The sequence below is a fragment of the Pseudomonas sp. BF-R-24 genome, from assembly GCF_019947335.1.
Classification (GTDB): domain Bacteria; phylum Pseudomonadota; class Gammaproteobacteria; order Pseudomonadales; family Pseudomonadaceae; genus Aquipseudomonas; species Aquipseudomonas jessenii.
Map to the genome: position 1 here is coordinate 114,111 of NZ_JAGYGG010000008.1, position 89,926 is coordinate 204,036.

At 61.3% G+C, this 89,926-nt stretch carries 80 protein-coding genes (1 of these 80 running past the window's edge); 45 read left to right on the forward strand and 35 right to left on the reverse strand.

From position 1 onward, the window contains the following. The 11 genes from KGA98_RS09130 to KGA98_RS09180 all read left to right on the forward strand — a co-directional run. Window positions 1-751 carry the 3' portion of a quinoprotein dehydrogenase-associated SoxYZ-like carrier gene (locus tag KGA98_RS09130; RefSeq protein ID WP_223502133.1) on the forward strand. It extends 11 nt beyond the left edge of the window, so only the last 751 of its 762 coding nucleotides appear in the window; its start codon lies off the left edge, out of view; its stop codon occupies window positions 749-751. A gap of 16 nt (window positions 752-767) precedes the next feature. Further along, the gene (locus KGA98_RS09135) at window positions 768-1,706 is read left to right on the forward strand and encodes a quinoprotein relay system zinc metallohydrolase 1 (protein ID WP_223502134.1); all 939 of its coding nucleotides are present in this window, start codon (window positions 768-770) and stop codon (window positions 1,704-1,706) included. A 275-nt stretch (window positions 1,707-1,981) separates the two neighbouring features. Further along, window positions 1,982-3,757 carry a PQQ-dependent methanol/ethanol family dehydrogenase gene (locus tag KGA98_RS09140; protein WP_057715194.1) on the forward strand — a complete coding sequence of 592 codons (1,776 nt, stop codon included), beginning with the start codon at window positions 1,982-1,984 and terminating at the stop codon, window positions 3,755-3,757. A gap of 251 nt (window positions 3,758-4,008) precedes the next feature. Next, a complete protein-coding gene (locus tag KGA98_RS09145; protein WP_218498250.1) occupies window positions 4,009-5,529 on the forward strand; it encodes an aldehyde dehydrogenase family protein in 1,521 nt (506 codons plus the stop codon). A gap of 262 nt (window positions 5,530-5,791) precedes the next feature. Beyond that, the gene (gene pqqA / locus KGA98_RS09150; protein ID WP_003253598.1) at window positions 5,792-5,863 is read left to right on the forward strand and encodes a pyrroloquinoline quinone precursor peptide PqqA; all 72 of its coding nucleotides are present in this window, start codon (window positions 5,792-5,794) and stop codon (window positions 5,861-5,863) included. Window positions 5,864-5,918: 55 nt separating this feature from the next. Further along, a complete protein-coding gene (gene pqqB / locus KGA98_RS09155) occupies window positions 5,919-6,833 on the forward strand; it encodes a pyrroloquinoline quinone biosynthesis protein PqqB (protein WP_223502135.1) in 915 nt (304 codons plus the stop codon). A gap of 143 nt (window positions 6,834-6,976) precedes the next feature. Further along, complete coding sequence (gene pqqC, locus KGA98_RS09160) at window positions 6,977-7,729, forward strand: pyrroloquinoline-quinone synthase PqqC (RefSeq protein WP_154860153.1); 753 nt, start codon at window positions 6,977-6,979, stop codon at window positions 7,727-7,729. Continuing rightward, window positions 7,726-7,998: a pyrroloquinoline quinone biosynthesis peptide chaperone PqqD gene (pqqD, locus tag KGA98_RS09165; RefSeq protein WP_057715190.1), complete on the forward strand. Its 273-nt coding sequence runs from the start codon at window positions 7,726-7,728 to the stop codon at window positions 7,996-7,998. Before pqqC ends, pqqD begins: the two co-directional genes overlap by 4 nt. Continuing rightward, window positions 7,976-9,118, forward strand: coding sequence for a pyrroloquinoline quinone biosynthesis protein PqqE (pqqE, locus tag KGA98_RS09170; RefSeq protein WP_223502136.1), 1,143 nt, complete (start codon window positions 7,976-7,978; stop codon window positions 9,116-9,118). Before pqqD ends, pqqE begins: the two co-directional genes overlap by 23 nt. A 232-nt stretch (window positions 9,119-9,350) precedes the next feature. Further along, on the forward strand, window positions 9,351-10,514 hold the full coding sequence (gene ercA, locus KGA98_RS09175) for an alcohol dehydrogenase-like regulatory protein ErcA (RefSeq protein ID WP_057715188.1): 1,164 nt from the start codon (window positions 9,351-9,353) through the stop codon (window positions 10,512-10,514). Beyond that, window positions 10,498-12,234: a NahK/ErcS family hybrid sensor histidine kinase/response regulator gene (locus tag KGA98_RS09180; RefSeq protein WP_223502137.1), complete on the forward strand. Its 1,737-nt coding sequence runs from the start codon at window positions 10,498-10,500 to the stop codon at window positions 12,232-12,234. Before ercA ends, KGA98_RS09180 begins: the two co-directional genes overlap by 17 nt. Here the strand turns inward: KGA98_RS09180 and KGA98_RS09185 are convergent. Next, entirely contained in the window at window positions 12,210-13,100 is an 891-nt protein-coding gene (locus tag KGA98_RS09185; protein ID WP_223502138.1) for an aldose 1-epimerase, read from the reverse strand. The two genes, KGA98_RS09180 and KGA98_RS09185, sit on opposite strands and share 25 nt — an antisense overlap. A 393-nt stretch (window positions 13,101-13,493) precedes the next feature. On the opposite strand from KGA98_RS09185, the gene KGA98_RS09190 reads away from it, so the two are divergent. Further along, complete coding sequence (locus KGA98_RS09190) at window positions 13,494-14,114, forward strand: TetR/AcrR family transcriptional regulator (RefSeq protein ID WP_008017494.1); 621 nt, start codon at window positions 13,494-13,496, stop codon at window positions 14,112-14,114. A 116-nt stretch (window positions 14,115-14,230) separates the two neighbouring features. On the opposite strand, the gene preA is transcribed toward KGA98_RS09190, so the two are convergent. From preA to hydA, 3 genes are all read right to left on the reverse strand, one after another. Next, window positions 14,231-15,505: an NAD-dependent dihydropyrimidine dehydrogenase subunit PreA gene (gene preA / locus KGA98_RS09195; protein ID WP_102672357.1), complete on the reverse strand. Its 1,275-nt coding sequence runs from the start codon at window positions 15,503-15,505 to the stop codon at window positions 14,231-14,233. Continuing rightward, complete coding sequence (locus tag KGA98_RS09200) at window positions 15,506-16,873, reverse strand: NAD(P)-dependent oxidoreductase (RefSeq protein ID WP_057715184.1); 1,368 nt, start codon at window positions 16,871-16,873, stop codon at window positions 15,506-15,508. A 163-nt stretch (window positions 16,874-17,036) separates the two neighbouring features. After that, window positions 17,037-18,476, reverse strand: coding sequence for a dihydropyrimidinase (hydA, locus tag KGA98_RS09205; RefSeq protein WP_057715183.1), 1,440 nt, complete (start codon window positions 18,474-18,476; stop codon window positions 17,037-17,039). Window positions 18,477-19,029: 553 nt separating this feature from the next. Here hydA and KGA98_RS09210 point away from each other — a divergent pair. The 6 genes from KGA98_RS09210 to KGA98_RS09235 all read left to right on the forward strand — a co-directional run bounded on the left by KGA98_RS09210 (window position 19,030) and on the right by KGA98_RS09235 (window position 25,453). Further along, on the forward strand, window positions 19,030-20,514 hold the full coding sequence (locus tag KGA98_RS09210; protein WP_154908904.1) for an NCS1 family nucleobase:cation symporter-1: 1,485 nt from the start codon (window positions 19,030-19,032) through the stop codon (window positions 20,512-20,514). A gap of 156 nt (window positions 20,515-20,670) precedes the next feature. Next, the gene (locus tag KGA98_RS09215; RefSeq protein ID WP_057715181.1) at window positions 20,671-21,954 is read left to right on the forward strand and encodes a Zn-dependent hydrolase; all 1,284 of its coding nucleotides are present in this window, start codon (window positions 20,671-20,673) and stop codon (window positions 21,952-21,954) included. Window positions 21,955-22,048: 94 nt separating this feature from the next. Beyond that, window positions 22,049-22,483 (forward strand): carboxymuconolactone decarboxylase family protein, encoded by a 435-nt coding sequence (locus KGA98_RS09220; protein WP_090454979.1) that lies wholly within the window; start codon window positions 22,049-22,051, stop codon window positions 22,481-22,483. A gap of 3 nt (window positions 22,484-22,486) precedes the next feature. Beyond that, window positions 22,487-23,380: an RNA polymerase sigma factor SigJ gene (gene sigJ, locus KGA98_RS09225; RefSeq protein WP_223502139.1), complete on the forward strand. Its 894-nt coding sequence runs from the start codon at window positions 22,487-22,489 to the stop codon at window positions 23,378-23,380. Window positions 23,381-23,523: 143 nt separating this feature from the next. Beyond that, window positions 23,524-25,020 (forward strand): helix-turn-helix transcriptional regulator, encoded by a 1,497-nt coding sequence (locus KGA98_RS09230; RefSeq protein WP_223502140.1) that lies wholly within the window; start codon window positions 23,524-23,526, stop codon window positions 25,018-25,020. A 181-nt stretch (window positions 25,021-25,201) separates the two neighbouring features. Next, window positions 25,202-25,453 (forward strand): DUF1652 domain-containing protein, encoded by a 252-nt coding sequence (locus tag KGA98_RS09235; RefSeq protein ID WP_090454982.1) that lies wholly within the window; start codon window positions 25,202-25,204, stop codon window positions 25,451-25,453. 492 nt (window positions 25,454-25,945) lie between these two features. On the opposite strand, the gene KGA98_RS09240 is transcribed toward KGA98_RS09235, so the two are convergent. The 5 genes from KGA98_RS09240 to KGA98_RS09260 all read right to left on the reverse strand — a co-directional run bounded on the left by KGA98_RS09240 (window position 25,946) and on the right by KGA98_RS09260 (window position 30,210). Continuing rightward, window positions 25,946-26,713, reverse strand: coding sequence for an SDR family oxidoreductase (locus tag KGA98_RS09240; protein WP_007976320.1), 768 nt, complete (start codon window positions 26,711-26,713; stop codon window positions 25,946-25,948). A 137-nt stretch (window positions 26,714-26,850) separates the two neighbouring features. Further along, window positions 26,851-27,918: a phosphotransferase family protein gene (locus KGA98_RS09245; RefSeq protein WP_223502141.1), complete on the reverse strand. Its 1,068-nt coding sequence runs from the start codon at window positions 27,916-27,918 to the stop codon at window positions 26,851-26,853. Between the two features lie 144 nt (window positions 27,919-28,062). Then, a complete protein-coding gene (locus KGA98_RS09250) occupies window positions 28,063-29,028 on the reverse strand; it encodes a 2-hydroxyacid dehydrogenase (RefSeq protein WP_223502142.1) in 966 nt (321 codons plus the stop codon). A 182-nt stretch (window positions 29,029-29,210) separates the two neighbouring features. Further along, window positions 29,211-29,798, reverse strand: a complete 588-nt coding sequence (locus tag KGA98_RS09255; RefSeq protein ID WP_223502143.1) for a TetR/AcrR family transcriptional regulator — start codon at window positions 29,796-29,798, stop codon at window positions 29,211-29,213. Window positions 29,799-29,826: 28 nt separating this feature from the next. Continuing rightward, window positions 29,827-30,210, reverse strand: a complete 384-nt coding sequence (locus KGA98_RS09260; RefSeq protein ID WP_223502144.1) for a tautomerase family protein — start codon at window positions 30,208-30,210, stop codon at window positions 29,827-29,829. A 365-nt stretch (window positions 30,211-30,575) separates the two neighbouring features. Between KGA98_RS09260 and KGA98_RS09265 the strand changes: the two genes are divergently transcribed. After that, complete coding sequence (locus tag KGA98_RS09265) at window positions 30,576-31,856, forward strand: serine/threonine transporter (RefSeq protein ID WP_057715067.1); 1,281 nt, start codon at window positions 30,576-30,578, stop codon at window positions 31,854-31,856. Between the two features lie 207 nt (window positions 31,857-32,063). On the opposite strand, the gene acnB is transcribed toward KGA98_RS09265, so the two are convergent. Then, a complete protein-coding gene (acnB, locus tag KGA98_RS09270) occupies window positions 32,064-34,664 on the reverse strand; it encodes a bifunctional aconitate hydratase 2/2-methylisocitrate dehydratase (protein WP_057715065.1) in 2,601 nt (866 codons plus the stop codon). A 458-nt stretch (window positions 34,665-35,122) separates the two neighbouring features. Between acnB and KGA98_RS09275 the strand changes: the two genes are divergently transcribed. Continuing rightward, window positions 35,123-35,593 carry a DUF1289 domain-containing protein gene (locus KGA98_RS09275; RefSeq protein WP_057715064.1) on the forward strand — a complete coding sequence of 157 codons (471 nt, stop codon included), beginning with the start codon at window positions 35,123-35,125 and terminating at the stop codon, window positions 35,591-35,593. Between the two features lie 129 nt (window positions 35,594-35,722). Here the strand turns inward: KGA98_RS09275 and KGA98_RS09280 are convergent, their stop codons facing one another. Next, window positions 35,723-36,586: a universal stress protein gene (locus tag KGA98_RS09280; RefSeq protein WP_057715063.1), complete on the reverse strand. Its 864-nt coding sequence runs from the start codon at window positions 36,584-36,586 to the stop codon at window positions 35,723-35,725. 162 nt (window positions 36,587-36,748) lie between these two features. Between KGA98_RS09280 and KGA98_RS09285 the strand changes: the two genes are divergently transcribed. Continuing rightward, entirely contained in the window at window positions 36,749-37,357 is a 609-nt protein-coding gene (locus tag KGA98_RS09285; protein ID WP_090454987.1) for a tRNA-(ms[2]io[6]A)-hydroxylase, read from the forward strand. A 152-nt stretch (window positions 37,358-37,509) separates the two neighbouring features. On the opposite strand, the gene KGA98_RS09290 is transcribed toward KGA98_RS09285, so the two are convergent. Both KGA98_RS09290 and KGA98_RS09295 read right to left on the reverse strand, forming a co-directional pair. Next, a complete protein-coding gene (locus tag KGA98_RS09290) occupies window positions 37,510-39,759 on the reverse strand; it encodes a TonB-dependent siderophore receptor (RefSeq protein WP_223502145.1) in 2,250 nt (749 codons plus the stop codon). 102 nt (window positions 39,760-39,861) lie between these two features. Then, window positions 39,862-40,356, reverse strand: coding sequence for a GFA family protein (locus KGA98_RS09295; RefSeq protein ID WP_057715061.1), 495 nt, complete (start codon window positions 40,354-40,356; stop codon window positions 39,862-39,864). Between the two features lie 427 nt (window positions 40,357-40,783). Between KGA98_RS09295 and KGA98_RS09300 the strand changes: the two genes are divergently transcribed. From KGA98_RS09300 to KGA98_RS09310, 3 genes are all read left to right on the forward strand, one after another. After that, a complete protein-coding gene (locus tag KGA98_RS09300) occupies window positions 40,784-41,668 on the forward strand; it encodes a LysR substrate-binding domain-containing protein (RefSeq protein ID WP_090454991.1) in 885 nt (294 codons plus the stop codon). Between the two features lie 100 nt (window positions 41,669-41,768). Further along, window positions 41,769-42,893 carry an agmatine deiminase gene (gene aguA / locus KGA98_RS09305; protein WP_223502146.1) on the forward strand — a complete coding sequence of 375 codons (1,125 nt, stop codon included), beginning with the start codon at window positions 41,769-41,771 and terminating at the stop codon, window positions 42,891-42,893. A 2-nt stretch (window positions 42,894-42,895) separates the two neighbouring features. Further along, window positions 42,896-43,993 (forward strand): extracellular solute-binding protein, encoded by a 1,098-nt coding sequence (locus KGA98_RS09310; RefSeq protein ID WP_223502147.1) that lies wholly within the window; start codon window positions 42,896-42,898, stop codon window positions 43,991-43,993. 132 nt (window positions 43,994-44,125) lie between these two features. Here the strand turns inward: KGA98_RS09310 and KGA98_RS09315 are convergent, their stop codons facing one another. The 5 genes from KGA98_RS09315 to KGA98_RS09335 all read right to left on the reverse strand — a co-directional run bounded on the left by KGA98_RS09315 (window position 44,126) and on the right by KGA98_RS09335 (window position 48,473). Continuing rightward, window positions 44,126-44,743 (reverse strand): DNA-3-methyladenine glycosylase family protein, encoded by a 618-nt coding sequence (locus KGA98_RS09315; RefSeq protein ID WP_223502148.1) that lies wholly within the window; start codon window positions 44,741-44,743, stop codon window positions 44,126-44,128. Between the two features lie 4 nt (window positions 44,744-44,747). Continuing rightward, window positions 44,748-45,560: an isocitrate lyase/phosphoenolpyruvate mutase family protein gene (locus KGA98_RS09320; RefSeq protein WP_223502149.1), complete on the reverse strand. Its 813-nt coding sequence runs from the start codon at window positions 45,558-45,560 to the stop codon at window positions 44,748-44,750. A 35-nt stretch (window positions 45,561-45,595) separates the two neighbouring features. Then, complete coding sequence (locus tag KGA98_RS09325; protein ID WP_223502150.1) at window positions 45,596-46,678, reverse strand: bifunctional transcriptional activator/DNA repair enzyme AdaA; 1,083 nt, start codon at window positions 46,676-46,678, stop codon at window positions 45,596-45,598. A gap of 186 nt (window positions 46,679-46,864) precedes the next feature. Continuing rightward, window positions 46,865-47,485, reverse strand: a complete 621-nt coding sequence (locus KGA98_RS09330) for a LysE family translocator (protein ID WP_057715056.1) — start codon at window positions 47,483-47,485, stop codon at window positions 46,865-46,867. A gap of 91 nt (window positions 47,486-47,576) precedes the next feature. Beyond that, window positions 47,577-48,473, reverse strand: a complete 897-nt coding sequence (locus KGA98_RS09335; protein ID WP_090454997.1) for a DMT family transporter — start codon at window positions 48,471-48,473, stop codon at window positions 47,577-47,579. A gap of 89 nt (window positions 48,474-48,562) precedes the next feature. Here KGA98_RS09335 and KGA98_RS09340 point away from each other — a divergent pair, with 89 nt between their 5' ends. Next, the gene (locus KGA98_RS09340) at window positions 48,563-49,894 is read left to right on the forward strand and encodes a PLP-dependent aminotransferase family protein (protein WP_150814638.1); all 1,332 of its coding nucleotides are present in this window, start codon (window positions 48,563-48,565) and stop codon (window positions 49,892-49,894) included. Between the two features lie 91 nt (window positions 49,895-49,985). Then, entirely contained in the window at window positions 49,986-50,573 is a 588-nt protein-coding gene (locus KGA98_RS09345) for a LysE family translocator (RefSeq protein ID WP_223502151.1), read from the forward strand. A gap of 103 nt (window positions 50,574-50,676) precedes the next feature. Here KGA98_RS09345 and KGA98_RS09350 read toward each other — a convergent pair whose 3' ends face one another. From KGA98_RS09350 to KGA98_RS09370, 5 genes are all read right to left on the reverse strand, one after another. Beyond that, on the reverse strand, window positions 50,677-51,510 hold the full coding sequence (locus KGA98_RS09350) for an AraC family transcriptional regulator (RefSeq protein WP_223502152.1): 834 nt from the start codon (window positions 51,508-51,510) through the stop codon (window positions 50,677-50,679). Between the two features lie 33 nt (window positions 51,511-51,543). Beyond that, on the reverse strand, window positions 51,544-52,047 hold the full coding sequence (locus tag KGA98_RS09355; RefSeq protein WP_223502153.1) for a VOC family protein: 504 nt from the start codon (window positions 52,045-52,047) through the stop codon (window positions 51,544-51,546). 103 nt (window positions 52,048-52,150) lie between these two features. Then, window positions 52,151-54,640, reverse strand: a complete 2,490-nt coding sequence (locus KGA98_RS09360; protein ID WP_223502154.1) for a TonB-dependent siderophore receptor — start codon at window positions 54,638-54,640, stop codon at window positions 52,151-52,153. Window positions 54,641-54,739: 99 nt separating this feature from the next. Beyond that, on the reverse strand, window positions 54,740-55,723 hold the full coding sequence (locus KGA98_RS09365; protein ID WP_223502155.1) for a FecR domain-containing protein: 984 nt from the start codon (window positions 55,721-55,723) through the stop codon (window positions 54,740-54,742). Further along, window positions 55,720-56,244 carry a sigma-70 family RNA polymerase sigma factor gene (locus KGA98_RS09370; protein WP_057715048.1) on the reverse strand — a complete coding sequence of 175 codons (525 nt, stop codon included), beginning with the start codon at window positions 56,242-56,244 and terminating at the stop codon, window positions 55,720-55,722. The genes KGA98_RS09365 and KGA98_RS09370 overlap by 4 nt, the downstream gene beginning before the upstream one ends. Window positions 56,245-56,535: 291 nt before the next feature. Between KGA98_RS09370 and KGA98_RS09375 the strand changes: the two genes are divergently transcribed. From KGA98_RS09375 to KGA98_RS09400, 6 genes are all read left to right on the forward strand, one after another. Beyond that, entirely contained in the window at window positions 56,536-56,784 is a 249-nt protein-coding gene (locus tag KGA98_RS09375) for a transmembrane sensor/regulator PpyR (RefSeq protein ID WP_150814631.1), read from the forward strand. Then, a complete protein-coding gene (locus tag KGA98_RS09380) occupies window positions 56,784-57,938 on the forward strand; it encodes an NnrS family protein (protein ID WP_223502156.1) in 1,155 nt (384 codons plus the stop codon). The genes KGA98_RS09375 and KGA98_RS09380 overlap by 1 nt, the downstream gene beginning before the upstream one ends. 230 nt (window positions 57,939-58,168) lie before the next feature. Continuing rightward, window positions 58,169-58,624, forward strand: coding sequence for a (2Fe-2S)-binding protein (locus KGA98_RS09385; RefSeq protein ID WP_223502157.1), 456 nt, complete (start codon window positions 58,169-58,171; stop codon window positions 58,622-58,624). Window positions 58,625-58,649: 25 nt separating this feature from the next. Then, entirely contained in the window at window positions 58,650-60,818 is a 2,169-nt protein-coding gene (locus KGA98_RS09390; protein ID WP_223502158.1) for a xanthine dehydrogenase family protein molybdopterin-binding subunit, read from the forward strand. 1 nt (window position 60,819) lies between these two features. Further along, the gene (locus KGA98_RS09395; RefSeq protein ID WP_223502159.1) at window positions 60,820-61,401 is read left to right on the forward strand and encodes a hypothetical protein; all 582 of its coding nucleotides are present in this window, start codon (window positions 60,820-60,822) and stop codon (window positions 61,399-61,401) included. A gap of 74 nt (window positions 61,402-61,475) precedes the next feature. Then, the gene (locus tag KGA98_RS09400) at window positions 61,476-62,057 is read left to right on the forward strand and encodes a GGDEF domain-containing protein (RefSeq protein WP_223502160.1); all 582 of its coding nucleotides are present in this window, start codon (window positions 61,476-61,478) and stop codon (window positions 62,055-62,057) included. Window positions 62,058-62,174: 117 nt separating this feature from the next. On the opposite strand, the gene KGA98_RS09405 is transcribed toward KGA98_RS09400, so the two are convergent. Then, on the reverse strand, window positions 62,175-62,600 hold the full coding sequence (locus tag KGA98_RS09405) for a VOC family protein (protein ID WP_223502161.1): 426 nt from the start codon (window positions 62,598-62,600) through the stop codon (window positions 62,175-62,177). A 112-nt stretch (window positions 62,601-62,712) separates the two neighbouring features. Between KGA98_RS09405 and KGA98_RS09410 the strand changes: the two genes are divergently transcribed. Then, complete coding sequence (locus KGA98_RS09410; RefSeq protein WP_223502162.1) at window positions 62,713-63,567, forward strand: LysR family transcriptional regulator; 855 nt, start codon at window positions 62,713-62,715, stop codon at window positions 63,565-63,567. Between the two features lie 177 nt (window positions 63,568-63,744). On the opposite strand, the gene fabI is transcribed toward KGA98_RS09410, so the two are convergent. The 8 genes from fabI to gloB form a co-directional block, all read right to left on the reverse strand. Then, window positions 63,745-64,539: an enoyl-ACP reductase FabI gene (gene fabI, locus KGA98_RS09415; RefSeq protein ID WP_085725145.1), complete on the reverse strand. Its 795-nt coding sequence runs from the start codon at window positions 64,537-64,539 to the stop codon at window positions 63,745-63,747. 19 nt (window positions 64,540-64,558) lie between these two features. Beyond that, window positions 64,559-66,169 carry an ABC transporter ATP-binding protein gene (locus KGA98_RS09420; protein ID WP_090455008.1) on the reverse strand — a complete coding sequence of 537 codons (1,611 nt, stop codon included), beginning with the start codon at window positions 66,167-66,169 and terminating at the stop codon, window positions 64,559-64,561. Between the two features lies 1 nt (window position 66,170). After that, window positions 66,171-67,190 carry an ABC transporter permease gene (locus KGA98_RS09425; protein ID WP_007999322.1) on the reverse strand — a complete coding sequence of 340 codons (1,020 nt, stop codon included), beginning with the start codon at window positions 67,188-67,190 and terminating at the stop codon, window positions 66,171-66,173. A 1-nt stretch (window position 67,191) separates the two neighbouring features. Further along, a complete protein-coding gene (locus KGA98_RS09430) occupies window positions 67,192-68,265 on the reverse strand; it encodes a microcin C ABC transporter permease YejB (RefSeq protein WP_057715036.1) in 1,074 nt (357 codons plus the stop codon). 4 nt (window positions 68,266-68,269) lie between these two features. Next, window positions 68,270-70,111, reverse strand: a complete 1,842-nt coding sequence (locus KGA98_RS09435) for an extracellular solute-binding protein (RefSeq protein WP_223502163.1) — start codon at window positions 70,109-70,111, stop codon at window positions 68,270-68,272. Then, window positions 70,108-71,928 carry an extracellular solute-binding protein gene (locus tag KGA98_RS09440; RefSeq protein ID WP_411736662.1) on the reverse strand — a complete coding sequence of 607 codons (1,821 nt, stop codon included), beginning with the start codon at window positions 71,926-71,928 and terminating at the stop codon, window positions 70,108-70,110. Before KGA98_RS09440 ends, KGA98_RS09435 begins: the two co-directional genes overlap by 4 nt. A 223-nt stretch (window positions 71,929-72,151) precedes the next feature. Next, complete coding sequence (locus tag KGA98_RS09445) at window positions 72,152-73,582, reverse strand: transglycosylase SLT domain-containing protein (protein ID WP_223502165.1); 1,431 nt, start codon at window positions 73,580-73,582, stop codon at window positions 72,152-72,154. Window positions 73,583-73,681: 99 nt separating this feature from the next. Then, a complete protein-coding gene (gene gloB, locus KGA98_RS09450) occupies window positions 73,682-74,449 on the reverse strand; it encodes a hydroxyacylglutathione hydrolase (RefSeq protein ID WP_057715032.1) in 768 nt (255 codons plus the stop codon). 65 nt (window positions 74,450-74,514) lie between these two features. Between gloB and KGA98_RS09455 the strand changes: the two genes are divergently transcribed. The 5 genes from KGA98_RS09455 (at window position 74,515) to KGA98_RS09475 (ending at window position 79,816) form a co-directional block, all read left to right on the forward strand. Further along, a complete protein-coding gene (locus tag KGA98_RS09455) occupies window positions 74,515-75,273 on the forward strand; it encodes a class I SAM-dependent methyltransferase (RefSeq protein WP_223502166.1) in 759 nt (252 codons plus the stop codon). A gap of 92 nt (window positions 75,274-75,365) precedes the next feature. After that, complete coding sequence (gene rnhA, locus KGA98_RS09460) at window positions 75,366-75,818, forward strand: ribonuclease HI (protein WP_007979123.1); 453 nt, start codon at window positions 75,366-75,368, stop codon at window positions 75,816-75,818. Between the two features lie 213 nt (window positions 75,819-76,031). Then, a complete protein-coding gene (dnaQ, locus tag KGA98_RS09465) occupies window positions 76,032-76,790 on the forward strand; it encodes a DNA polymerase III subunit epsilon (protein WP_046037200.1) in 759 nt (252 codons plus the stop codon). Between the two features lie 141 nt (window positions 76,791-76,931). Further along, the gene (locus KGA98_RS09470; protein WP_223502167.1) at window positions 76,932-79,187 is read left to right on the forward strand and encodes an Orn/Lys/Arg decarboxylase N-terminal domain-containing protein; all 2,256 of its coding nucleotides are present in this window, start codon (window positions 76,932-76,934) and stop codon (window positions 79,185-79,187) included. A gap of 14 nt (window positions 79,188-79,201) precedes the next feature. Further along, on the forward strand, window positions 79,202-79,816 hold the full coding sequence (locus KGA98_RS09475; protein ID WP_057715030.1) for a GNAT family N-acetyltransferase: 615 nt from the start codon (window positions 79,202-79,204) through the stop codon (window positions 79,814-79,816). Here the strand turns inward: KGA98_RS09475 and KGA98_RS09480 are convergent. Beyond that, complete coding sequence (locus KGA98_RS09480) at window positions 79,782-80,675, reverse strand: LysR family transcriptional regulator (RefSeq protein WP_057715029.1); 894 nt, start codon at window positions 80,673-80,675, stop codon at window positions 79,782-79,784. The genes KGA98_RS09475 and KGA98_RS09480 overlap by 35 nt on opposite strands. A gap of 88 nt (window positions 80,676-80,763) precedes the next feature. Continuing rightward, complete coding sequence (locus tag KGA98_RS09485; RefSeq protein ID WP_057715028.1) at window positions 80,764-80,991, reverse strand: hypothetical protein; 228 nt, start codon at window positions 80,989-80,991, stop codon at window positions 80,764-80,766. A 174-nt stretch (window positions 80,992-81,165) separates the two neighbouring features. On the opposite strand from KGA98_RS09485, the gene KGA98_RS09490 reads away from it, so the two are divergent. Continuing rightward, a complete protein-coding gene (locus KGA98_RS09490; RefSeq protein WP_223502168.1) occupies window positions 81,166-81,726 on the forward strand; it encodes an NADPH-dependent FMN reductase in 561 nt (186 codons plus the stop codon). Window positions 81,727-81,910: 184 nt separating this feature from the next. Here the strand turns inward: KGA98_RS09490 and KGA98_RS09495 are convergent, their stop codons facing one another. Beyond that, window positions 81,911-82,861, reverse strand: a complete 951-nt coding sequence (locus KGA98_RS09495) for a DUF1853 family protein (RefSeq protein ID WP_223502169.1) — start codon at window positions 82,859-82,861, stop codon at window positions 81,911-81,913. Between the two features lie 117 nt (window positions 82,862-82,978). Here KGA98_RS09495 and KGA98_RS09500 point away from each other — a divergent pair, with 117 nt between their 5' ends. From KGA98_RS09500 to pepN, 6 genes are read left to right on the forward strand one after another with little or no spacing between them, the layout of a single operon-like run. Beyond that, window positions 82,979-83,869 (forward strand): NAD(+) kinase, encoded by an 891-nt coding sequence (locus KGA98_RS09500; protein WP_008016128.1) that lies wholly within the window; start codon window positions 82,979-82,981, stop codon window positions 83,867-83,869. Beyond that, window positions 83,866-84,840: a metallophosphoesterase gene (locus KGA98_RS09505; RefSeq protein ID WP_371319467.1), complete on the forward strand. Its 975-nt coding sequence runs from the start codon at window positions 83,866-83,868 to the stop codon at window positions 84,838-84,840. Before KGA98_RS09500 ends, KGA98_RS09505 begins: the two co-directional genes overlap by 4 nt. Next, window positions 84,837-85,706, forward strand: a complete 870-nt coding sequence (locus KGA98_RS09510) for a rhomboid family intramembrane serine protease (RefSeq protein WP_090455016.1) — start codon at window positions 84,837-84,839, stop codon at window positions 85,704-85,706. The genes KGA98_RS09505 and KGA98_RS09510 overlap by 4 nt, the downstream gene beginning before the upstream one ends. A 32-nt stretch (window positions 85,707-85,738) precedes the next feature. Further along, window positions 85,739-85,999 (forward strand): YeaC family protein, encoded by a 261-nt coding sequence (locus tag KGA98_RS09515; protein ID WP_053158810.1) that lies wholly within the window; start codon window positions 85,739-85,741, stop codon window positions 85,997-85,999. Beyond that, complete coding sequence (locus KGA98_RS09520) at window positions 85,996-86,826, forward strand: DUF2797 domain-containing protein (protein ID WP_090455017.1); 831 nt, start codon at window positions 85,996-85,998, stop codon at window positions 86,824-86,826. The genes KGA98_RS09515 and KGA98_RS09520 overlap by 4 nt, the downstream gene beginning before the upstream one ends. 10 nt (window positions 86,827-86,836) lie before the next feature. After that, window positions 86,837-89,494 carry an aminopeptidase N gene (gene pepN, locus KGA98_RS09525; protein ID WP_223502170.1) on the forward strand — a complete coding sequence of 886 codons (2,658 nt, stop codon included), beginning with the start codon at window positions 86,837-86,839 and terminating at the stop codon, window positions 89,492-89,494. Window positions 89,495-89,926: the final 432 nt, after the last annotated feature.

Consider the following 89,926-nt stretch of genomic DNA (forward strand, 5'->3'; position numbering starts at 1 on the left):
AGGGAGTTGTCTGTTGGCCTGCTGGTTGAGCCTGGCTGCACAGGCTGACGCTATCGATCCGGGCAAAGATCCGGTGCCATCGGTGATGTGGGCCTTCTACCATCAGCAGTTTCTGGGCAATGCGCCGTTCGTGTTCGATGAGCGGGTCAAGCTGCTGGCGCCGCCGTTTGCCGAAGATGCCCGGCAGGTGCCGCTGGAAATCGATGCCCGGGCGTTCAATGGCGAGGTGGTGAAAATCCTCGCCTGGGCAGAGCTGAATCCGTTGCCGAAAATCGTCGACTTCCAGCCGCTGAATTCGGTTCTGCCGTGGCTGTCTTTGCGCATTCGCATCGAACAGGCGACGCCCTTGCGCGCGGCGGTGTTGACCCGCGACGGCGTGTGGCATGTCGGCTCGACCCTGATTGACGCCGCGGGTGGCGGTTGCACCGCCCCGAGCGTGGTGCGGACTCAACCGGGCTGGGAGGAGCGCATCGGCGAAGTGCTCGGCGGGCGCTATCCCCGGGACGGGTTCAGCCGTTTGCGTATGCAGGTGGCCCATCCCATGGACAACGGCATGGTCAGCGGCATTCCGGAATTTTTCATCAACCATGCCGAACTGCGCGACCGCAACGAGCAAGTGCTGGCCCGGCTGGAGCTGTTCCCCGCGGTCAGCGAAAACCCCAACCTGGCCTTCGACATCGAAGGGGCAGGGCAAACGCGCCTGCTGCTACGGGACAACAGCGGCAATGAGTTCGATGCGTCGATCCCCTGACCCTAAGGAGCGTGGCATGCGCTGGATCCTGTTGATGGTGTTAAGCCTCAGTCTGCCGGCCCTGGCCGAACTCGAGTACTCGCTCAAGCCCCGGCGGATCGCCCAGGACACCTGGTTACTGGAAGGCAGCACCGATAATTTCGCCAAGGCCAACGGCGGCAACATCGTCAACACCGCGTTTATCGTCACTGAACGCGGTGTGGTGGTGATCGACACCGGGCCGTCCAGGCGTTACGGCGAAGCGATGCGCAAGGCCATTGCCGCCACCACCGACAAGCCGGTGATCGAGGTCTTGCTGACCCATCACCACCCGGACCATGTGCTGGGTAATCAAGCCTTCACCGACGTGCCAATCGGCGCCTTGGCCGGCACCAGCGAGCTGTTGCACCAGCAAGGCGATGCCATGGCGGAGAATATGTACCGGATGGTCGGCGACTGGATGCGTGGCACCGAAGTGGTGCTGGCGACTCAGGCGCTGACACCCGGCGTGAAAAGTTTTGGGAATCACGATTTGCGCTTGCTGAGCCTGGGTGGGCATACGGGCGCGGATCTGGCTATTCTCGACCAGCAAACCGGCGTGCTGTTTGCCGGGGATCTGGTGTTTTATCAGCGGGCGCTGACAACGCCCAACAGTCCCGGGCTGTCGGTGTGGCTGGCGGACATCGCGACCCTGCGAGGCTTGCCCTGGACGCAGGTCGTGCCGGGCCATGGGCCGGTGTCGAGCGATCCACAACCCTTCGAGCAGATGCGCGATTACCTGACCTGGCTCGATCAGCTCATGCGCGACGGCGCGGCCAATGGCAGTGATATGGCCGAGATGATCCGCAGCCCCATCCCCGAACGCTTCGCCGGGATCAACCTGAGTCGTTATGAACTGATCCGCAGCGTCAGTCATCTGTACCCGCGCTATGAGCGAGGGCAGATGACCCGGGTGGATTCCGCCGCAAATAACTGACCCACCCTGATCTAATGTGGGAGCGGGCTTGCTCGCGAAAGCGGAGTGTCAGTCGACATAAAAGGTGACTGACACGGCCCCTTCGCGAGCAAGCCCGCTCCCACAGGGGATCTATGTCTGGCACAAAGTTCGCTGCTCATCTCCTCCGACCCTGTACCAAGGAACTAGAAAACTCCACATTGCGGGCAATTGTTGCCAGGGCAGCGGCGCTCAAGAATCTGCACCAGACCGGGAAAATTTTCCGGAAATAACAAAAATCCGCAGAGGAAGCCGTCATGACCCAACCCGCACGTCGCCAGTCCTTCGTCCTGAGCCTGCTGCTCAGTGCCATGCTGTTGTCCGGCCAGGCATTGGCCGGGGTTTCCGACCAGGACATTCTCCAGGACCCGAAGAACCCGGAACAGGTCGTGACCAACGGCCTCGGCGTTCAAGGGCAGCGCTACAGCCCGCTGGATATTCTCAATGTCGACAACGTCAAGGAGCTGCGCCCGGCGTGGGCGTTTTCCTTCGGCGGAGAAAAACAGCGTGGCCAGCAAGCGCAGCCGATGGTCAAGGACGGCGTGATGTATATGACCGGCTCCTACTCCCGGGTATTCGCCGTGGATGCGCGCACCGGCAAGAAACTCTGGCAATACGATGCGCGCCTGCCCGATGACATCCGCCCTTGCTGCGACGTGATCAACCGTGGTGTCGCGCTGTATGGCGACCTGGTGATTTTCGGCACCCTCGACGCCAAGCTCGTGGCGCTGAACAAGGACACCGGCAAGGTGGTGTGGAGCAAGAAAGTCGCCGACCACAAGGAAGGCTACTCAATCAGCGCCGCGCCGCTGGTGATCAACGGCAAGCTGATTACCGGCGTGGCCGGTGGCGAGTTTGGCGTGGTGGGCAAGATCGAGGCCTACGACCCGAAAAACGGTGATCTGCTGTGGACCCGGCCAACGGTCGAAGGCCATATGGGCTACGTCTACAAGGACGGCAAAGCGGTTGAAAACGGCATCTCCGGCGGCGAGGCGGGCAAGACCTGGCCAGGCGATCTCTGGAAAACCGGTGGCGCGGCCCCTTGGCTTGGCGGTTACTACGACCCCGAAACCAACCTGCTGTTGTTCGGTACCGGCAACCCGGCGCCGTGGAACTCGCACCTGCGCCCTGGCGACAACCTCTACTCCTCGTCGCGCCTGGCGCTCAACCCGGACGACGGCACCATCAAGTGGCACTTCCAGAGCACGCCCCACGATGGTTGGGACTACGACGGCGTGAACGAGCTGGTGTCCTTCAACTACAGCGAAGGGGGCAAGGAGATCAAGGCGGCGGCCACTGCCGACCGTAACGGTTTCTTCTACGTGCTGGACCGCACCAACGGCAAATTCATCCGTGGTTTCCCGTTCGTGGACAAGATCACCTGGGCCACCGGCCTGGATAAGAACGGCCGGCCGATCTACAACGAAGCCAGCCGTCCCGGTGCCCCGGGTTCCGAAGCCAAGGGCAGTTCGGTCTTCGTGGCGCCGGCGTTCCTCGGCGCGAAAAACTGGATGCCGATGGCCTACAACAAAGACACCGGGCTGTTCTATGTGCCGTCCAACGAATGGGGCATGGACATCTGGAACGAAGGCATCGCCTACAAGAAAGGCGCGGCGTTCCTCGGCGCCGGCTTCACCATCAAGCCGTTGAACGAAGACTACATCGGCGTGCTGCGGGCCATCGATCCGAAAACCGGCAAGGAAGTCTGGCGCCACAAGAACTACGCGCCGCTGTGGGGCGGGGTGCTGACCACCAAGGGCAACCTGGTGTTCACCGGCACGCCTGAAGGCTTCCTGCAGGCCTTCAACGCCAAGACCGGCGAAAAGGTCTGGGAATTCCAGACCGGCTCCGGCGTGCTTGGCTCGCCCGTGACCTGGGAAATGGACGGCGAACAGTACGTCTCGGTGCTCTCCGGCTGGGGCGGCGCGGTACCGCTGTGGGGCGGCGAAGTGGCCAAGCGGGTGAAGGACTTCAACCAGGGCGGCATGCTCTGGACCTTCAAGCTGCCCAAGGATCTGGTAGCCAAGCACTAACCCCCGAACCCACCGCATAACCCCCTGTGGGAGCGGGCTTGCTCGCGAAAGCGGTGTGTCATTCAACAGGTTTTTTGGCTGACACGACGCCTTCGCGAGCAAGCCCGCTCCCACATTGGAATGTGTGAAACCTACGACCAAATAACGAGAGCCCCTCCTGCCAACGATGCATTCGTCTGGCGCGCGGGGCTCTCTAGTATCGGCGTATCGCCTGTCAGTACGACAGGCATCGACCCAGACAGAGGCCCACCATGATCTACAAACAACCCGGAACTCCAGGCGCCGTCATTACCTTCAAGCCGCGCTACGGCAACTTTATCGGTGGCGAGTTTGTCGCTCCGATCAATGGCGAGTACTTCACCAACACCTCGCCGGTCAACGGTGAAGTGATCGCCGAGTTCCCGCGCTCCAGCGCCGCCGACATCGACAAGGCCCTGGACGCCGCCCATGCCGCTGCCGACGCCTGGGGCAAGACCTCGGCCCAGGACCGCTCCCTGGTGCTGCTGAAAATCGCCGACCGCATCGAGCAGAACCTTGAGGTCTTGGCCGTCACCGAAACCTGGGACAACGGCAAGGCCGTGCGCGAAACCCTGAACGCCGACGTGCCGCTGGCGGCCGACCACTTCCGTTACTTCGCTGGCTGCATCCGCGCCCAGGAAGGCGGGGCTGCCGAGATCAATGAGCTGACCACGGCCTATCACTTCCATGAGCCCCTGGGCGTGGTCGGGCAGATCATTCCGTGGAACTTCCCGCTGCTGATGGCCGCCTGGAAACTCGCCCCGGCCCTGGCCGCCGGCAACTGCATCGTGCTCAAGCCCGCCGAGCAAACGCCGCTGTCGATCATGGTCTTCGCCGAGCTGATCGCCGACCTGCTGCCGGCGGGCGTGCTCAACATCGTCCAGGGCTTCGGGCGCGAAGCCGGCGAGGCCCTGGCCACCAGCAAGCGCATCGCCAAGATCGCCTTCACCGGCTCGACCCCGGTGGGCGCGCACATCATGCATTGCGCCGCCGAGAACATCATCCCGAGTACCGTCGAACTGGGCGGCAAGTCGCCGAACATTTTCTTCGAAGACATCATGAACGCTGAACCGGCATTCATCGAAAAAGCCGCCGAAGGCCTGGTGCTGGCGTTCTTCAACCAGGGCGAAGTCTGCACCTGCCCGTCTCGGGCACTGGTCCAGGAGTCGATCTACGAGCCGTTCATGGCCGAGGTGATGAAGAAGATCGTCAAGATCAAGCGCGGCAATCCGCTGGACACCGAGACCATGGTCGGCGCCCAGGCGTCCGAGCAGCAATACGACAAGATCCTCTCGTACCTGACCATTGCCCAGGAGGAGGGCGCCGAGCTGCTCACCGGCGGCGCGGCCGAACGTCTGGAGGGTGACCTGTCCAGCGGCTATTACATCCAGCCGACCCTGCTCAAGGGGCACAACAAGATGCGCGTGTTCCAGGAAGAAATCTTCGGTCCGGTGGTGGGCGTCACCACCTTCAAGGACGAAGCCGAAGCGCTGGCGATTGCCAACGACAGCGAGTTCGGCCTCGGCGCCGGCCTGTGGACCCGCGACATCAACCGCGCCTACCGCATGGGCCGGGCGATCAAGGCCGGGCGCGTATGGACCAACTGCTACCACCTGTACCCGGCGCACGCGGCGTTCGGTGGCTACAAGAAATCCGGCGTCGGTCGCGAAAACCACAAGATGATGCTCGACCACTATCAGCAGACCAAAAACCTGCTGGTGAGCTACGACATCAATCCGCTGGGGTTCTTCTAACTTCCCCAGGAACACCGCAAACCAAAATGTGGGAGCGGGCTTGCTCGCGAATACGGAGTGTCATTCAGCAGAGATGTTGACTGGCACACCGCTTTCGCGAGCAAGCCCGCTCCCACATGGGGTTTGTGTGATGCCAATGGCTGCGCATCACCCCCTACCAAATCACCCCGCCAACTCCTTCGAAAGTAGCATTCGGGCACTCGGCGCCCCGTGCATTAATGGCTCTACCGGAATCACCCGGGCACAAGAAGAGGAATGACCCATGTGGACTAAACCCGCGTTTACCGATCTGCGCATTGGCTTCGAAGTGACGATGTATTTCGCCAACCGTTGATTGATCACCCGGCCAGCCGATGCGTTGGCCGGGCCTGCCTTCTGGAGCATCCGCCATGCACATCCGCGTTCTCGGTTCCGCCGCTGGTGGTGGTTTCCCGCAGTGGAACTGCAACTGCTGCCAGTGCGCCGGTGTGCGCAATGGCAGCCTGCGGGCCCAGCGCCGTACGCAGTCGTCGATTGCCCTGAGTGACGACGGTGTGGAGTGGGTGCTGTGCAATGCGTCACCGGACATTCGCGCGCAACTCGAGGGTTTTGCGCCGCTGCAACCGGCGCGCCGATTGCGTGACACTGCCATCGCTGGCGTCGTACTGCTCGACAGCCAGATCGACCATTGCACCGGTTTGCTCAGCCTGCGCGAAGGCTGTCCGCATGACGTTTGGTGCACCGCGCGTGTGCATCAGGACCTGAGCAGCGGTTTCCCGTTGTTCACCATGCTTGAGCACTGGAACGGCGGATTGCAATGGCAACCGGTCGGCCTCGATCGCCAGCCGTTCGGTATCCCGGCCTGTGGGCATTTGCAATTTCGCGCGATTCCCCTGGTGAGCAACGCGCCGCCGTATTCACCCAATCGCGGCAACCCGCAACCGGGCGACACCATTGGCCTGTTCATAGAAGACCTGCGCAGCGGTGCCTCGCTGTTCTATGCACCGGGCCTTGGGCAGATCGACGATGAAGTGCTGGGCTGGATGCAGCGTGCCGATTGCCTGCTGCTGGACGGCACCCTGTGGCGCGACGATGAGATGCGTCTTTGCGAAGTCGGCCAGAGCCTGGGCAGCGAAATGGGGCACCTTGCACAAAGCGGCCCCGGCGGGATGCTTGAAGTGCTGGAGGGTTTCAACCGCCAGCGCAAGGTGCTGATCCACATCAACAACACCAATCCCATTCTCGATGAAGACTCGGCCGAGCGGGCTTTGCTGGAGCGGCGGGGGATCGAAGTGGCTTATGACGGCATGGATATCGTGCTGTAGCGACTGACGCCTTCGCGAGCAAGCCCGCTCCCACAATGGATCTGTTTCGATCAAAAAAATGTGTTCAACCCTGACCCCTGTGGGAGCGGGCTTGCTCGCGAAGAGGCCAGACCAGACACCGCAGCGCTTCCAGGAGTACCCCAATGACCGAGACCCCGATGTCCCCTACAGAATTCGAAGCCGCCCTGCGCGCCAAGGGCGCCTACTACCACATCCATCACCCCTTCCACCAAGCCATGTACGCCGGCCGCGCCAGCCGCGAGCAGATCCAGGGCTGGGTCGCCAATCGCTTCTATTACCAGGTCAACATCCCCCTGAAAGACGCTGCCATCCTGGCCAACTGCCCGGACCGCGACGTGCGCCGGGAGTGGCTGCAACGGATTCTCGACCACGACGGCGTCCCCGGCAGCGAGGGTGGAATCGAAGCCTGGCTGCGCCTGGGCGAAGCCGTGGGCCTGGATCGCGAGCAGATCCTCTCCCAGGAACTGGTGCTGCCCGGGGTGCGTTTCGCGGTGGACGCCTATGTCAATTTCGCCCGTCGCGCCTGCTGGCAGGAAGCGGCCAGCAGTTCGCTGACCGAGCTCTTTGCCCCACAGATCCATCAGTCGCGACTCGACGCCTGGCCGACCCATTACCCGTGGATCGACGTCGCCGGCTACGACTATTTCCGCACGCGCCTGAGTCAGGCGCGGCGCGATGTCGAACATGGCTTGCGCATTACCCTGGCGCACTACGTGACGGCCGAGGGGCAACAACGCATGCTGGAGATCCTGCAATTCAAGCTCGACGTACTGTGGAGCATGCTCGATGCCATGAGCATGGCCTACGAACTTGCACGCCCGCCTTATCACACGGTCACCGGCGACAACGTCTGGCACCGGGGGATCGCCCTGTGAGCCTGATCAATCGCCAGCAGTCACCGGCCTTGCGTCGTGGTTTTCGTCTGCAATGGGAGCCCCGTCAGGATTGCCACGTGCTGCTGTACCCCGAAGGCATGATCAAGCTCAACAGCAGCGCCGGGCAGATTCTCGACCTGGTGGATGGCCAGCGCAGCGTGGCGGCGATCATTGATCGATTGAGCGCGAATTTCCCCGGCGTACCCGGGATCGACGAAGACGTGCTGGCGTTTCTGGAGGTGGCCCATGCGCAATTCTGGATCGAGTGAGACGCTGCCCGGACCGCCGTTGTGGCTGCTCGCCGAGCTGACTTACCGCTGTCCGTTGCAGTGCCCCTATTGCTCCAATCCGTTGGACTTTGCTCGACACGGCGAGGAACTGAGCACGGAAGAATGGATTCGCGTATTCCGCGAAGCGCGGGACATGGGCGCCGCGCAATTGGGCTTTTCCGGTGGCGAGCCGCTGGTACGTCAGGACCTCGCCGAGTTGATCAAGGCCGCGCGAGACATGGGCTACTACACCAATTTGATCACTTCGGGCATCGGCCTGACCGAGCAGAAGGTGCGCGACTTCAAGGTGGCCGGGCTGGACCATATCCAGATCAGCTTCCAGGCCGCCGACGAAGCGGTGAACAACATGCTGGCCGGCTCGCGCAAGGCCTTCGCCCAGAAACTCGCCATGGCCCGTGCTGTGAAAGCCCAGGGCTATCCGATGGTGCTGAACTTCGTCACCCATCGGCACAACATCGACCGGATCGCGCAGATCATCGAGTTGTGCCTGGAGCTGGAAGCGGATTTCGTCGAATTGGCCACGTGCCAGTTCTATGGCTGGGCTGAACTCAACCGCGTCGGCCTGTTGCCCACACGGGAACAATTGCAGCGCGCCGAGCGCATCACCAACGAGTATCGCGAACGCCTTGAAGCTCAGGGCCATCCGTGCAAGTTGATCTTCGTCACCCCGGACTACTACGAGGAACGCCCCAAGACCTGCATGAACGGCTGGGCCAACCTGTTTCTCGACATCACCCCCGACGGCACGGCCTTGCCTTGCCACAGCGCCCGGCAGTTGCCGGTAGCGTTTCCCAACGTGCGCGAGCACAGCCTCTCGCACATCTGGAACGACTCGTTCGGCTTCAATCGTTTTCGCGGCGATGACTGGATGAAGGAGCCGTGCCGCTCCTGCGATGAAAAGCACAAGGACCTGGGCGGGTGCCGCTGCCAGGCTTTCATGCTGACTGGCGATGCTAGCAATGCCGACCCGGTGTGCAGCAAGTCGCCGCACCACGGCGTGATCCTCAAGGCCCGCGAAGAAGCCGAGGCGCCAGGGTTGGGGATCGAACACCTGACGCTGCGCAATGCGAAGACTTCACAGCTGATCTATCGCGGTTAGTCTGGCGACACAGATCCGTGTGGGAGCGGGCTTGCTCGCGAAAGCGGTGTGTCAGTCACCATCAATATTGACTGACAGGGCCTCTTCGCGAGCAAGCCCGCTCCCACAGGGGGGCCGCGGTGAATTCGAATCTGAGTACGCCCCAGCCTGCTACCCATTGGTCTGATTGCATTCGCAGCTGGATGGTTTAGTGTGGTTTCTACCTTCCAAAACAATAAAAACAGGCTTTCCAATGAGCCAGAGTCTCAACCAGCTGCGCAAGTTCGTTTCCCCTGAAATCATCTTCGGTGCCGGTAGCCGGCACAGTGTCGGCAATTACGCCAAGACCTTTGGCGCACGCAAGGTGCTGGTGGTCAGCGATCCCGGCGTGATCGCCGCCGGCTGGGTCGCCGATGTCGAGGCCAGCCTGCAAGCGCTGGGCATCGAATACTGCCTGTACAGCGATGTCTCGCCCAACCCACGGGTCGAAGAGGTGATGCTCGGTGCCGAGATGTACCGGGAAAACCACTGCGACGTGATCGTCGCCGTCGGTGGTGGCAGCCCGATGGACTGCGGCAAAGGCATCGGCATCGTCGTCGCCCATGGTCGCAGCATTCTCGATTTCGAGGGCGTGGACACCATCCGCGTGCCCAGCCCGCCGCTGATCCTGATTCCGACCACCGCCGGCACCTCGGCCGATGTCTCGCAATTCGTGATCATTTCCAATCAGCAGGAGCGCATGAAGTTCTCCATCGTCAGCAAGGCCGTGGTGCCGGACGTTTCGCTGATCGACCCGGAAACCACCCTGAGCATGGACCCGTTCCTGTCGGCCTGTACCGGCATCGACGCGTTGGTGCATGCCATCGAAGCCTTCGTGTCCACCGGCCACGGGCCGCTGACCGATCCCCATGCACTGGAGGCGATGCGCCTGATCAATGGCAATCTGGTGCAAATGATCGCCAACCCGACCGACATCGCCCTGCGCGAGAAGATCATGCTCGGCAGCATGCAGGCCGGGCTGGCGTTTTCCAACGCCATCCTGGGCGCCGTGCATGCCATGTCCCACAGCCTCGGCGGCTTTCTAGACCTGCCCCACGGCCTGTGCAACGCGGTGCTCGTCGAGCATGTGGTGGCCTTCAATTACAATTCGGCACCGGAGCGCTTCAAGGTGATCGCCGAGACCTTCGGCATCGACTGCCGAGGCCTGAATCACCGGCAGATCTGTGGGCGCCTGGTCGAACACCTGATCGCCCTCAAGCACGCCATCGGCTTTCACGAGACCCTCGGTTTGCATGGCGTCAGGACCTCGGACATTCCGTTCCTGTCGCAGCATGCGATGCACGATCCGTGCATCCTGACCAACCCGCGCGAATCCAGCCAGCGTGATGTCGAGGTCGTCTATGGCGAAGCCCTCTGACGAGCAACAACGGGCCCTGGCCGGGCTGCTGGGACTGGGCAGCCATTCGGCGCGCAAGAGTCATTACCCGGAACTGGCCGCGCGTCTGGATGATCTGGAAGCCGAGCGCAACCGCTACAAGTGGCTGTTCGAAAACGCGGTGCACGGGATCTTCCAGGCCAGCCTGCTCGATGGCATGCGCGCCGCCAACCCGGCGCTGGCACGCATGCTCGGCTACCAGGATCCGCAGGAGGTGCTGTTCTCCCTGACTGACCTGGCCAGCACCCTGTTCGTCGACGGCGCGCAGGAGCTGGAAACCATCAGCGAAATCCTCAGGCACCAGCGTAGCCTGCACGGCTATGAAACCCGCTTGCGGCGCAAGGACGGCAGTCACCTGGATGTGTTGATGAACCTGCTGCTCAAGCCCGGCCAGGAAGGCCTGGTGGAAGGGTTCGTCTCCGATATCACCGAGCGCAAGCTGGCCCAGCGACGCCTGCAGCAACTCAATGACGAACTGGAGCAGCGCGTCGTCGCGCGCACCGATGAATTGCTCGAAGCCAACCGTAACCTTCAGCAGCAGATCACCCAGCGTAAACAGATCGCCAAGGCCTTGCGCGATGCCCGCGATGCCGCCGAGGCCGCCAATCACAGCAAGGACAAATACCTCGCCGCCGCCAGCCACGACCTGCTGCAACCGCTGAACGCCGCGCGGTTGCTGATTTCGACCTTGCGCGAACGCCAATTGCCGGAAGCCGAACAGGTGCTGGTGGAGCGCACTCACCAGGCCCTGGAAGGGGCCGAAGACCTGCTGACGGATCTGCTCGACATTTCCCGGCTCGATCAGGCCGCGGTCAAGCCGGACATCGCGTCGTACCGCCTCGATGAACTGCTTGGGCCGCTGGTCTCGGAGTTCCAGTCCGTCGCCCAGGCGGCCGGCTTGAACCTGCGGGTGCGCATGGCCGATTACGCCATCAGCACCGACTTGCGCCTGATGACGCGGATCCTGCGCAACTTCCTCAGCAATGCCTGCCGCTACACCGATGAAGGCAGCATCCTGCTGGCGGTAAGGCGTCGGGGCGAGATGCTGCGCCTGGAGGTCTGGGACACCGGGCGTGGCATCGCCGCCGACCGGCTCGATTCGATCTTCCTCGAGTTCAACCAACTGGACGTCGGTCGCGCCGCCGACCGCAAGGGCGTGGGCCTGGGGCTGGCGATCGTCGAGCGCATCGCCAAGATCCTTGGCTATAGGATCGGCGTGTACTCGTTGCCGGGGCGGGGTTCGATGTTCAGCATCGAGGTGCCGATATCCGACGAGGTTCCGTTGCCCGTGAGCCAGGCGGTACCACAACCGGGCACCGGCAATCCGCTGCCGGGCCGCCGTCTGCTGGTGATCGACAACGAAGTGAGCATTCTCGAAAGCATGGGCGCGTTGCTCGGGCAGTGGGGCTGCGACGTTCTGGTCGCCACCGATGAAGCGGCTGCACTGGCAGCGTTACGCGGACAGGCGCCGGAGCTGATTCTCGCGGACTATCACCTCGATCACGGGGTGGTCGGCTGTGATGTGGTGCGACATTTACGCGAGCATTTCCACCAGGACATTCCCGCGGTGATCATTACCGCCGACCGCACCGACCAATGCCGGCGTGCGTTGCAGCGGCTCAACGCACCCTTGCTGAACAAACCGGTGAAGCCCGGCAAGTTGCGAGCGGTGTTGAGTCAACTGTTGGGAACATCTGCCTGAAGCGGCCGATACTGCAGGGTGAAACCCAGTTCGGTGGATTGGCCCTGTTCCAGCAAACGCAACCCCGGCCGACCGGGCAGGTGGTGCGCGTTGACCGGATGGCTCACCGGCTCGATGCAGAAAAACTCCAGGCCCACGGGGCAGTACAGCAGGTAGTAATCGCTGCCGGTGGCCTGGCAGTCGAGCGTGTAACCAAGATCCGCTTGCTCGATCAGGCAGTGACCGTTCCATTCGCAGAAGCCATTGTCCACCAGCGATTCGGGCAATACCTTCAGTTGCTGGAAATCCCACTCGAGCGGCAATGCGCTGAGTTCTGTCGGCAGTTTTTCCCTGTCGCACAACCACACATGCCGGGCGGGTGCCTGTAGTCGGGTGTTCGCGGTGCGCGGCAGATACGGATGCAATCCCAGGCCATGCCACGCAGCGTGCTCGGCCAGGTGTGTGACGTGCAGTTCGATGCTCAGCTTGCCCGCGCTCAATTGGAAACGTTGCCGGGTGCGATAAGCGAAGGGGGTTGTGCCGTCGAGTTGCAGGACCACTTCATTTTCCGACCGGGAAACCACGTCCCACGCCTGCTGCCAGGCGCTGCCGTGAATCGGCAGGGGATCGGTGAGGCTGTTGGGCGCCAGTGCCAGCCAGCCATCGGGGCAATCGAAACCGCCATCGGCGATACGGTTGGACCAGGGGATCAGGGGAAAGCAGCCGAGTTTGCCGGGCAGTCCGGTGTTCAGGGCATGGGTGTCGCTGTGACGCAACAAGGGCTGTCCGGTGCTGCGCACCGTCCAGTTGACGATGCTGCCGCCAAGCTCTGGTGCGAGGGTGAGGCGGGTGAATTCGTCTTCGAGTTCGATCAGTGTTAGCGACATGTTGACCTGCTGTGTGATTTTCAAGGCTTGCACCGTTCCCTGTGGCGAGGGGGGGTGCCCCCGTTGGGTCGCGAAGCGGCCCCTACGACTTTCAGGCATATCGAGGAGTTTATATTTACGACTGCTGCGCAGCCTAACGGGGGCAAGCCCCCTCGCCACAAAAGCTCGCTCCCACAAGGGATTGGATTGTCAGCTGGAAATCATCGGCGGCAGCGTGCCGAGCAGGGCCGCGACGGTCAGGGTTTTCTTGAGCAACATCGTGGGTACCTCAGGCAGTTTCCAAGTGCGCAGAGTTTAGCTATACGACAGCGGCAGTACGAAGTTTCGTTTTCCCCTGTCGCCGCGATCCAGAGCGGATGCTAGTCTTGCTCAACGTTGTTGTCGGGGATCCGCATGGGCAATCACAAGATCGAGATTCGTCGCAGTAACGTCGAAAAAATCCTGCTGGGGGCGGAAAAAGTCTTCGCTGAAAAGGGCTTTGGCAGCACCGCCATGGCCGACATCGCCGCTGAAGTACAACTGCCGCGCTCCAACCTGCACTACTACTTCAGCACCAAGACCGAGTTGTACAGCGCCGTGCTGTTCGACTTGCTGGAAGTCTGGAAGCAGGATGCGCTGTGCTTCGAGATGTTCGATGACCCGCGTGTGGTGCTCAGCAGCTACATCCGCGCCAAGATGAACCATTCCCGCAGCCGGCCCTATGGCTCGAAAGTCTGGGCCAACGAAATCATCCATGGCGCGCCGACCCTCGGCGCAGCGCTGGATGCGAGCCTGTACGACTGGGCCAAGATGAAGGAAGCGAAAATCCGCCAGTGGGTGGACGACAAACGCATCCTGCCGGTGGAGCCCTCGAGCCTGCTGTACATGATCTGGGCCTCGACCCAGCACTACGCCGACTTCGATCACCAGGTGAATATTCTCAACGACCATCAGCCGCTGTCGGACATGCAGTTCGAGAAAGCGGTGCAGACGGTGACCAGTGTGATTTTGCGGGGGATCGGGTTGGAGCCTTGAAAATCTATGGTGCGGCTGCCGGCCTCTTCGCGAGCAAGCCCGCTCCCACATTGGAATGCATTTCAAATGTGGGAGCGGGCTTGCTCGCGAAGGCGTCAGCTCAGGCGCCGCCGGCATCAAGGGCTGACGTGATACGGATTCCTCGGATCATGATTCCAGTCCAGGAACGGCTTGCCAGTCTCCACCGGCACCATCTCGATGCAGTCCTGCACCGGGCAGGTGATCTGGCACAGGTTGCAGCCCACACACTCCTCATCGATCACTTGATACTTGTGAGTGCCATCCGCTTGCTTGAGGCTGGCCACGGCCTGGTGCGAGGTGTCCTCACAAGCGATATGGCAGCGACCGCAACCGATACAAGCCTCCTGATCGATTTTCGCGATCACCTGGTAGTTGATGTCCAGGTACTTCCAGTCCGTGGTGTTGCCCACCGCGCGGCCGGAAAACTCCGAAATGCTGGCATAGCCCTGACTGTCCATCCAGCGTGACAAGCCGTCCTTCATGTCTTCGACAATCCGGAAGCCATGCAGCATCGCCGCCGTGCATACCTGCACCGAGCCACTGCCGAGCGCGATGAATTCCGCCGCATCGCGCCAGTTGCCAATGCCGCCGATCCCGCTGATCGGCAGGCCCTGGGTCTGCGGGTCGCGGGCGATTTCGGCGACCATGTTCAAGGCAATCGGCTTGACGGCCGAGCCGCAGTAACCGCCGTGGGTGCTTTGGCTGCCGACCATGGGATTGGCGACCATGCGTTCGAGGTTAACGCTGGTGATCGAGTTGATGGTGTTGATCAACGACACCGCATCGGCACCACCACGGTGGGCGGCGCGGGCGGCGACACGGATGTCGGTGATGTTCGGCGTGAGCTTGACGATCACCGGCAGCGAGCAATAGGTCTTGCACCAGCGGGTGACCTGTTCCACGTATTCCGGCACCTGGCCGACCGCCGCGCCCATGCCGCGTTCCGGCATGCCGTGGGGGCAACCGAAGTTCAGCTCGATGCCGTCGGCGCCAGTGGCTTCCACCAGCGGCAGGATGTGTTTCCAGGATTCTTCGACGCAGGGCACCATCAAGGACACGATCAGCGCACGGTCCGGCCAGTCCTTTTTGACCTGGGTGATTTCCCGCAGGTTGATCTCCAGCGAGCGGTCGGTGATCAGCTCGATGTTGTTAAAGCCCAGCACCTCCCTGTTAGCCCCGAAGTGTGCCGAGTAGCGCGACGACACGTTCACCGCCGCCGGATCTTCACCCAGGGTTTTCCAGACCACGCCGCCCCAGCCGGCCTCGAAGGCGCGGACCACGTTGTAGGCCTTGTCGGTCGGCGGCGCGGAGGCCAGCCAGAATGGATTGGGTGCTTTGATGCCGGCGAAGACAATCGACAGATCGGCCATTTACGCAGCCTCCACGTTGAGCATCAGTTGAGCGTTGATCGCCTCGGCGGCGCGCTTGCCATGCTGCACGGCTTGCACGGTAAGGTCCTGATCGAGGCTGGTGCAGTCGCCGCCGGCATACACGCCGGGGATGCTGGTGCGCAGTTGTTCATCGACTTCGATGCGTTCGCCCTGACGCTTGAGTTCTCGGGCCAGCGGATCGCTGAGGGCGCTGCCGTCGAAGGTCTGGCCGATGGCCTTGAAGATCGCGTCGGCGGCCAGTTCGAAGGTTTCACCGGTGGTTTGCAGGCGGTCTTCCACCAGACGGGTGCGGGCGAAACGCATGCCGCGCACGCGGCCATGGTCATCGAGCAGCACTTCTTCGGGTTGAGCCCAGGTCATCAGCCGCACCTGATTGGCCTTGGCAATCTCCTGTTCGTGATGGGTGGCCCCCATGTCCTCGATGCCACGGCGGTACACCAGATTCACATCGTGGGCGCCGAGGCGGGCCATTTGCACCGCCATGTCGATGGCGGTGTTGCCTGCGCCGAGGACAATGCAGTGGTCGGCCAGGGGCAGTTGGCTCAGGTCATCGGCCTGGCGCAGTTCGCGGATGTAGTCGGTGGCGGCGAGCAGGCCAGGCGCGTCTTCGTGGGCCAGACCTAGCTGTTTGCTGGCATTGAGCCCGAGGCCGAGGAACACCGCATCGAACTGTTGATGCAGTTCACTGAGGGTCAGGTTCTCCCCGAGTTTCTGCCCGTGGCGGATTTCGATGCCGCCAATCTCCAACAGGAACTCAAGCTCCTTTTGCGCGTAGTCATCCACCAGTTTGTATTTGGCGATTCCGTACTCGTTGAGGCCGCCAGCCTTTTCCCGCGCCTCGAAAATCACCACGTCATGCCCGTGCATGGCACTGCGGTGGGCGCAGGACAAACCGGCCGGACCGGCACCCACCACGGCGATGCGTTTGCCGGTGGCGGCAGCACGCTGGAAGGGGTGCGTGCTGAAGTGGGCGTTGTCCACGGCGTAACGTTGCAACAGGCCGATCATGACCGGCGCGCATTCGTGAGTGTTGTTGCGCACGCAGGCTTGCTGGCAAAGAATCTCCGTCGGGCACACCCGGGCGCAACTGCCGCCGAGGATGTTGGCCGAGAGGATTTTCTGCGCGGCGCCTTGCACGTTGTCCTGCGCAATGTTGCGGATGAACGAGGGAATGTCGATCTCGCTCGGACAGGCATTCACGCAGGGCGCGTCGTAGCAATACAGGCAGCGCGAGGCTTCCAGGTGCGCCTGGCGCTCGTTGAGCGGCGGCGCCAGATCGGTGAAGTGGCCGGCGAGGGCGGCCGCATTCTCAACGGGATGCGGGAGGTGGTCCAGGGTCTTGATCACGGTTTTGGCCTCACGGTTATTTGAGGTGTTGCCTCTGAATGGGCATTGTTTTTTGTGTTGTCTGTGCGGGCCTCATCGCGAGCAAGCTCGCTCCCACAGGTTTTGTGAACACTCGAGATCCCTGTGGGAGCGAGCTTGCTCGCGATGAGGCCGAAGGCCGCTTTCAGCGTTTCACAGCAACAGGCTTGTGCAGCTCAGCCCGCTTGCTCAGCAAATCAAACACCGCCGGATACGCCGGTCGTTCGATGTAGCGCCCGGCCCCGCGTTCGGCCCGCAGGTCGCCGTCGGCCCAGACCACGCGGCCCTGGCTGATGGTGTGGCTGGGCACGCCGCGCACGGTCTTGCCTTCGAAGATGTTGAAGTCCACCTGCTGGTGGTGGGTCTTGGCGGAAATGGTGCGCGTGCCTTGCGGGTCCCACAGCACCAGGTCGGCATCGGCACCCACACGAATCGCGCCTTTGCGTGGGTAGAGGTTGAAGATCTTCGCCGTGTTGGTGGACGTCAGCGCGACGAATTGCTGCATCGAAAAGCGTCCACTGTTCACACCTTCATCCCACAACACCGCCATGCGGTCTTCGATGCCGGCGGTGCCGTTGGGGATCTTGCTGAAGTCGTCGCGGCCAGCGGCTTTTTGCTCGGCGCAGAAGCAGCAGTGGTCGGTGGCGGTGGTGTGCAGGTTGCCCGATTGCAAGCCATGCCAGAGCGCCTCTTGATGGCCGCGGGGGCGGAACGGCGGGCTCATCACGTAACCGGCGGCGGTTTGCCAGTCCGGATCGCGGTAGACGCTGTCGTCCAGCAGCAGGTGCCCGGCCAGTACTTCGCCGTAGACCGGCTGGCCCTTGCCCCGGGCGTAGGTGATTTCGTCCAGGGCTTCCTTGGTCGAGACGTGAACCAGGTACAGTGGCGTGCCCAGGGTTTCGGCGATGCGGATCGCCCGGCTCGCGGCCTCGCCCTCAACCTGTGAAGGCCGCGACAGCGGATGCGCTTCCGGTCCGGTGATGCCCTGGGCCATCAGCTTGCGTTGCAGGTGATACACCAGTTCACCGTTTTCCGCATGAACGGTCGGCACCGCGCCCAGTTCCAGGCAGCGTTCGAAACTCGCCACCAGGGTGTCATCGGCGGCCATGATCGCGTTCTTGTAGGCCATGAAATGCTTGAAGCTGTTGACGCCGTGCTGGCTGACCAGTTCGGCCATTTCCTCGCGGACCTGTTCGCTCCACCAGGTGATGGCGACGTGAAAGCCATAGTCCGACGCCGACTTCTCGGCCCAGCCGCGCCACTGATGGAAGGCTTCGAGCAAGGATTGCTGCGGGTTGGGAATCACGAAGTCGATGATCGACGTGGTGCCGCCGGCCAGTCCGGCCGCCGTGCCGCTGTAGAAGTCTTCGCTGGCCACGGTGCCCATGAAGGGCAGTTGCATGTGGGTGTGCGGGTCGATGCCGCCGGGCATCAGGTATTGGCCGCTGCCGTCGAGCACTTCGGCGCCTGCAGGTACATCGAGATTTTCGCCGATGGCCTTGATCACGCCGTCTGCGCAATACACATCGGCGCGATAACTTTCATCATGGGTAACAAGGGTGGCGCCACGGATCAACAGAGACATTCCGAGTTCCTCGCAGGCAATGACCGGTTTATGCCGGTTCTAGATGTTCTATATACAAACAGCCCGGTCAGATTTATTCCTGTCAGTGCTGTCAGGATTAAACGCTAGCTGCAGTTATCCGAATCGGCAAGAATATTTTTTATAAGCTTATGCAGGTATTAACTAATTGATATTTAAAGATTAATTGCAAGAATCACCAAAATGGTGAGGCCGTTCACCATTTTGACGCACTTGACAGGATCGAAAAATAGTCAAGATTTCTTATGTGAAATCAGCTGTTTGAGTATGGTCTATGGTTGATGCGCAGCCATTGAAAAAAAGATCAACGCACCAGATTGAGTCCTGACTGTCAGGACAACTTGTCTGGCATTCGGCCTGAGTGGCATGACATGCAACTGAGGACTGCATCGTTGACTGCATAAAACTGATAAACATCAGTTGCTTACAGAGTGTTTATGGAACTGCCCGATGCGTAATCGGGGCACCCGGCACGTTTATTGATGCCGCCAGCCCCCGATGAGCAAAAAATAATTCAAAGAACAGTGGAGCGGCCATGCAACAGATCAGATCGCAAGTGACCGAGCGCGACGGCTTGTTCGAGCTTGAAGCCGGCAGCGATGTCCTCGACAGTCCCCGTTACAACCACGACATTGCACCGACCAAGGTGCGCGAACGCACCTGGAACAAATGGCACATCACCGCGCTGTGGGTAGGCATGGCGATCTGCGTGCCGACCTACACCCTTGGTGGCGTGTTGACCGCGTACTTCGGCCTGACCGTCGGTGAAGCGCTGCTGGCGATTCTGTTTGCCAACATCATCGTGCTGATTCCCCTGACGCTTAACGCCTTTCCCGGCACCAAGTACGGTATTCCCTTTCCGGTGTTGCTGCGCTCGTCCTTCGGCGTGCTCGGCTCCAACATTCCGTGCCTGATCCGCGCCTTGGTGGCGTGTGGCTGGTTCGGCATCCAGACCATGTTCGGCGGGCTGGCGATTCACCTGTTCCTTGGCTCGGTGTTCGAGGGCTGGAAGTCCCTGGGCGGCACCGGCGAGGTCATTGGCTTCATGGTGTTCTGGGCGCTGAACCTGTGGGTGGTGATTCGCGGTGCCGAGTCGATCAAATGGCTGGAAACGCTCTCGGCACCGCTGTTGGTGCTGGTGGGGGTAGGGTTGTTGGTGTGGGCCATGCCCAACGTGTCGATGACCGAGTTGCTGGCGATCCCGGCCAAGCGCCCCGAAGGCGCGGGCGTGGCCAGTTACTTCGCGGCCGGGCTGACCGCGATGGTCGGGTTCTGGGCCACGCTGTCGCTGAACATCCCCGACTTCAGCCGCTACGCGAAAAGCCAGAAAGATCAGATTGTCGGGCAGATCATCGGCCTGCCACTGACCATGTTCCTGTTTGCCTCCCTGGGCGTGGTGATGACCGCCGCGTCAGTGAAGCTGGTGGGCGTGACGGTGTCCGACCCGGTGACCCTGATCGGCCATATCCAGAGTCCGGTCTGGGTGGCGCTGGCCATGGCGCTGATCATCATCGCCACGCTGTCGACCAACACCGCGGCCAACATCGTATCGCCCACCAACGATTTCCAGAACATCGCCCCCAAGGCGATCAACCGGACCAAAGCGGTAATCCTCACCGGGCTGGTCGGACTGGCGCTGATGGCCCATGAACTGCTGAAAAAGCTCGGCCTGATCGTTTCCGATCTCAGCCTGGAAACGGTCTATTCCAACTGGTTGCTCGGCTATTCCAGCCTGCTGGGGCCGATCGCCGGGATCATGGTGGTGGACTATTTCCTGATCAAGAAGCAGCAACTGGATCTCGCCGGCCTGTACCGCGATGACGTGTATCCGGCGTGGAACTGGAGCGGGTTCATCGCGTTTGGTGTGCCGGTGGTGCTGACGCTGCTGTCCCTGGGCAGCGATGCGTTCAGCTGGTTCTACAGCTATGGCTGGTTCACTGGCTCGGCGCTGGGTGGGGTTATTTATTACGGGTTGAGTGTGATGCGGCCCAACCCATCTGTAGCGAAATCTGCGGTGTGATGACTGGCCTCTTCGCGAGCAAGCCCGCTCCCACCTTTGGAATGCATTCCCCCTGTGGGAGCGGGCTTGCTCGCGAAGAGGGCCTCAAACACACCAAAAAATGCTTGAGAGAAACCGATAAGAACAGCCTGATAAGAACAGCCTGAGGAGATCATCATGAACGCGGCCGTAGACGTTCTGCAGTCCAGCCATCAGCACATCAACCGCGACCGCCTGTGGCAATCGCTCATGGAACTGGCCAGGCTCGGCGCCACGGTCAAGGGCGGCGTGTGTCGCCTGGCCCTGACCGATCTGGATCGCCAGGCCCGGGACATCTTCGTCAAATGGTGTATCGATGCCGGCTGCACTGTCAGCATCGACGCCGTCGGCAACATCTTCGCCCGTCGTCCCGGGCGCAATCCCGACCTGCCACCGGTGATGACCGGCAGCCACATCGACACCCAGCCCACCGGCGGCAAGTTCGATGGCTGCTTCGGTGTGCTGGCGGGCGTCGAAGTGCTGCGTACCCTCAACGACCTCAACATCGAAACCGAAGCGCCGCTGGAAGTGGTGGTCTGGACCAACGAAGAAGGCTCGCGCTTCGCCCCGTGCATGATGGGTTCCGGCGTGTTCGCGGAAAAATTTACCCTCGAGGAAACCTTGGCCAAGGTCGATGCCGAGGGCGTGACGGTGGGGCAGGCACTGAATGCCATTGGTTACGCCGGGCCGCGCAAAGTCAGCGGCCACAAAGTCGGCGCCTACTTTGAAGCTCACATCGAGCAAGGCCCGATACTGGAAGACGAACGCAAGACCATAGGCGTGGTCATGGGCGCCCTCGGGCAGAAATGGTTTGACCTCAAGCTGCGCGGCGTCGAAGCCCACGCCGGCCCGACCCCGATGCACCTGCGCAAGGACGCCCTGGTCGGCGCCGCGGTGATCGTCGGTGCGCTCAACCGCGCCGCCCTCAGCCATCAACCCCATGCCTGCGGCACCGTCGGTTGCCTGCAAGCCTATCCCGGCTCGCGCAACGTCATCCCTGGCGAAGTGCGCATGACCCTGGACTTCCGGCACCTGGAACCGGCGCGCCTGGACTCGATGATTGCCGAAGTGCGTGAAGTCATCGAAACCACCTGCGACGAACATGGCCTGACCTTCGAACTCACGCCAACGGCCGACTTCCCACCGCTGTACTTCGACAAGGGCTGCGTCGAAGCGGTACGCGGCGCCGCCCAAAGCCTGGGCCTGTCGCACATGGACATTGTCAGCGGCGCGGGCCACGACGCAATCTTCCTCGCCGAACTCGGCCCGGCCGGGATGATCTTCGTGCCGTGCGAAGGCGGCATCAGCCACAACGAAATCGAAAATGCCGCGCCGGAAGACCTGGCGGCCGGGTGTGCGGTGCTGTTGCGGGCAATGCTGGCGGCTTCGGCGGCGATTGCGAAGGGAGAGTTGACTGCTTGAACCGAGTGACGTGCGCTGAATGAATCAGCGCACGTCACAAACCCCAACCCTCAATCGTCATCCTGTTGAATCCCTCAATCAGTGGAGCAACACGATGTCGTCCAACACCCAAGCGGTCAACCTGCTGCAATCGATTCCACAGGTTTTCGAAAGCCTGACCCAGGTCCATGTCGCGCTCGATCAGCATGATCTTGATCCAGGCCTCAAGCACTTGATCCACCTGCGCGCCTCGCAGATCAACCAATGCGGTTTTTGCGTGAAGATGCACACCCGCGAAGCCCGGGAAGCCAATGAAACCAACGAGCGTCTGGATCGTCTGATCGTCTGGCGTCACGTCAGTGATTTCAGCGCTGCGGAGCGCGCTGCGCTGGCGTGGACCGAAGCCTTGACGATACTGGATGAAAAAACCGATTACGCCAGCCTGCGCGGTGAACTGAGGGCGTATTTCAATGACGAACAGATCGGCGCCTTGACGGCCGAGATCGGCATGATCAACCTGTGGAACCGCTTGCAGGTGTCGAGGCACTGATTGATGAACTGCGCTGAAAACGCCGCCACTGTGTTCGAGCAGCGCCGGCCCTTTTTGCTTGGTCTGGCCTATCGCATTCTCGGTTCGCGCGTCGAAGCCGAGGATGCGGTGCAAGAGTTGTTCATCAAGTGGCTGGAGGCCGACCGGGCCTCCATCGCCACGCCGGCCGCCTGGCTTACCACCGCCTGCACCCGCCATTGCATTGACCTGCTACGGTCGGCGCACAAGTCCCGGGTAGATTACATCGGTACCTGGCTGCCGGAGCCGATCCACACGGCGCATCAGGACTCACCCGAGCACATGCATGAACTGGCTTCGTCGCTGTCCACCGCGTTCGTGTTGCTGCTGGAGCGGCTGACACCCAAGGAGCGTGCCGCGTACCTGCTGTACGAAATCTTCGACATGGATTACCCGCAGGTTGCCGATGCGGTCGGGGTGCAGGAAGCCGCTTGCCGCAAACTGGTGTCTCGGGCCAAGGCGAGTCTTGGCAGTGCCCAGGCCCGCTATCAACCGGAACCTGTGCGCCAAAACCAGTTGCTCAGTGCCTTCCACAACGCCATCACCAGTGGTTCCACGGCGAACTTGAGCGTGATGCTAAGCGAAGACGTCGAACTCTGCGCCGACAGCGGCGGCAAGGCTTCGGCGATCCGTGAAACGCTGTTTGGCATCGAAAGCGTGCTGGATTTCATTGGTCAGTCGTTGCACGCCTATTGGCAAACCTGTGAATGGCTGCCCGTTGAAATCAATGGTGCACAAGGCGTCATCATCAAGGCCGACGGTGTTATCACCGCGTCGATGACGTTTGCTTTCGATGAAACCGGGCGGGTGAATCGGGTTTTCATCATGCGTAATCCGGACAAGTTGGCGGGGCTTAACGCGTCCTTTAACGTGCAATAGTCAAAGGACCACCGGCCCTCCAGGCTTTTCGCTGACCAACTCCACCGCTTTCGCGAGCAAGCCCGCTCCCGCAAGGTTCGTTGCACTAACCAAAACTCCGGCGGTCGTATTCTTCACAGGGGCACCATACTTGTGGAGTCGAAATGAGCCAGCACGTCCTTTCCACGGAGGCCAATCGTCGCCAGTTGCAGCAAATCATCGCCTGCTTGTCCGACGGGGTGATTCTGCTCGATCCCGACCAGAGCATCCTGTGGGCCAACGAGGCGGCGCTGGCCATGCACGGTGCCTCGCAGATCAGCGACCTGGGCGTCAATGCCAAGGCCTACACCCAACGCTTTGCCTTGCGCTATCGCAACAATCATGCAGTGCCAGTCGACAGCTACCCGATCAGCCGGCTGGCGCGCGGCGAGACGTTCAGCGATGTGCTGGTGGACGTGGCGTCGGCAGCGGACGACGAGCGGTCCTGGGTCCATCGCGTGCGCAGCCTGGTGCTGGCCGACAGCCGTGGCGAGCCGGAATCGCTGGTGTTGATCATGGACGATGTCACCGACTGGGCCAGCGCCGAGCAACGTTTCGAGAAAACCTTCGCCGCCAACCCGGCACCGGCAGTGATCTGTCGACTCAGTGATCTGCGCTACATCAAGGTCAACCCAGGTTTCCTCGAAATGACCGGTTATGCCCGTGACCAGGTGATCGGTACTTCGACCTACGAGCTGGATGTGCTGGACCTGGCCGAAAGCAAGGATCTGGCCAGGCAGCGTCTTTGCGAAGGGGTGACCATCGCGCAGATGCAGGCCCAGTTGCGGCTAGCGGATGGCGGCAGTAAACAGGTCATCGTGGCCGGCCAGCCGCTGGAGCTCAACGACGAAGCCTGCATGTTGTTTTCCTTCGTCGACATGGAGCCACGGCACAAGGCCGAAATCGCCCTGCGCCAGAGCGAAGAACGCTTTGCCAAGGCGTTTCGCCTGTCTCCGGTGCCGATTCTGCTGTGCGGCGCGGCTGATCAACGGGTGCTGGACGTTAACGATGCGTTCCTCGATACCTTGGGTTATCGCGGTGAGGACGTGCTTGGGAGCAGCATTGCGCAGATCGACTTCATCGATGACAAAAACGCGCGCATCTGGCTGTTCGCCAGGCTGGAGAAAACCGGTAGCCTGGATCGCATCGACGTACGTCTGCGCAGGAAAGACGCCGGGCTGATCGATTGCGCGGTGTCGGCGGACACCGTGAACATTCAGGGCATCCCCTGTTATCTGCTGGTGCTGATGGACATTACCGAGCGCAGGCGCACCGAGCTGGAACTGGTGTCGGCCATCGAGGAGGTGATGAAGGACGCCTCATGGTTCAGCCGCACGCTGATCGAAAAACTGGCCAATGTGAAGAGCGTCAACTCACCGAAATTGCCCAGTGTGTCCTTCACCGACCTGACCGCCCGTGAGCGCGATGTGCTGGGCCTGATCTGCGAAGGCCTGGCCGACAAGGAAATCGCCGCGCGCCTGAAACTGGCACCGAACACAGTGCGCAACCATGTGGCGATGGTGTACTCCAAGCTCAATGTGCACAGCCGCAGCGAGGCGATTGTCTGGGCGCGGGAGCGGGGACTGTTCTCCAGTGAATGGCGGACCAAGGGGCAGGGGTAAAGGTGTAAATGCACTAGATCGCAGGGTGCAAATTCATGTGTCGATCCGGTGAAGCGGCTCTTAGGCTGAGGACGTGCGGCAGGTGACTTCAAGTCCCGCGCGCTTCCCCTTCGGAAACCGCCAAAAGGAACCGCCCCATGAGCCACTTGCACGGCCCTTCAACCCGCCAGGCCCCGTCGCAATGATCACGCTGGCGCAACTGCGGATGCTGATCGAACGCAGTTTTTCACCCCTGGCTTGCGAATGCAGTGTCAGCGGCGACCATTCGCTGACCGTGAAGCTCTATCACCCGCTGTCGGGGCAGGTGGACCTGGTGGTCAGTGGCCTGACCATGAGCACGTTGCAGACTGCGGAGTCGGTCACCGCATTGATCGAAGAACTGCGTTACGAACTGGACAGCAATTCCTTGCAGCGCCCTGATTCGGTGATGTAAGAACTGTCAGCTTTTACGGGTGCTGGTCACGGATTGGGCTATAAGTGATTCGCAGATATTTATTTTTTTGACAGGTGCATGGATTTTGCGCGCCGGTTTTGTTGTCACAAAAAAGTGTCTATCACTTATCGCGGGTCAACCTATGAAAACTCTTGGGAAACGCGTTATCTCACCTTTGTCGCTGGCATTCTGCGTGGCGATCCTCGGCGGCTGTGCCAGTCCGCCACCCCCTCCAGCGGTCACTCCACCCCCTCCTGAACGCACCTGCCAGGCCATGGATAAAACCGATGTCCTGGGCGATGTACGGGCTGAAGACGGGCAGGTGACCCGAGTCACTACCACGACTCGTTGCGTCACGCAGTAAATCGGGGGCATCACTCTGTGGGAGCGAGCCTGCTCGCGATAGCGGCGTATCAGTCGACATCGATGTTGAATCTGATAACGCCATCGCGAGCAGGCTCGCTCCCACAGGGATTTGTGCTGTTCAGATGATCAGGACAGGAAGCCGCCATCCACATTCAGCGAAACGCCGGTGGTGTAGCTGGAAGCATCGCTGGCCAGGTACAGCACTGCGCCGGCCATTTCGCTTGGGTCAGCCACGCGCTTGAGCGGGATCTGTTGCAAAGCGGTGTTCAGGATGGCTTCGTTTTTCACCAGTGCCGAGGCGAACTTGGTGTCGGTCAGACCCGGCAGCAAGGCATTGCAGCGAATCCCGAATTGCGCACATTCCTTGGCAAAGACTTTGGTCATGTTGATCACCGCCGCCTTGGTCACCGAGTAGATGCCCTGGAAGATGCCCGGTGAAACACCGTTGATCGACGCCACGTTGATGATGCTGCCGCCGCCGTTTTCGCGCATCAGCTTGCCGGCTTCGACCGACATGAAGAAGTAGCCGCGGATGTTCACGTCGACGGTTTTCTGGAAGGCGCTGAGGTCGGTGTCCAGCACGTTGCAGAACTGCGGGTTGGTCGCGGCGTTGTTGACCAGGATGTCCAGGCGCCCGAACTGTTCCTTGATGCCGGCGAAGACCTGGCTGATCTGTTCCATCTCGCCGATGTGGCAGGCAATGGCGGTGGCCTTGCCGCCGGCGGCGATGATCGCGTCGGCGACGTGCTGGCAGCCTTCAAGCTTGCGGCTCGACACGATCACGTGGGCGCCTTGCTGGGCCAGTAGTTTGGCGATGGCTTCACCGATGCCACGGCTGGCGCCGGAGACGAAAGCGATCTTGCCGTCGAGGTCGAACAACTGAGTCTTGGACATGGGATTCCCTTATGAAAAGTCTTGTTATCGAGTCAAATGCCGTGTTGCGGCTAATGCTGTTCAGTTGAGGCCAGTCAGTGCGCGTTATCGTTCACGATCTTCGCGAGCAGGCTCGCTCCTACAGGGATCGCATACGGTCAGAGGCTGGATTTCGAAATGACCTGCAAGCTCATCTGCTCCAACAGCTTGTTCATGTGAATGAACTGCGCGAAGCGTTTGTCCTGGGTCTGGCCATGGTAGAAGCGGTAGTAGATCTGCTGCACGATGCCAGCCAGGCGGAACAGGCCGTAGGTGTAGTAGAAGTCGAAATTGTCGATGCGTATGCCCGAACGTTCGGCATAGTAATCGACGAACTCGCGGCGGGTGAGCATGCCCGGCGCGTGGCTCGGCTGGCGGCGCATCATCTGCACCGGCGCCGGATCATCGGCTTCGATCCAGTAGGCGAGGGTGTTGCCCAGGTCCATCAGCGGATCGCCCAGGGTGGTCAGTTCCCAGTCGAGCACGCCGATGATCTGCATCGGGTTGTTCGGGTCGAGGATCACGTTGTCGAAGCGGTAGTCGTTGTGCACGATGCTGGAGGTCGGATGGTCGGCCGGCATCTTGTCGTTGAGCCAGGCCTTGACCGCTTCCCATTGTGGCGCATCGGGGGTCAGGGCCTTTTCGTAGCGATCGCTCCAGCCTTTGATTTGTCGTGTCACGTAGCCTTCGGGTTTACCCAGGTCACCCAGGCCGTAGGCGTTGTAGTCGACGCGATGCAGTTCCACGAACTTGTCGATGAAACTCTTGCACAGGGCTTCGGTTTTCGCCGAATCCAGGCCCAGCTCCGGCGGCAGGTCCGAGCGCAGGATGATGCCGTTGACCCGTTCCATGACATAGAACTCGGCACCGATCACCGATTCGTCGGTGCAGTGCACGTAGGCTTTCGGGCAGTACGGAAAACCGTCGCGCAGTTGATTGAGGATGCGGAATTCACGGCCCATGTCGTGGGCCGACTTGGCCTTGTGGCCGAAGGGCGGGCGGCGCAGGACGAATTCCTGTTCGGGGTATTCCAGCAAGTAAGTGAGGTTTGAAGCGCCGCCCGGAAACTGGCTGATCCGTGGCAAGCCGCTGAGCCCCGGAATATGGGCCTTGAGGTACGGATCGATCAGGCCGGCATCGAGCTCTTCGCCGGTGCGGGTACGGGTGGACTGGTCAGTAAGCGCCATGCTTATCCCTTCTGCTTATTCTGGAGGCCTGAAACTATTGGCTAATCTAATGCGCACACTGCGCACCTACAACCGCGAACGGCTCTTATAGGTGAGCGTGTTGCCGGCCAATCATTGTTTTTGATACAGCTGTTTGAATCGCCATCAATGGACGAGCTGGCTCTGGGCCGCCGGCAGTTCGATCGGCGTGAGCACCGGTTGGCCGGAGAAAAACGCCACGAGGTTCTTGCCCACCATTTCGACGGTGCCCTGGGTGGCTTCCGGGGACAGCCCGGCGACATGGGGGGTGAGGATCACGTTGCTCAGGATCTTGAGTGCATCCGGCACCTTCGGTTCGGCGTCGAACACGTCGAGTGCGGCGCCGGCGATCCGGCGTTGTTCAAGGGCGCTGATCAGGTCGGTGGTGACGATCACGCTGGCGCGGGCGATGTTGACGATGAACCCGTTGGGACCCAGGGCATCAAGGACCGCTTTGTTGATCAGGTGTCTGGTCCCGAGACCACCGGGGGTCGCGACGATCAAAAAGTCTGAAGCACGGGCCAGTTCAGTGGGGGTGGAGCAGAAGGTGTAGGGCACATCGCTGCGATGCTGGCGATTGTGGTAACTCACCGCCATGTCGAAGCCATTGGCCGCGCGTTTGGCGATGGCCATGCCGACGGCGCCGAGGCCGAGGATGCCCAGGCGTTTGCCTGCGAGGGAAGGACGCATGATCTTCGGCCACTCGCCGCACCGTACCGAGGCATCACAGCGGGGTATGTCGCGCACCAGCGCCAGCAACAGCGCCATCGCATGGTCGGCGACGGACGAGGCGTTGACCCCGGCGCCATTGGTGACGGTGATGCCCCGGTTCGCTGCGGCCTGCAGGTCGACGTGTTCATAGCCGGCGCCAATCACGCAGATGATCTTGAGGTTGGGCAGGGCGGCGATTTCATCGGCATACAGCCCCAACGGGCCACGGGTGAGGACGGCGTCGATCTGCCCGGCGTGGCGGGCAATGGCTTCGGCGCGCTCGGCGGGCGTCGGGGCCAGGATCAGGTGAAAGCCCTGATGTTCGAGGATAGGCAGGTACTCATTGATGGTTTCAACCAGTACCAGAACGGTTACAGGCATGCTTGGCTCCCTGTGGGCATCGAAAAATCGGCTCGAACGTCACTTGAGATTGCTGATTTCAGGGCGGCTTGGCAACCACCAGCGATCGCAGTCCGTGGCAGCTCCTGCGCCATTGTGGACACTGCGCTGAGTGTAGGAGCTGGTAATGCCTGCGATCTTTTTATTGCGTGGGGGCGGGCGATTTACTTCGACGGCGTGAGGGCGGCCCGGGCAGCTTCGAGAATTTCATCCGATAGCGGGTCGCCTCGGGTGGCCCGGGACAGCATCAGCGCACCGAACATCAGCGAATACTGCACCAGCGCCTGCTGCCGTTTGCCGGCTTCGTCCTCTGCGTCCAGCAGCGAGCCAAGGGAATCGAGCAGGTTGTTCAGGCCTTGCAGATAGGTTTGGCGCAGTCCGCTCTCGGCGGCCTCATGGCACATGTCCCCGGCAAAGGCCACCACCGGGCAGCTGTCGCCCGGCTTGTCCCGGCTTTCGTTGGACAGGTAGGTTTCGACCACGGCACGGCGGGCGGCGTCCTTGCTGTCATGTTCGGCCACCCGTCCTGACCAGCGTTGCGCGGCCTGCTCGAAAGCCCGGCCGCTGGCCTCTTGCGCCAGGGCTTCCCTGGATTCGAAGTGCCCGTAGAAGCCACCGTGGGTCAGGCCCGCGGCGGCCATCACATCGACCACACTGATCCCGTGCAAGCCGCGTTCACGAAACAGCCGGGTGGCGGCATCGACGATAGTCTCGCGGTTGAGGTCGGCTTGTTTGCGGGAAACTCGGGGCATGGGTCATTCTCGGTTTGCAGGTGGACTATCAGAGGGCGTATTGGGCAATCCCGTTGCCGAACGACCAGTTCTCTTTTTTCACTTCCACCAGATTGATGAAAACGTCTTCCAGGCGCACCGCCAGCTCTGCATTAAGGCTTTCGGCGATGGTTTTGTAGAGGTTTTTTTTCTGCTCCAGGGTTCGCCCCTCGTTGAGGGTGATCTGGATGACGACCAGGTTATCGGTGCGGTTGATGCCCAGATACTCGGGATCAAAGATGAAATGCTGCTCGTCGTGTTCGGCCAGGATCTGGAAGTTGTCCTGTTCAGGCACGCCAATGGTCTGGCGCATGGCGGCATAGATCAGTTGCCCGATGCGTCTGGCGTGGGTGGGGTCCCGGTGTTTTTGGATGTCGACGCGAACCAGTGGCATGGGCAGACTCCAGAAGGAATGCAGGTCGGTTAAAAATACATGATGGTAGACCTTTATCAAGCGGTGGATGCTGTCTGGCGATGAAACGTAGCCTCGAAAACACTGCAATTCCTTGTGGGAGCGAGCTTGCTCGTGATAGCGGTGTGTCTGGCAAGTAGATGTTGGATGTGCCGCAGCTATCGCGAGCAAGCTCGCTCCCACAGGGGACTTTCGTCTATCTGGTACCACCGTTCCTCACCTAAGTCTTTGCTTCTGCTCACTAATCCTCCAGAATCGCGCCCCTGTTTCGGCCGGGCGCCGCCTGTCGGGTATTCCGACGCGTCCTGGCCGGGTGGCAAGTGACCGGAATGTGGAGATCCCACCGGATGAATGATCAGGCCAATAGCGTTAACGAACGCTATGTAGACGCGACACCCGCGACGCTTACGAGCTGGAATCGCCAAGACACCACCTGGATGCTGGGGCTGTTCGGCACGGCGATTGGTGCCGGAACCCTGTTTTTGCCGATCAACGCAGGCCTGGGCGGTTTCTGGCCGCTGCTGATCCTGGCGTTGCTGGCGTTTCCGATGACGTTCTACGCACACCGCGGGCTGACCCGTTTCGTGTTGTCCGGTCGCGAAGGCGCCGACATCACTGAAGTGGTGGAAGAACATTTCGGCATCAAGGCCGGCGCGCTGATCACGCTGTTGTACTTCTTCGCGATCTTCCCGATCCTGCTGATCTACAGCGTGGCACTGACCAACACCGTGGGCAGTTTCCTTGAGCATCAATTGCACATCACGCCGCCACCGCGCGCCGTGTTGTCGCTGGTGCTGATCCTTGGCTTGCTGGCCGTGGTGCGCTGCGGCGAGCAAATGATCGTCAAGGCCATGAGCCTGATGGTTTACCCGTTCATCGTGGCGCTGCTGTTTCTGGCGGTGTACCTGATTCCGCACTGGAACGGCGGCATTCTCGCCACCGCGAGCCAAGTGCCTGCGCCGTCGGCGCTGCTGCACACCTTGTGGCTGGCGATTCCGGTGATGGTGTTCTCGTTCAACCACTCGCCGATCATCTCGGCGTTTGCGGTCGACCAGAAGCGTCGTTATGGCGAACACGCCGAGGAACGCAGCTCGCAGATCCTGTCCCGTGCCCATCTGTTGATGGTAGTGATGGTGCTGTTCTTCGTCTTCAGTTGCGTGCTGACCCTGTCGCCAGCGCAACTGGCTGAAGCCAAGGCGCAGAACCTGTCGATCCTGTCGTACCTGGCCAACCACTTCAGCAATCCGACCATTGCCTTCGCGGCGCCGTTGATTGCCTTCGTGGCCATTTCCAAGTCGTTCCTGGGGCACTACATCGGCGCCAGCGAAGGCCTCAAGGGGCTTATCGTCAAGAGCGGCAAGCGTCCGTCCGCCAAGGCCCTGGACCGTATGACCGCCGCGTTCATGCTGGTGGTGTGCTGGATCGTCGCTACGCTGAACCCGAGCATCCTCGGCATGATCGAAACCCTCGGTGGCCCGGTGATCGCGGCGATCCTGTTCCTGATGCCGATGTACGCCATCCGCAAGGTGCCGGCGATGGCACGCTATCGCGGTCAGGCGTCCAATGTCTTCGTGACGGCGGTGGGCCTGGTGGCGATTTCGGCGTTGGTCTATTCGCTGAGTGCGTGATTGAAGAGATTCAGGGCGCGCTGAATACCCTGTGGGAGCGGCGGTGCGACGATTCGACTTGCTCGCGAATGCGGTAGCACATTCAACATTGATGTGACGGATACACCGCTTTCGCGAGCAAGCCCGCTCCCACATTTGATCTTTTGACAGGCATAAAAAAACGCCGCTCATCTCACGATGGGCGGCGTTTTTCATTGCGTTGCAACGTTAGGCTTGAACGACCGGGATGTTGGCGTTCGCAGCAGCTTCACGGAACTCGGCGATCTGGTCGAAGGACAGGTAGCGGTAGACATCGGCCGCCATGCTGTCGATCTTGCCAGCGTATTCCATGTACTCCTCGACGGTCGGCAGGCGACCCAGGATGGAAGCCACGGACGCCAGCTCGGCCGAAGCCAGGTAGACGTTCGCGCCGTCACCCAGACGGTTCGGGAAGTTACGGGTCGAAGTCGACACGACAGTCGAGTTCGGCTCTACACGTGCCTGGTTACCCATGCACAGCGAGCAGCCTGGCATTTCCATGCGAGCGCCGGCCTTGCCGTAGATGCCGTAGTAGCCTTCTTCGGTCAGCTGGTGAGCGTCCATTTTGGTCGGCGGCGACAGCCACAGACGGGTTGGCAGCTGACCCTTGACCTGTTCCAGCAACTTTCCGGCGGCGCGGAAGTGACCGATGTTGGTCATGCACGAGCCGATGAACACTTCGTCGATCTTCTCGCCAGCAACGCTGGAGAGCAGGCGAGCGTCGTCCGGGTCGTTCGGAGCGCACAGTACAGGCTCCTTGATGTCGGCCAGGTCGATCTCGATGACTTCAGCGTATTCGGCGTCTTTGTCCGCTTCCAGCAGCTCAGGGTTGGCCAGCCAGGCTTCCATTGCTTGGGCGCGACGTTCCAGAGTACGTGCATCGCCGTAGCCTTCGCCGATCATCCAGCGCAGCAGGGTGATGTTGGACTGCAGGTATTCGGCAATCGACTCTTTGGACAGCTGGATGGTGCAACCGGCAGCCGAGCGTTCAGCCGAGGCGTCAGACAGTTCGAACGCTTGCTCTACGGTCAGTTTAGGCAGACCTTCGATCTCCAGGATGCGACCGGAGAAGGCGTTCTTCTTGCCTTTCTTCTCTACGGTCAGCAGGCCAGCCTGGATCGCGTAGTAAGGAATGGCGTGAACCAGGTCACGCAGGGTGACGCCTGGCTGCAGTTCGCCTTTGAAGCGAACCAGGATCGACTCAGGCATGTCCAGCGGCATGACGCCGGTGGCTGCGGCGAACGCAACCAGGCCGGAACCGGCCGGGAACGAGATGCCGATCGGGAAACGGGTGTGGGAGTCACCACCGGTACCGACGGTGTCTGGCAGCAGCATGCGGTTCAGCCACGAGTGGATGATGCCGTCGCCCGGACGCAGGGAAACGCCGCCGCGGGTCATGATGAAGTCAGGCAGGGTGTGGTGGGTGGTCACGTCGATCGGCTTAGGGTAAGCCGCGGTGTGGCAGAAGGACTGCATCACCAGATCGGTCGAGAAGCCCAGGCACGCCAGGTCTTTGAGTTCGTCACGGGTCATTGGACCGGTGGTGTCCTGGGAACCCACGGTGGTCATCTTCGGTTCGCAGTAGGTGCCCGGACGAACGCCGGTCACGCCGCAAGCCTTGCCGACCATTTTCTGCGCCAGGGTGAAACCCTTGGTGCTTTCAGCCGGAGCTTCAGGCTTCTTGAACAGGGTCGAAGGTGGCAGACCCAGCTCGGTGCGAGCCTTCTCGGTCAGGCCACGGCCGATGATCAGCGGAATACGGCCGCCAGCGCGAACTTCGTCCAACAGCACCGGAGTCTTCATTTCGAAGGTGGTCAGGACTTCGTCGGTGCCGTGCTTGCAGACTTTGCCAGCATGCGGGTACAGGTCGATCACGTCGCCCATGTGCATGTTGGAAACATCGAATTCGATTGGCAGTGCGCCGGCATCTTCCATGGTGTTGTAGAAAATCGGAGCGATTTTGCTGCCGAAGCAGAAACCGCCGGCACGCTTGTTCGGTACATAAGGAACGTCGTCGCCGAAGAACCACAGTACGGAGTTGGTGGCCGATTTACGCGAAGAACCGGTACCGACCACGTCACCGACGTAGGCGATAGGGAAACCGGCGTTGCGCATTTCTTCGATCTGCTTCATCGGACCGGTGACGCCTTGTGCGTCAGGCACGATGCCGTCGCGAGCCATTTTCAGCATGGCCAGGGCGTGCAGCGGGATGTCTGGACGGGACCAGGCATCAGGAGCAGGGGACAGGTCGTCGGTGTTGGTTTCGCCGGTGACCTTGAACACGCGCAGGCTGATCTTGTCGGCCAGGGTCGGGCGCTTCACGAACCACTCGCCGTCAGCCCAGGATTGCAGCACGCCTTGGGCGTGAACGTTACCGTTCTTGGCTTTTTCAGCGACGTCGTGGAAGGCGTCGAACATCAGCAGGGTGTGCTTGAGTTCTTCGGCCGCTACTGGAGCCAGTTCGGCGTCGTCCAGCAGGTTAACCAGAGTCACGATGTTGTAGCCGCCCTGCATGGTGCCGAGCAGTTCAACAGCGCGCTTCTTGTCGATCAGGGGGGATTTGGCTTCGCCTTTGGCGATGGCGGACAGGAAGCCGGCCTTTACATAGGCTGCTTCGTCCACTCCAGGCGGAACGCGATTGGTGATCAGGTCAACGAGGAATGCTTCTTCGCCAGCCGGGGGATTTTTCAGCAGCTCGACCAGGCCTGCAGTTTGTTCGGCGTTTAGCGGCTGGGGAACGATACCCAGTGCTGCGCGCTCTTCGATATGTTTGCGGTAGGCTTCAAGCACAGTTATTACCCTCATCAGTGGTCCCAAATGGGTGTCCGGGACGCTCATCCCGAAATTGCCGTACTCATGCGCTGCATGGCGTTGTGAGCCACTTAGCCAGAATTACCGACAATTCCTTACAGAAGCTGCTTTCAAAGTTTTACGCCTGCAGAACGGGAGCTGATGAGGGTTGGCGTTGGGCTTTTCCCCGCTGGAAAAACCCCTCGCCAACACCGCTCTGAAGGAACGACTGTGCTCGTGACGCTTTGAAAACAGCTTCTAACGGACATTGGCGCCTAAAAAGGCAGGCTGATTCTACGGCAAAAAAAAATTAAAGGTAAGTCAGTGTTTATTGGACTTTGGTGGTGGCGGTCACCAGAGCCCGATTCTCCACAGGCCCTGAACTTTGAGGGGTGATCAATGGCCGACAAAGGGCTAACATGCCGGCCTGTTCTGCTTTTTCGCGTTTTTGCCTATCTATGCCCAATCAGACCATCAAGACTCCCTGCGTCGGCCTCTGCTCCACTGTTTACGGTGACCTGGTGTGCCGTGGCTGCAAGCGTTTCCACCACGAAGTGATCCACTGGAACGGTTACAACGAGGAAGAAAAGCGCGCGGTATGGCTGCGTCTTGAGCAGTTGCTGTCACAGGTGATGGCCGCCAAGGTGGAAATTTTCGATCCGGCGCTGCTCCGAATGCAGCTGGAGCAGCGCAAGATCCGCTTTGTGCCCCATCAGTCGGAATATTGCTGGGCCTACCAGTTGATCGCGCGCGGTGCGCGGGTGATCAACAACCTGGAAGCCTACGGGATGGTGCTGCTGCCGGAGTTTCGCGAGTGGAACCTGCCGGAATTGCGCGACGCCATTGATCGGGAATTTTTCCTGCTCTCCGAAGCCCATTACCAGCGCTATATTGCGCCGGGGTTCCTGCAAGACGCCTTTGGCGGCTGAACTTTAAAAGCTTCGCGAGCAAGCCCGCTCCCACATTTATCCTCGGTCGTACACAAAGTTTGTGTCTGCTGAAGATCCAGTGTGGGAGCGGGCTTGCTCGCGAAGACGGCCTATCAATCACCACAAATCTCAATGCTTGTCCGCAATCTCCTCGAGATGATCCGCCACTTCCATCGGCTTGAGCACCAGCACATCGCTCTCGACCGCATCGAGCACCACTTCCGCCGTATTGCCGATCAACGCCCCTGACAACCCGCTGCGGGCTACGGTGCCGATCACCGTCACCGCTGCCTGCAGTTTGTGCACCATGAACGGAATCAGCACATCCGCCGGGCCTTCCTCGATGTGCAGGTGGTCATCGTCGATGTCGAATTCCGCCTGGAACGCCTTGCACTGTTCGCGATAGCGCGCCTGGATGGTTTCGCTCAGTTGAAACGTCGGGTCGGCCGCCGACAGCATCGGCGACGGGTGGGCGCTGATCACGTGCAGGCGGGCCTTGGCCAGGGTTGCGATGTCATAGCCATGATCGATGATGGTGTTGTGCAGGTGGCGATGCTCCTGGTCGGTGTTACCGACGTCGATGGCTGCCAGGATCACTTTGTCTTTCCATGAATCGGCGGTTTTCACCAGCAGCACCGGAGTCGGGCAGGACCGCAACAGCTTCCAGTCCTGCGGGGTCAGCAGGGCTTTTTTCAACGGGCTGTCGGGGAAGTGCTGCTTGACCACCAGGCCGCAACCTTCGGCTTGCTGCACATCGACGATGGTTTGGTGTTGGCTGTCGTTCCAGGCCTGCTCGGTGGTGACGCTGTAGCCGTCCTCCGTCAAAGCGGCCTTGAGCACACCCAACATGCCACTGTGATCATGCTTGGGGTCGCACACCAGCAGATGCAACTGCGCCTGGGTCACACCGGCGATCAACTTCGCCCGTTTGAGCGCCAGGCTTTCCGAGTGCTCGGGTTCGATGACCACCAGAATGCTGCGAATGGCTTGCATGAGCGGGATCTCCTGAAAATGAAAAAGCACGGCGTTGCACAACTATAGTTGCTGTCGGCGATTCGGGGACTTGATGCATATCAACGGTCGGCGACTGGTGGTCTGCGGGCAGGCCGGTATAATCGGCGCCCTTCGTTTTGAACCTATTTTTCCGTGAGCCCCATGATCCTTCCCGAAATTCACGAGTTCCTTGGCTGCCGCACCCCCGACGGCTGGATCCAGGCCGCGCTGGCCGATCAGGAAACCCTGCTGATCGACCACAAGAACTGCGAATTCAAGGCCGCCAGCACCGCGTTGAGCCTGATCGCCAAGTATCACTCCCACGTCGATCTGATCAACATGATGTCGCGCCTGGCCCGGGAAGAACTGGTGCACCACGAACAGGTCATGCGCCTGATGAAACGGCGCAAGATCGAACTGCGCCAGCTGTCCGCCGGGCGCTATGCGTCGGGGCTGCGCAAGGTGGTGCGCAGTCACGAGCCGGTGAAACTGGTGGACACCCTGGTGGTCGGCGCCTTCATCGAAGCCCGCAGTTGCGAGCGTTTCGAAGCGCTGGTGCCGCACCTGGACGAAGAACTGGGCAAGTTCTATTTCGGTCTGCTCAAGAGCGAGGCCAGGCATTTCCAGGGTTACCTGAAGCTGGCCTACCAATATGGGGACGCCAAGGACATCGCCCAGGTGATCGACAGGGTCCGTGCCGCCGAGCAGGAACTGATCGAATCCCCGGATGTGGAATTTCGCTTCCATAGCGGCATACCGGCTGCGGCATAAACACCGCAACCCATTGTGGGAGCGAGCTTGCTCGCGATGACGGATCAGGCAGTCACACCTGAGGTGGCTGACAGTCCGCTATCGCGAGCAAGCTCGCTCCCACAGGTTCCGGTGTTAACTGACAGGTATCAGTTTTCTGGCGGGCGCTCAGCTTAGAAATCCCACTTGGTGGTCAACATCACGTTGCGTGGTTCGCCGTAGTACGTGGTGTCGAAGTTGCCCAGGCCCGTCAGGTAGCGTTTGTCGAACACGTTGTTGGCGTTGACGGTGAAGCTCAGGTTTTCGTTGAACTGGTAGCGGCTCATCAGGTCGACGAGGGGGTAGCCACCTTGCTTGATGCGGGTGTCGCCGCCCGTTGTCGGGCTGTAGATCTTGCCGTAGAACGCGCTCTGCCAGCTGATACCGCCACCGATGGTCACCTGATCCAGTGCGCCGGGCAGGCGGTAGGTGGTGAACGTACGCACGACATGTTCCGGTTTGGAGGTCGCCAGCGGGAAGCCAAAGATGCGCTGTTCATCAGCGTCACGGGTGCGGGCGTAGGTATAGCCGGCCGACAGGTTCCAACCTTCGGCCGCTTCACCGGCCAGTTCCAGTTCCACACCCTTGGTGGTTGCGCCGTCGATGGCTTTGTAGATGCCTTCGTTCGTGACCGGGTTGGTTCCGATCGATTCGGCGAGGTTGTCTTGCTCGATGCGGAAGAAGGCCAGGCTGGCGTTCAGTCGCCCGTCGAAGTAAGCGGCTTTCAGGCCGGCTTCGTAACTGGCGCCCTCGACCGGTGCCAGGGTCGAACCGTTGGCGTCCTTGTAGGTTTGTGGCTGGTAGATGCTGGTGTAGCTGGCGTATGCAGAATAGGTGTCGTCCAGGTCATAAACCACACCGGCATAGGGCGTGACCACGCCATGTTCCTTGTAGCTGGCATGGGTGTCATCGAGTCCCGCACCCGGATAGTACGAATAATCCTCGTTGTACTTGAAGGTGCTCAGGCGGCTGCCGAGAATGATCGACAGATCGTCGGTCGCGTGCAGGCGCGTGGCCAGGTACAGGCCATTCTGGCTTTGGGTGCGTTCGTACTTGCCGTTGTTCGGGAAGTTCTGTTCCGGCAGATCGCCGTTCCAGTCGTAGATGCTGCCCGGGACCAATTCGAAGGCGCTGGTGTCGTAGGTCGCGCCGGTCTGGCGCGAGTGGGAAGCCATGAAGCCAGCCACCAGTTCATGCTCGCGGCCTCCCAGGGTGAAGGGGCCAGTGACGTTCACGTCAGCGGTGTTTTGCACGCGATGACCTTCCCAGCGACCCCAGTACAGGAACATGCCTTCACCAGTGGCGCGGTCCGGGTTGCCGCCGCTGGCCGAGGCCAGGCGAGTGTCGTGATCGGTGGTTTTCTGGTCGATGCTGGCCTTGAACTTCCAGTCGTTGGCCAGAGCTTGTTCCAGGGAGGCGAAGTAAGTGATGTCGTCGAAGTCACGTCGGCTCCAGTCGGCGCCCGGGTTGAAGTGACGGGGGAAGTCGGTACGGCCTCCGTCCGAGAAGTACACCGGGTTGCCGGTCCAGGACGAGCCTCGCGGGGTGGTGCTTGACTTGTCGAGGCCGAAGGTCAGCAGGGTGTCGGGTGTCAGATCGGCTTCGAGGATGCCGTAGAACAGGTCTTTTTTCTGGCTGTAATGATCCTGGTAGGAGTTCTTGTCGGAATAAGCACCGACGAAGCGGCCACGCACACTGCCGGAATCGTTCAGCGAACCGGAAATATCGCCGACGCTGCGATACGCGTCCCAGTAACCGACGGTGCCGCTGATCGACGCCTTGAATTCCTTGGTCGGCTTCTTGCGGATCAGGTTGACGGTGGCGGACGGGTCGCCCGAACCGGTCATCAGGCCGGTCGCACCCTTGACGATTTCGATGCGGTCCAGGCTGGACGCGTCGTCGCCGTTGTTAGGGTTTTCACCGTAGACACCGTCATACGGAATGTTCACGCCGTCGTACTGGAAGTTGGTGATGGCAAAGCCACGGGCGGAAAACTCGGTGCGGTCACTGTCGTACTTCTGCGTCGAAATACCGGGGGTGTTGCGTAGCGCGTCGCCGATGCTCTGCACACCGCGGTCGTCCATCTGCTGACGGGTAATGACGGTCACCGATTGCGGCGTTTCGCGGATCGACAGGGGCAGGCCGGTGGCCGTGGATGTTGAACCGGTGGTGTAGGAGTGGGTGCCTTCGGTGGTAGCGCCCAGCGCCTGGCCGGAAATGGTCGTTGCGCCCAGTTGCAGTACGCCGTCGTCCCGGGCCGAGTTCTTTTCGGCATCGGTTTCAGCGGCGTGGACAACGGGTACAAGGCTCAGCAGGGCGGCAGGCAAGGCCAGCGCGAGAGGGCACAAGGCAAAACGGAAATGGGCGACAAGCGGGTGCGACATGGGGATCCCTTTGCATCGAATCGATCGGTAGTTGAAGTGCTTCTGAGGGGTTGACCGAACGAAAAACGCAAAGGGGAACTGCCCTATGAAAAAAACTGATAATTATTCTCGGCAGACCAGGCCGAGACGCTCATGCCACTGGGCGATGGATTCCACGGGGTACAGATCGAACTGTTGATCCCCGGGCAGCGCCTGGACCTCCACCCACGGCGCTTTTGAACCGAGCATCAGATGCGTGTGCTCCGGCGGCACCGGCAGCGGCGTGTCGATGGCCGAGGCGAAGGGGTGAATCAACTCAGGCCACTCCGGGCTGAATAGCCACAGAGCCGTTGCGCAGACCGAGCAGAAATGCCGCTCGGCCGTGCTGCTGTGGGCGCGCTTGTCGTCTTGTTCCTTGAGCCGCGCATGGTAAATCGCGATGTGTTTGCGCCCGCGAACCTTGAGGCTGGCGGCATCGCCACCGAGGTTGATCGCATAGCCGCCACCGCCCTGTGTCTTGCGGCAGATCGAGCAGTAGCAACGCTGGTAAGGGTAGGGGTGGGCGCTGGTCAAACTGAACGACACCGCGCCGCAATGGCAGGAACCTTCGAGATGCATGGGAGCCTCCGGCTGACTTGAGCGTACCCTGAACAGCCTAGACCGTAAGGGCTACTCGACCGGCACCAGAATCGCATCGCCGGTCGCCACCAGTTTCAATTGACCGCCTGTTTGCGCGAACAGCTCGGCGCGGGCAAAAACCTGTTTCTTGCCGGCCTTCACCACTCGGCCCCGGGCGATGAATACTTCACCGATCGCAGGTGCCCGCGCCGGGTTTGGGGGAGTGTCATCGTTGATCAGTCAGCGTGATAGGTCATTGGATTTGTGGTGAATGGGCCGGTCTATTCGCGAGCAAGCCCGCTCCCACAGGGGCATTGCGTTCCAAGTGTGGGAGCGGGCTTGCTCGCGAAGAACGATAACGCGGTCCCACTGGACGCCCACGAAAGGCCAAGTCAGCATGTCCCCCTCGAAACCGGGACATGACCTGATGCGACGATTACCCTCCCTGGCAGCCCTGCGAACCTTCGAATGCGCCGCCCGTCACGCCCATTTCGGTCGGGCGGCGGCCGAGTTGTGTGTCACCGACAGCGCGGTCAGCCACCAGATTCGCCAACTCGAAGAGCAACTCGGTGTGCCGCTGTTCGTGCGCGAGGGCCGGCAGATTCGCCCGACCCTGGCCGCCGGGCGCCTGATGCAAAGTTTGCAGCAGGCTTTCGAACTGATTGGCGATGCCTGCGATGAACTGCGCGACCCTTCATCCCTGGCGGTATTGCGTCTGGCGGTCACCGCCGAGCTGGCGCAAAAGTGGCTGATGAGTCGTCTCACGGATTTCTACGCGCGTTACCCACACATCACCTTGCATCTGTACGAACAGCCGATCGACGCCACGGCACCCGGGGAAGACATCGACCTGGCGATCACCTACGGCACCGGCCCGGTGGACAGCACCGCGTATTTCGTTCGGCCGCTGCCTGCGTTGCAGTTCTTCCCGGTGTGCAGCCCCGGCCTGTTCAACCAGGGCACCCTGAAAACCCCGAAGGACCTGGCCCGCCACTGTCTGCTGCACGACGACCAGGACGGCAAGACCTGGACCGCGTGGCTCACCAGCCATGCCGGTGACCAGCGCCCTGATCGTCAACTGTATTTCGCCCACGCCGGGCTGGCACTGGAGGCCGCGGCCCAAGGGCAGGGCGTGGCCATGGGCGACAACTTGACGGCCCAGGAAGATTTGCTCAGCGGGCGGCTGGTACGGCCGTTCACCTCGAGCATGACCGCGCTGGGCCAATATGCGCTGGTGTGCGAGCGGCTGCGGCTGGAGCGTCCGGCGGTGGCGCAAATGCTGGAATGGTTCAACGATCAGTTGCTCGATTGATGAGTTGAATTCAAGTATTCCGAAATAATCATCGTTGGCGAGCCAGTCGCTGTCGCCCTTAGCCTGTGGTCATTCCAATCCCCGCTGAAGAGGTTTGACCATGGCCCGTTTGCTCGACACCACTCCCAAACAGGACGGTTTCCGTCTGCCCGGCGAATTCGAAGCCAAGTCCGGTTGCTGGCTCGGCTGGCCGGAGCGTACCGACGTCTGGCGCAACGGTGCCAAGCCGGCGCAGAAAGTCTGGGTGCAGATCGTCACCGCCATTTCCATGAGCGAACCGGTCACCGTGTGCGCCTCGGCGGCACAGTTCGCCACCGCGCGCCGCCAGTTGCCGCCGCAAGTACGCGTGGTCGAAATGACTTGCAACGACACCTGGTTCCGCGACAGCGGCCCGTGTTTTGTGGTCAATGACCAGCGTGGCGAAGTGCGCGGCGTCGACTTCGAATTCAACGCCTACGGCGGCCTCGACGGCGGCTTGTACTATCCGTGGGACAAGGACGACCAGATCGCCGGCAAGATCCTCGAAATCGAACGCTTCGACCGCTATCGCGCACCGTTGATCGCCGAACTGGGCGGTATCCAGAGCGACGGCCAGGGCAGCATCCTGACCACTGAGCAATGCCTGCTCAACCGCAATCGCAACCAGCACCTGGGCAAGGACGAAGTCACCCGCCGCCTGACCGATTACCTCGGCGCCGAGCAGGTGATCTGGCTGCCGCGAGGTTGCAAGTTCGACGAAACCGACGGCCACGTCGACGACCTCGCGTGCTTCGTGCGCCCCGGTGAAGTGGTGCTGCAATGGACCGACAACCGCGACGATCCGCAGTGGGAAATCTATCAGGAGGCCTACGACATCCTGCGCAGCACCCGCGACAGTCGTGGCCGCGAGTTGATCGTGCACAAGCTGCCGCAGCCGGATGTGCTGGAGTGGACCGCCGAAGAAGCCGAAGGCCTGGATCAGCAGGACAGCACCCATACCCGGCAGGCCGGGACGAAAATCTGCGCGTCGTACATCAACTACTACGCCGGTAACAGCTCCATCGTGGTGCCGCTGTTTGGTGATCGCAACGACAAAGTGGCGCTGGCGACCCTGGCCGAGCTGTTCCCGCAACACAGCATCGTCGGTATCGAAAACTCCCGGGAAATCCTCCTCGGTGGCGGCAACGTCGCGTGCATCACCATGCCGCAGTACGCCGTCACCGCCAACAACAAAAGGGGAGCGTGATCGTGGGCCTGCACAAACTGACTCAAGCAATACTGCTGGTGCTTGCACCCCTGTGTGTGCAGGCTGCCGACACCGCCAAACCGGTGGTCAACCTGTACATCTGGGGCGAGTACCTGGCCCCGGATACCTTGAAGAATTTTGAAGCGAAAACCGGCATCCATGTGGTGGTCGACCACTTCGACTCCCTGGAAACCGTCGAGACCAAGCTGCTCACCGGCCGCAGTGGCTACGATCTGGTGCTGACGGCGGGGCAGCATCTGTCCCGGGCCATCGAGAGTGGCGCGGTGCAGACGGTCGACAAACAGCAACTGCCGCACTTTGCCGGCGTCGGCGAGGAGTTCCGCCAGCACATGGCGGTGTTCGATCCGGGCAACCGCTATGCCGGGATCTACGCCTGGGGCACCACGGGTGTGGGTTATCAGGAACAGGCTGTCAAACAGCGCCTGCCCGACGCGCCGACCGACAGTTGGGCGATGCTGTTCGATCCGGCCGTGGTCTCGAAATTCGCCGATTGCGGGGTCAGCTTGCTCAACGATCCCAACGAAGTGTTTGCAGCGGTCATGAAGTACCTGGGCCTGGACATCAACCGCCAGAACCTCGATGACTTGAAGTTGGCCGAGCAGCAACTGGCGAAGATTCGTCCGTACATCCGCTACTTCGACAACGACCTGAACATCAGCGACCTGGCCAACGGCAACACCTGCGTGGCGATGTCGTGGAACGGCAACGTGGCCATTGCGGCGGGCCAGGCCGAGGCGGCGGGCAAGCCGTACTCGCTGAAATACCGGATTCCGAAGGAGGGCACGTTGATCTGGTTCGATGCCATGGTCATTCCCAAGGACGCGCCGCATCCGCAGGCCGGCCTGGCGTTGATGGATTACCTGATGACCCCGCAAGTGATCGCGCCGATCACCGACACCATCCACTACGCCAATGCGATTACGGCGGCGGACGGCTTGATCGACCCGGCGATTCGCAACGATCCGGGGACGTATCCGCCAGCCGCGGTCCGGGCTTCGCTGTACAGCAAGAATGACAATGGCAAGGCGTTCAACCGGGCGTTGATCAGGGCGTTCAGTCGGTTGAAGTCGGGGTTGTGACTGGTCCTTGATGGTGTGTTGACTGGACTGACGTCTTCGCGAGCAAGCCCGCTCCCACATTTAACCGAGTTCTGACATGGGAATGCGGTCGAATGTGGGAGCGGGCTTGCTCGCGAAAAACGATAACGCGGTCTACCGGTTGGGCACCCGCCACAAATACCAGGAGGCCACCGTCCGATAAGGACTCCACCCCAACCCGATCTCGATCATCTGCTTGCGTGTCGGCTGCACCTCCAGGCCCTTGAGTCGCCTATAGCCCTCACGCACGCCAAAGTCATCGGCCGGCAGGATATCCGGCCGCTCCAGGCTGTAGATCAGCAGCATCTCCACAGTCCAGCGGCCCACGCCGCGCAACGTGATCAGGCGTTCGATCAGTGCTTCATCGTCCATGGCCAGCGCCGTGGCGTAATCGGGCACCACGCCGTCCAGCGCCGCCTGGGCGATGCCCTGAATGGTCGCGATCTTGCTCGCGGAAAATCCGCAACTGCGCAGTCGGTCGAAATCGGTCGCGACGATCTGTTCAGGTTTGGGAAACGCACCCGAACCGAACAGTGCCAGCAGCCGGCCGACAATCGCATCGCCGGCCTTGGCGTGCAGTTGCTGATAGGCAATCGCCCGCACCAGCGACTCATAGGGATCACGGGCCGCATGCGGCTGGTGCAGGCACGGGCCGACGGCGTCGATGTGGCGGCGCCAGTCGTCATCGATGGCGGCCAGGAACGCACTGGCCGCCTGATAGCCGTCGGCCATGGGCTCAGGTTTTCCCGGACGGTTTCAAGAGGGCGTTCACTTCGCCATAGGTGAGGGCCTTCAGGTCGTGGGTATCGAACTTGCCGGTTTGCAGAAAGCTTTTGGCAATGCCGGCCATGGCACCGTAGAGCAATTCGGCGATGCCTGAACCTGCGGACAGGCGGCGCACACCAATTTCTTTGAGCACTTCGGGTGACGGCAGGCCCGGGAATCCAAGCACATTCAATGGCAGTGAGGTGCCGTGGCACAGCGCCTTGATCTCGTACTCCGCGGTAACGCCCGCGGCAAACAGGCCATTGGCACCGGCCGCCTGATACAGCGCGGCGCGCCTGAGGGTTTCGGCGACGCGATCTTCGGCAGGCACCAGACCCCGAAGATAAACATCGGTGCGCGCATTGATGAACAGGTTCACGTTACGTCGATCCGCCACCTGGCGCGCGGTTTCAATCTTGCGTACCAGTAATTCCGGCGGCGAGGAGCCGTCCTCGATATTGATTCCGACAGCGCCGGCGGCGATCACGGCGTCAACCACTGTTGCCACCCGTTCCAGGTCATCGGAATAACCGGCTTCGATGTCCACGGTCAGTGGCACCGAAATGACCCGGGCAATCGACTCGACCGTCGAGACCAGGCGCTCAAGGGGCAGGGTGTTGCCGTCCGGATAGCCATGTACCCAGGCCACCGCCGCACTGCTGGTGGCGACGGCCTTGTTGCCCAGTTGCTCCACCAGCCGCGCACCGGCGGCATCGGCGACGTTGGTGAGGATCAGCAAACCCTCGTGATGCAGTTGGTGCAGTTGATTGTCGAGCCTGTCCATCGAGTTTCCTTCCTTATGAAAAAACTGTGGGGGGATCAGAACGCCAGCTGCTCCGTGAGCTGCACCGCTGCGTTTTCCAGCCTGAGCAGATACGCCTTGCGCGGCTGGCCTCCAGCGTAGCCGGTCAACGAGCCGTCGGCGCCGATCACCCGGTGGCAGGGCACGACAATCGATAAGCGGTTATGCCCGTTGGCCAGGCCCACCGCCCGGCTGGCACCGGGCTTGCCCAGAATCGCCGCAATGGCGCCGTAGGTGGTGGTCCGGCCGTAAGGGATCTTCGCCAGTTCAGCCCAGACCCGGCGGGAGAACTCGCTACCGGGCATGTGCAAGGCCACGCTGAACTCAGTGAGCGTACCGGCGAAATACGCGGACAACTGCTCTTCGATCTGCTGCAAATGCGCGTTGTGCCCCGGTGCCACGGCATAACCGAAACGGTTTTGCAGCGCTTGGACCGAAGGGTTCAGCGAGGCCTGATCGAGAAATTCCAGCAGCACCAGCCCACGCCGTTCGGCCATGGCGATCATCGGCCCCAGGGGTGTGGTCAGGCGCGTGAACAGCAGCGGCTCGCTGTTGGCCGCCCGGCCCGGGGTGATGTGAAAGGATTTTTGAAAGGCATCGCGAAAACCGCTCAGGGACTCGTAGCCGGAATCGAAGGCGACGTCATCGATGGAGTCGCCCTGTTTGATTCCGCCCAACGCCATGCCCAGGCGCCGGGTGCGCAGCCAGGCGTGGAAGGTCATGCCGAAGTGCTGCTTGAACCAGCGACGCAGTTTCAGTGGTTCGATGCCTTCAGCCAGTAGCCAGGCGTCGGTCCAGCGCTGTTCCGGGTCGGCGTCTACCGACTTGAACAGTTTCTGCACCCAGTCCGGCGCGCTGGCGGCGGTGTCCAGCGGTTTGCAGCGCTTGCAGGCGCGATAGCCCGCCGCCAGGCATTGTTCGGCGCTGGCAAAGAACTCGACGTTCGCAGGCTTCGGGCTGCGGGCGGTGCAACCGGGGCGGCAGAAGATGCCTGTGGTCTTGACCGCCGTGAAAAACACCCCCTCGTAGGAGGTGTCTCGTTCGAGCATGGCGCGAACCATCTCGGCACGGGGCGGTAGAAGCGTTTTTTGTAGGTTCATGAGCGCAGCATAGATCGCGTCATGGGCGACCTCCACCGGAAAATCGACAGCGAATTTCGCACCGGAAGGCGAGCTCACCCTGTGGGAGCGGGCTTGCTCGCGAATACATAGTGTCAGTCGAAATTGAGGTGACTGACACTACGCCTTCGCGAGCAAGCCCGCTCCCACATGGGAAAAACATCTACTTCAGGCGCGTCTGGCCATCAGCAATACCGAAGCCGCCGCCGACAGCAAGCCTGCGCAGCAGCGGTTGAACATCCGCTTGCCCGATGGCCTGGCGAACCAGCGGCGCATGTGCAGGCCCATATAGGCGTAAGCGCCGATGGCGACCCATTCCAGCACCAGAAACAGCGCGCCCAGCACCACGAACTGCGGCGCAATGGCGTGGGTCGAGTCGACGAACTGCGGCAGGAACGCGGTGAAAATCAGGATGGCCTTGGGGTTGCCGGCCGCGACCAGGAATTCCTGCCGGGCCAGCGCCAGCGTGCCCACGGGCGCGGAGGTGACCACGTTTTCCACACCCGGATCTGCGCGCCACAATTGCCAGGCGAGGTAGAACAGGTAAGCCGCGCCGAGGATCTTGATGGCGTAGAACAGCAGCTCAGAGGTTTGCAACACCACCGCCAGCCCCGCCGAGGCCAGGGCAATCATCCCGGCGAACGCCAGCAACCGGCCGATGCCGGCCACGCACGCGGTGCGGTAGCCATAGCGGGTCGAATTGCTGACCGACAACAGGTTGTTGGGGCCTGGCGCCATGTTGAGGGCAAAACAGGCCGGCAGAAACAGGGTGAGGGTGGCGAGGTCCATGGTGGGCTCCTGTAGCAAGAGCGCTATTTTTATCACGGCTCACTCTTGGCCAGACCCATACAGTCATGGGCGCAAACCACCGTACACGGGGTTATCTGGCGAACTTTTTCGCCCCGGTGACGCAGAGGATCACGGCGACGGTGACACCCAGCATGCCGAGGCTGACATGCTCATGCAGCAGGGTGGCGGCCAGGGTCAGCCCGAAAAACGGCTGAAGCAGCTGCAATTGCCCGACGGCGGCGATGCCCCCTTGGGCCAGGCCGCGATACCAGAACACGAAACCGATCAGCATGCTGAACAGCGAGACGTAAGCCAGGCTGAACCAGGCCGGCGTGCTGATGCCGGTGAACGAAGCCGGCATGCGCATCCAGCTGAGCACGGCCACGACCGGCAGCGACAGCACCAGCGCCCAGCTAATCACCTGCCAGCCACCGAGGGTGCGCGACAGTTTCGCGCCTTCGGCATAACCCAGGCCGCAGGCGAGGATGGCCAGCAGCATCAGGATGTCGCCTTGGGGGGAGGCGGTCAGCCCTTGGGACAGGGCAAACCCGACCACCAGCAGGCTGCCCAGCACCGAGAAAATCCAGAACGCCGCCCTTGGCCGCTCGCCGCCGCGCAGAACGCCAAACACCGCTGTTGCCAGGGGCAACAGGCCGACAAAGACAATGGAGTGCGCGGAAGTCACGTATTGCAGCGCCAGCGCGGTCAACAGGGGAAAGCCGATGACCACGCCCAGGGCGACGATCATCAACGGAATCAGTTGCTGGCGCGCCGGGCGTTTTTCCTTGAATAACCACAGCAGGCACAACGCCAGGACCGCCGCGATGGTCGCGCGCGCAACCGTCAGGAACACGGGGTCAAACTCCAGCACCGCCACCCGTGTCGCCGGCAGCGAGCCGCTGAAGATCACCACGCCGATCAGGCCGTTGATCCAGCCGCTGGTGCTGTTTTCCAGCGTCCGGGGTTGCAGGTTCGAGGTCCGTTCCATTTGGCTCACGCTCATTGTCTGATTGCACGAAACTCATCCTATGAGCGAGTATCGATACAATCAAAAAATTGTCATGGATACATCTCGACATGCCGCGATCCCGCTATAAAACCCTGGTAGATGCCTTTGCCGCCGACATCCGCTCCGGGCATCTGCCGCCCGGCACGCGCCTGCCGACTCACCGGCAACTGGCAACCGAGCACGGTCTGGCGCTGGTCACAGCCAGCCGGGTGTATGCCGAGCTGGAGGGTATGGGCCTGGTCAGCGGCGAAACCGGACGCGGGACCTTTGTCAGGGAGACCTCGCTGCCGCCGGGGCAGGGCATCTCGCAGCACGTGGTAGCGGCGGGGATGATCGACCTGAATTTCAACTACCCGTCATTACCCGGTCAGGCCGACCTGTTGCGCACTGCCTTGCGTCAACTGGCGTTGTCCGGGGACCTTGAATCTCTCCTGCGCTATCAGCCTCACGCAGGACGCCTGCACGAGCGGGCCTCGGTCGCGCGCCATCTGCTTGATCGGGGGCTGAGCGTGCCGGCTGAACAGGTGTTGATCGTCAGCGGCGCCCAGCATGGCCTGGCGGTGGCGATGATGTCGCTGCTCAAGCCTGGTGATGTGATCGCCGCCGATGCGCTGACCTATCCCGGTTTCAAGACGCTGGCCGAAACCCTGCATCTGGAAGTCTTGCCCATTCCGGTCACGGATACCGGGCCTGATCTGCCCGCACTGGAAAAACTCTGCCGCAGCCGGTCGGTACGGGCCGTGTACTCGATGCCGACTTTGCACAACCCTTTGGGCTGGGTGATGGACCTGGATCTGCGCGAGCAGTTGGTGGCGATTGCGCGCCGACATGACCTGACGATCATCGAGGACGCCGCCTACGCGTTCCTGGCTGAAAACGTACCGCCACCGTTGGCCGAGCTGGCGCCGGAGAGGACGGTGTATGTGTCCGGTCTGTCGAAGAATGTCGCCACCGGGCTGCGCGTCGGTTTCATCGCCGCACCGGCGCAATGGGTCGCAGCGTTCGAGCGCACGATCATGGCGACCACCTGGAACACTCCCGGCGTTGTGACCGCCATCGCCACGGCCTGGCTCGACGATGGCACCGTCAGCCAACTGGAATCGCAAAAGCGTGCAGACGCCCGGGCCCGGCAAGCCCTGGCCCGCGAGATGCTGGCAGGGCTCAGGACCATCAGTCATCCCAATTCCTACTTCATCTGGCTGCCGTTGGCGGAGGATGCCCGGGCCGACCAGATCGCCATGGCACTGATGCGCGAGCAGGTGTCGGTGTCGCCGGCCGAGCCTTTTGCGATTTCGGCCCACGTGCCGCACGCGATACGCCTGGCGTTGGGTTCGGTGGACATGGACTCGTTGCGCACTGCCTTGAGCAAAGTGAAAAACATCGTCAGCTATTACTCGTAGCGAGGCCGGGAAGGGTAGTTTTCTTCAATACGCGAGCCGGTGGGCTCTTTACCTTGAGGGCCTTGTTCAACTCGATGGAAGAAGGTGTGCAATGAGTCTGATGATCTCCATGGCAGCGTTTGCGCTGGTCGCGTCCATCACGCCGGGGCCGGTCAACATTGTGGCGTTGAGTTCCGGCGCGCGGTTTGGCTTCCGGGCCAGCCAGCGTCACGTGGCCGGGGCCACCCTGGGGTTTGTTTTGCTGTTGGTGCTGATGGGGCTTGGCCTGCATGAGTTGTTGCAACGATGGCCGGCACTGACGCAGGGGGTGCAATGGGCAGGCGTGGCGTTTCTGTTGTACATGGCCTTCAAGCTGGCGGCCGACAATGGGCAGGTGCAAGCCGGCGAATCGGCGCAGGCGCCGTCGATGCTGTATGGCGCCATCATGCAATGGCTCAACCCGAAAGCCTGGCTGGCCTGCGTGGCCGGCATGGGCGCGTTTGTCGCCGATGGCGAGGCACGCCTGGTTTGGCAATTCGCCGCGATTTACCTGGTGATCTGCTATGCGTCGGTCGGCTGCTGGGCGTATGCCGGGACATTTCTGCGCGGCTTCCTGAACAACCCGGCGGGGATGCGCCTGTTCAATCGCGCCATGGCGCTGCTGCTGGTGGTGAGCGCGGTGTACCTGTTGCTGCCGTAATGGCAGTCACTGCAGGTCTTGTGGCGAGAGAGCACTTTGTGGCGAGGGGGCAAGCCCCCTCGCCACAGGGGAGAGTCAGGCTCAAGAGCATCTTTGTGTTGCCTCAGCCCCGATACTGCCCCGGTGTCGCCGCCAAATGCTGTTTGAATGCCCGTTGAAAATGCGCCTGATCGGCGAACCCCGCTTCCAGTGCCACGTCCGCAATCAGCTTGCCGCTGCGCAATTGATCCTGGGCGAACTGGATGCGCCGGTTCACCAGGAACGCGTGGGGCGTCATGCCGTAATGCTGTTTGAAGGCGCGGATCAGGTAGGACGGTGACAGTTGCGCCGCCTCGCATATGTCTTCGAGCTTGAGGGTTTGCGTGCAGTGGTCGCGGATGTAATCGGCAGCACGCTCCAGCTTGAAATTGGGTTCGCGCAGCGGCTGATCGACCGGGTTGAACCGGAGCTGAACCACGGTAAAGAACTCCACGGCCACGCTGTGTTTGCGCAGCACGTCTTGCTGTGGATCGACCAGTACCTCATACAAGCCCGCGAGGCCGGCAAACAGGTTGGCGTCCCGGGTATGGGTCACTGAAAAGCGGCGAAACGCCGCGTCATCGCTGAACCCGAGCTGATGCTGCAAATCGGTCAGCCACGGCGTATCGACGTACAGCATCAGGTACGACCAGGGTTGGTCTTCGATCGGGTTGCAGGCGTGGACGTCGCCGGGGTTCATCAGCACGACAGTGCCGACGCTGACCTCGAACGCCGACTGCTCATGGAGATAGGTGCTGCGCCCGGCGGTGATCGCCCCGATGGAAAAGTGCTCGTGGGCGTGCCGTGTGTAGCAGACTTCGCGCCCGTCGGCGATGGCGCGGGCTTCGATGAAGGGCAGGGCGTCATCGCGCCAGAAGCGCGGGGCCTTGTCGGCGTTCTTGGCAACGGCGTGCTTCATGCTCACTCCTCGGCAGGTCAGCGCCCGAGTGTATTAGCTCTCGCCGTCAAAGGCTCGTTGCAGTGTGGCGATATCGAGTTTTTTCATCTGCATCATCGCCTGCATGGCCCGTTGGGATTTTTTCGTGTCGGGGTCTTTGATCATGTCCATCATCGCGACGGGGACGATCTGCCACGACAACCCGAACTTGTCCCTGAGCCAGCCGCACTGCTGAGCCTCGGGCGCGCCGCCGGCCGACAGGTTGCCCCAGTAATGATCGACTTCTTCCTGGCTCAGGCAATTGACCTGAAACGAAACCGCCTCACTGAACGTAAACAGCGGCCCGCCGTTGAGCCCGGTGAAACTCTGCCCGTCGAGCTCGAAGCTGACGGTCATGACCGAACCTTCGGGCCGGCCGTGGAACTCGAAGCCGGCGTGGCCGTAATGGGTGATGGCGGTGATTTTCGAATGGTCGAAGATCGAGCAATAGAACTTTGCCGCCTCTTCGGCCTGATCGTCGAACCACAGGCAGGGCGTGAGTTTTTGTACACGTTGCATGGCGGGCACTCCTCGGCAGGTTATGCATGCTGGATTACAGCGTAGCCAGCCTGAGTTCGTTCGGCAGTACCGTAGATCGCCAAACACCCGTTTCAGGCCACGATCAGAACGCCCATCGGGTGGTCAGTTGTACGGCGCGCGGTTCGCCATAAAACCCGGTGCCAAAGTTGCCAAGCCCGGTGTAGTAGGTTTTATCGAACAGGTTCTTCACGTTCAGTGTGGTGCTCAGGTGCTCGTTGAAGCGATAGCGCGCCATCGCGTCCACCAGGGTGTAACCGGGCTGGGTGATCGTCGTGTACTGACCGAAGTTCACCGTATCGGCGGGGTCGGGACGGAACACATTGCCAAAGAATTCGCTTTGCCAGTTCACGCCTGCACCGACGGTGAGCCTGTCCCAGGGTCCAGGCAGGCGGTAGGTGCTGAATACTCGCACCACCTGTTCCGGTGCAGTGGTTTGCAGCACCGAACCGTAGACGTAATCACCCTTGGCATCGCGGGTGTGGTTATAGGTGTAGCCGGCCGACAGGTTCCAGCCGTCCCGCAACTCGCCGGCCAGTTCGATCTCGAAGCCTTTGGTGGTGGCGCCCTGGACGGCGCGGTACACCGACTCGGTATCAACGCCGCTGACATACTCGGCGATGTTGTCCTGTTCGATGCGGTACAGGGCGAACCTGGCGTTCAGGCGCCCGTCGAAGTATTCAGCCTTGATGCCCGCTTCAAGACTTTTGCCTTGTACCGGATCGAGCAGTCGCCGGTTGGCGTCCTTGCTCATTTGCGGCTGATAGATGCTGGTGTAGCTGGTGTACACCGACCAGGTGTCGTCGAAATCATAGACAAGCCCGGCATAAGGCGTGACGACACCGCTCTGGCGATAGCTGTCGCGCAGGTCGGCGGTGTGCGGGTCGCTGTAATCCAGGTCGTCGTGCCCCGAGAAGTCGCTGACACGCGTACCGAGGATCAGCGCCAGGTCATCGACGGGCTTGAGCCGGGTGGCCAGGTAGGCGCCGGTCTGGCGCTGGACAATGTCGTCGGTGCCCACCCGTGGGATCCCGGGTTTCGCAAAGTCGCCGCGCCAGTCGAAGATGCTGCCGTCCACTGGCGGGTACACCGAACCGTACACCGGGATGTCCTGGCGCGTGTTCATTGACATGACACCGACGATCAGTTCGTGATCGCCACCCCATAGGGTGAATGGACCGGTCAGGTTGACGTCGATGTTGTCCTGAACCTGATCACCCTCGAACTTGCCCATGTACATGAACATGCCGTTACCGCTGACCGGGTCCGGGTTGCCGCCACTGGCGGAGGCGAGGAAGGTATCGTGCTGGCGGTGTTTGCGGTCGTAACTGACCTTGAGTGCCCAATCGTTGGTCAGTTGTTGCTGCACGGAGGCGAACACCGTCTGGTTGGTGAAGTCGCGACGGCTCCAGTCGGTGGCCGGGTTGAAGGAACGGGAGAAATCGGTGCGCGAGCCGTCGCTGTAGTACATCGGGAAACCGGTCCAGCTGGCACCCCGGGAACGGGTGTCTTGCTGGTCGATACCGACGGTGACAAGGGTGTCCGGGGTCAAGTCGGCTTCGACAATGCCGTAGGCGATGTCCTTGGTGCTGCGGTAGTGATCGATGTAGGCGCTGCGGTCCTGGTGGACCCCGACCAGACGCCCGCGGACATTTGCGCTGGCGCTCAGCGGGCCGGAAATATCGCCTTCGCTGCGATAGTTGTCCCATGAGCCGACGGTGCCGGTGACCGAGGCTTTGAATGTCGGGGTCGGGCGCTTGCGAATCAGATTGACGGTTGCCGAGGGATCACCCGCCCCGGTCATCAGGCCGGTCGCGCCTTTGATGATCTCAACGCGGTCATAGGGTGCCATGTCGGTGCTCGAGGTGCCGTAGTCGTAGACACCGTCGTAGTCGGTATTGACGCCGTCGTACTGGAAATTGGTGATCGGCAAGCCACGACTGGAAAATTCCCAGCGTTCGCTGTCGTAGTTTTGCACGCTGATGCCAGGAGTGCGGCGCAGGACATCGACGATGCTGGTGGCCCCCTGGTCGTCCATGAGTTGGCGGGTGATGACCGTGACCGATTGCGGCGTTTCGCGCAGGGACAGCGGCAGACCAGTGGCTGAAGACGTCGAGCCGACGGTGTAGGCGCGGGAGTCTTCGCTGATCGTCCCGGGTGCCTGTCCGGAAATGTTCGTCGCCCCCAGTTCCAGTGCATCCTGTGTCACGGCTGTGGCCTGCAGCACGTAGCTGCCGGTGCCCTGGCGTTGCGCTTGCAGGCCACTGCCTTGCAGCAGTCGTTGCAACGCTTGCTGCTGGCTGTAGACACCGTCAATACCAGGGCTGCGTTTGCCGGCCGCGAGGTCATTGTGTCCGGCGAGAAAAATCCCGGCCTGTTCGGCAAAGCGGTTGAGGACGCTCACCAGCGATCCGGCAGCGATGGTGTAATGGCGTGCCTGGCTGTCGGGTTGTTCGCTGTTGACGAGGGGGGCGGCTTGAGTCCGCGACACGTCCAGGCCCGGCAAGACAACCGCCAGAGCCAGCACCAGCGGATGCAAGGCGAAGCGGTTGCGGGTAACGGTAGCGCGCGGCATGGGGTTCCCGGGAGTCGGATCAATCGGCAATCGAGGTACTTGAAGGGTTAACCGGACGAAAAAGGCCAAAGGGAACCGGCGCGACAGAAAAAACCGTCATCAGGCTTTTGGGCCGACGTTGACCCACCAGTCCAGCGGCTTCTGCACCCGTACCGGCAATGCCGCTTCCAGCAGGCGCAAGGCCTGATCGGTGTCCTTGAGCGGGAACGAACCCATGACCGGTAGCCCGGCCACCGCCGGGTCGCAGCCCAGATGCCCGTGACGGTACTGGCTCAGCTCCTGGAGCAATTGGCCCAACGGCAGGTTGTCTGCCAGCAACAGGCCACGGCGCCAGGCTTCACGAGTCGCCGTGGCGGCGGTCGGTGTCGGAATGTGGTTTTCGCTGAATGCCACTTGGCGTCCCGCTTCCACCACCTGAACCTGGCCTTGGGCAGTCCGGACTTCGACGGCGCCTTCGTAGACATTGAGCAATGTCTGCCGATCCTCCTGGCGCACACTGAAGTGCGTGCCCAGCGCGCGCATCCGGCCCTGGGCGGTGTGCACCAGCAGCGGGCGGTGGCTGTCTTTGGCGGTGTCGATCAACACCTCCCCAAGCCGCAACAGCAGCAGTCGTTGTGTGCTGTCGAACCGAACATTCAGCGCGCTCAACGCATTGAGCCAGATCTGGCTGCCATCGCTGAGCCGGGTTTCGCGGGTTTCGCCGGTGCCGGTGGAGAGGTCGGCGCGCCAGCGAACCAGGGTGGGCGCCAGGGCGGTTTCCTCCCAGGCACTCCACCCCAGCAAACCTCCCGACACCAGAACCAGCAGACCCTTCACGGTGTGGCGGCGACTGATGGCGGCACGTTCGGTGTTGCGCAGTACATGGCTGACCGCTTGCGGATGATCGTTCTGCAAGGCGGCAAAGCGCTGGCCAACCCGCTCGACATAATGCCAGGCAGCCTGATGCTCGCTACTTTGCGTCAGCCAAGCTTGCCAGTGCTGGCGGTCTTGTTCCCCGGCCTGTTGGTCGTTGAGTTGGACATACCATTGCGCAGCTTGTTCGAGACTGGCATGGCTGATGGCGTTCGATGCGGTCTGTGTCATTGAATCAGCAGGCCATCGAGTTCTGCTTCGAGCATGGCGCAATGCATCAATGCCTGGGCCAGGTACTTCTTCACCATGCGCTCACACACGCCGATTTCTTCGGCGATGGCGCGGTAGGGCAACCCCTGCAACTGGGCCAACAAGAACGCATCACGTACCCGTTGGGGCAAGCGTTGCAACATGGCGTCCACTTCATACAGGGTTTCGACGATGATCGCCCGCTGCTCTGGCGAAGGGTGAACGGCTTGGGGCTGCGCCGCGAGGGTGTCCAGCCAGGCCTGTTCAAGTTGCCGACGACGCCAGTGATCGATACACAAGCCTCGGGCGATGGTCGCCAGATACGAACGTTCGTGGGTTTCGCCGTCGAACACCTGAGGGCGCTTGAGCACACGGATGAAGGTGTCATGGGCCAGGTCGGCAGCATCAAACGCGTTGTTCAGACGCCGGCGCAGCAGCGCGTGCAACCAGCGGTGATGCGTGGCGTAGAGGGTCTGGACGCAGGAGGAATCGGCAACCGTCATCGTGAGCGCATGTCCATGGGCGGTTCACGCCCTTGTGCAAATAAGAATTGATCGCGATTAAAGCAAATGGCCCATGTCTGTGCAAATGATATTGGTTTGCTTTTAGGTTGATTGAACCGTGTCTGGAGGACGTTGTTGTCGTAATGACTCTTTCTGTTGTCATAAGGACAATGTCGGGGTTGAGTCAAATTGACTGCGTTGATCTGGAGATGCCGGTTTAAAAGGGCTCATGAGCTGGCACGGAACATGAAACATCAAACGTACAACTGAGCGGCTACAGGCGTACGGAAAATGTCCCATTTCTTCAGCAACCCTCAAAACGTTCTGCATCTCTCCAATCGCGTACTCGGCGTTGGCCTGGTCATGTTGCTCGCCGGAGTCTACGGCGCCTATCTCTATGCAGGGCACCTGTCGATTGTCGCCTTGGTGTCGATGCACGCCATGACCATCCTCGGCCCGACCCTGCTGAAAATCGGCTATGTCATGCGCCTGCTGTCGCAGTACGGGCTGAGCCAAACTCCGGCCAGAGTGGTGGCGTGATGCGTGGAATCGCTGCTGCACCTGTTTTCTCCCTCGGCTTTCGCCCGTTTTTTCTGGCGGGTGCCGGGTTCGCGGCCATCGCGGTGGCGGTCTGGGCGTTGTGGTTGTACGGTCGACTCCCCGGCGCACAACCAATGGGTGGCATGCTCGCCTGGCATCGCCATGAAATGCCGTTCGGTTTTACCGCGGCCATCATTGCCGGGTTTCTGTTGACGGCGGTACCTAACTGGACCGGCCGGCCAGGGCTCAATGGGTGGCCGCTGATCGGGCTGGTGCTGGTATGGCTGATCGCTCGGCTGGCCTGGTTGATGCCGATGCCCGCCATCCTGTTGCTGGCCTTGCAAGTGCCCTTTCTGCCGCTGCTGGCGTGTGTGCTGGGACGGGATTTGATCGCCGCCGGCAAGCGGGAAAATTATCCGGTTTTACTGATGGTCACGTTGTTGGCAGGCTGTCAGGCGCTGACGTTGCTGGGTATTTTCAATGAAGACGTGAATCTGCAGCGGCATGGCGTGCTGGCCGCTTTGTGGCTGGTGGGCGCGCTGATGAGCGTGATCGGCGGGCGGGTGATTCCGTTCTTCATCCAGCGCGGCTTGAACCGTCCCGCAACGCCTGCGGCTCATCCGTTGCCGGGCAAGGTGTTGCTGATCAGCGCGATGCTGGCGGCGGTGTCTTTTGCCGCCGGTTTGAATGACGCCCCACGTGTGTGGCTGGCGCTGTTGTTTGCGTTGATCAGCGGTCTGCATCTGCTGCGATTGTGGCGCTGGCATGATCGCGGCCTGTGGCGCGTGCCGCTGCTGTGGTCGCTGTACCTGGCTTACACCTGGCTCGCGGTGGCGACGCTGGCCATGGCGCTGTGGCACCTGGGCTGGATGCCGCAGCAAAGCCTGGCCACCCATTCGCTGGCCGTCGGCGGCATCGGCGGGGTGGTTCTGGCGATGATCGCGCGGGTCAGCCTGGGGCACACCGGGCGGCCGTTGCTGCCCTCGAAAGTAATCGTTGTGGGATTTGCCCTGGTGCTGGTGGCGGGTGTGTCACGGGTGTTGCTGGTGCCGTTTTCCGGGTGGGGATTGGGAATGTCGGCGCTGCTTTGGTGTATGGCATTCGGGCTGTTTCTGTCGCGTTACATCGGTATTTTGTTCAAGCCCAGGGTGTAGGAGCGAAGCTTGCTCGCGACGGACGTCAACGATAACGCGCCCTGTCTGAACGACCGCGTTGTACTGACGTTTTTCGCGAGCAAGCTCGCTCCTACAGGTGACCGGTGGTCGATGCGCCTCGGCCTGCCGGCAAATTTGCGCTTAGCTGAAGGGTAACCCGAGGCGCGCGCAGGTTTTACAAGGCCGCAGCGACGCCCCTTCAGATCACCCTGAGTCTGAGGAACCGCGCCATGCTGACCCTGAACATCAATGGCCAGGATCAGGAGCTGGATGTCCCCGCCGACATGCCGCTGCTCTGGGTCTTGCGCGATGTCGCCCACCTCACCGGCACCAAATTCGGCTGCGGCATCGCCCAATGCGGGGCCTGCACCGTGCACGTCGATGGCGCACCGCTGCGCTCGTGCATCACACCGGCCACGACCGTGGCCCATGGGCAAAAGATTCTCACCATCGAAGGCCTTTCCGCGGATGGTTCGCACCCGGTCCAACAGGCCTGGGCGGAACTTGACGTGGTCCAGTGTGGCTACTGTCAGTCCGGGCAGATCATGTCGGCGGCCGCATTGCTGGCGAAAATTCCGAAACCGACCGACAGCGACATCGATCAGGCGCTGTCCGGGAACATCTGCCGTTGCGGCACTTACCCGAGGATCCGCGCGGCGGTCAAGCGCGCCGCCGAGCTGGGTTGAGGCCGGGTTGAAGGGAGCTTGCGCCATGAACAGCATCAACGCGTTATCGCGTCGTGGTTTCCTCAAGGGCAGTGCCATGCTGGGCGGCGGGCTGGTGGTCGCGTTTGCCATGCCCGGTGCCCACCGTTTCGCCATGGGCGCGGAAAACCAGGGCAACGTGTTTGCGCCCAATGCCTTCCTGCGTATTGGCAACGACAACAGTGTCACCGTATTGCTGGGGCACTCGGAAATGGGCCAGGGCATCTGGACCGGCCTGACCATGCTGATCGCCGAAGAACTGGACGCCGACTGGACGAAAATCCGCGTCGAGCATGCACCGGCTTCGGCCGCCGATTACGGCCTGCCTGGTTTTGGCGGGATGCAAATCACCGGCGGCTCGACCTCGACCTGGATGGAGTTCGACCGCTATCGCCAGGCCGGCGCGGCGGCGCGCTTGATGTTGATCGACGCAGCGGCCAAGCGTTTCAACGTCGCGCCGTCCGAGATTCATACCGAATCGGGGGTGGTCATGGCCGGTGAGCACCGTGCCACCTACGGCGAACTGGCCGATGAGGCCGGGCAATTGCCACGGCCAGACCCGGCCTCGATCAAACTCAAGGACGCAAAGGACTGGAGGCTGATCGGCAAACCCACCCAGCGTCTGGACACTCCGGAAAAAATCACCGGCCGGGCGAAGTTCGGCATGGACGTGCAGTTTGACGGGCTGATGACTGCGATGGTCGCCCGTTCGCCCACCTTCGGCGGCAGCGTCAAATCCTTTGAAGGCGCCGAAGCGCTGGCGATTCCGGGTGTGCACAAAGTGGTGCAAGTGCCGACCGGCATCGCGGTGATTGCCGATCATTTTTGGGCGGCGAAGCTGGGGCGCGATGCGCTGAAAATCGAGTGGAATCCGGGGCCGAACGCCGGGCTCGACAGCCAGGTGTTGCTGGAGAACTTCCGCAAACTCGCCACCACCCCCGGCCTGAACGCTGGCCAGGCGGGGGATACTCAGGCTGCGCTGGCGAAAGCGGCCAAGAAGATCGACGTTGAATACAGCGTGCCTTACCTGGCCCACGCGCCGATGGAGCCACTAAACTGCACGGTGAGCATCACCAAGGACAAATGCGAAATCTGGACTGGCACCCAGTTCCAGACCCTGGACCAAATGGTCGCCGGGAAAATCACCGGGCTCAAACCCGAACAGGTGGTGATCCATACCGAGTTTCTCGGTGGCGGCTTCGGGCGACGGGCCAATCCGACGTCGGATTTCGTCAGCGAAGCGGTGTATGTCGCCAAGGCTGCCGGTGCACCGGTGAAAACCGTGTGGGCGCGGGAGGACGACATCCGCGGCGGCTATTACCGCTCGGCGTTCCTGCACCATGCGCGCATCGGGCTGGGCGCTGACGGCCTGCCGCTGGCCTGGAAACATGTGATGGTCGGGCAGTCGATCATGGCCGGGACCTCGCTTGAAGCGAGCATGGTGAAGGACGGGATCGACAAGACCTCCGTCGAAGGCGTGGTCGATAGCCCTTACATCGAAGGGCTGGCCAATCACCAGATCGAACTGCACTCACCGACAACCGGCATCAGCGTGTTGTGGCTGCGTTCGGTGGGGCACACCCACACCGCGTTTGTCATGGAGTCGCTGATCGATGAACTGGCCACGGCGGCCGGCAAGGATCCGGTGGAATATCGGCGCACCTTGCTCAAGGACCATCCGCGCCATCTCGGTGTGCTGAACCTCGCGGTGCAGAAGGCCAACTGGAAGGCGCCACTGCCGGACGGCCATGCCCTGGGTGTAGCGGTGCATGAGTCGTTCGGCAGCTACGTGGCCCAAGTGGCCGAGGTGTCCCAGGACAACCTCGCCATCCGCGTGCACCGGGTGGTGTGCGCGGTGGATTGCGGCATTGCGGTCAACCCGCAGAGCATCGCCGCGCAGATGGAGTCGTGTATTACCTTTGGCCTCAGCTTCGCCTTGCACAGCAAGCTGACACTCAAGGACGGGCAGGTGGTGCAATCCAACTATCACGACTATCGGGTGCTGCGGCTCAACGAAATGCCGCTGGTCGAAGTGCATATCGTGCCCAGCAGCGACAAACCCGGTGGTATCGGCGAAGCCGGTGTGCCACCCATGGCGCCAGCGGTGGCCAACGCGGTGTTTGCCCTGACCGGACAGCGCCTGCGGGAGCTGCCCTTGCAGCTGGCGGGGGTGTGAGATGAAACGACATCACTGGTTGCTTGGGGCGGTGATCCTGGTCTGTCTCATCGCCTACGCATCGCACGTGTTCGCCGATGATCGCGAGGCCTTGCAGGCGTTCGACACCGTGCAGAAGGTCTTCCAGAGTCCCCGTTGCCAGAACTGCCATATTCCTGGGGATTCGCCGCTGCAATTCGATGGCGGCGTGCCCCACGCCATGAATGTCGTGCGTGGCATGGACGGCAAGGGTTCGGCCGGGTTGCCCTGTGCAACCTGCCATGCGCAAAGCAATCCGCCGGCCAGTTACGGCCCCCACGCACCACCGGGTGCGCCGCACTGGAGTTTGCCACCGGCCGCGCACCGCATGGCCTGGATCGGCCTGCCGGCCGACCGGCTGTGCGCGATGATCAAGGATCGCTCCAGCAACGGCGATCGGGATTTTGCCGCGCTGATCAAGCACGTCAGCGACGACAAGCTGGTGCTGTGGGGCTGGAACCCCGGCGGCAATCGCGCGCCGGTGCCGGTGCCCCACGATATTTTCGTCGCCCGGTTCAAGCGCTGGGCCGATGCGGGAGGACCGTGCCCGGTGGCAGGTAGCTGACCAGCGGCACGCTTACAGGGAGTCAATGCGGGTACGGGCGACTCTAACGTACATACCCGCCAAGGGAGTGAACGATGTTGATCTCAGGCAAAACAGGTAAACCGGGCCAATCAGCCAACCCGTTGCTCACGCCACAGCAAGAACGTGAACGGTTGCGCGAACTGGCTCGCCAGGCCGAACAAGAACTGGCAGGAGTGCAGATGGCGAGCATGGACGAGCTGACGCTGCTGTCCAATCGCCATGGTTTCACCGCATTGGCCCAACTCGGGCTGGACGCCTGCCGACAACTGGAGACGCCGGCGACACTGCTGTACCTCAGCCTCGATGAATTCAAGCTCATCTGCTATCTGTATGGCCGGGCCAAAGGTGACGATGCGCTCAAGACGTTCGCCGATGTCCTGCGTATCGGCTTTCGTGAAAACGATGTGGTTGGCCGACTCGACGGCGACCGGTTCGTGGCGCTGCTGACCGGGTCCAGTGCCGTTGAGATTGAGGCGATCAAGGTGCGACTCAATGAGATACTCGATGAGCGCAACGCCACGGCGCATCGCAGTTATGACATTCGGTTCAGCGTTACCCAGGTCGAATACAACCCCGCTGTTCATGACTCAATCGAGGAACTGCTGGAGGAGGCCGAGCGTGTGATGAGCCGTTAGGGCGGTGTTGTATTAGCGGGCCTCTTCGCGAGCAGGCTCGCTCCCACAGGATTTATGAATGCCACAAATCCACTGTGGGAGCGAGCTTGCTCGCGATGGCGTCCCGACAGGCAACGCCTACTTGGCAAACAACTGCCCAATATCCTTGAACGCCTTGAACTCCAGCGCATTCCCGCAAGGATCAAACAGAAACATCGTCGCCTGTTCACCCACCAGCCCCTGAAAACGAATCCCCGGTTCGATCACGAAGCGTGTCTCCAGCGACTTCAGCCGCTCGGCCAGCGCCTCCCACTCGGCCATCTCGAGCACCACGCCAAAATGCGGCACCGGCACATCGTGACCATCCACGGCATTGGTGTGCGCGGCTTCTTGCGTGGGGTTTTTCGGTGCCAGGTGAATCACCAGTTGATGGCCGAAAAAATTGAAATCCACCCATTGATCGCTTGAGCGGCCTTCTTCCAGGCCAAACACTGAACCATAGAAATGTCGGGCGGCCGGCAAGTCGTAGACCGGAATGGCCAGGTGAAAAGGGGACAGTTGCATCAGGCGAACCTCGGTGTGGGTGGGAATGTGTCGAGTTTAGCCCTGTGCTTTTTGATTGAAAGACGATAATTTTTGCATCGAGCTCAAATTATTTCGATCAATCGAGGCCACCATGCTGCGCGAACTGAAAACCTTTATCGCGGTGGCGCGTTACGGCACGTTCGCGGCAGCGGGCATGCACATCGGCCTGACGCAGTCGGCGGTCAGCGCGCAGATTCGCAACCTGGAACAAGCCCTTGGCATCCGTCTGTTCGACCGCACCGGCCGCCAGGCGCTGCTCAACGCGGCGGGGCAGCGTGCGGTGCCGATGGCCAGGGAAATGCTCGAGACCTTCAGCCGCATGGCCGTCAGCGACGATGTCAGCGAGTACCGTGGCGAACTGAGAATCGGCGCAGTGGCGACTGCTCAGACCGGGCTGCTGCCCCAGGCGCTGCTGCGCTTGCGCCAACTGGCGCCCTTGCTGGAGCCCAAGCTGGTGCCCGGTGTGTCACTGAACCTGCTGAGTCAGGTCGACACGGGAGAAGTGGACCTGGCGATTCTGATCAAGCCGCCGTTTGAGTTGCCCAAGGAATTGTCTGCGCAGGTCATTCGCCGGGAACCGTTCGTGCTGATCGTACCGGCGGACCTGGACGGCGATGATCCGCTGCAACTGCTCGCCGAGCACCCTCATGTGCGCTACGACCGCAATTCGTTTGGCGGGCGGCTGGTGACGCGGTTTCTGCGCGAACGGCAGATCGAGGTGCACGTGGCGCTGGAGCTGGATGAACTGGAGGCCATTGTCAAAATGGTCGAGTGTGGGTTGGGGGTTTCGTTGTTGCCGGAGGCGGGGCTGTGGCTGGAGCATGGGGCCGGGGTGCGGATCGTCCCACTGGGCGAACTGACCTTCCATCGGGAGATCGTGCTGTTGCAGCGCTATAGCCAGCGGATGCAGCCGATTCAGCAGTTGTTTGCGCAATGCCTGACATAACACTAACCCTGTGGGAGCGGGCTTGCTCGCGAAGACGGCTTCAGATTCAGCATTGATGTTGACTGGCACACCGCTTTCGCGAGCAAGCCCGCTCCCACAGGGGGATTGTGTTTGTCCGGGAAATCGCAGGCATAAAAAACCCGCCAAAAGCGGCGGGTTTTTTTGGCTGACCGAAGATTACTCTTCGATGCTGCCCATGGCCGTGGTGTTGAAGCCACCGTCCACGTACATGATTTCACCGCTGATGCCGGACGCCAGGTCCGAGCACAGGAAGGCGCCGGCGTTGCCGACTTCTTCGATGGTGACGTTGCGGCGCAGCGGGGTTTGCGCTTCGTTGGCGGCCAGCATCTTGCGGAAGTTCTTGATGCCGGAAGCGGCGAGGGTGCGGATGGGACCTGCCGATACGCAGTTGACGCGAGTACCGTCCGGGCCCAGGGAGCCGGCCAGGTAACGTACGCCGGCTTCCAGGGAAGCCTTGGCCATGCCCATGACGTTGTAGTTCGGCATGGTGCGCTCGGCGCCCAGGTACGACAGGGTCAGCAGGCTGCCGTTGCGGCCTTTCATCATTTCGCGGCCAGCCTTGGCCAGGGCCACGAAGCTGTAGGCGCTGATGTCGTGGGAGATGCGGAAACCTTCGCGGGTGGTGGCTTCGGTGAAGTCGCCGTCCAGTTGGTCGCCCGGGGCGAAGCCGACGGAGTGCACGATGCAGTCCAGGCCGTCCCACTTCTTGCTCAGCGCTTCGAAGACCTTGGCGATTTCTTCATCGCTGGCCACATCGCACGGGAAGCACAGCTCAGGGCTCGAACCCCAGCCTTGTGCGAACTCTTCGACACGACCCTTGAGTTTGTCGTTCTGATAAGTGAAGGCAAGCTCAGCGCCCTCGCGATGCATGGCGGCAGCGATGCCGGATGCGATGGACAGCTTGCTGGCGACACCGACGATCAGTACGCGCTTACCGGCGAGAAAACCCATGTGTTGCTCCTCTTTCAGGTTATTGCGCAGTGGCCGGAGCCAAAAAAGCGGCTTCCAGCAACTGCTGTGTATACGGATGTTGGGGGGCGGCAAAAATGCTTTGCGCGTCTCCCTGTTCGACCACTTGGCCATGCTTGACCACCATCAACTGGTGGCTCAGCGCTTTCACCACAGCCAGGTCATGGCTGATAAACAGATACGTCAGGTTGTACTTGGTTTGCAGTGAACGCAAAAGCTCCACTACCTGGCGTTGTACCGTGCGGTCGAGGGCCGAAGTCGGCTCGTCCAGCAAAATCAACGCCGGTTTTAACACCAATGCCCGGGCAATGGCGATTCTCTGCCGTTGCCCGCCGGAAAATTCGTGGGGGTAGCGGTGCCGGGTTTCCGGATCCAGACCTACCTCCTTGAGTGCTGCAATGATCGCTTGTTCCTGTTCCGCCTCGGTGCCCATCTTGTGGATCCGCAGGCCTTCGCCAACGATCTGGCTCACGCACATCCGCGGGCTCAGGCTGCCGAACGGGTCCTGAAACACCACTTGCATCTCCCGTCGCAGCGGCCTGACCTGTTGCTGCGTCAGGCAGTCTAGCTGCTGGCCTTCAAAGCGGATGGCGCCCTTGCTGGCGATCAACCGCAAAATTGCCAGGCCCAGGGTCGATTTGCCGGAACCGCTTTCTCCCACTATCCCCAGGGTCTGGCCCTGGGGCAGGCTGAAATTGATGCCGTCGACCGCCTTGACGTAATCCACCGTGCGCTTGAGCAGGCCTTTCTTGATCGGAAACCAGACTTTGAGGTCCTCGACCGCCAGCAAGGGCGGGCCGATCACGTTGCTTGCAGGCTTGCCGCCGGGCTCCGCTGCCAGCAGTTCCCGAGTGTACGGATGCTGCGGCGCGCGGAACAGTTCTTCGCACGATGCCTGTTCGACGATGCAACCTTGCTGCATGACACATACGCGGTGCGCAATTCTTCGCACAAGGTTCAAATCATGGCTGATCAGCAGCAGGGCCATGCCCAATCGGGCCTGCAATTCCTTGAGCAATTCGAGGATTTTCAGCTGAACGGTCACGTCCAGCGCGGTGGTCGGCTCGTCGGCGATCAGCAGTTCCGGCTCGTTGGCCAGGGCCATGGCGATCATCACCCGCTGACGCTGGCCGCCGGACAATTCGTGGGGCAGGGCCTTGAGTCGCTTGTGCGGCTCGGGGATGCCGACCATCTCCAGCAGCTCCAGGGTGCGTTTGGTCGCAACCTTGCCGGTCAGGCCCTTGTGGATGCCCAGCACTTCATTGATCTGTTTCTCGATCGAGTGCAGGGGATTGAGCGAGGTCATCGGCTCCTGGAAGATCATCGCAATCCGGTTGCCGCGAATGTGGCGGATGGTTTTTTCTTTCAGGTCCAGCAGGTTCTGCCCGGAATACAAGATGGTGCCGGACGGATGCCGGGCGAGCGGGTAGGGCAGCAGGCGCAGGATCGAGTGTGCGGTGACCGACTTGCCGGAACCGCTCTCGCCGACCAACGCCAGGGTTTCACCGCGCTTGATGTCGAAGCTGACGCCTTCGACCGCCCGCTGGCAGCGATTACCGACGACAAAATTGACGGACAGGTCGCGTACTTCGATCAGATTGTGCTGATTCATTTCACTTCCTCGGGTCGAAGGCATCGCGAGCGGACTCGCCGATGAACACCAGCAGACTCAACATCAAGGCCAGCACGGCGAAGGCGCTGATGCCCAGCCACGGCGCCTGCAGGTTGGATTTGCCCTGGGCCACCAGTTCACCCAGGGACGGGCTGCCCGCCGGCAAGCCGAAGCCGAGGAAGTCCAGGGCGGTCAGCGTACCGATGGCGCCGGTGAGGATGAACGGCATGAAGGTCATGGTCGAAACCATCGCGTTGGGCAGGATGTGACGGAACATGATCGCGCCGTTCTGCATGCCCAGGGCGCGGGCGGCGCGTACGTATTCCAGGTTGCGCCCGCGCAGGAACTCGGCGCGCACCACGTCGACCAGGCTCATCCATGAGAACAGCAGCATGATCCCCAGCAACCACCAGAAGTTTGGCTGCACGAAACTGGCAAGGATGATCAGCAGGTACAGCACCGGCAATCCGGACCAGATTTCCAGGAAGCGCTGCCCGGCCAGATCCACCCAGCCGCCGTAGAAACCCTGCAAGGCCCCGGCGATCACGCCGATGATCGAGCTGAGCACGGTCAGGGTCAGGGCGAACAGCACCGAAATGCGGAAACCGTAGATCACCCGGGCCAGCACGTCGCGGCCCTGATCGTCGGTGCCCAGCAGGTTGTCCGTCGAGGGCGGGGCCGGGGCCGGGACTTTCAGGTCGTAGTTGATGCTCTGGTAGCTGTAGGGAATCGGCGCCCACAGCACCCAGGCGTCTTTGGCCTTGAGCAGTTCGCGGATGTACGGGCTCTTGTAGTTGGCTTCCAGCGGAAATTCGCCGCCGAAGGTGGTTTCCGGGTAGCGTTTGAGCGCCGGGAAGTACCAGTTGTTGTCGTAGTGCACCACCAGCGGCTTGTCGTTGGCGATCAACTCGGCACCCAGGCTTGCGCCAAACAGGATCAGGAACAGCCACAGCGACCACCAGCCACGCTTGTTGGCCTTGAACAGTTCGAAGCGGCGGCGATTGAGAGGGGACAGGTTCATCTCAATGCTCCCGGCTTTCGAAGTCGATGCGCGGATCGACAAAGGTGTAGGTGAGGTCGCCGATCAGTTTCACCACCAGCCCGAGCAGGGTGAAGATGAACAGCGTGCCGAACACCACCGGGTAATCGCGGTTGATCGCCGCCTCGAAACTCATCAGGCCAAGGCCGTCGAGGGAGAAGATCACCTCCACCAGCAACGAGCCGGTGAAGAAGATGCCGATGAAGGCCGAAGGAAACCCGGCGATCACCAGCAGCATGGCGTTGCGGAACACGTGGCCGTACAGCACGCGGTGGTTGGTCAGGCCCTTGGCCCTGGCGGTGATCACGTACTGCTTGTTGATCTCGTCGAGGAAGCTGTTTTTGGTCAGCAGGGTCATGGTTGCGAAGTTGCCGATGACCAGCGCGGTCACCGGCAGTGCCAGGTGCCAGAAGTAGTCGAGGATCTTTCCGCCCATGCTCAGTTCGTCGAAGTTGTTCGAGGTCAGCCCGCGCAAGGGGAACCAGTCCAGGTAACTGCCGCCGGCGAACACCACGATCAACAGGATGGCGAACAGGAACGCCGGGATCGCGTAGCCGACAATGATCGCCGAACTGGTCCAGACGTCGAAGTGGCTGCCGTGCCGCTTGGCCTTGGCGATCCCCAGCGGGATCGACACCAGGTACATGATCAGCGTGCTCCACAGCCCGAGGGAGATCGACACCGGCATCTTTTCCTTGATCAGGTCGATGACCTTGGCGTCGCGGAAGAAGCTGTCGCCGAAATCCAGGGATGCATAGTTCTTGACCATGATCCACAAGCGTTCCGGCGCCGATTTGTCGAAGCCGTACATGTGCTCGATTTCCTTGATCAGCGCCGGGTCCAGGCCCTGGGCGCCGCGATAGGCCGAGCCTGCCACCGAGACTTCGGCACCGCCGCCGGCGATGCGGCTGGTGGCGCCTTCGAAGCCTTCGAGCTTGGCGATCATCTGTTCCACCGGCCCACCGGGGGCCGCCTGGATGATCACGAAGTTGATCAGCAGAATGCCGAACAGGGTCGGAATGATGAGCAACAGTCGCCGAAAAATGTACGCCAGCATCTGATTACTCCGTGCCCGCAGGATCGGCCTGCAGTGTGGTTTCGACTTCTATTGCCGGCTTGATGTCCGGTTTGACCCACCAGGTGGCCGTGCCGATATCGTATTTAGGCGAGACCTTGGGATGGCCGATGTGGTTCCAGTACGCCACGCGCCAGGTCTTGATGTGCCAGTTGGGTATTACGTAATAGCCCCATTGCAGAACTCGGTCCAGCGCGCGGGCGTGCGCCACCAGGCTGTTGCGCGAATCGGCGTTGATCAGTTGCTCGACCAGTTGATCGACCACCGGATCCTTCAGGCCCATGGAGTTGCGGCTGCCGGGCTTGTCGGCGGCGTCCGACATCCAGAATTCCCGTTGTTCGTTACCCGGCGAGTTGGACTGCGGGAAGCTGCCGACGATCATGTCGAAGTCCCGGGAACGCACGCGGTTGATGTACTGCGAGACGTCGACCCGGCGGATCACCAGGTCGATGCCCAGGTCGCTCAGGTTGCGTTTGAACGGCAGCAGCACCCGTTCGAATTCGGTCTGGGCCAACAGGAACTCGATGACCACCGGCTTGCCGGTGGCATCGACCATCTTGTCATCGACGATGCGCCAGCCGGCCTCCTGCAGCAATTGATAGGCTTGCCGTTGCTGGGCGCGGATCATGCCGCTGCCGTCGGTGGTCGGGTTCTGGAAGGCTTCGTTGAACACCTGCGGCGCCAGCTTGCTGCGGAACGGTTCGAGGATCGCCACCTGATCGGTGTCAGGCAGGCCGGTGGCGGCCATTTCCGAGTTCTCGAAGTAACTGCGGGTACGCGCGTAGGCACCGTTGAACAGTTGCTTGTTGGTCCATTCGAAATCCAGCAACAGCGACAGGGCCTGGCGCACCCGCACATCCTGGAACACCGGGCGGCGCATATTGAATACGAACCCTTGCATGCCGGTGGGATTGCCGTTGGGAATCTGTTCCTTGACCAGTCGACCTTCGGTGACCGCCGCAATGTTGTAGGCGTTGGCCCAGTTCTTCGCGGTCATTTCCAGCCAGTAGTCGAACTGCCCGGCCTTGAGCGCTTCCAGGGCCACGGTGTTGTCGCGGTAGTAGTCGGTGGTCATCACGTCGAAGTTGTAGAAACCGCGATTGACCGGCAGGTCCTTGCCCCAGTAGTCCTTGACCCGCTCGTATCGCACCGAGCGTCCGGCTTTCACTTCGCCGACCTTGTACGGGCCACTGCCCAGCGGAATTTCCAGGTTGCCCTTGTTGAAGTCACGGTCGGCCCACCAGTGTTTGGGCAGTACCGGCAACTGGCCGAGGATCAGCGGCAGTTCGCGGTTGTTGGTGTGCTTGAACTTGAACAGTACGGTGAGCGGGTCTTCGGCGATCACTTCGGCCACATCGCTGTAGTAGCCGCGGTACATCGGCGCGCCGTCCTTGGTCAGCATCTGGAAGCTGAACACCACGTCCTCGGCGCGAATCGGATGGCCGTCATGGAAGCGTGCCTCCGGGCGCAGGTAGAAGCGCACCCAGGCGTTGTCCGGGGCTTTCTCGATCAGGCGGGCGATCAAGCCGTACTCGGTGAACGGCTCGTCCAGGCCTTGCTTGGCCAGGGTGTCGTAGATCATGCCGATATCGTCCGCCGGCACGCCTTTGCTGATGAAGGGGTTAAGGCTGTCGAAGCCGCCGAAACCGGCCTGGCGGAAAATCCCGCCCTTGGGCGCGTCCGGGTTGACGTAGTCGAAGTGTTTGAAATCGGCCGGGTATTTCGGCGGTTCGTTATACAGGGTCACGGCATGTTGCGGGGCGGCGCAGGCCAGCCCGGCGAACAGCAGACCGCTGGCCTGCAGGAGCAGGGCACGGATGGGTTTCATTGATCTTTCTCCGAAGATTTCAGCCACCACGCGTTCAGGCCCAGGGTGTAGGGCGGCGTGGTGACGAAGGCGAGCCGGTTGCGGTACCCCAGGCGGTGATAATTGAGGTACCAGTTGGGAACGATGTAGTGCTGCCACAGCAGCACGCGGTCGAGGGCCTTGCTGGCGGCGACCTGTTCATCGCGGGTCCGGGCGGCCAGCAACTGTTCGAGCAAATGGTCGACCACCGGGTTGGCAATGCCGGCGTAGTTCTTGCTGCCCTTGACCCCGGCCTGGCTGGAGTGAAAGTACTGCCATTGTTCCAGGCCCGGGCTGAGCGTCTGGTTGAGGGTCATCAGAATCATGTCGAAATCGAACTGGTCGAGGCGCTGCTTGTATTGCGCGCGATCGACCGTGCGCAGCCGCGCGTCGATGCCGATGCTGGCCAGGTTCTCGACGTAAGGTTGGAGGATGCGTTCCAGGTTCGGGTTGACCAGCAGCAGTTCCAGGCGCAGAGGCTGCCCGGCGGTGTTTTGCAGGCGCTGGCCATTGAGCTTCCAGCCGGCTTCGGCGAGCAGGCCGAGGGCTTTGCGCAGGGTCTCCCGGGGAATGCCGCGGCCATCGGTCTGCGGCAGGCTGAACGGCTCGGTAAAGAGCCTGGCCGGCAGTTGCTCGCGATAGGGCTTGAGCAGCAGCCATTCATGTCCGACCGGCAAACCGCTGGCCGAGAACTCGCTGTTGGGGTAATAGCTCATGGCGCGTTGGTAGGCGCCGCCGAACAGCGAGCGGTTGGTCCATTCAAAGTTGAACATCAGCCCCAGCGCTTCACGGACCTTGGTGTCCGAGAAAGCCGGACGGCGGCTGTTCATGAACAGGCCCTGGGTCTGGGTCGGGATCTGATGGGGAATCTGCGCCTTGATCACCTCGCCGCGGCGTACGGCGGGGAAGTTGTAGCCGGTGTCCCAGTTCTTCGCCTGGTGCTCGATATAGATGTCGAACTCACCGGCCTTGAACGCCTCGAACGCCACGACGCTGTCACGGTAGAACTCGACTTCCATGTGGTCGAAGTTGTACTTGCCGCGATTGACCGGCAGGTCTTTGCCCCAGTAATCCTTGACCCGTTCGAAGACGATCTGTCGTCCTGGCGTAACCGAGGTGATGCGATACGGCCCGCTGCCCAGCGGCGGCTCGAAAGTGGTGGCCTTGAAGTCGCGGCCTTTCCAGTAGTGCTGCGCCAGCACCGGCATTTCACCCAGGCGCAGGATCAGCAGCGGATTGCCGGCTCGCTTGAACACGAAACGGATGCGCTGCGGGTTGAGGATGTCGACCCGCGACACTTCCTGAAGACTGGTGCGGTACAGCGGATGGCCTTCCTTGAGCAACACGCGATAGGAGAACGCGACGTCGTAGGCAGTGATCGGCGTGCCGTCATGGAAGCGTGCTTCGGGACGCAGGTTGAACACCACCCAGCTGCGGTTCTCGTTGTACTCCACCGACTGGGCAATCAGGCCGTAGCTGGACGCGGGCTCGTCACCCGAAGGTGCGTACTGCCCCGTGCCGACCATCAGCGGTTCGTTGAGCTCGTTGATGCCGTATTGCAGGAAACTCGGCGTGGTGACCGGGCTGGTGCCCTTGAAGGTGTAGGGGTTGAGCGTGTCGAAGGTGCCAAACGCCATCACCCGCAAAGTACCGCCCTTGGGCGCTTGCGGGTTGACCCAGTCGAAGTGGGTAAATCGGGCCGGGTACTTGAGCGTGCCGAACTGCGCATAACCATGGCTTTCGCTGATCGTCGCGCTTGCGGTGGAGCTCAAGGCCAGGCTGATCAGGAGCAGGGGCAGGGGACGCTTCAAATAGGGGATCCGATCCAGGCGGCTTGGGCTTTGTGGACCGTACAGTAACAGCTTGTATGGACAGGAAAAAGACGGTGGGTGATTGCGCAATATCGGCGGGTCGCAATCTCTGTAGGAGCGAGCTTGCTCGCGATGGTGGTCAACGATGACACGGGACGCCTGAATCAACTCGGTGCCCTTGGGTTTTTCGCGAGCAGGCTCGCTCCTACAGTTAGTGCGGATTGGCCACCGTCAACATCTGACCAGGCTTGAGCGCCTGGCCGACACGCGGGTTCCAGCGCTTGAGGTGCTGCATCTCTACGTTGAAGCGCTTGGCCACGATGTACAGCGAGTCGCCTTGCTGGACCTTGTACTTGGCCTGCTGTTTCTTGGTATTGGCTGCAATCACGGTGTTGACGCGCCCGGCGTTGCGTTTGCCGTTGTCCTGCATGACCAGGGTCTGGCCGGGCTTGAGGTTCTTGCCGCTCAGTTTGTTCCAGCGTTGCAGGTCCTTCACGTCAACGTTGTTGGCCTTGGCGATGGAACCGAGGTTGTCACCCCGCTTGACCCGATAGGAACGCTTGACGCTGGCGACCTGGCTGTCGTCGGCACCTTCGAAGACCGGCTTGAGCGATTTCTTGCTGATCAGTTCTTCAGGACGCATGGTCTGCAGGCTGCTGGTCAGCAATTGCGCCTTGGAGGTCGGCACCAGCAGATGCTGCGGGCCATCGAGGGTGGTGCGCTGCTTGAAGGCCGGGTTGAGCTGGAACAGTTCGTCTTCGTCGATGTTGGCAACTTCAGCAACCTTGGACAGGTCCATGCGCTGGTTGATTTCGACGACCTGGAAGTAGGGCTCGTTGGCGATCGGATTGAGGTTCACGCCGTAGGCTTCCGGCGCCATCACCACCTGTGACAGTGCCAGCAACTTTGGCACATAGGCCTGGGTTTCAGAGGGCAGCGGCAGGTTCCAGTAGTCGGTCGGCAGGCCGAGGCGTTCATTGCGCTCAATGGCCCGGCTGACGGTGCCTTCGCCGGCGTTGTAGGCCGCCAGGGCCAGCATCCAGTCGCCGTTGAACATGTCGTGCAGGCGGGTCAGGTAATCCAGGGCGGCGGTGGTCGACGCGGTGATGTCGCGACGGCCATCATAGAAGCGGGTTTGACGCAGGTTGAAGTAACGCCCGGTGGACGGGATGAACTGCCAAAGACCCACCGCGTTGGCCCGGGAATAGGCCATCGGGTTGTAGGCGCTTTCGATCACTGGCAGCAGGGCCAGTTCCAGCGGCATGTTGCGTTCTTCAAGGCGTTCGACGATGTAGTGAATGTAGAGGCTGCCACGCTCGCCGGCGTTTTCGAGGAAAGATGGATTGCTGGCGAACCACAGGCGCTGTTGCTCGATGCGCGGGTTGACGCCCAGCCCGTCTTGCAGCTGGAAGCCTTGGCGCATGCGCTCCCAGACGTCCTGGGGAATTTGCGGGCTGGGTTTTTCGCTGAGCCAGATCGGCTTCTGCTTGGCGCGAGCGGCGATGTTCTGCGTGTGCGCCGCATCGGTCTGCGGCGCATGGCTGGAACAGCCCGCCAGGGTGGCGGACACAGCCACCGCAATGGCTTGAGCCAAGCGGGTCAATGCGTCTGAACTGATGGCTTTGCGAATAGGTGACGACATTGGCTGGAAGTAAGTTCCGGGCAAAAATGTCGGGCGATTCTAGGAAGCGCACCCTGCGCGGTCAACCTTTCAGAATTGTTGCAATCTTGATAGGCCTCTTTAGAACCTGTCTTTCCACGCTCGAAGCGCCGCAAAAACCATATCGGGCGCCGAGTTATCGGTGCCGGTCCGTTCGTCCGCTTTTTCTTTAACGGATGTTTCGCCGGAGCGCAAAAACGGGTTTGTGAGCTTTTCCAGCGCCAGTGTCGACGGCAGCGTCATGATCCCGGATTCCCGTTGGCGGGTGACTTTGGCCAGGCGCTCGGCGGTGTGCGGGTTGTTCGGTTCGACGGCCGCGGCAAACTTCAGGTTGCCGAGGGTGTATTCATGGGTGCAGTACACCAGCGTGTCTTCCGGCAACCCGGCGAGGCGTGTCAGCGAACTGTACATTTGTTGTGGCGTGCCTTCGAACAAGCGTCCGCAGCCGGCGGCAAACAGTGTGTCGCCGCAGAACAGCAAGCCGTGATGGTAATAGGCGATGTGCCCCAGGGTGTGGCCGGGGACCGCGAGGACGTCGAAGTCCCAGCCGAGCACACAGACCTTGTCGTTGTCCTTGAGCGCAACGTCCCGCGCCGGGATCGTTTCGCTGGCCGGACCATAGACTTTCGCGTCCGTCGCTTTTTTCAGCTGTTCGACGCCGCCGACGTGGTCATGATGGTGATGAGTGATCAAAATATCACTCAGTACCCAGCCCGGATTGGCCGCAAGCCAGGCTTGTACGGGGCCGGCATCACCCGGGTCGACGACCGCGCAGCGCTTGCTGCCGTGGTCTTGTAACAACCAGATGTAGTTGTCGGTGAAGGCGGGCAGGGCAGTGATCTGTATCATCGTCGGATTCGCCAAGCGGAAAACATTGGCGCATCTTAGAACTTCCTGGCGCGTTGGAGAATGCAATGACTGATAAAGCGTTCGCACAAGCCGATCCTGACTGGCTGGCGTTGATCAGCGCCGCCCGCGAGTGGCTGGCCGGTCCCCTCGGGCAATTTCTGCTGGACGAAGAGCGGCGCATGCTCGAAGACGAGCTCGGGCGGTTCTTTGGTGGCTATCTGGTGCATTACGGTCCCTCGGCCCAGACTCCGCCGTCTGCCCCTCAGGTACAGCGCAATGTACGCCTTGGTGCGCCGTTGCCGGGGGTCGAGATCGTTTGTGAGGAGCAGGCCTGGCCGCTGAGCGAGCATGCCGCCGATGTGGTGGTGCTGCAGCATGGCCTGGATTTCTGCCTGTCGCCCCACGGTCTGCTTCGCGAGGCGGCAAGCAGCGTACGCCCCGGCGGGCATTTGCTGATCATTGGTATCAACCCCTGGAGCAGTTGGGGCCTGCGGCATGTGTTTGCACAGGATGCGCTGCGCAAGGCGCGCTGCATTTCGCCGTCACGGGTCGCCGACTGGCTGAACCTGCTGGGTTTCGCGCTGGAGAAACGCCGCTTCGGGTGCTATCGTCCGCCGCTTGCGTCACCGGCGTGGCAGACCCGCCTGGCCGGTTGGGAGCGCAAGGCCGGTGACTGGCAACTGTCGGGTGGCGGCTTCTATTTATTGGTGGCGCGCAAGATCGTGGTGGGCCTGCGACCGGTCCGTCAGGAGCGGCGCGAGCCGATGGGCAAGCTGATCCCGTTGCCGATGGCAAAGGTCAACCGGCGCGACATCGAACCGTAATACACACTTTTCATTTGTGGCCGGGCATGTCCCGGCTTCGGGCGTCGTCGATCAGCGATCGGCGGGCCAGCGCATTTTCTGGATAGATTGGCATGAGCGATAGCGTAGAACTGTTCACCGACGGCGCCTGCAAAGGCAACCCTGGTCCTGGCGGCTGGGGCGCACTGCTGGTGTGCAAGGGCGTCGAGAAGGAACTCTGGGGCGGCGAAGCCAATACCACCAACAACCGCATGGAGCTGATGGGCGCGATCCGTGGCCTGGAAGAGCTCAAGCGTCCCTGCGAGGTGTTGTTGGTGACCGACTCGCAGTACGTGATGAAAGGCATCAACGAGTGGATGGACAACTGGAAGAAGCGCGGCTGGAAAACCGCGGCGAAGGAACCGGTGAAAAACGCTGACCTGTGGAAGTTGCTCGACGAGCAGGTCAACCGTCACAAGGTCACCTGGAAATGGGTGCGCGGACACATTGGCCATCACGGCAACGAACGGGCCGACCAGTTGGCCAACCGTGGTGTGGATGAAGTGCGTGGGTACAAGCAGGGCTGATTTCGGTACTACCGATGCACCGCGCCGTGGCCTTCGCGAGCAAGCCCGCTCCCACACTGGATTCGTGTCGTCCACAAAGTTGTGAGCCGACGCCGATTCAATGTGGGAGCGGGCTTGCTCGCGAAGGCGGCGACTCGGTGTATCTGAAAGACCCCGGCGAGCGTGTTAACATCGCCGCTTTTGCACGATTGACCGATTGAGAGCTGAGCACTGATGGCCACCAGATCCGTTGTACTCGACACCGAAACCACCGGCATGCCGGTGACCGACGGCCACCGGATTATCGAAATCGGTTGTGTCGAGTTGATCGGCCGACGCCTGACGGGCCGGCACTTCCATGTGTACTTGCAACCCGATCGCGAAAGTGACGAGGGCGCGATCGGCGTCCACGGCATCACCAACGAATTCCTCGTGGGCAAGCCGCGTTTTGCCGAGGTGGCCGAAGAGTTCTTCGAGTTCATCAAGGGCGCGCAGCTGATCATCCATAACGCGGCGTTCGACGTTGGCTTCATCAACAACGAATTCGCCCTGATGGGCCAACAGGACCGCGCGGACATCACGCAGCACTGCTCGATCCTCGACACCCTGATGATGGCTCGGGAACGTCACCCGGGGCAGCGCAACAGCCTCGACGCCCTGTGCAAACGCTATGGCGTCGACAACTCCGGCCGTGAACTGCACGGCGCCTTGCTCGACTCCGAGATTCTTGCCGACGTCTACCTGACCATGACCGGGGGGCAGACCAGCCTGTCCCTGGCCGGCAACGCCTCCGATGGCAATGGCTCGGGTGAAGGGGCGGACAATTCGGCCACCGAGATTCGCCGTTTGCCGGCGGACCGTCAGCCGACGCGCATCATCCGCGCCAGCGAAGACGACCTGGCCCGCCACGCGGCGCGCCTGGAAATCATCGGCAAATCCGCTGGTGCCCCCGCGTTGTGGGTGCAGTTGGCCGAGGCTGAAGCCCAGGCATAACACCTTCTTTGGCAGATACTCGCCACAGGGAAACTCCCTCGTCGCCACAAGTTGGTGCATCCCGCTCGCCACATCCGCTGCAACACTCTACCCTGAGGTGATTGGCAGGCTCTGGTCTGCCGCCTCAGGACGCTGAGCCTCATGTACAAAGACTTGAAATTCCCGGTCCTGATCGTTCATCGCGACATCAAGGCCGACAGCGTTGCCGGTGACCGCGTGCGGGGGATTGCCCGGGAGCTGGAGCAGGAAGGGTTCAGCGTCGTTTCGGCGGTGGACTACACCGAAGGACGACTGGTGGCGTCGACTTACCACGGCCTGTCCTGCATGTTGATTGCCTCTGAAGACGCCAGCACCCATTCTCATTTGTTGCAAAACATGGCCGAACTGATCGGTCTGGCGCGGGTGCGTGCACCGGATCTGCCGATCTTCGCCCTGGGCGAAAAAGTGACCCTGGAAAACGCACCCGCCGACGCCATGGCCGAGCTCAATCAGTTGCGCGGCATTCTTTATCTGTTTGAGGACACCGTGCCCTTTCTCGCCCGGCAGGTGGCCCGCGCCGCGCGCAAATACCTCGATGGCCTGCTGCCGCCGTTTTTCAAGGCGTTGGTGCAGCACACGGCGGATTCCAACTATTCCTGGCACACCCCCGGTCACGGCGGTGGCGTGGCGTATCACAAAAGTCCGGTCGGGCAGGCGTTTCACCAGTTTTTCGGGGAAAACACCCTGCGCTCGGATCTTTCGGTGTCGGTACCGGAGCTCGGCTCCTTGCTCGATCATACCGGCCCCCTGGCTGAAGCCGAGGCCCGTGCAGCACGCAATTTCGGCGCCGATCACACCTTTTTCGTGATCAATGGCACGTCCACGGCCAACAAGATTGTCTGGCACTCGGTGGTCGCCCGCGATGACCTGGTGCTGGTGGACCGCAATTGCCACAAGTCGGTGCTGCATTCGATCATCATGACCGGCGCCATCCCACTGTACTTGTGTCCGGAGCGTAATGAACTGGGGATCATCGGCCCGATTCCCCTGAGTGAGTTCAGTCGCGAATCGATCCAGGCCAAGATCGACGCCAGTCCGCTGACCAAGGGGCGTTCCCCGAAGGTCAAGCTTGCCGTGGTGACCAATTCGACCTATGACGGCCTTTGCTACAACGCTGAGCTGATCAGACAGCAACTGGGCAATAGCGTTGAGGTGTTGCACTTCGACGAGGCCTGGTACGCCTATGCAGCGTTTCATGAGTTCTTTGCCGGGCGCTACGGCATGGGCACCTCCCGTGATGAAGACAGCCCGTTGGTGTTCACCACCCATTCGACCCACAAGTTGCTGGCGGCCTTCAGTCAGGCATCGATGATTCACGTGCGCGATGGCGGTGCGCGGCAACTGGATCGGGATCGCTTCAACGAAGCATTCATGATGCACATCTCGACCTCGCCGCAGTACGGCATCATCGCCTCGCTGGATGTGGCTTCGGCGATGATGGAAGGGCCGGCCGGGCGTTCGCTGCTGCAGGAAATGTTCGACGAAGCCCTGAGTTTTCGCCGTGCGCTGGCCAATTTACGCCAGCACATTGCCGCCGATGACTGGTGGTTCTCGATCTGGCAACCGCCGTCGGCGGAAGGCATCGAGCGGGTCGTCACCGAGGACTGGTTGCTGCAACCCGATGCCGACTGGCACGGCTTTGGCGGCGTGACCGACGACTATGTGCTGCTCGACCCGATCAAGGTCACGCTGGTGATGCCGGGATTGACGGCCGGTGGCGCCCTCAGCGAGCGCGGGATTCCGGCGGCGGTGGTCAGCAAGTTCCTGTGGGAGCGCGGCCTGGTGGTCGAGAAGACCGGGCTGTACTCGTTCCTGGTGTTGTTCTCCATGGGCATCACCAAGGGCAAGTGGAGCACGCTGCTCACCGAACTGCTGGAGTTCAAGCGCAGCTACGACGCCAACGTCGGTCTGGCCAGTTGCCTGCCCTGTGTGGCGCAAGAGAATGTCGCACGCTATCAGGGCATGGGGCTGCGTGATCTGTGCGATCAGTTGCATGCCTGTTATCGCAGCAACGCCACCGCCAGGCACCTCAAGCGCATGTACACCGTTCTGCCGGAAGTCGCGATGAAGCCGGCGGACGCCTATGATCAATTGGTGCGGGGTGAAGTCGAAGCCGTGTCGATCGATGCGCTGGACGGGCGGATCGCTGCAGTGATGCTGGTGCCGTACCCACCCGGCATTCCGCTGATCATGCCGGGTGAGCGCTTTACCGAGTCGACCCGCTCGATCATCGATTACCTGGCGTTTGCCCGCACGTTCGATAGCAGTTTTCCGGGGTTCGTTGCTGATGTGCACGGATTGCAACATGAAGATCAGGGCAGTGGACGGTGCTACACCGTCGATTGCATCAAGGAATGAGGACATTTCCCAGTATGCAGCCGGTTATAAATCCGAATTATCCAGGGTTGTCGGTAAGGGTTGCCGACGAGGGTTTTGCCGCCTATATCTGGGGCAGTGATTTCAGTTTTGAAGTCGCGGCCTACGGTGCGGCACAAATAGGAGCGCCGGTGGCACAGTGGCCTGTCACCCCGATCACGCCTTATCGCAAGTGCTACGGCATCGATCCCGAGGAATTCAGCAGCTTTCGCGATTCCGCCGACAGCGCGATTTTCATGGCTTATCTGGATGACCAGCCCGTGGGGCACCTGGTGGTCAGCACCAACTGGAACGGCTTTGCCCATATCGACGAGCTGGCGGTGCATGCACCGGCCCGGCGGCATGGCGTGGCCAAGGCCCTGCTGGATGTGGCGCAGTTCTGGAGCCGCAAGAAAAAGCTGCCAGGCATCATGCTCGAAACCCAGAACAACAACCTGGGGGCTTGCAGGCTCTATGAACGCTGCGGTTACGTGATTGGTGGGATCGACCACCTGCGCTATCGCGGCATCGATCCGAACACCGCCGAAGTGGCGTTGTTCTGGTATCGATTGTTCGAAAACCCGCTGGAAAATCCGTTCAGTTCGTCAGCATCGCCGCGGCTTGTTCCGTGACGATGGTTAGCAGTGTCTGAACCGCCGGAGAGGGTTCGGCGTTTTTCAGGGTCAGGGCATAGAGGCTGATCGGGACCGCTGGCGCCAGCGGGCAGGTATCCAGCCCCGAAGCTTTGGCGCCGAGGGCGGTGAAGGGGTCGACGATGGCCAGGCCTTCGCCGGCCTCGACCATGCTGCGCATCATCTGATGCGTCTGGACCCGGGTCTGAATCACCGGGGCAGGGCGCAAGCCGTGCAGTTTGTTTTCCAGCGCCGGGCTCAACGGGTCCTGCCCCTCCAGGCCGATCATCGATTGGCCGGCCAGATCCTGCAGTGAAATGTATTTCTGTTTCGGTTGCAGCCAGCCATGGGGGGCGAGCAACTGGAGTTTGCCCTGGGCGATCACATGGCAGTCGAGGTCGGCGTGATCGGGGTCATGCAGGCTCAGGCCCAGATCGCTTTCACGCAGCAGCAGGCTTCTGACGATGTCGCGGGTGGGCTGGCTCAGCAGCGTGCAAGGCGCATCGGGCAGGCGTCGGCGCAGGGCCGCGATGCTGTGTGGCAACAATTGGTTGGCCAGGGGAGGGGTGCAGATGATGCGCAGCGGCGGCGCCAGGTATTGCCTGAGGCTGTTGGCCAGGCGCTGCACCGGTTCGAGCGCATCGTAGACCCGGGCAATTTCCACCTGCAGTTCCCGCGCTTCGCGGGTGGCCTGCAATCGTCCGCGTACGCTGGCGAACAGCATGAAACCCAACTGATCCTCGGCGTCGCGCAGCAAGCGCTCGACTTCGGCCACCGGCAACTGCAGCCATTCGGCGGCGGTGCCCAGGTGACCGGTCTGCAAGAGTGCCTGGATCACTTCGATATGGCGTAAGCGCATGCGTGAAGTCCATGTTCAGCAGGTGGAGGAGTCAGTGGCTGAATCCTACCCCAAGTCCGTGCATATGACTTCTGCTCATAACGACGGGTTATGAAGCGCTGGCGATTTGCGGTTCGCGGGTAATGGTCACGCCGGTTTGCACCAGCATGAATTCATTGTCGTCGACCTTGTTGACGCGGTCGCCAATGGCCAGTTTGTAGGTGGTGACAGGCCCTGAACCTTCTGCCGCCGGGGTGGAGTCCTGAAACTCGTGCACCGAATAAATGCGGCCTTGCGCGTCTCTTGCATGGAACTGACCGACGAGTACTGCTGCCATCTGCTTAGAACCTCTGGAGATAAATCACTCAATTTGCGGCACTGTAGACCGTGCTTGGGCGAGGTAAGTTTTCCTACGGGAAAAAAATAGTCAGGGACGGGGTTTTCGGTCGCCCGCTGTTTGAATCGTCATCTATAACTACAAGCTCTTCCTATCGGACAGTCGAGTAATCTTATGAGCAACGTCTATACGATCGCCGTCGTGGTCGGCAGCTTGAGAAAGGAATCGATCAACCGCAAGGTCGCACGGGCCCTGATAGAACTGGCACCGGCCAATCTCAAGCTCAACATCGTCGAAATTGGCGATCTGCCGCTCTATAACGAAGATATCGATGGCACTTCACCGCCGGCAGCCTACAGCACTTTCCGACAACAGGTGAGCTCATCCGACGCGGTGTTGTTCGTGACCCCGGAATACAACCGGTCGGTGCCGGCACCGTTGAAAAACGCGATTGACGTGGGCTCGCGTCCATATGGCAAAAGCGCCTGGAGCGGTAAGCCGGGAGCCGTTATCAGTGCGTCGCCGGGGGCCGTCGGCGGGTTTGGTGCCAATCACAACCTGCGTCAATCCATGGTGTTTCTCAATGTGCCGATGATGCAGCAACCGGAGGCCTATCTGGGGAACGCCGGTTCGGCGTTCGACGAATCGGGCAAGTTGTCCGAGTCGGTAAAGCCGTTCCTGCAAAGTTTCATCAATGCCTATGGGCAATGGGTCGAGCAGCACAAGAAAGACTGATGGTCATTGGCCGGCGCTTTGTCCTGCGAAGCGCTGGGTGGTTATTTCTTTAGACCCGGTTGGCCCCTTCGCGAGCAAGCCCGCTCCCACATTGGGCCTCAGCCGAACACAAGTCTTGTATCCACTGAAGATCCCTGTGGGAGCGGGCTTGCTCGCGAAGAGGCCGGCTCAGGCAATACTGGACTCAACCCTGTCCCGACACATTCGGCCAAAGATCCGCCACCAGAAACAATCGCTCGGCCTCTTCCCAGTCGCCGCTGGCATTTTCCGTCAGGCGCACCAGCAGTTGTGCTGGCGCCAGCGGGTCCAGGTCATCCAGCCACGCCTGCATCTGTCCGGGGTTCCAGGTGTGCTCGGCCGAATAATGCGCCGGCGCCAGCCAGGCGTGACGGGGCAGGGGTTGCCAGCGACCGGGCGGGCTTTGGGCCAACAACGCCGGCCAATCCTTTTGATGCAACCAGCGACCCCGCAAATGCTGCGGATGGGCACCCAATGGCGGGGCGGCTTGTCCGGGCCACGGGTACAGCAAGTAACCCCCCAGCCATAAATGTGCGCTGAACGCCTGGATATCCAGCGCCGCCAGCACTTCACGGCTCTCGGGGCGCGCGGAAATCGGCAATTGATGCTGGCTCAGGTGCGCCAGTTTGCGGTCGAGCCGGTCGTGGCAGCCCGGGCCCAGCCACTGGGCGGTGTCGTGTCCGTCGCCGGATTGCGGGCCGAGGTAGAGCTTGATCGCCAGTTCCAGGTGATGCACGCCGTCGCGGTCGCGCAGCAGCATGTCCAGTTCACCGAGGGTGTGCCCTTCGCGGCGAATCGGCATGTTGGCGGCAATCAGTTCAATGCCCGGCGCATGCTGCACGGCGAATTGCCAGAGGCGTTCATAGTACAAACCCAGGCGCCGGGTCCGGGCCTGGGCCAGCCAGTGCAGCAGGCCATAACTGTCCCGATCCAGCTGCCGCAGCCAATGCTCCAGCCGATCCGGTGCCTGCACCCAGTCGCTGCCGGCCAGCGGGTGACGCTGCGGCCACGGGGTATTGTCCAGCATGGGCGGCGCGAGGATGACCCACGCCAGGTCACGCACTTCGGGATGGCGTAACTGATGGGGCAGGTGGAGCAAATCCGGAAATAGCATCATCTTGCGAGCATAGCCCGAAACCCGGGCACACCCTTGAAGCTGAAAGGATTTTGTCTACGGGCGGCTTTCGCCCATAATCGTGGTTTTCGCCGCCACGCAGATCCCCGCAGGAGCCCCATGGAGCAATTTCGCAATATCGGCATCATCGGTCGCCTGGGCAGTTCCCAGGTGCTGGATACCGTCCGCCGACTGAAACGGTTTCTGCTCGATCGTCACCTGCACGTGATCCTCGAAGACACCATCGCCGAAGTGCTGCCAGGGCACGGCTTGCAAACCTCGTCGCGCAAGATGCTCGGCGAAGTCTGCGACATGGTCATCGTGGTCGGTGGTGACGGCAGCCTGCTCGGTGCCGCCCGGGCGCTGGCCAAACACAATATTCCGGTGCTCGGCATCAACCGGGGCAGCCTGGGTTTCCTCACCGATATCCGTCCCGATGAGCTGGAAACCAAGGTCGCCGAAGTGCTGGATGGCCACTATCTGGTGGAAAACCGCTTTTTGTTGCAGGCCGAAGTCCGCCGCCACGGCGAGGCCATCGGCCAGGGCGATGCACTGAACGACGTCGTGCTGCACCCCGGCAAGTCCACGCGAATGATCGAGTTCGAGCTGTACATCGACGGCCAGTTCGTCTGCAGCCAGAAGGCCGACGGCCTGATCGTCGCGACGCCGACCGGTTCCACCGCCTATGCGTTGTCCGCCGGCGGGCCGATCATGCATCCCAAGCTCGACGCTATTGTGATTGTGCCGATGTACCCCCATACCTTGTCGGGTAGACCGATTGTGGTCGATGGCAACAGTGAGCTGAAAATCGTCGTGTCCAAGGATATGCAGATTTACCCGCAAGTCTCGTGCGACGGGCAGAACCACTTCACCTGCGCGCCGGGCGACACCATTACCGTCAGCAAGAAAGCCCAGAAACTGCGGCTGATCCATCCGCTGGACCACAATTACTATGAAGTCTGCCGGACCAAGCTTGGCTGGGGCAGCAAGTTGGGGGGTGGAGGCGACTGATGCTCGATCCCGCGCGTAGCTACGACCTGATCGGTGACGTGCACGGTTGCGCTCTGACCCTGGAGCACTTGCTCGACCGACTCGGTTATCACAAGCAGGGTGGCGTCTGGCGACATGCCTCGCGCATGGCGGTGTTCGTCGGCGATATCATCGACCGCGGCCCGCGGATTCGCGAGGCACTGCATATCGTCCACGACATGGTCGAGGCCGGTCAGGCGCTGTGCATCATGGGCAACCACGAGTTCAATGCGCTGGGCTGGAGCACGCCGGCACTGCCCGGCAGCGGCAAGCAGTTCGTGCGTGAGCACACGCCGCGCCATGCCCGCCTGCTGCACGAAACCCTGACCCAGTTCGAACACCATCCGGGCGACTGGCACGACTTCCAGCAATGGTTCTACCAGTTGCCATTGTTCGTCGATGCCGGGCGTTTTCGCGTGGTCCACGCCTGCTGGGACGCCGGGCTGATCGAGCCGCTGCGGGCGTTGTTCCCCAACGGCTGCGTCGACGAGCATTTTCTCCAGGCGTCGGCGGAGTCGGGCTCTTTTGCCTGCACCGTATTCGACCGGCTGCTGCGCGGCACGGACATGCGTTTGCCCCATGGCCTGACCATGACCAGCGGCGACGGCCTGGTGCGTTCGTTCTTCCGCACCAAGTTCTGGGAAGACGATCCGAAAACCTACGGCGACATCGTGTTCCAACCGGATGCACTGCCGGAACCCGTGGCCCGGACGCCGCTGTCGTCCACCGAAAAGAACAGTTTGCTGCGCTATGGCATCGATGAGCCGCTGTTGTTCGTCGGCCATTACTGGCGCAGCGGCAAGCCGGCACCGATCCGGCCGAACCTGGCCTGCCTGGATTACAGCGCGGTGCTGTACGGCAAACTGGTTGCCTACCGACTGGATCAGGAAACCCGCCTGGATCCGCAAAAATTCGTCTGGGTCGATGTCGAGCGGCCGGAGGTGCTGCAATGAGTGCTGTAGCGGTATTGCGTCTGCCCCTGGCGGTGGACTTGAGCGGGTTCGTCACCCTGCTCAAGCGCATGCAAGTGCCCCATCGGGTCAGCGAGGAAGCTGGCGAGCAGGTGCTGTGGGTGCCGGACAACATCAGTGAAGACGTGCGTGCGCTGTACGAGCGTTTTCCGGCGGGTGACCCCGATCAACAACTGGATATTCCGGTGGCGCAGACCGTCAAGCGCCCGGGGTTCGTCGAGCAGTTGAAATACGCCAGGGCCACCGCGCTGGTGCTGCTGCTGAGCCTGGTTGTCGGCGCGGTGACCATGCTGGGCGACAACCTTGAAACGATGCGCTGGCTGACCTTCCTCGAGTTCCGCGTGGTCGGCGAATACATCCACTTCACGCCACTGGCCGACAGCCTGGCGGCGGGGCAGTGGTGGCGCCTGGTCACGCCGATGCTGATCCACTTCGGCATCCTGCACCTGGCGATGAACGGCATGTGGTACTGGGAGCTGGGGCGGCGCATCGAGTCGCGCCAGGGCAGTATCAACCTGATCGGCCTGACCTTGCTGTTCAGCCTGGTGTCGAACTTTGCCCAGTATTTCTTCAGTGGCCCGACCTTGTTCGGCGGTTTGTCCGGCGTACTGTACGGCCTGCTCGGGCATTGCTGGATCTTCCAGTTGCTGGCGCCAAACCCGGCCTATCGCCTGCCGCGAGGCGTGCTGGTGATGATGCTGGTGTGGTTGCTGCTGTGCCTGTCCGGGCTGGTCTCGATGATCGGCTTCGGCGAGATCGCCAACGCGGCCCACGTCAGCGGGTTACTCATCGGATGCTTCACCGGTTTGTTGGGCGGTTTGTATAACCGCCGTAAACTGGCCGCCTAATTCAGAACATGCAATAAAGAGACGGAGACCCAATGTCCTCTTTTAACGAAATGATCAAGAACATCACCCCCGATATCTACGAGAGCCTGAAACTGGCCGTGGAAATCGGCAAATGGTCCGACGGTGGCAAGCTCACCGCCGAACAACGCGAACTGTCGCTGCAGGCGATGATCGCCTGGGAAATCCAGAACCTGCCAGAGGACCAGCGCACCGGCTACATGGGCCCGCAGGAATGCAGTTCGAAGTCGATTCAAGTGCCGAATATCCTGTTCAAGTCGGATGCCATCCATTGATCGAGATTGGCCGCGGTGCAATCAGCAAAATGTCGGCGCGCCTGGACGGGCCGAACGTGCAATACGCATTTCGTCTGGGCGAAACCGAGGTCCCGGTCAATCCGTTGATCGGCACCACGGTGCGCCTGGAATACCTGGGCGCGATTCACTGCACCCATTGCGGACGCAAGACCAAGACCAGTTTCAGCCAGGGTTACTGCTACCCGTGCATGACCAAACTGGCCCAGTGCGACGTGTGCATCATGAGCCCGGAACGCTGCCACTTCGAGGCCGGCACCTGCCGGGAGCCTGAGTGGGGCGAGAAGTTCTGCATGACCGATCACGTGGTGTACCTGGCCAATTCGTCGGGGGTCAAAGTCGGGATTACCCGCGCCACCCAGTTGCCGACCCGCTGGCTCGACCAGGGTGCGAGCCAGGCCTTGCCGATCATGCGCGTATCGACTCGCCAGCAGTCCGGTTTCGTCGAGGATCTGTTGCGCAGCCAGGTGGCCGACAAGACCAACTGGCGCGCTTTGCTCAAGGGCGATGCGGCGGCGGTGAACCTGGCCGAGGTCCGCGATCAACTGTTCGACAGCTGTGCCGAAGGCTTGCTCGGGTTGCAGCAGCGATTTGGCTTGCAGGCGATCCAGCCGGTGACCGACGTCGAACCGCTGGAAATCCGCTACCCGGTCGAGCAGTACCCGGCGAAGATCGTCAGCTTCAACCTGGACAAGAACCCGATTGCCGAAGGCACGCTGATGGGGATCAAGGGTCAATACCTGATCTTCGACACCGGCGTGATCAACATTCGTAAATACACGGCTTACCAGCTCGCCGTGCATCAGTAAGGACTCCAGCATGCGCACCGAACAACCGAAGATGATCTACCTCAAGGACTATCAGGCGCCCGAGTACCTGATCGACGAAACGCACCTGACCTTCGAGTTGTACGAGGACCACAGCCTGGTCCATGCGCAACTGGTGATGCGCCGCAACCCCGAGCGTGGCCCTGGCCTGCCGCCGCTGGTGCTGGACGGCCAGCAGCTGGAACTGCTGTCGGTCACTCTTGCCGACCAGGAGCTTTCCGAGGCGCAGTATCAGTTGACCGAGAATCACCTGACCCTGCACCCGAGCAGCACCACCTTCACCGTCGATACCAGCGTCCGGATCCACCCGGAAACCAATACCGCGCTGGAAGGCCTGTACAAGTCCGGCACGATGTTCTGCACCCAGTGCGAGGCCGAAGGTTTTCGCAAGATCACCTATTACCTCGACCGCCCGGACGTGATGAGCACCTTCACCACCACGGTCGTCGCCGAACAACACAGTTATCCGGTGCTGCTGTCCAACGGCAACCCGATCGCTTCCGGTCCCGGTGAAGAGGGCCGGCACTGGGCGACCTGGGAAGACCCGTTCAAGAAACCGGCGTACCTGTTTGCGCTGGTGGCCGGCGATCTGTGGTGCGTCGAAGACAGCTTCACCACCATGAGCGAGCGCAACGTGGCGCTGCGCATTTACGTCGAGCCGGAAAACATCGACAAGTGCCAGCACGCGATGAACAGCCTGAAGAAATCCATGCGCTGGGACGAAGAGGTCTACGGTCGCGAGTACGACCTGGACATCTTCATGATCGTCGCCGTGAATGACTTCAACATGGGCGCCATGGAAAACAAGGGCCTCAACATTTTCAACTCCAGCGCCGTGCTGGCCAAGGCCGAAACCGCCACCGATGCCGCGCACCAGCGGGTCGAGGCGATCGTCGCCCACGAATACTTCCACAACTGGTCGGGCAACCGCGTGACCTGCCGCGACTGGTTCCAGCTGTCGCTCAAGGAAGGCTTCACCGTGTTCCGCGATGCCGGTTTCTCCTCGGACATGAACTCGGCCACGGTCAAGCGCATCCAGGATGTGGCGTATCTGCGCACCCACCAGTTCGCCGAAGACGCCGGCCCCATGGCCCACGCCGTGCGCCCGGACAGCTTCATCGAGATTTCCAACTTCTACACCCTGACCGTGTACGAAAAGGGCTCGGAAGTGGTCGGCATGATCCACACCTTGCTCGGCGCCGAAGGCTTCCGCAAAGGCAGCGACCTGTACTTCGAGCGCCACGACGGCCAGGCCGTGACCTGCGATGACTTCATCAAGGCCATGGAAGATGCCAATGGCGTTGACCTGACCCAGTTCAAGCGCTGGTACAGCCAGGCCGGTACACCGCGCCTGGCGGTGAACGAGTCCTATGACGCGGCGGCGAAAACCTACAGCCTGACCTTCCGTCAGAGCTGCCCGGAAACCCCGGACAAGGTGCAAAAACTGCCGTTCGTGATCCCGGTCGAACTGGGGCTGCTGGATTCCAAAGGGGCAGCGATTGCCCTGCGTCTGTCCGGCGAAGCCAATGCGCAAGGCACCTCGCGGGTCATTTCCGTGACCGAGGCCGAGCAGACCTTTACCTTTGTCGACATCGCCGAACAACCGTTGCCGTCGTTGCTGCGCGGCTTCTCGGCGCCGGTTAAATTGAGCTTCCCGTACAACCGTGATCAGCTGATGTTCCTGATGCAGCATGACAGCGACGGCTTCAACCGCTGGGATGCCGGCCAGCAACTGTCGGTGCAGGTGCTGCAAGAGCTCATCGCCCAGCAGCAGAAGGGCGAAGCGCTGGTACTTGATCAGCGTCTGGTGGCGGCGTTGCGCACGGTGCTTTCGGATGAGTCGCTGGATCAGGCGATGGTCGCGGAAATGCTCTCTCTGCCAAGCGAGGCGTACCTGACCGAGATCAGTGAAGTGGCGGATGTCGAAGCGATTCACACGGCGCGTGAATTTGCCCGTAAGCAACTGGCTGACGCGTTGTTCGAAGGTTTGTGGCTGCGTTATCAGGCTAATCGCGAGTTGTCGAAGCAGACGCCGTACGTGGCCGAAGCCGAGCACTTCGCTCGCCGCGCGTTGCAGAACATTGCGCTGTCGTACCTGATGCTCAGCGGCAAGCCGGAAGTTGTGGCTGCGACTCTGGAGCAGTTCGATTCGTGCGACAACATGACCGAGCGCCTGACCGCACTTGCCGTGTTGGTCAATTCACCGTTCGAAGCCGAGAAGGCCAAGGCGCTGGCCAGCTTCGCCGAACACTTCAAGGACAACCCGTTGGTCATGGATCAGTGGTTCAGCGTCCAGGCTGGCAGCGTGTTGCCTGGTGGTCTGGAGCGGGTTCGTCAGTTGATGCAGCATCCTGCGTTCAACATCAAGAATCCGAACAAGGTGCGGGCGCTGGTCGGTGCGTTTGCCGGGCAGAACCTGATCAACTTCCATGCCGCTGATGGTTCCGGGTATCGCTTCCTGGCGGATTTGGTGATCGAGTTGAATGGCTTCAATCCGCAGATAGCTTCTCGGCAGTTGGCGCCTTTGACTCGCTGGCGCAAGTACGACAGTGCTCGTCAGGCTTTGATGAAGGCGGAGCTGGAGCGGATTCGGGCTTCGGGGCAGTTGTCCAGTGATGTGTTTGAAGTGGTCAGCAAGAGTTTGGCTTGATCTTGGCTTTTGAACTTGGCGGCCTTTGGGCCGACCAGGTTCTTGGTTGATTGAGTACATATCCGTTGCTGCGGTAACGGCGGCTGGCGGTTTCGCCCTTACGGCGAGTCCCTTTTGGCAAACGCCCCAAAAGGAACCAAAAGGTCTCGCCCCTTACGTACGGCCCCTCGCTGAGGCTCGGGGTTCCTTCGCTCCGGTATTCATCCGGGGGCATTGCCCTCCGGTCGGCTTCGCTTCGACCTACATGCAATGAGTTCGACTGCGTCGAACGGCGCTGCGCGCCATTCCCCGGATAAACACCTCCACTCAGCCTGCCGAGGGGGCGGGTGGATCAAGATCAAGAGCTGCAGGCGAGCTAACGCTCGGCCTGATGAGTGGTGAGAAGCGTCTGTGTACGCCGATCTGTTTTTGCTCTTCTGTGGGAGCGAGCTT

Coding starts and splice junctions, on each gene's coding strand:
- KGA98_RS09355 (WP_223502153.1), bottom strand. CDS start 52,047: ATGCAACGTGTACAAAAACTCACGCCCTGCCTGTGGTTCGACGATCAG.
- KGA98_RS09210 (WP_154908904.1), top strand. CDS start 19,030: ATGCAACAGATCAGATCGCAAGTGACCGAGCGCGACGGCTTGTTCGAG.
- pqqE (WP_223502136.1), top strand. CDS start 7,976: ATGCGCAATTCTGGATCGAGTGAGACGCTGCCCGGACCGCCGTTGTGG.
- KGA98_RS09490 (WP_223502168.1), top strand. CDS start 81,166: ATGAGCAACGTCTATACGATCGCCGTCGTGGTCGGCAGCTTGAGAAAG.
- KGA98_RS09140 (WP_057715194.1), top strand. CDS start 1,982: ATGACCCAACCCGCACGTCGCCAGTCCTTCGTCCTGAGCCTGCTGCTC.
- KGA98_RS09340 (WP_150814638.1), top strand. CDS start 48,563: ATGCCGCGATCCCGCTATAAAACCCTGGTAGATGCCTTTGCCGCCGAC.
- KGA98_RS09325 (WP_223502150.1), bottom strand. CDS start 46,678: ATGAACCTACAAAAAACGCTTCTACCGCCCCGTGCCGAGATGGTTCGC.
- KGA98_RS09390 (WP_223502158.1), top strand. CDS start 58,650: ATGAACAGCATCAACGCGTTATCGCGTCGTGGTTTCCTCAAGGGCAGT.
- KGA98_RS09245 (WP_223502141.1), bottom strand. CDS start 27,918: ATGGCGCTTACTGACCAGTCCACCCGTACCCGCACCGGCGAAGAGCTC.
- KGA98_RS09445 (WP_223502165.1), bottom strand. CDS start 73,582: ATGTCGTCACCTATTCGCAAAGCCATCAGTTCAGACGCATTGACCCGC.
- preA (WP_102672357.1), bottom strand. CDS start 15,505: ATGGCCGATCTGTCGATTGTCTTCGCCGGCATCAAAGCACCCAATCCA.
- KGA98_RS09360 (WP_223502154.1), bottom strand. CDS start 54,640: ATGCCGCGCGCTACCGTTACCCGCAACCGCTTCGCCTTGCATCCGCTG.
- hydA (WP_057715183.1), bottom strand. CDS start 18,476: ATGTCTCTGTTGATCCGTGGCGCCACCCTTGTTACCCATGATGAAAGT.
- KGA98_RS09190 (WP_008017494.1), top strand. CDS start 13,494: ATGGGCAATCACAAGATCGAGATTCGTCGCAGTAACGTCGAAAAAATC.
- KGA98_RS09290 (WP_223502145.1), bottom strand. CDS start 39,759: ATGTCGCACCCGCTTGTCGCCCATTTCCGTTTTGCCTTGTGCCCTCTC.
- KGA98_RS09495 (WP_223502169.1), bottom strand. CDS start 82,861: ATGATGCTATTTCCGGATTTGCTCCACCTGCCCCATCAGTTACGCCAT.
- KGA98_RS09320 (WP_223502149.1), bottom strand. CDS start 45,560: ATGGACAGGCTCGACAATCAACTGCACCAACTGCATCACGAGGGTTTG.
- KGA98_RS09370 (WP_057715048.1), bottom strand. CDS start 56,244: ATGACGGTTGCCGATTCCTCCTGCGTCCAGACCCTCTACGCCACGCAT.
- KGA98_RS09420 (WP_090455008.1), bottom strand. CDS start 66,169: ATGAATCAGCACAATCTGATCGAAGTACGCGACCTGTCCGTCAATTTT.
- KGA98_RS09335 (WP_090454997.1), bottom strand. CDS start 48,473: ATGGAACGGACCTCGAACCTGCAACCCCGGACGCTGGAAAACAGCACC.
- KGA98_RS09275 (WP_057715064.1), top strand. CDS start 35,123: ATGCCCAATCAGACCATCAAGACTCCCTGCGTCGGCCTCTGCTCCACT.
- gloB (WP_057715032.1), bottom strand. CDS start 74,449: ATGATACAGATCACTGCCCTGCCCGCCTTCACCGACAACTACATCTGG.
- KGA98_RS09365 (WP_223502155.1), bottom strand. CDS start 55,723: ATGACACAGACCGCATCGAACGCCATCAGCCATGCCAGTCTCGAACAA.
- KGA98_RS09480 (WP_057715029.1), bottom strand. CDS start 80,675: ATGCGCTTACGCCATATCGAAGTGATCCAGGCACTCTTGCAGACCGGT.
- KGA98_RS09260 (WP_223502144.1), bottom strand. CDS start 30,210: ATGCCACTGGTTCGCGTCGACATCCAAAAACACCGGGACCCCACCCAC.
- pqqB (WP_223502135.1), top strand. CDS start 5,919: ATGCACATCCGCGTTCTCGGTTCCGCCGCTGGTGGTGGTTTCCCGCAG.
- dnaQ (WP_046037200.1), top strand. CDS start 76,032: ATGGCCACCAGATCCGTTGTACTCGACACCGAAACCACCGGCATGCCG.
- KGA98_RS09295 (WP_057715061.1), bottom strand. CDS start 40,356: ATGCATCTCGAAGGTTCCTGCCATTGCGGCGCGGTGTCGTTCAGTTTG.
- KGA98_RS09430 (WP_057715036.1), bottom strand. CDS start 68,265: ATGCTGGCGTACATTTTTCGGCGACTGTTGCTCATCATTCCGACCCTG.
- KGA98_RS09235 (WP_090454982.1), top strand. CDS start 25,202: ATGATCACGCTGGCGCAACTGCGGATGCTGATCGAACGCAGTTTTTCA.
- KGA98_RS09410 (WP_223502162.1), top strand. CDS start 62,713: ATGCTGCGCGAACTGAAAACCTTTATCGCGGTGGCGCGTTACGGCACG.
- KGA98_RS09135 (WP_223502134.1), top strand. CDS start 768: ATGCGCTGGATCCTGTTGATGGTGTTAAGCCTCAGTCTGCCGGCCCTG.
- KGA98_RS09425 (WP_007999322.1), bottom strand. CDS start 67,190: ATGAACCTGTCCCCTCTCAATCGCCGCCGCTTCGAACTGTTCAAGGCC.
- KGA98_RS09345 (WP_223502151.1), top strand. CDS start 49,986: ATGAGTCTGATGATCTCCATGGCAGCGTTTGCGCTGGTCGCGTCCATC.
- KGA98_RS09435 (WP_223502163.1), bottom strand. CDS start 70,111: ATGAAACCCATCCGTGCCCTGCTCCTGCAGGCCAGCGGTCTGCTGTTC.
- KGA98_RS09215 (WP_057715181.1), top strand. CDS start 20,671: ATGAACGCGGCCGTAGACGTTCTGCAGTCCAGCCATCAGCACATCAAC.
- KGA98_RS09485 (WP_057715028.1), bottom strand. CDS start 80,991: ATGGCAGCAGTACTCGTCGGTCAGTTCCATGCAAGAGACGCGCAAGGC.
- KGA98_RS09515 (WP_053158810.1), top strand. CDS start 85,739: ATGTCCTCTTTTAACGAAATGATCAAGAACATCACCCCCGATATCTAC.
- KGA98_RS09265 (WP_057715067.1), top strand. CDS start 30,576: ATGAATGATCAGGCCAATAGCGTTAACGAACGCTATGTAGACGCGACA.
- KGA98_RS09405 (WP_223502161.1), bottom strand. CDS start 62,600: ATGCAACTGTCCCCTTTTCACCTGGCCATTCCGGTCTACGACTTGCCG.
- KGA98_RS09470 (WP_223502167.1), top strand. CDS start 76,932: ATGTACAAAGACTTGAAATTCCCGGTCCTGATCGTTCATCGCGACATC.
- ercA (WP_057715188.1), top strand. CDS start 9,351: ATGAGCCAGAGTCTCAACCAGCTGCGCAAGTTCGTTTCCCCTGAAATC.
- KGA98_RS09380 (WP_223502156.1), top strand. CDS start 56,784: ATGCGTGGAATCGCTGCTGCACCTGTTTTCTCCCTCGGCTTTCGCCCG.
- KGA98_RS09285 (WP_090454987.1), top strand. CDS start 36,749: ATGATCCTTCCCGAAATTCACGAGTTCCTTGGCTGCCGCACCCCCGAC.
- KGA98_RS09240 (WP_007976320.1), bottom strand. CDS start 26,713: ATGTCCAAGACTCAGTTGTTCGACCTCGACGGCAAGATCGCTTTCGTC.
- KGA98_RS09230 (WP_223502140.1), top strand. CDS start 23,524: ATGAGCCAGCACGTCCTTTCCACGGAGGCCAATCGTCGCCAGTTGCAG.
- KGA98_RS09185 (WP_223502138.1), bottom strand. CDS start 13,100: ATGTCGCTAACACTGATCGAACTCGAAGACGAATTCACCCGCCTCACC.
- fabI (WP_085725145.1), bottom strand. CDS start 64,539: ATGGGTTTTCTCGCCGGTAAGCGCGTACTGATCGTCGGTGTCGCCAGC.
- pepN (WP_223502170.1), top strand. CDS start 86,837: ATGCGCACCGAACAACCGAAGATGATCTACCTCAAGGACTATCAGGCG.
- KGA98_RS09315 (WP_223502148.1), bottom strand. CDS start 44,743: ATGGCCGACGGCTATCAGGCGGCCAGTGCGTTCCTGGCCGCCATCGAT.
- KGA98_RS09385 (WP_223502157.1), top strand. CDS start 58,169: ATGCTGACCCTGAACATCAATGGCCAGGATCAGGAGCTGGATGTCCCC.
- KGA98_RS09145 (WP_218498250.1), top strand. CDS start 4,009: ATGATCTACAAACAACCCGGAACTCCAGGCGCCGTCATTACCTTCAAG.
- KGA98_RS09300 (WP_090454991.1), top strand. CDS start 40,784: ATGCGACGATTACCCTCCCTGGCAGCCCTGCGAACCTTCGAATGCGCC.
- rnhA (WP_007979123.1), top strand. CDS start 75,366: ATGAGCGATAGCGTAGAACTGTTCACCGACGGCGCCTGCAAAGGCAAC.
- KGA98_RS09330 (WP_057715056.1), bottom strand. CDS start 47,485: ATGGACCTCGCCACCCTCACCCTGTTTCTGCCGGCCTGTTTTGCCCTC.
- KGA98_RS09350 (WP_223502152.1), bottom strand. CDS start 51,510: ATGAAGCACGCCGTTGCCAAGAACGCCGACAAGGCCCCGCGCTTCTGG.
- sigJ (WP_223502139.1), top strand. CDS start 22,487: ATGAACTGCGCTGAAAACGCCGCCACTGTGTTCGAGCAGCGCCGGCCC.
- KGA98_RS09255 (WP_223502143.1), bottom strand. CDS start 29,798: ATGCCCCGAGTTTCCCGCAAACAAGCCGACCTCAACCGCGAGACTATC.
- KGA98_RS09400 (WP_223502160.1), top strand. CDS start 61,476: ATGTTGATCTCAGGCAAAACAGGTAAACCGGGCCAATCAGCCAACCCG.
- KGA98_RS09510 (WP_090455016.1), top strand. CDS start 84,837: ATGAGTGCTGTAGCGGTATTGCGTCTGCCCCTGGCGGTGGACTTGAGC.
- KGA98_RS09220 (WP_090454979.1), top strand. CDS start 22,049: ATGTCGTCCAACACCCAAGCGGTCAACCTGCTGCAATCGATTCCACAG.
- KGA98_RS09180 (WP_223502137.1), top strand. CDS start 10,498: ATGGCGAAGCCCTCTGACGAGCAACAACGGGCCCTGGCCGGGCTGCTG.
- aguA (WP_223502146.1), top strand. CDS start 41,769: ATGGCCCGTTTGCTCGACACCACTCCCAAACAGGACGGTTTCCGTCTG.
- KGA98_RS09375 (WP_150814631.1), top strand. CDS start 56,536: ATGTCCCATTTCTTCAGCAACCCTCAAAACGTTCTGCATCTCTCCAAT.
- KGA98_RS09500 (WP_008016128.1), top strand. CDS start 82,979: ATGGAGCAATTTCGCAATATCGGCATCATCGGTCGCCTGGGCAGTTCC.
- pqqC (WP_154860153.1), top strand. CDS start 6,977: ATGACCGAGACCCCGATGTCCCCTACAGAATTCGAAGCCGCCCTGCGC.
- KGA98_RS09250 (WP_223502142.1), bottom strand. CDS start 29,028: ATGCCTGTAACCGTTCTGGTACTGGTTGAAACCATCAATGAGTACCTG.
- KGA98_RS09475 (WP_057715030.1), top strand. CDS start 79,202: ATGCAGCCGGTTATAAATCCGAATTATCCAGGGTTGTCGGTAAGGGTT.
- KGA98_RS09280 (WP_057715063.1), bottom strand. CDS start 36,586: ATGCAAGCCATTCGCAGCATTCTGGTGGTCATCGAACCCGAGCACTCG.
- KGA98_RS09455 (WP_223502166.1), top strand. CDS start 74,515: ATGACTGATAAAGCGTTCGCACAAGCCGATCCTGACTGGCTGGCGTTG.
- KGA98_RS09395 (WP_223502159.1), top strand. CDS start 60,820: ATGAAACGACATCACTGGTTGCTTGGGGCGGTGATCCTGGTCTGTCTC.